Annotated in this window: 102 protein-coding genes and 1 riboswitch (1 of these 103 running past the window's edge); of the genes, 80 read left to right on the top strand and 22 right to left on the bottom strand. The window is 55.0% G+C overall.

Annotated elements, in window-relative coordinates:
- The 4 genes from recF to dnaA form a co-directional block, all read right to left on the bottom strand.
- Positions 1–826, bottom strand: partial view of a DNA replication/repair protein RecF gene (recF, locus tag ABIE59_RS11485; RefSeq protein WP_354446980.1) — the 5' portion only. The gene continues 317 nt to the left of window position 1, outside the view; 826 of the gene's 1,143 nt are visible here — the first part of the coding sequence; the start codon lies at positions 824–826; its stop codon lies off the left edge, out of view.
- A 98-nt stretch (positions 827–924) separates the two neighbouring features.
- Complete coding sequence (locus ABIE59_RS11480) at positions 925–2,196, bottom strand: ABC1 kinase family protein (protein ID WP_354446978.1); 1,272 nt, start codon at positions 2,194–2,196, stop codon at positions 925–927.
- Positions 2,197–2,214: 18 nt separating this feature from the next.
- The gene (gene dnaN / locus ABIE59_RS11475; protein ID WP_354446976.1) at positions 2,215–3,318 is read right to left on the bottom strand and encodes a DNA polymerase III subunit beta; all 1,104 of its coding nucleotides are present in this window, start codon (positions 3,316–3,318) and stop codon (positions 2,215–2,217) included.
- Between the two features lie 52 nt (positions 3,319–3,370).
- A complete protein-coding gene (dnaA, locus tag ABIE59_RS11470; protein WP_354446974.1) occupies positions 3,371–4,834 on the bottom strand; it encodes a chromosomal replication initiator protein DnaA in 1,464 nt (487 codons plus the stop codon).
- Positions 4,835–5,476: 642 nt separating this feature from the next.
- Here dnaA and rpmH point away from each other — a divergent pair.
- The 7 genes from rpmH to ABIE59_RS11435 all read left to right on the top strand — a co-directional run bounded on the left by rpmH (position 5,477) and on the right by ABIE59_RS11435 (position 12,666).
- Positions 5,477–5,611 carry a 50S ribosomal protein L34 gene (rpmH, locus tag ABIE59_RS11465; protein ID WP_008172542.1) on the top strand — a complete coding sequence of 45 codons (135 nt, stop codon included), beginning with the start codon at positions 5,477–5,479 and terminating at the stop codon, positions 5,609–5,611.
- A 15-nt stretch (positions 5,612–5,626) separates the two neighbouring features.
- Positions 5,627–6,025, top strand: coding sequence for a ribonuclease P protein component (rnpA, locus tag ABIE59_RS11460; protein ID WP_354446970.1), 399 nt, complete (start codon positions 5,627–5,629; stop codon positions 6,023–6,025).
- Positions 6,025–6,279 (top strand): membrane protein insertion efficiency factor YidD, encoded by a 255-nt coding sequence (gene yidD, locus ABIE59_RS11455; protein WP_354446968.1) that lies wholly within the window; start codon positions 6,025–6,027, stop codon positions 6,277–6,279. The genes rnpA and yidD overlap by 1 nt, the downstream gene beginning before the upstream one ends.
- A 5-nt stretch (positions 6,280–6,284) precedes the next feature.
- Positions 6,285–7,979, top strand: a complete 1,695-nt coding sequence (yidC, locus tag ABIE59_RS11450; RefSeq protein WP_354446966.1) for a membrane protein insertase YidC — start codon at positions 6,285–6,287, stop codon at positions 7,977–7,979.
- Positions 7,980–8,050: 71 nt separating this feature from the next.
- Positions 8,051–9,421, top strand: coding sequence for a tRNA uridine-5-carboxymethylaminomethyl(34) synthesis GTPase MnmE (mnmE, locus tag ABIE59_RS11445; protein ID WP_354446964.1), 1,371 nt, complete (start codon positions 8,051–8,053; stop codon positions 9,419–9,421).
- A gap of 119 nt (positions 9,422–9,540) precedes the next feature.
- Positions 9,541–11,733, top strand: a complete 2,193-nt coding sequence (locus ABIE59_RS11440; protein ID WP_354446962.1) for a TonB-dependent receptor domain-containing protein — start codon at positions 9,541–9,543, stop codon at positions 11,731–11,733.
- Between the two features lie 183 nt (positions 11,734–11,916).
- Positions 11,917–12,666 carry a substrate-binding periplasmic protein gene (locus tag ABIE59_RS11435; RefSeq protein WP_354446960.1) on the top strand — a complete coding sequence of 250 codons (750 nt, stop codon included), beginning with the start codon at positions 11,917–11,919 and terminating at the stop codon, positions 12,664–12,666.
- 64 nt (positions 12,667–12,730) lie between these two features.
- Here ABIE59_RS11435 and thpD read toward each other — a convergent pair whose 3' ends face one another.
- Entirely contained in the window at positions 12,731–13,666 is a 936-nt protein-coding gene (thpD, locus tag ABIE59_RS11430) for an ectoine hydroxylase (protein ID WP_354446958.1), read from the bottom strand.
- A gap of 210 nt (positions 13,667–13,876) precedes the next feature.
- The gene (locus ABIE59_RS11425) at positions 13,877–15,697 is read right to left on the bottom strand and encodes an acyl-CoA dehydrogenase C-terminal domain-containing protein (protein ID WP_354446956.1); all 1,821 of its coding nucleotides are present in this window, start codon (positions 15,695–15,697) and stop codon (positions 13,877–13,879) included.
- 235 nt (positions 15,698–15,932) lie between these two features.
- Here ABIE59_RS11425 and ABIE59_RS11420 point away from each other — a divergent pair, with 235 nt between their 5' ends.
- The 3 genes from ABIE59_RS11420 to ABIE59_RS11410 are packed head-to-tail and all read left to right on the top strand — an operon-like array spanning position 15,933 to position 20,785.
- Positions 15,933–16,511: a DUF3833 domain-containing protein gene (locus ABIE59_RS11420; protein WP_354446954.1), complete on the top strand. Its 579-nt coding sequence runs from the start codon at positions 15,933–15,935 to the stop codon at positions 16,509–16,511.
- A 29-nt stretch (positions 16,512–16,540) separates the two neighbouring features.
- Positions 16,541–17,635 (top strand): efflux RND transporter periplasmic adaptor subunit, encoded by a 1,095-nt coding sequence (locus ABIE59_RS11415; protein WP_354446952.1) that lies wholly within the window; start codon positions 16,541–16,543, stop codon positions 17,633–17,635.
- A gap of 3 nt (positions 17,636–17,638) precedes the next feature.
- Positions 17,639–20,785, top strand: coding sequence for an efflux RND transporter permease subunit (locus tag ABIE59_RS11410; protein WP_354446950.1), 3,147 nt, complete (start codon positions 17,639–17,641; stop codon positions 20,783–20,785).
- 9 nt (positions 20,786–20,794) lie between these two features.
- On the opposite strand, the gene ABIE59_RS11405 is transcribed toward ABIE59_RS11410, so the two are convergent.
- The gene (locus ABIE59_RS11405) at positions 20,795–22,060 is read right to left on the bottom strand and encodes an EAL domain-containing protein (protein WP_354446948.1); all 1,266 of its coding nucleotides are present in this window, start codon (positions 22,058–22,060) and stop codon (positions 20,795–20,797) included.
- 222 nt (positions 22,061–22,282) lie between these two features.
- Between ABIE59_RS11405 and ABIE59_RS11400 the strand changes: the two genes are divergently transcribed.
- From ABIE59_RS11400 to ABIE59_RS11265, 28 genes are all read left to right on the top strand, one after another.
- Positions 22,283–23,578 carry an MFS transporter gene (locus ABIE59_RS11400; protein WP_354446946.1) on the top strand — a complete coding sequence of 432 codons (1,296 nt, stop codon included), beginning with the start codon at positions 22,283–22,285 and terminating at the stop codon, positions 23,576–23,578.
- Positions 23,579–23,929: 351 nt separating this feature from the next.
- A complete protein-coding gene (gene mnmG, locus ABIE59_RS11395; RefSeq protein ID WP_354446944.1) occupies positions 23,930–25,816 on the top strand; it encodes a tRNA uridine-5-carboxymethylaminomethyl(34) synthesis enzyme MnmG in 1,887 nt (628 codons plus the stop codon).
- Between the two features lies 1 nt (position 25,817).
- A complete protein-coding gene (gene rsmG / locus ABIE59_RS11390; RefSeq protein WP_354446942.1) occupies positions 25,818–26,462 on the top strand; it encodes a 16S rRNA (guanine(527)-N(7))-methyltransferase RsmG in 645 nt (214 codons plus the stop codon).
- 22 nt (positions 26,463–26,484) lie between these two features.
- Positions 26,485–27,279, top strand: coding sequence for a ParA family protein (locus ABIE59_RS11385; RefSeq protein WP_354446940.1), 795 nt, complete (start codon positions 26,485–26,487; stop codon positions 27,277–27,279).
- Between the two features lie 60 nt (positions 27,280–27,339).
- Positions 27,340–28,215: a ParB/RepB/Spo0J family partition protein gene (locus ABIE59_RS11380; RefSeq protein WP_354447029.1), complete on the top strand. Its 876-nt coding sequence runs from the start codon at positions 27,340–27,342 to the stop codon at positions 28,213–28,215.
- 203 nt (positions 28,216–28,418) lie between these two features.
- A complete protein-coding gene (locus tag ABIE59_RS11375) occupies positions 28,419–28,826 on the top strand; it encodes an ATP synthase subunit I (protein ID WP_082780615.1) in 408 nt (135 codons plus the stop codon).
- Positions 28,827–28,844: 18 nt separating this feature from the next.
- Complete coding sequence (gene atpB / locus ABIE59_RS11370; protein WP_354446938.1) at positions 28,845–29,714, top strand: F0F1 ATP synthase subunit A; 870 nt, start codon at positions 28,845–28,847, stop codon at positions 29,712–29,714.
- A gap of 85 nt (positions 29,715–29,799) precedes the next feature.
- The gene (gene atpE, locus ABIE59_RS11365; RefSeq protein ID WP_058090906.1) at positions 29,800–30,027 is read left to right on the top strand and encodes a F0F1 ATP synthase subunit C; all 228 of its coding nucleotides are present in this window, start codon (positions 29,800–29,802) and stop codon (positions 30,025–30,027) included.
- A gap of 96 nt (positions 30,028–30,123) precedes the next feature.
- Positions 30,124–30,594, top strand: a complete 471-nt coding sequence (locus ABIE59_RS11360; RefSeq protein WP_058090905.1) for a F0F1 ATP synthase subunit B — start codon at positions 30,124–30,126, stop codon at positions 30,592–30,594.
- A 12-nt stretch (positions 30,595–30,606) separates the two neighbouring features.
- A complete protein-coding gene (locus tag ABIE59_RS11355; RefSeq protein ID WP_058090904.1) occupies positions 30,607–31,143 on the top strand; it encodes a F0F1 ATP synthase subunit delta in 537 nt (178 codons plus the stop codon).
- A 28-nt stretch (positions 31,144–31,171) separates the two neighbouring features.
- A complete protein-coding gene (gene atpA / locus ABIE59_RS11350) occupies positions 31,172–32,716 on the top strand; it encodes a F0F1 ATP synthase subunit alpha (RefSeq protein WP_354446935.1) in 1,545 nt (514 codons plus the stop codon).
- A 70-nt stretch (positions 32,717–32,786) separates the two neighbouring features.
- A complete protein-coding gene (atpG, locus tag ABIE59_RS11345; RefSeq protein ID WP_061333191.1) occupies positions 32,787–33,647 on the top strand; it encodes a F0F1 ATP synthase subunit gamma in 861 nt (286 codons plus the stop codon).
- Between the two features lie 54 nt (positions 33,648–33,701).
- On the top strand, positions 33,702–35,096 hold the full coding sequence (atpD, locus tag ABIE59_RS11340; RefSeq protein WP_058090901.1) for a F0F1 ATP synthase subunit beta: 1,395 nt from the start codon (positions 33,702–33,704) through the stop codon (positions 35,094–35,096).
- A gap of 38 nt (positions 35,097–35,134) precedes the next feature.
- The gene (locus ABIE59_RS11335; protein WP_061333192.1) at positions 35,135–35,557 is read left to right on the top strand and encodes a F0F1 ATP synthase subunit epsilon; all 423 of its coding nucleotides are present in this window, start codon (positions 35,135–35,137) and stop codon (positions 35,555–35,557) included.
- A gap of 150 nt (positions 35,558–35,707) precedes the next feature.
- Positions 35,708–37,072, top strand: coding sequence for a bifunctional UDP-N-acetylglucosamine diphosphorylase/glucosamine-1-phosphate N-acetyltransferase GlmU (glmU, locus tag ABIE59_RS11330; protein ID WP_354446932.1), 1,365 nt, complete (start codon positions 35,708–35,710; stop codon positions 37,070–37,072).
- Positions 37,073–37,102: 30 nt separating this feature from the next.
- Positions 37,103–38,935, top strand: coding sequence for a glutamine--fructose-6-phosphate transaminase (isomerizing) (glmS, locus tag ABIE59_RS11325; RefSeq protein WP_354446930.1), 1,833 nt, complete (start codon positions 37,103–37,105; stop codon positions 38,933–38,935).
- Positions 38,936–39,076: 141 nt separating this feature from the next.
- Positions 39,077–39,898 carry a TnsA endonuclease N-terminal domain-containing protein gene (locus ABIE59_RS11320; protein ID WP_091704497.1) on the top strand — a complete coding sequence of 274 codons (822 nt, stop codon included), beginning with the start codon at positions 39,077–39,079 and terminating at the stop codon, positions 39,896–39,898.
- Entirely contained in the window at positions 39,882–41,957 is a 2,076-nt protein-coding gene (locus tag ABIE59_RS11315) for an integrase catalytic domain-containing protein (RefSeq protein ID WP_178974619.1), read from the top strand. Before ABIE59_RS11320 ends, ABIE59_RS11315 begins: the two co-directional genes overlap by 17 nt.
- On the top strand, positions 41,954–43,615 hold the full coding sequence (locus ABIE59_RS11310) for an AAA family ATPase (protein ID WP_091704491.1): 1,662 nt from the start codon (positions 41,954–41,956) through the stop codon (positions 43,613–43,615). Before ABIE59_RS11315 ends, ABIE59_RS11310 begins: the two co-directional genes overlap by 4 nt.
- A 5-nt stretch (positions 43,616–43,620) precedes the next feature.
- The gene (locus ABIE59_RS11305; protein WP_354446927.1) at positions 43,621–45,186 is read left to right on the top strand and encodes a TnsD family Tn7-like transposition protein; all 1,566 of its coding nucleotides are present in this window, start codon (positions 43,621–43,623) and stop codon (positions 45,184–45,186) included.
- Entirely contained in the window at positions 45,122–46,777 is a 1,656-nt protein-coding gene (locus ABIE59_RS11300; RefSeq protein WP_143072206.1) for a Tn7-like element transposition protein TnsE, read from the top strand. Before ABIE59_RS11305 ends, ABIE59_RS11300 begins: the two co-directional genes overlap by 65 nt.
- 139 nt (positions 46,778–46,916) lie before the next feature.
- On the top strand, positions 46,917–48,047 hold the full coding sequence (locus tag ABIE59_RS11295; RefSeq protein WP_354446925.1) for a DUF3800 domain-containing protein: 1,131 nt from the start codon (positions 46,917–46,919) through the stop codon (positions 48,045–48,047).
- Positions 48,048–48,291: 244 nt separating this feature from the next.
- Positions 48,292–50,238, top strand: a complete 1,947-nt coding sequence (qatA, locus tag ABIE59_RS11290) for a Qat anti-phage system ATPase QatA (RefSeq protein WP_091704480.1) — start codon at positions 48,292–48,294, stop codon at positions 50,236–50,238.
- Positions 50,238–51,086, top strand: coding sequence for a Qat anti-phage system associated protein QatB (gene qatB / locus ABIE59_RS11285; RefSeq protein WP_342351335.1), 849 nt, complete (start codon positions 50,238–50,240; stop codon positions 51,084–51,086). The genes qatA and qatB overlap by 1 nt, the downstream gene beginning before the upstream one ends.
- A complete protein-coding gene (gene qatC, locus ABIE59_RS11280) occupies positions 51,083–52,450 on the top strand; it encodes a Qat anti-phage system QueC-like protein QatC (RefSeq protein WP_091704471.1) in 1,368 nt (455 codons plus the stop codon). The genes qatB and qatC overlap by 4 nt, the downstream gene beginning before the upstream one ends.
- The gene (gene qatD / locus ABIE59_RS11275; RefSeq protein ID WP_306821720.1) at positions 52,422–53,216 is read left to right on the top strand and encodes a Qat anti-phage system TatD family nuclease QatD; all 795 of its coding nucleotides are present in this window, start codon (positions 52,422–52,424) and stop codon (positions 53,214–53,216) included. Before qatC ends, qatD begins: the two co-directional genes overlap by 29 nt.
- 195 nt (positions 53,217–53,411) lie before the next feature.
- A complete protein-coding gene (panB, locus tag ABIE59_RS11270) occupies positions 53,412–54,197 on the top strand; it encodes a 3-methyl-2-oxobutanoate hydroxymethyltransferase (protein WP_178974614.1) in 786 nt (261 codons plus the stop codon).
- A 58-nt stretch (positions 54,198–54,255) separates the two neighbouring features.
- Positions 54,256–54,876, top strand: a complete 621-nt coding sequence (locus ABIE59_RS11265; RefSeq protein WP_091704462.1) for a LysE family translocator — start codon at positions 54,256–54,258, stop codon at positions 54,874–54,876.
- A gap of 106 nt (positions 54,877–54,982) precedes the next feature.
- Here ABIE59_RS11265 and ABIE59_RS11260 read toward each other — a convergent pair whose 3' ends face one another.
- Complete coding sequence (locus ABIE59_RS11260) at positions 54,983–55,447, bottom strand: NUDIX hydrolase (RefSeq protein ID WP_091704460.1); 465 nt, start codon at positions 55,445–55,447, stop codon at positions 54,983–54,985.
- A 232-nt stretch (positions 55,448–55,679) separates the two neighbouring features.
- Positions 55,680–56,261, bottom strand: coding sequence for a TetR/AcrR family transcriptional regulator (locus ABIE59_RS11255; protein ID WP_091704457.1), 582 nt, complete (start codon positions 56,259–56,261; stop codon positions 55,680–55,682).
- Between the two features lie 103 nt (positions 56,262–56,364).
- On the opposite strand from ABIE59_RS11255, the gene ABIE59_RS11250 reads away from it, so the two are divergent.
- Positions 56,365–56,847 (top strand): HPP family protein, encoded by a 483-nt coding sequence (locus tag ABIE59_RS11250; protein WP_177187053.1) that lies wholly within the window; start codon positions 56,365–56,367, stop codon positions 56,845–56,847.
- A gap of 13 nt (positions 56,848–56,860) precedes the next feature.
- Here ABIE59_RS11250 and ABIE59_RS11245 read toward each other — a convergent pair whose 3' ends face one another.
- Positions 56,861–57,757: a LysR family transcriptional regulator gene (locus ABIE59_RS11245; RefSeq protein WP_354446919.1), complete on the bottom strand. Its 897-nt coding sequence runs from the start codon at positions 57,755–57,757 to the stop codon at positions 56,861–56,863.
- A 144-nt stretch (positions 57,758–57,901) separates the two neighbouring features.
- Between ABIE59_RS11245 and ABIE59_RS11240 the strand changes: the two genes are divergently transcribed.
- From ABIE59_RS11240 to ABIE59_RS11230, 3 genes are all read left to right on the top strand, one after another.
- Positions 57,902–59,032: an MFS transporter gene (locus ABIE59_RS11240; protein WP_354446917.1), complete on the top strand. Its 1,131-nt coding sequence runs from the start codon at positions 57,902–57,904 to the stop codon at positions 59,030–59,032.
- 269 nt (positions 59,033–59,301) lie between these two features.
- Positions 59,302–59,778, top strand: a complete 477-nt coding sequence (locus ABIE59_RS11235; RefSeq protein WP_354446915.1) for a GNAT family N-acetyltransferase — start codon at positions 59,302–59,304, stop codon at positions 59,776–59,778.
- 128 nt (positions 59,779–59,906) lie between these two features.
- Positions 59,907–60,371, top strand: coding sequence for a GNAT family N-acetyltransferase (locus tag ABIE59_RS11230; protein ID WP_354446913.1), 465 nt, complete (start codon positions 59,907–59,909; stop codon positions 60,369–60,371).
- A gap of 70 nt (positions 60,372–60,441) precedes the next feature.
- Here ABIE59_RS11230 and ABIE59_RS11225 read toward each other — a convergent pair whose 3' ends face one another.
- The 5 genes from ABIE59_RS11225 to ABIE59_RS11205 form a co-directional block, all read right to left on the bottom strand.
- Positions 60,442–60,864 (bottom strand): ATP-binding cassette domain-containing protein, encoded by a 423-nt coding sequence (locus ABIE59_RS11225; RefSeq protein ID WP_091704446.1) that lies wholly within the window; start codon positions 60,862–60,864, stop codon positions 60,442–60,444.
- A 108-nt stretch (positions 60,865–60,972) separates the two neighbouring features.
- Complete coding sequence (locus ABIE59_RS11220; protein WP_354446910.1) at positions 60,973–61,644, bottom strand: LysE family translocator; 672 nt, start codon at positions 61,642–61,644, stop codon at positions 60,973–60,975.
- Positions 61,645–61,706: 62 nt separating this feature from the next.
- On the bottom strand, positions 61,707–63,545 hold the full coding sequence (locus tag ABIE59_RS11215) for an NAD(P)-binding domain-containing protein (protein WP_354446908.1): 1,839 nt from the start codon (positions 63,543–63,545) through the stop codon (positions 61,707–61,709).
- Positions 63,546–63,808: 263 nt separating this feature from the next.
- The gene (locus ABIE59_RS11210; protein ID WP_354446906.1) at positions 63,809–65,086 is read right to left on the bottom strand and encodes an MFS transporter; all 1,278 of its coding nucleotides are present in this window, start codon (positions 65,084–65,086) and stop codon (positions 63,809–63,811) included.
- On the bottom strand, positions 65,079–66,245 hold the full coding sequence (locus ABIE59_RS11205) for an aromatic ring-hydroxylating oxygenase subunit alpha (protein ID WP_354446904.1): 1,167 nt from the start codon (positions 66,243–66,245) through the stop codon (positions 65,079–65,081). The genes ABIE59_RS11210 and ABIE59_RS11205 overlap by 8 nt, the downstream gene beginning before the upstream one ends.
- Positions 66,246–66,436: 191 nt before the next feature.
- Here ABIE59_RS11205 and ABIE59_RS11200 point away from each other — a divergent pair, with 191 nt between their 5' ends.
- The 5 genes from ABIE59_RS11200 (at position 66,437) to panB (ABIE59_RS11180) (ending at position 70,102) form a co-directional block, all read left to right on the top strand.
- Positions 66,437–67,333, top strand: a complete 897-nt coding sequence (locus ABIE59_RS11200; protein ID WP_354446902.1) for a LysR family transcriptional regulator — start codon at positions 66,437–66,439, stop codon at positions 67,331–67,333.
- Positions 67,334–67,651: 318 nt separating this feature from the next.
- Positions 67,652–68,182 carry a helix-turn-helix domain-containing protein gene (locus ABIE59_RS11195; RefSeq protein ID WP_354446900.1) on the top strand — a complete coding sequence of 177 codons (531 nt, stop codon included), beginning with the start codon at positions 67,652–67,654 and terminating at the stop codon, positions 68,180–68,182.
- Positions 68,179–68,898: an AzlC family ABC transporter permease gene (locus tag ABIE59_RS11190; RefSeq protein ID WP_091706189.1), complete on the top strand. Its 720-nt coding sequence runs from the start codon at positions 68,179–68,181 to the stop codon at positions 68,896–68,898. The genes ABIE59_RS11195 and ABIE59_RS11190 overlap by 4 nt, the downstream gene beginning before the upstream one ends.
- Positions 68,899–68,901: 3 nt before the next feature.
- Complete coding sequence (locus ABIE59_RS11185; protein WP_091706191.1) at positions 68,902–69,249, top strand: AzlD domain-containing protein; 348 nt, start codon at positions 68,902–68,904, stop codon at positions 69,247–69,249.
- A 22-nt stretch (positions 69,250–69,271) separates the two neighbouring features.
- Positions 69,272–70,102 (top strand): 3-methyl-2-oxobutanoate hydroxymethyltransferase, encoded by an 831-nt coding sequence (gene panB / locus ABIE59_RS11180; protein ID WP_091706193.1) that lies wholly within the window; start codon positions 69,272–69,274, stop codon positions 70,100–70,102.
- 408 nt (positions 70,103–70,510) lie between these two features.
- Here panB (ABIE59_RS11180) and ABIE59_RS11175 read toward each other — a convergent pair whose 3' ends face one another.
- The 4 genes from ABIE59_RS11175 to ABIE59_RS11160 form a co-directional block, all read right to left on the bottom strand.
- A complete protein-coding gene (locus ABIE59_RS11175) occupies positions 70,511–71,086 on the bottom strand; it encodes a GNAT family N-acetyltransferase (protein ID WP_354447027.1) in 576 nt (191 codons plus the stop codon).
- Positions 71,087–71,129: 43 nt separating this feature from the next.
- On the bottom strand, positions 71,130–71,615 hold the full coding sequence (locus ABIE59_RS11170) for a hypothetical protein (protein WP_354446897.1): 486 nt from the start codon (positions 71,613–71,615) through the stop codon (positions 71,130–71,132).
- Between the two features lie 182 nt (positions 71,616–71,797).
- On the bottom strand, positions 71,798–72,991 hold the full coding sequence (locus ABIE59_RS11165) for a YbfB/YjiJ family MFS transporter (protein WP_354446895.1): 1,194 nt from the start codon (positions 72,989–72,991) through the stop codon (positions 71,798–71,800).
- A 1-nt stretch (position 72,992) separates the two neighbouring features.
- Positions 72,993–73,895 (bottom strand): LysR family transcriptional regulator, encoded by a 903-nt coding sequence (locus ABIE59_RS11160; protein WP_354447025.1) that lies wholly within the window; start codon positions 73,893–73,895, stop codon positions 72,993–72,995.
- An 85-nt stretch (positions 73,896–73,980) separates the two neighbouring features.
- Here ABIE59_RS11160 and ABIE59_RS11155 point away from each other — a divergent pair, with 85 nt between their 5' ends.
- The 8 genes from ABIE59_RS11155 to ABIE59_RS11120 all read left to right on the top strand — a co-directional run bounded on the left by ABIE59_RS11155 (position 73,981) and on the right by ABIE59_RS11120 (position 81,997).
- Positions 73,981–75,051: an NAD(P)H-dependent flavin oxidoreductase gene (locus ABIE59_RS11155; RefSeq protein ID WP_354446893.1), complete on the top strand. Its 1,071-nt coding sequence runs from the start codon at positions 73,981–73,983 to the stop codon at positions 75,049–75,051.
- A 41-nt stretch (positions 75,052–75,092) separates the two neighbouring features.
- Positions 75,093–75,575: a YbaK/EbsC family protein gene (locus ABIE59_RS11150; protein WP_354446891.1), complete on the top strand. Its 483-nt coding sequence runs from the start codon at positions 75,093–75,095 to the stop codon at positions 75,573–75,575.
- Positions 75,576–75,914: 339 nt separating this feature from the next.
- A complete protein-coding gene (locus ABIE59_RS11145; RefSeq protein ID WP_354446889.1) occupies positions 75,915–76,592 on the top strand; it encodes a class I SAM-dependent methyltransferase in 678 nt (225 codons plus the stop codon).
- Positions 76,593–76,675: 83 nt separating this feature from the next.
- Positions 76,676–77,077: a GFA family protein gene (locus tag ABIE59_RS11140; protein ID WP_248234708.1), complete on the top strand. Its 402-nt coding sequence runs from the start codon at positions 76,676–76,678 to the stop codon at positions 77,075–77,077.
- 90 nt (positions 77,078–77,167) lie between these two features.
- Positions 77,168–77,713 (top strand): DUF6624 domain-containing protein, encoded by a 546-nt coding sequence (locus tag ABIE59_RS11135; RefSeq protein WP_354446887.1) that lies wholly within the window; start codon positions 77,168–77,170, stop codon positions 77,711–77,713.
- 90 nt (positions 77,714–77,803) lie between these two features.
- Complete coding sequence (locus tag ABIE59_RS11130; RefSeq protein WP_248234715.1) at positions 77,804–78,616, top strand: HEPN domain-containing protein; 813 nt, start codon at positions 77,804–77,806, stop codon at positions 78,614–78,616.
- 955 nt (positions 78,617–79,571) lie between these two features.
- The gene (nhaB, locus tag ABIE59_RS11125; protein ID WP_354446884.1) at positions 79,572–81,077 is read left to right on the top strand and encodes a sodium/proton antiporter NhaB; all 1,506 of its coding nucleotides are present in this window, start codon (positions 79,572–79,574) and stop codon (positions 81,075–81,077) included.
- Positions 81,078–81,160: 83 nt separating this feature from the next.
- Entirely contained in the window at positions 81,161–81,997 is an 837-nt protein-coding gene (locus ABIE59_RS11120; RefSeq protein WP_354446882.1) for a substrate-binding periplasmic protein, read from the top strand.
- 10 nt (positions 81,998–82,007) lie between these two features.
- Here ABIE59_RS11120 and ABIE59_RS11115 read toward each other — a convergent pair whose 3' ends face one another.
- The gene (locus tag ABIE59_RS11115; RefSeq protein WP_354446880.1) at positions 82,008–82,913 is read right to left on the bottom strand and encodes a response regulator; all 906 of its coding nucleotides are present in this window, start codon (positions 82,911–82,913) and stop codon (positions 82,008–82,010) included.
- Positions 82,900–86,283: a hybrid sensor histidine kinase/response regulator gene (locus ABIE59_RS11110; protein WP_354446878.1), complete on the bottom strand. Its 3,384-nt coding sequence runs from the start codon at positions 86,281–86,283 to the stop codon at positions 82,900–82,902. The genes ABIE59_RS11115 and ABIE59_RS11110 overlap by 14 nt, the downstream gene beginning before the upstream one ends.
- A 400-nt stretch (positions 86,284–86,683) precedes the next feature.
- Between ABIE59_RS11110 and urtA the strand changes: the two genes are divergently transcribed.
- The 9 genes from urtA to ABIE59_RS11065 all read left to right on the top strand — a co-directional run bounded on the left by urtA (position 86,684) and on the right by ABIE59_RS11065 (position 95,513).
- Entirely contained in the window at positions 86,684–87,862 is a 1,179-nt protein-coding gene (gene urtA / locus ABIE59_RS11105; protein ID WP_502915351.1) for an urea ABC transporter substrate-binding protein, read from the top strand.
- A gap of 81 nt (positions 87,863–87,943) precedes the next feature.
- Positions 87,944–88,870: an urea ABC transporter permease subunit UrtB gene (gene urtB, locus ABIE59_RS11100; RefSeq protein ID WP_354446874.1), complete on the top strand. Its 927-nt coding sequence runs from the start codon at positions 87,944–87,946 to the stop codon at positions 88,868–88,870.
- Positions 88,871–88,879: 9 nt separating this feature from the next.
- The gene (gene urtC, locus ABIE59_RS11095; protein ID WP_354446872.1) at positions 88,880–90,091 is read left to right on the top strand and encodes an urea ABC transporter permease subunit UrtC; all 1,212 of its coding nucleotides are present in this window, start codon (positions 88,880–88,882) and stop codon (positions 90,089–90,091) included.
- Positions 90,091–90,849, top strand: a complete 759-nt coding sequence (urtD, locus tag ABIE59_RS11090) for an urea ABC transporter ATP-binding protein UrtD (RefSeq protein ID WP_354446870.1) — start codon at positions 90,091–90,093, stop codon at positions 90,847–90,849. The genes urtC and urtD overlap by 1 nt, the downstream gene beginning before the upstream one ends.
- A 2-nt stretch (positions 90,850–90,851) precedes the next feature.
- Positions 90,852–91,541: an urea ABC transporter ATP-binding subunit UrtE gene (gene urtE, locus ABIE59_RS11085; RefSeq protein ID WP_354446868.1), complete on the top strand. Its 690-nt coding sequence runs from the start codon at positions 90,852–90,854 to the stop codon at positions 91,539–91,541.
- Positions 91,542–91,714: 173 nt separating this feature from the next.
- Positions 91,715–92,761, top strand: coding sequence for an aliphatic amidase (locus ABIE59_RS11080; protein ID WP_354446866.1), 1,047 nt, complete (start codon positions 91,715–91,717; stop codon positions 92,759–92,761).
- Between the two features lie 15 nt (positions 92,762–92,776).
- On the top strand, positions 92,777–93,820 hold the full coding sequence (locus ABIE59_RS11075) for an AAA family ATPase (protein ID WP_354446864.1): 1,044 nt from the start codon (positions 92,777–92,779) through the stop codon (positions 93,818–93,820).
- A 101-nt stretch (positions 93,821–93,921) separates the two neighbouring features.
- A complete protein-coding gene (fmdA, locus tag ABIE59_RS11070) occupies positions 93,922–95,154 on the top strand; it encodes a formamidase (protein ID WP_354446862.1) in 1,233 nt (410 codons plus the stop codon).
- Positions 95,155–95,159: 5 nt separating this feature from the next.
- Complete coding sequence (locus ABIE59_RS11065) at positions 95,160–95,513, top strand: FmdB family zinc ribbon protein (RefSeq protein WP_061333208.1); 354 nt, start codon at positions 95,160–95,162, stop codon at positions 95,511–95,513.
- Positions 95,514–95,573: 60 nt separating this feature from the next.
- Here ABIE59_RS11065 and ABIE59_RS11060 read toward each other — a convergent pair whose 3' ends face one another.
- Positions 95,574–96,236 (bottom strand): DUF3047 domain-containing protein, encoded by a 663-nt coding sequence (locus ABIE59_RS11060; RefSeq protein WP_354447023.1) that lies wholly within the window; start codon positions 96,234–96,236, stop codon positions 95,574–95,576.
- A gap of 179 nt (positions 96,237–96,415) precedes the next feature.
- A riboswitch (cobalamin riboswitch) is annotated at positions 96,416–96,613 on the top strand.
- Between the two features lie 163 nt (positions 96,614–96,776).
- Between ABIE59_RS11060 and ABIE59_RS11055 the strand changes: the two genes are divergently transcribed.
- From ABIE59_RS11055 to ABIE59_RS10980, 16 genes are all read left to right on the top strand, one after another.
- Positions 96,777–99,533, top strand: coding sequence for a ribonucleoside-diphosphate reductase subunit alpha (locus ABIE59_RS11055; RefSeq protein WP_354446860.1), 2,757 nt, complete (start codon positions 96,777–96,779; stop codon positions 99,531–99,533).
- 28 nt (positions 99,534–99,561) lie between these two features.
- Entirely contained in the window at positions 99,562–100,620 is a 1,059-nt protein-coding gene (locus ABIE59_RS11050; protein WP_354446858.1) for a ribonucleotide-diphosphate reductase subunit beta, read from the top strand.
- A gap of 209 nt (positions 100,621–100,829) precedes the next feature.
- Entirely contained in the window at positions 100,830–101,993 is a 1,164-nt protein-coding gene (locus ABIE59_RS11045) for a methyl-accepting chemotaxis protein (RefSeq protein ID WP_354446856.1), read from the top strand.
- 53 nt (positions 101,994–102,046) lie between these two features.
- Positions 102,047–102,415 (top strand): response regulator, encoded by a 369-nt coding sequence (locus ABIE59_RS11040; RefSeq protein WP_354446854.1) that lies wholly within the window; start codon positions 102,047–102,049, stop codon positions 102,413–102,415.
- Complete coding sequence (locus ABIE59_RS11035; protein WP_354446852.1) at positions 102,412–102,702, top strand: STAS domain-containing protein; 291 nt, start codon at positions 102,412–102,414, stop codon at positions 102,700–102,702. The genes ABIE59_RS11040 and ABIE59_RS11035 overlap by 4 nt, the downstream gene beginning before the upstream one ends.
- Entirely contained in the window at positions 102,699–104,768 is a 2,070-nt protein-coding gene (locus ABIE59_RS11030) for a chemotaxis protein CheA (RefSeq protein ID WP_354446850.1), read from the top strand. The genes ABIE59_RS11035 and ABIE59_RS11030 overlap by 4 nt, the downstream gene beginning before the upstream one ends.
- Positions 104,752–106,383, top strand: coding sequence for a methyl-accepting chemotaxis protein (locus tag ABIE59_RS11025; RefSeq protein WP_354446848.1), 1,632 nt, complete (start codon positions 104,752–104,754; stop codon positions 106,381–106,383). Before ABIE59_RS11030 ends, ABIE59_RS11025 begins: the two co-directional genes overlap by 17 nt.
- 12 nt (positions 106,384–106,395) lie before the next feature.
- A complete protein-coding gene (locus ABIE59_RS11020; protein ID WP_354446846.1) occupies positions 106,396–106,941 on the top strand; it encodes a chemotaxis protein CheW in 546 nt (181 codons plus the stop codon).
- Positions 106,922–107,767 carry a CheR family methyltransferase gene (locus ABIE59_RS11015; protein WP_354446844.1) on the top strand — a complete coding sequence of 282 codons (846 nt, stop codon included), beginning with the start codon at positions 106,922–106,924 and terminating at the stop codon, positions 107,765–107,767. The genes ABIE59_RS11020 and ABIE59_RS11015 overlap by 20 nt, the downstream gene beginning before the upstream one ends.
- On the top strand, positions 107,764–108,279 hold the full coding sequence (locus ABIE59_RS11010; protein WP_354446842.1) for a chemotaxis protein CheD: 516 nt from the start codon (positions 107,764–107,766) through the stop codon (positions 108,277–108,279). Before ABIE59_RS11015 ends, ABIE59_RS11010 begins: the two co-directional genes overlap by 4 nt.
- Positions 108,276–109,331 (top strand): protein-glutamate methylesterase/protein-glutamine glutaminase, encoded by a 1,056-nt coding sequence (locus ABIE59_RS11005; RefSeq protein WP_354446840.1) that lies wholly within the window; start codon positions 108,276–108,278, stop codon positions 109,329–109,331. The genes ABIE59_RS11010 and ABIE59_RS11005 overlap by 4 nt, the downstream gene beginning before the upstream one ends.
- A gap of 90 nt (positions 109,332–109,421) precedes the next feature.
- Positions 109,422–111,197: a PAS domain S-box protein gene (locus ABIE59_RS11000; protein ID WP_354446838.1), complete on the top strand. Its 1,776-nt coding sequence runs from the start codon at positions 109,422–109,424 to the stop codon at positions 111,195–111,197.
- Positions 111,190–111,822, top strand: a complete 633-nt coding sequence (locus ABIE59_RS10995; RefSeq protein ID WP_354446836.1) for a response regulator — start codon at positions 111,190–111,192, stop codon at positions 111,820–111,822. The genes ABIE59_RS11000 and ABIE59_RS10995 overlap by 8 nt, the downstream gene beginning before the upstream one ends.
- A 143-nt stretch (positions 111,823–111,965) precedes the next feature.
- Positions 111,966–113,240 (top strand): putative bifunctional diguanylate cyclase/phosphodiesterase, encoded by a 1,275-nt coding sequence (locus ABIE59_RS10990; RefSeq protein ID WP_354446834.1) that lies wholly within the window; start codon positions 111,966–111,968, stop codon positions 113,238–113,240.
- A gap of 126 nt (positions 113,241–113,366) precedes the next feature.
- The gene (locus ABIE59_RS10985) at positions 113,367–114,371 is read left to right on the top strand and encodes a 2-hydroxyacid dehydrogenase (RefSeq protein ID WP_354446832.1); all 1,005 of its coding nucleotides are present in this window, start codon (positions 113,367–113,369) and stop codon (positions 114,369–114,371) included.
- Positions 114,372–114,415: 44 nt separating this feature from the next.
- Positions 114,416–115,189: a CLCA_X family protein gene (locus ABIE59_RS10980; RefSeq protein WP_354446830.1), complete on the top strand. Its 774-nt coding sequence runs from the start codon at positions 114,416–114,418 to the stop codon at positions 115,187–115,189.
- Positions 115,190–115,343: the final 154 nt, after the last annotated feature.

Genomic DNA, 115,343 nt, shown 5'->3' with positions numbered 1-115,343 from the left:
GGATATCCGCTCGATTGGGACCGTACAAGGTGTGCCCCATCCGGCGTTCCTGCTCCCGGTGGCTCGCCAATACCTCAACCAACGAGTGGGAACGATCCCAACCTGGATAAAACTCAAGTTTCAGGCCATCCGTCCAGCTGGCGTCCAGTTCCTGAAGCACCGCCTCAAACGCCACTTTGAACTTCCTGAAAACCTGCTCCCTGATATCACTCAGGGATTCCGCCAGGGCGCCGAACTGACTGTCCCAGACCCGGAGCAGCGATTCGTCCAGTCTACCATTTCTGAGCGTTTGATTCCGCTGTGATGTCACTCTCTGGCACTGTTGCCACATTACCGAAAAAGAAGGTTCCACGTGGAACACTAACCAGTCGAGAAACTGTCGACGTTTTCCGGGACCACCGGCCACAATGTCGAATACCCCCGGGTCAATCACCGACACAGGCAGATGCATAGCCAGGAAGGACAAACTGCGTACAGCTTCGCCATCAACCCTTAACGCTGTTTCCTTGGCAGATACATCCCGGGATATCCCCAGCCGATGGGCGATACCCTTGCTGCCATCCGCCGAAGTACTTTGGTCCTCATTGTTGCTGAGCCCACTGTCCAGAGCGCCAAACACCGTTAACTTGCTGTGGCCATGGCTGACCACGGCCTGATGCCGGCTCACCCGAAACGATCGCCCCAAGCCAAGGTAGGCGATGGCTTCCAAGGCACTGGACTTACCGCTGCCGTTAGCGCCGTACAACAAATTAAAGGAAGGTGAAAAACCGACAGGGTCCGGCGCCAGGTTTCGGAAATTCTGGGTCTGGAGTTTCACAAGCGCCATAAAGGAGGAATTCTCATCACCGGGGTCGGAGCACAAAAAAAGGCAATGCCGGAACGCGACATTGCCTTAGTGTACAAGATGCGTGGCGGCGACGCTCGTTAATGGAGCATGGTCAACCGTTCATCCATAAACACATCCATCTCCGGTGCCAGGATATGCACATACCGATCGAAATAGAGGAACTGTTTCAGCAACAGCGCAAATTCCCGGGGAAAGTGCAGGCCATGGCTTTCGCCCACCTTGACCATATCCATCAGTATGTTGTTGACGTCATCTTCCGCCTGACCCATTTCATAGGGAACGTCGTCCGGGACCATCCGGTCCATCTGGCGATACAGGCGTTGAAGATCTGAGGAGAGTTCATTCACCTGCACGGTGCGGCGGGTGACCCCAATCCGGATCATGGCATCGGCCATGCCATCGAAGTTACCCACCATAATGGCGGAGATAAAATCGCTCACCGCCTGCCAGGTATCCGGCCGGATACGCCCGACAATACCAAAATCGATAAACCCGACGCGGCCATCTTTCAGCACCATCAGATTGCCAGCGTGCACATCCGCGTGGAAAAACTCACACTGGGTCAGGCTGGCGAACCAGGTGTTCATGGCGGTGATCAGGGTACGTTCGGGATCCTTGGAAAAACCGCGAATGCTGTCGAGATCCGTCAGCGGAACGCCGTAGAAACGCTCCATGGTCAGCACTCTGCGAGTACTGCACTGTTCATACACCCGTGGCACGGTCGCGTCGTCGTTATGGGTATTCAACAAGAATTCCCGGAACACCTTCAGATTATTGGCTTCCTTGATGAAGTCGCATTCCTCCATCATGGTCTGCTGAATTTCTTCAACAATGCCGGACAGGGAGGTCCAGGACAGCTTTGGCGCCAGGGTTTCCAGAATCCGCGCCGACAGGTACAGGAAGTTAAGGTCGGTCAGCAGAATGTTCTCCACGCCCGGCTTCTGAACCTTGATCACCACGTCTTCACCGGTCACCAGTTTCGCCGCATGCACCTGTGCGATCGATGCGGACGCCAAAGCGACCGGATCAATTTCCGAATACACCTGATCAATCGGCCGACCCAGCTCTTCGCGAATAATTCGCTTGATCACGCCAAACGGAAGACTGGGAGTTCTATCAAGACAATACTGAAACTCTTCCACGTATTCTTTTGGAAAGAACGTAGGGGAGCTCGCAATAAACTGGCCAAGCTTGATGTAAGTAGCCCCAAGGTTCTCAAACGTCTGGCGCAGCAGTTTCGGGGTAGGGGGGCGATCCCCCCGAACCCAGTTCAGACCAGTCCGGCCAAGCACCGACAGTGTCTGACCAACCCTGAAAGCACCTTTGATTCCGTTCGTTACGGCACCCATTAAATTCCTCCGGAAAGATTACAGCCGCATCGGCATGACCACATACAGGCAGCTGTTGTCGTTCTCTGCTTCGATCAATGCGCTGCTGTTGGGATTGGACAGGGTAATCTTCACCTGTGCCTCATCCAGCGCATTCATCACGTCAATCAGGTAGCCTACATTAAAACCAATCTGAAGGGATTCGCCCTGATAATCCACTGGCAGTGCATCTTCGGCCTGTTCCTGGTCCGGGTTGTTGGCGAATACCTGCAACTCGCCCGGTGCCAGGTTCAAACGCACGCCACGAATGTTCTCGTGAGACAGAATACCGGCTCGCTGCAAGGTGTTCTTGAGGGTGGACCGATCGGCAAGTACCACTTTATCCCCACCCCGGGGAATAACCCGGTTGTAGTCCGGGAACTTGCCCTCAATCAGTTTGGAGGTAAACGTGTAGGCTCCGACTGTCGCACGCAGGTGGTTATCACCAATGACCAGGGTGACCGGCGATTCCACATCGTCAAGCAGCCGGGCCAGTTCAAGCACACCTTTTCTGGGCACAATCACCTGCCGTGGTTCAGGACAACCGGTTTTCAGGTCGGAATGCGCCATGGCCAACCGGTGGCCATCGGTCGCCACCACCCGCACATGGCCACTGTCAACTTCCAGCAACAGACCGTTAAGGTAATACCGAACATCCTGCTGTGCCATGGCAAACGCCGTGGCGTCCAGCATACGGCCGAGTTCTTTCTGCGGCAGCTCCAGGCGAAAACTTTCCGGCTCGTCTTCCACATTGGGGAAATGCTCAGCCGGCAGGGTCGACAAGGTAAAATGAGAATTGCCGGCGCGCACGTGCAGCCGGTCGCCTTCCAGCGCCAGATCGATCGGGGCTTCATCACCCAGTGCCCGACAGATATCTGACAGCTTCCTGGCCGGTACCGTGATCCTGCCCGGTTGGTCCACATGGACCGGCGTTACCCGCCCGACCAGCTCAACTTCCATATTGGTACCGGTGAGTGTCAGAGTGTTGTCTTCAGCTTCCAGCAACACGTTGGACAAAACCGGCATGGTCTGTTTCTTTTCCACAACGCCAGCAATGCTTTGCAGGGGAGTCAGAAGGGATTCACGGCTTATGGTCAGTTTCATGGCACTCGGCTTCAGTTGTCGGAAGTGAATGTTGTTGGTTGATGCCGCCCGGTCAGGTGGTCAGCAATCGCATAAAGTTCTGGTAGTCCTCACGGATTCCAGGGTCCGTTTCCTGGAGCTCCACAATCTTTTTACAGGCGTGCAACACCGTGGTGTGGTCCCGGCCGCCAAAGGCATCACCAATCTCCGGCAAGCTGTGATTGGTCAGCTCCTTGGCCAGCGACATGGCCACCTGCCGAGGCCGGGTGACCGTCCGGGTACGGCGTTTGGACAATAGATCGGCCACTTTGATCTTGTAGTACTCCGCCACCGTGCGCTGAATGTTATCGATACTGACCTGCTTTTCGTGCAGCGCCAGCAGATCCTTCAGGCTTTCCCGGATAAATGGCGGGGTAATCTCAGAGCCAGTGAAGTGAGCATTCGCTATCACCAGACGAAGCGCGCCTTCTAACTCTCGTACATTAGAGCGAATCTTCTGGGCAATAAAAAATGCCGCCTCGCTGCTCAGTTTCACGTTGGCCTGCTCAGCCTTTTTCATCAGGATGGCAACGCGGGTTTCCAGCTCTGGTGGCTCCACCATTACCGTCAGGCCCCAACCAAACCTGGACTTCAGGCGTTCTTCCATGTCCACGATTTCTTTCGGGAACCGGTCGCACGTCACAATGACCTGCTGGCCCCCTTCAAGCAACGCGTTAAAGGTGTGGAAAAACTCTTCCTGGGAACGTTCTTTGCGGGCAAAAAACTGAATATCATCAATCAGCAAGGCATCCACCGAGCGGTAGTAACGCTTGAACTCATTAATAGCATTCAGCTGAAGCGCCTTGACCATGTCGGCAACGAAGCGTTCAGAGCGCAGGTAAGCAACCTTGGCCTTGGGATTACGACGAACGATTTCGTTACCAATGGCGTGCATCAAGTGAGTTTTACCAAGACCGACGCCACCGTACAGAAACAGCGGGTTATAGGCGCCACCGGGGTTCTCTGCCACCTGCATAGAGGCCGCCCGGGCCAACTGGTTGGACTTACCCTCTACAAACGTCTCAAAGGTAAAGGTCTCATTCAGAAAACTCTGGTGCTTGATATCACCTTCCACCTGCACCGGCCTGCGCTCACCATTAACTTTCTGCGCGCTCCGGCTGACACCGGCAGACGTAGAACCTGCAACAGTGGCCGCTACACTCTTTTCTTCCTCTGTTACCCGCTGTCCGGTTTCCTCGGTAAGGTTCGCCTTCGGCTCGGCCACTGACCGCACCACCGGTTCACTTTCCCGGGGTGCAGACCCCACCTTCATCTGAACCCTGGGCGCCTGGCCACCGTTAAGGTCTTTGAGTACTTCCTCTATACGGCGCAGATACTTTTCGTTCACCCAGTCCATAACAAAGCGGTTTGGCGCAAACAGCATCAACTGCCCCTCTCGGAGATCCGACTGAAGGGGTCTTAACCAGGTATTGAACTGTTGCGCGGGAAACTCATCCCGGAGTACTTCAAGACATTGATGCCACATACTGTTAGGCACGACCGCCCGCTCCCGAAACCTGACTGTTCTCACATCGGAAAAGGCTTTTCCCGACGCTCAAGGTGACCCCGGATTCTACCCCGCCGCGGCCCGCAGTAAAAGGCCAACAATCACTGTCATAAACAGCCTGTGGAAACATTTCTCCTTTTCATTCATAAGGTTCCAAACCTATCTACAGGCTTGTGTACAGAAACGCCCTGAAAAAAAGTTACCCACAGGTCCTTGTGCACAGACCGTCATCAACCCTGTGTGAAACCCTTGGACCAAACCATGAATAACTCAAGCCTCATTCGGAACACCGGGTTATTCACAATTCCACCGGGTCTCGTCCACAGGGCTCATTGCCACCTGTCACCGTACTTGTCATTCATTCAACTCTCTGTTGTAGATGAAAAAAATAGACTTTCCCACAGAAAACATGGTGCCTAATAACAGTAATAAATAATCTTTGAAAGAATTTAAAAAAGACCTATAGATTCTATTAGCCAGCACCTCGGGTATTACCCATACCGAAAAATTCACTTCCCAAGTGCACAATCATTGAACTTACAGGCAGATTTGACTAGAATGCCGCTCCTGTTTTGGCTGTCTATTTTCCAGCCAACGACCAATGTCCATTGACGAATTTGTGAGAACATCACCATGAAAAGAACATTCCAACCGAGCGTCCTGAAGCGCAAGCGTGTTCACGGCTTTCGTGCCCGTATGGCAACCGCTAACGGCCGTAAGGTAATCTCTCGTCGCCGTGCCAAAGGCCGCGCACGCCTGTCAGCGTAACTTGATGTTTGCCTCATGAAGGCCTTGACGTTTCCGAAGTCACACAGACTGTTGCGGCCTTCGGACTACAGCAAGGTCTTCGATGATGTGCAGCTGAAAGTTCCGCACAGGAATTTTCTGATCCTGGCAGCTCCAAATAATCTGGGCCACGCCAGGGTCGGACTTATATTCTCCAAAAAGAATCTCAAACTGGCGGTCCAGAGAAACCGGATAAAACGCCAGGTACGAGAAACTTTCAGGCATCAGACGGATCTACCGGACCTCGACATTATTGTTCTTGGTCGGCAAGGACTCGCTCAACTGGATAACGCCTCAGTCAAATCGTCGCTTAACGATCTTTGGCGCCGTCTCAGAAAGAAGTACCATCAGTCCTCAGTTGATCAAACAACTGTGAATTCAAAAGGTACGGGTTAATGCGACAGATTCTGCTACTGCCTATCCGGTTCTATCAGTACGCTATCAGTCCCATGATGGCCAGCCATTGCCGGCATTTCCCAACATGCTCCCAATACGCAGTTGAAGCCATTCAACAGCACGGAGCAGCCAAAGGTTCCTATCTGGCAACCCGCCGATTGTTAAGGTGTCATCCCTGGGCCGAAGGCGGTTATGATCCCGTACCGGGCACAGAGCCCCAACATTCTCCGACCAACACTCAAACCAGACACTAACGTTTATGGATATTCAACGCATCGTTTTGTTTGCCGGCCTGGCTATTGTCAGTTATCTGATGGTGCTTGCCTGGAATGAGGACTACAACCAGCCCCGTACTGAACAGGTCACCCAGGTAGAAACTTCCGGGTCAAACGGATCTGCGGATGATATGGTTCTGCCGGAAAGCACTTCCCGGACAGGCGAGGAATTCGTCACGCCGGAAACGGGCGAACTCCGGTCCACCACAGCGGACGGTGAACAAAGTGTCAGCGATCAGTTCATCACTGTTGTGACCGATGTACTGGAGCTCACCATCGACCGTGTAGGTGGCAATGTCATTGCCAGCTCTCTGCTTCAGTACGATGAATCGCTAGACAGCGGACAACCCTTGACCCTTCTGACCAACACTCAGAATCGCACCTACATCCTGGAAAGTGGCTTGATTGGTCGCAACGGCCCCGACGGTCGCAATGCGGGCCAGGCACCGGTTTACCGGGCAGAAGCGTCCCGTTTTGAGCTCACCGACGGCCAGGATGAACTGATCATTGACCTCAAACTGACCACAGAGGATGGCGTTGATATCATCAAACGCTACCGTCTTGCCCGGGACAGCTATGAGATTGATATTCGTTACCTGATCACCAATCAGTCCGATTCCGACTGGCAGGGCAACTTTACCGGCAAGATTGTCAGGGACGAGGCTCCAGATCCAACCTCCCAAACCACCATGGGTATCAAGGCGTATCTTGGCCTGGTCATCAGTACTCCTGATGATCCTTATGAAAAATACGATTTCGGTGACCTGAGCAAGCAACGGGTCAACGAACCGGTCACCAATGGTTGGCTGGCGTTCCTGCAACACTACTTCATTACCGCCTGGGTTCCCGACCAGGATAAAACCGCCCAGTTCCAGACCACCCGCCGGGATCATTTGCATGTGATGGGGTTTGTCTATCCGGCAACCGCGGTCGCCCCCGGGCAAACGGTTGAGGTGGGTGCCACCGCCTACGTCGGACCCAAGATCATTGATCGTCTGGAGGCCCTGGCCCCTAACCTGGACCGGACCGTTGACTTTGGCTGGCTGTTCTTCATCTCCCTGCCGCTGTTCTACATCCTGGAATGGTTCTATGGCCTGGTGGGTAACTGGGGTGTCGCCATCATCCTGCTGACCGTTCTGGTAAAGGCTGTGTTCTTCCACCTGTCTGCAACCAGCTACCGTTCCATGGCTAAAATGCGGGCTGTGGCCCCGCAACTCACTCGCCTTAAAGAACTTTATGGTGATGATCGCCAGCGTATGTCCCAGGAAATGATGGCCCTGTACAAGCGGGAGAAAATCAATCCGCTGGGTGGCTGTTTACCGATTCTGGTACAGATGCCGGTATTCATCTCACTCTACTGGGTATTGTTCGAGAGTGTGCAGCTTCGCCACGCGCCGTTCATGCTGTGGATCAACGATCTGTCCCAGATGGATCCGTTCTTTATCCTGCCAATTCTGATGGGCATCAGCATGTTCATCCAGATGAGCCTGAACCCGACACCGCCCGACCCCATGCAGGCGAAGATCATGAAGCTGATGCCACCAGTCTTCACTGTGTTTTTCCTGTGGTTCCCGGCTGGTCTGGTTCTGTACTGGCTGGTGAACAACATTCTCTCGATCTCCCAGCAGTGGTACATTACCCGGAAGATCGAAACAGAGATGGCAGGCAAGAAACACTGAGTTATCAGTTGTACTGACCTGGCAAAGGCTCCCTTGTGGAGCCTTTGTCATTTCTATTCAGGGAAAAAACCATGCAGGCAACCACAGACACCATTGCAGCCATCGCCACAGCACCGGGCCAGGCGGGTGTGGGTATTGTTCGCGTTTCGGGGCCAAAAGCCCTGGATATCGCCCGGAGCATACTCGGCTATGAGCCCAGGCCCCGCTACGCTCATTACGGTCCCTTTCGAGACACCAGCGGCGAACTGATCGACGAAGGCATCGGTCTGTATTTTCCCAACCCCAACTCGTTCACCGGTGAAGACGTGTTCGAATTGCAGGGCCATGGCGGCACGGTCATCCTGGACATGCTGTTGCGTGAAGTCTGCAACCTCGGCGCCCGCCTGGCCCGGCCCGGCGAGTTTTCCGAGCGGGCCTTCCTCAATGACAAACTTGACCTGGCCCAGGCCGAAGCCATTGCCGACCTGATTGAAAGCAGTTCCGAGCAGGCGGCCCGCTGCGCCGTGCGTTCCATGCAAGGGGTATTTTCCCGGCGCATTGATGACCTGGTCGATGCGGTGACTCACTTGCGTATCTACGTGGAAGCGGCGATCGATTTTCCGGAGGAGGAAATCGATTTTCTCGCCGACGGCAAAGTGGCGGTCGATCTGCAAGGTCTGCTGCAACAGGTGGAGCAGATCCTGTCGGAAGCCCAGCAGGGCACCATTCTGCGGGATGGCATGAAGGTGGTGATTGCCGGTCGTCCCAATGCCGGAAAATCCAGCCTGCTCAATGCCCTGGCCGGCCGTGAAGCGGCCATTGTCACCGCCATTGAAGGCACCACCCGGGATGTCCTGCGGGAACATATCCACATTGACGGCATGCCGTTGCACATTATCGATACCGCCGGCCTCAGGGACAGTCCGGATGAAGTGGAGCAGATCGGCATCGCCCGGGCCTGGGATGAAATCCGCCAGGCAGACCGCATCCTCTTGATGGTGGATGCCACCACCACCGATAAAACCGAACCCCATGAAATCTGGCCGGATTTTATTGACCAGCTACCAGCCAGCGCCCCGGTCACGGTGATCCGCAACAAGGTGGATTTGTCGGGAGAACCCGTGGGCATCAGTGCCGAACCGAACCAGACCGCGCCAGTCATTCGCCTTGCGGCAAAAGCAGCAGACGGGCTGGACATTCTTCGTAACCATCTCAAGGACTGCATTGGTTTTGCCAGTACCACCGAAGGTGGCTTCCTGGCTCGCCGCCGCCACCTGGATGCGCTGGAGCGGGCCAGGGACTCCTTGATTCAGGGGCAGACCCAACTGGAGGGTTATGGTGCCGGAGAACTCCTGGCGGAGGACCTGCGAGCAGCCCAGGACGCCCTGGGTGAAATAACCGGCCACCTCACGCCCGATGATCTGCTGGGCAAGATTTTCAGCAGTTTCTGTATTGGCAAGTAGTCAACGAACTAACGATTCCAATTTCAGGGACAGGTGCTTAATTAAATAGTTTTTATTATCAAATGAGAAGTAGTATCATTCGCTCCTGATTTTCAGTCTAGATCTTCAAGGAGTGACTCATGGCATTCAGGCCCTCAATTCTGGCCGCATCCGTTGCGGCTGTTACCGGCACCCTCTCGCTAAACAGTGTTGCCCAACCGATACAGCTGGACGAGCTGGTCGTCTCCGCCTCCGGCTTCGAGCAGAAAGTGACCGATGCTCCCGCCAGCATCAGTGTGATCAGCCAGCAGAACCTGCAACAAAGCCAGTTCTCCAATCTGGCGGAAGCCCTGGAAACTGTGGAAGGTGTGGATGTGCGCCAGAGCACCGGCAAGACTGGTGGGCTGAACATCAGTATTCGAGGCCTGCCGAGCGAGTACACCCTGATCCTGATTGATGGCCGCCGCCAGAATCCTCCGGGCAACGTCACTCCCAATGGCTTTGGTGATACCTCCACCAGCTTCATTCCGCCTTTGTCGGCGATTGAGCGTATTGAAGTGATCCGCGGGCCCATGTCAACGTTATACGGTTCCGATGCCATTGGTGGCGTGGTGAATATCATCACCAGGAAGGTGTCCGATGAGTGGAATGGCTCGGTCACGCTCGAGCACACCTTCCAGCAACACCGGGAATACGGCGATAACGGTAAAGCCAGTTTCTACACCAGTGGGCCGCTGATCGACAATCTGCTCGGGCTAGCAGTACGCGGCAGTGTGTTTGATCGATCGGCGGCCGATCTGAGTTTCGACGACGGTAGCGAGGCGCCCAAGCGGGGTGTCGCACCGGTGGATGGTCGTAACCATAACCTTGGTGCACGGTTGACGCTGGTGCCGGTTCAGGGGCAGGAGTTTTATCTGGATGCCGAACAGGGGCGCCAGGTTTACAACAATGACAGCTGTCAGTTGGGCACCCTCGATGGGCAGAACCGGGCCTGCAACGCTGACACCAACACCGCCAACGGCTATCGGGACGAGTTGCGGTTCAACCGCGACCAGGTTGCCCTGGGCCATACCAGTCAGCTTGGGTTTGGCACCTGGAGCAGTGATCTGACATATAACGTGACCGAAACCAAAGGCAGGACCATTCCGGGTACCATAGGTACGCCTTACGATGCGCCCTACCAGAATCTGATTGGCGGCCAGGATCGCAAGCTGGAATCGGAAGATACCGTGTTTGATACCCGGTTGGTGGCGCCGGTTACCAGCAACCACATCGTGACTCTGGGCGGCCAGTACAGAGATACGCGCCTTGAAGACGGTCTTGCCAGTACGACCTTCAAGCAGGATTCCTGGGCCGTGTTTGCTGAGGATGAATGGTATCTGAGGGATGATCTGGCTCTGACCCTGGGGGGGCGTTACGAAGACCACGATGCCTTCTCCGGCCATTTCACGCCCCGGGCCTATCTGGTGTGGAACACGTCACCCAGCTGGACCTTCAAGGGGGGCGTCAGCCAGGGGTACAAAACGCCGGATATCAATGACCTTCACAATGGCATCAACGGCGTCACCAGCCAGGGAGAGGTGCTGACCATAGGCACACCGGACCTGGAGCCGGAAAAAAGCACCAACTACGAGGTAGGGGCCTACTTCGACAACCTGCAAGGTTTCAAAGCCAACGCCACGGTGTTCTTCACCCAGTTCAAGGACAAGATCGACAGCGGTGCGCCGGTGACCATCAGTGGTGATCCGAGGATTCCGGACGGCACCTACGATCAGCTGGATAACATCGGCAAGGCTGAGACCCGGGGTATCGAGCTGGCGTCCAGCTGGCGCTTTGCGCCGGACTGGAGTATTCGCGGCAACTATACCTATACCGACACAGAGCAGAAGAGCGGTGACAACAAGGGCGCACCTTTGACCAACACGCCGGAGCATGTGGTGCATGCGCGGCTGAACTGGCAGGCTTCGGCACAGCTGGATCTCTGGTTGTCCGGCGAATACCGGGGTGAGCGTACCCGCTACCTGAAGAACCGGGACAATTTCACCGCCGAAGAAGCGGCTGTGTTTGACCAGGTGGGTGACCTTAGCGCCTACGCGCTCTTCCACCTGGGAGGCGCCTATAAGGCCAGTGAGCGGGTAAAACTCACCGCCACCATCTACAACCTGTTCGACAAGGAGTTCCTGTCTGGCAGCGAGTATTCTTATGTGGATAACAACGGCAATCAGGTGGATGCCTGGGCTTCGGATTATGTGTATATCTTCCGTGGTATGGCCAGCGGTGGAACCGTCGAAGAGGGCCGCCGCCTGTGGCTCTCCGCCACCGTCGATTTCTGAGTTATCCACAATTATCCACAACCCCAGGCCGCTGGCATTTACCTGGCGGCCTGGGCCACTTTCCTTACGAAAACAAACACTTTAGTTGTAAAACAACGTCAAAGCGTCCGGTAAACTCCGCTCCTGTCTATTGGTGCCGCCATCCTGGCGGTTTCACGCCCTTCGAGTTAAAGGAGATAACCTGTGCGTAACCTGCTGTACGTTACTGCGGTCGTTTTTGCCCTGTTTACGGCCCCATTGCCGGCCGTGGCGTCTGAGCGTATCTATATCTATACCGAGAACTTCCCTCCCTACAACATGAGTGCCACGGGTCGTGCCTTCGAGCATAACGAAGATGGCATTGATGGTCTGTGCACAGAAATGGTCAAGGCCATTCTCGAGCACTCCGGGCTGGATTACGTGATCAAGCTGCGCAACTGGGATTTCGGCTATAACCGTGCGCTGAACAAGAAGAATCATGGCATCTACTGCACCACCTACACGGAAAACCGGGCGTCCCAGTTCAAGTGGGTAGGGCCGCTGACCACCAACCTGTGGACGATTTTTGCCCCCCCAGGTACCGATTTGAAAATTGACAGTCTGGAAGATACCCGCGGCATGCTGTACGCCGGCTACCGTGGTGATGTGATGACCGAGTACCTGTTGGAGCGCGATTTCCGGGTATCAGCCATGGACAGCGATGACCTCAACCCCAAGCGACTGGAACTGGGCCAGGTTGATCTGTGGATTGCAGACCGGCTGGCGGGACCTTACTTTGCCTCTCAACAGGACGTTGAAGGCCTGGAACCGGTGTTTTCGTTCAATAACACCGAACTGTACCTGGCAATGAACCTCGAGACTTCAGAGGAAGCGATTCGCAAGCTGCGCCAGGGACTGGAGACCATTCGCAACAACGGGATGTACGAGGCCATCGAGACCAAGTGGGGCCTGTGACGCGCTCGGCGGATCTATGGAGACAGGGGGGAGCCACAGGCTCCCCTTTTTTGCGGATATAGCCTTAACCGGTTCTCCGCAAATCCGGAGTCGCCAGTGGCTTGAGGGCCCGGCTGTTGGTGCGGTTACCCAGAAATTCCGGTCTAGGCTTGTTGCCGCAGAAGGGCTGTTGCAACTGGTTTTCCACGCTGTTGTATACGAAGAACAGATTGCTGCGCGGCCAGGGCGACATATTGGCGTTGGATGCGTGCAAGGTGTTGCATTCAAAAATGATCAACGAGCCGGCGGGGCCCGTGGGTGCCTGGATACCGTATTGGTCCGCCATTTGCTGCAGGTCCCGGTGATTGGGTACGCCCAGTTCCTGCTTCTTCAGCGACGATTGGTAGTTGTCTTCCGGCGTTCGGCCGACACAGGGCACAAAGGTTTTGTGGGAACCCGGGATCAGCATCAACGGGCCGTTGAACGGTGTATTGTCGGTCAGGGCGATGGAGAAGCTGACCGCGCGCATGCGAGGCATGCCATCTTCGGCGTGCCAGGTTTCGAAGTCGGAATGCCAGTCGAACCCCTTGCCGTGAAAACCGGGTTTGAAGTTGATCCGGGACTGGTGGATATACGCCTCGCTACCCAGTAATTGATGCACCATATCGAGAATGCGACCATCCCGGGTCAGCCGGTCAAAACGGTCTGACAGTTCGTGAATACCAAAGACCGATCGAATTTCCTGTTTTCCCGGTTCGGTAATGGTGCCCTCGGAACGGAGAATGCTGTCGTCGTTTTCATAGGTGCGCAGATCGTCACGGAAACGTTTGACCGTGTCTGCATCGAGAAAGTTATTGAAAGCCAGGAACCCATCCCGTTCATAACGCGCCAGTTCGGTCTCACTTAGCGGACCTTCAGTACGGGCGTTTCCGGAGTTGTGGATAACCGGATCTCTTCGGTCAAATGCTGGAACAGGGCGTTCCAGTCGGGTGGGATAAAAGTCGTCAGCACGAGTTTCCATATTCGAACCTCCTTCTTTTATACACAGTATCGATCTGGTCAGGTCTTGCCCGGCTGTGGGAAAGCCTGAAAATACTATATTCCTCAAAAGGTTATTGGATTGATGCAAAGACTTGCACCAGAGAGGGTAAGGGCGGGAACCGGGATTTCAAGGCCCCGGTTCCGGAATAAAAAAGTCCCGGCAGGCCCGGGACTGGAAGTTACCGGGTAATTACCCGGTAAAGGCCATATTTTCCGGCTCCACCTGCATCAGGTTGCGAGTCGGGCTGAGCATGCTGGTGGCGTGGGCCTGGGCCCGTGGCAGCAGGCGCTCGTAGTAGAACTCGGCGGTTGCCAGCTTGGTCTGATAGAAGGCTTCAGACTCGTCGCCGCCGTTCTCCAGCTTGTCGGCGGCCACCGCGGACTGACGCAACCACATATAGGCCATGGTCACGTAACCGCTGTACATCAGGAAGTCGTGGGCGGCAGCGCTGACCACATCGCGGTCTTTGCGGGCCGCCAGCATCACCCTGACGGTGAGCAGGTTCCACTGGGCCGTCAGTTTCAGAAGCTCGATGGCCATCGGGCGCAGCTGTTTGTTGGTCAGGTGCTTGCGGGCAAAGTTGGCAATTTTCAGGGTGAATTCCCTTACCGCGCCGCCCTGGGTCATCAGCAACACTTTACGGCCCAGCAGGTCCAGTGCCTGGATGCCGGTGGTGCCCTCGTAAAGCGTGGCAATCCGGGTATCACGAACGATCTGTTCCATGCCGTGCTCACGGATGTAGCCGTGGCCACCGAACACCTGCACACCCAGATTGGCGGCTTCATTGCCCAGTTCGGTCAGGAAACCTTTGAGAATCGGGGTCAGGAAACCCAGTTTGTCGTCGTATTTCTCGGCCTTCTCATCATCGCCCACGGTGTGCGCCTCAACCATGTGGTCCGCCAGCCTGGCGGCGTAATACAGCATGGCGCGGCCGCCTTCGGCGATGGCTTTCTGGGTCAGCAGCATGCGCCGCACATCGGCGTGGTGAATCAGGCTGTCGGCCACCTGGTCCGGCTCCTTCTTGCCAGACAGCGCGCGCATGGAACGACGCTCCTTGGCGTAGTCCAGCGCCCACTGGTACGACAGCTCGGCCGGGCCAACGCCCTGAATGGCGGTACCGATACGGGCGGTGTTCATGAAGGTGAACATGCACTCCAGGCCCTCATTTTCCGGGCCGATCAGGTAGCCGGTGGCACCGTCGAAATTCATCACGCAGGTGGCCGAGGCCTTGATACCCATTTTCTTTTCCAGGCTGCCGCAGTTCACACCATTGCGTTCGCCCACGCTGCCATCTGTGGCGGGCAGGAACTTGGGTACGATGAACAGGCTGATGCCCCGGGTGCCTTTAGGCGCATCCGGCAGACGTGCCAGCACAATGTGGACAATGTTTTCGGTCAGGTCGTGATCACCGGAGGAAATGAAGATCTTGGTACCGGTCAGCTTGTAGCTGCCATCCGCCTGTGGTTCGGCCTTGGTCTTCACCTGGCCCAGGTCGGTGCCGCACTGGGGCTCGGTGAGGCACATGGTGCCGCCCCAGCGGCCCTCGGTCAGGGGAACCAGGTAGGTTTGCTTCTGGTCTTCCGAGCCGTGCAGGAAGATGGTGTTCATGGCGCCCAGAGACAACCCCGGGTACATGGAGAACGACCAGTTGGCGGTGCCCATCATTTCCTGTTTGAACAGGCCCATGGACGCCGGCAGGCCCTGGCCGCCGTATTCCTCGGGGGCTGACAAGCCTTGCCAGCCGCCCATTACGTACTGGTCATAGGCTTCTTTGTAGCCTTTGGGGGTGGTGACTTCACCGTTTTCCAGGCGGCAGCCTTCTTCGTCGCCGCTCTGGTAGATTGGGCTCAGCACTTCTTCGCAGAAGCGACCGCACTCGGTCAGGATGGCGTCTACAATGTCAGGCGTTGCGTTCTCACCGGAGGCCAGTGTCTGGTAATGGCCCGGGTAATCGAATACGTCGTTAAGCAGAAATTTCATGTCACGCAATGGCGCTTTGTACACAGGCATAGCCAATCCTCACAGTCTGTTATCGCAATCCGGTCAGGCCCGAGGCCCGTTATGACTGCTGTTTTACGGCATTCACTCCCGGCTGCCATTGACGGAAAGCGCCTGCCTGCCTGTCAGAATGGACAATTGGCTGAAATGACGCATTTCATATCCGCCTGATCGGATATTGCTCCGGGTCCGTAAATCACAGTTCAGTGGCGACCCAACCCATGCCTTCCAGCGGAGTGTAAAAGTCATGCAAAACAGGGTAATTCGACGGAAAGCCGGTAGTGTCTGGCCAGTTGCTCTTATACTGTTGTTAGTGTCTGTGCTGGCAGGCTGCGCTGGCCCCTCCCTGGACGATTACAGGGGTGCAGAACCGGAGCTGATTCCCCGGGAGTTTTTCCAGGGCGAACTTTCCGCCCGTGGTGTGGTCAAGAATTTCTCCGGCAAGGTCATTCGCACCTTCGACGCCGATATTGTGGCCACCTGGGACGATGAGGGGGTGGGAACCCTGGATGAGGTTTTCAGGTTCAACGATGGAGAAGTCCAGACCAGGGTGTGGACCCTGACGCCGACCGGCGACAGTTACCATGCCGAGGCCGGTGACGTGGTCAAGCCGGGTACGATGCGCTGGCAGGGCAATGCCATACACATGAATTATGTGCTCAGAGTGTCATATGGCGATGGCACCATAGACGTCCGGATGGACGACTGGATGTACCTGATCACACCGGACACCCTGATAAACCAGACCCGCATGAGCAAATGGGGTATTGAGGTTGGTGAGGTGGTGCTGGTTATCCAGAAACTGGGGTACGGGGACGACTCGTAACATTTATATCTGAAAGGTTAGCAAAACCCATGTGGAAACAATGGCTGATCGCTGTCGTTCTGGTTGTGGTGGTAGCTGCAGGCGCGGGTATATACCTGAACCTTGAGTCCGGAGACAGTGGCCAGAGCGGTGGCCAGGGACAGGCCAGCGCCGTCAATGTGGTAACGCCGGAATGGCAATCGGTGCGTGATACCGTCGGCGCTGTCGCGAATTTGCGGGCTCTGAACTCGGTACAACTGACCACAGAGGTGAGTGGCCGGGTGATGGAACTCAATCTGCAGCCAGGCGCTGCGGTAGCCCAGGGGGCCGTGCTGCTCCGGTTGGATGATCGGCAGGCGCGGGCAGATCTCGCGGTGATAGAGGCCCAACTGGCTGATGCCCGGCGCCAGTACGAGCGGGCTCAAAGACTGCGGGCCAATAACAGCATATCCCAGTCTCAGGTCGATGAACTGAGAACCGCCGTCGACGTAGCCATTGCCCAGCGAGAGGCGGCGCGGGTGCGGCTGCAGAACCACCGGATCGAAGCGCCGTTCGCCGGTGTTGTCGGGCTTTCGGATATCAGCGTTGGGGCCTTTCTTCAGGCAGGTACGACCATTACCACTCTGGATACCAACGACAAGATGGAGCTGAACTTTGCTGTTCCCGAGCGATTCATTGGTCAGGTCAGGATCGGGCAAAACGTGCGGGCAACGTCCCCAGCGTTTCCAGGAGAAGTATTTGAGGGAGAGCTGATAGAACTGGCTACCCGCATCAATGAGTTGAGCCGTACGCTGTCTGTTCGGGCATTGATAGATAACTCCGAGGGCCGTTTACGCCCTGGTCAGTTCATGTCGGCCTCTCTGACACTGCAGGAACGAGAGGGCCTGGTGATACCGGAACAGGCAGTGATGATCCGGGGTGATCAGAAGTACGTGTTTGTGGCGGAAGATGGTGTTGCCCGCCGGGTATCGGTGCGCACTGGCTCGCGCATGCCTGGTCTGGTTGAGGTGGTGGATGGCCTGAACGCTGAGGATCAGGTCGTGGTTACCGGTCAGGATCGCCTCAGTACCGGCGATCGCCTCAGGCTGCTGGAGTCTGACCTGGCCATACCCGAGAACCGGTTTGTCTCAAGCCGGGAGTCCTGATTTATGGTTCTCTCCGATATTTCCATCAAGCGCCCTGTCTTTGCCACGGTTCTGAGCCTGCTGGTTGTGGTGTTTGGCGTGGCGGCACTGATGGGATTGCCGGTTCGCGAGTACCCGGACATTGATCCACCCATCGTGTCGGTGTCTACCGACTATACCGGTGCTGCGGCTGAAGTGGTCGATACCCAGATTACCCAGATCATTGAGGGAGCAATCAGTGGTATCGAGGGTATTCGGTCCATTGAGTCGTCCACTGAGCAGGGCGAGTCCAGAACGTCTATCGAATTCAACACCTCCCGAGACATCGACGTTGCCGCCAACGATGTCCGGGATGCGGTTGCCCGTGTCGCTAACCAGTTGCCCGATGAGGCTGACGCCCCCCGGGTTCGCAAGGCGGATTCCGATGCCCGGCCAATGATGTGGGTAACGCTGCTCAGTGATGTCTGGGACAGTGCAGAGCTGAGCGATTTTGCTGATCGTGTGTTGGTTGACCGGCTGTCTGTGCTGGATGGTGTAGCCGATGTACGCATCGGTGGCGAACGCCGCTACGCGATTCGCGTATGGCTTGACCGGGAGCGGTTGGCTGCCAGAAATATCACAGTGGCTGAGGTTGAGCGCGCACTGCGGGACAACAATGTTGAGTTACCGGCGGGTCAGGTGGATTCGTCTACCCGCAACTTCACGGTAAGGGCGGAAGGGCGTTTGTCCAGTGTTGAAGAGTTCCGCAACCTGGTGGTGCGCCGTGATGGCAATGATTTGCTGCGGCTGGGCGAGGTAGCCAACATCCAGATGGGCGTGGAGTCGGATATCAGCCGGTTGCGGGCGAACGGTAAAACCGCCATCGGCCTGGGCATCATCCGGCAATCCAAGGCCAACACGGTGGCGGTTTCCGACGCCGTGCGAGCGGAGCTGGCACGGATTGAGCAGACATTGCCGCCAGAAGTCTCCCTGGCTGAAAGCTACGACGAGTCCATATTCATTCGCGCGTCCATCAAGGAAGTTCTGATTACCCTGGCGATCGCCGTAACGCTGGTTATTCTGGTTATTTTCCTGTTCCTGAGATCCTGGCGGGCGACGTTGATACCGGCCGTGACCATTCCGGTGGCTGTGATCGGGGCGTTTATCGGCCTGGGCTTTCTGGGGTTTTCCATCAACGTGCTTACGCTACTGGCGATCATTCTGGCGATCGGCCTGGTGGTGGATGACGCCATCGTGATGCTGGAAAACATCCAGCGACGTATTGATGAGGGCGAGCCGCCGCTGTTGGCAGCCTATCGTGGTGCCAAGCAGGTGGCCTTTGCGATCATCGCCACCACATTGACTCTGATTGCCGTGTTTGTGCCCATCTCGTTTATGGGTGGCAACGTGGGAAGGCTGTTCGCGGAGTTTGGTTTTACCCTGGCCGCTGCGGTGATTTTTTCCAGTCTGGTGGCACTCACTCTGGCCCCCATGCTGTGTTCCAAATGGCTTCAGCACAGTCCCGAATCCGAGGAAGGCCACCGCCTGTGGGCCTTCAGTGAAAAGGTACTCAATGGCCTGACCAGCGGCTATAAAAAACTGCTGACATTCTCCTTGAATCAGCCCGGTTTGTTGTTGGGCCTGGGAGTGGCGGGCCTGATCATCGCCACCGTTATTTTCCCGCGCCTGCCTCAGGAGCTGGCGCCGACGGAAGACCGGGGTGTGATCATCATGCCCACCAGTGCGCCGAGGGGGTCAACCGTTGAATATACCGACCATTTTGTCCGCCAGGCAGAGACGCAACTGCTGCCGTACCTGGATGAAGGGATTGCTGCCCGTTTCCTGTCGATCGTGGGTTTCAGGGAAGAAGAAGACAACGCCTTCATGATCATGGGCCTGACCCATTGGGATAACCGGGATATCAAGCAGCAACAGGTAACCAGTGACATCCGCCGGAAGCTGGCGGATATCTCCGGGGTCCGGATCAATGTGATCAATCCACCGGGTCTCGGCCAGCGGGGCTTCAATCAGCCGGTGGAATTTGTCATCGCGGGGCCGGATTACGAATCGGTACAGGCCTGGAGTGAAGAGATCGTCGAACGGGCGAAAGAGAACCCGAACCTGATCAATGTTGATACCGATTTTGAGCTGACCCGGCCGGAGCTACGGTTGAATATTGATCGGGACCGGGCGGCAGACCTGGATATTACTGTCCAGGACGTAGGCCTGACCCTGCAAACCATGCTGGCTTCCCGCAACGTGACCACCTATGTGGACCGTGGCCGGGAGTACGATGTGATTATCCAGGCTGACGATGCCGATCGGGCCACACCGGGTGATCTTGAGCAGATCTTTTTGCGGCCGCGAGAAGGCGGTGATCTGATTCCGATCAAGGCCCTGGTATCGGTGGAGGAAATTGGCGCCAATCCTGACCTTCGGCGCATAGATCGTTTGCCGGCGGTGGTGATCAGTGCCTCCCTGGCGGACGGTTACGACCTCGGCTCTGCGCTCACCTACCTGAACAATCTGGCTGTGGATAACCTGCCGCCGGAAGCGCGGGTCAGCTATAAAGGGCTATCCCGGGAATTCCAGGATTCGTCCGCGGCTATCTACCTGACTTTCGGCCTTGCCTTTGTCATCGTGTTCCTGGTGCTGGCGGCCCAGTTTGAGAGCTGGATTCATCCGCTGATCATCATGTTGTCGGTGCCGCTGGCGGTGACCGGCGCATTGATTGCACTGGCCTGGTCCGGCATCAGTCTGAATATCTACAGTCAGATCGGCATCATCATGCTGCTCGGGTTGATGGCCAAGAATGGCATATTGATCGTGGAGTTTGCCAATCAGCTTCGTGACAAAGGCTATGAGGTCCGAGACGCGATTCTTGAGGGTGCCACTCTGCGCTTCCGTCCGGTACTGATGACCACCATTTCCACCGTGTTCGGCGCCATACCGCTGGTGGTGGCCACCGGTGCAGGTGCGGAGAGCCGAGCCGCTATCGGTATGGTGATTCTGGGGGGGCTGGTGTTTGCCACAACCCTGACGCTGTTCATTATCCCTGTGCTGTACAACCTCCTGGCGCGATTCGCCAAGTCGTCCAACGCTGTGGAAAAGGAGCTGGAGCGCCTGGCGTCCGGTTCGGCCGGGGGCTCCAGCCCGGCTGGTGCGCCTGCGAGCAAGGCTGATGACTTCTGATTCAATCAGTTACAGCACAGCCGGGAATACCAGATGCCCGTCCAGAACCTCGTCCGGATGGATATCAATACAGAAAATGTGGTGGCCTGGCGAACCGGCAAGACCTGTGGATAACGTGACGGTTCTCCGTGCATCCGGAAGCGCAACGTAGGGTCGGCAACTGTTGATCTGTTGTGGCCTTTCCAGGGCGTTCCGGAAGTATTCCCGGTGACTCCAGCGGGCGCCCGCCGAGTAATAAAGTGGGTTGAAGTGGTCGCCACTGAGCATGTCCACCTGCGCCAATCGGCCCTGCTGGACACCGTGGCTATCCAGGATGAAACAGCGTTTGACGCCTTCCATGAGCAGCAGGTTTCTGCACACCCGCTCCAAGGGCTCGCCCCGGGCGATTTGATGGCACACATCCATGATTTCAAAGCGGAGCAGTTTCAGGTAGGTTTCCTGGCTTTGATAATCCCTCAGGCTCCATTGCTGGGACCTCGACATCACCTGCTGCAGGGCGAGTTCGGCATTGACCGTGCACTCCCGGGTGCTGTGTTTGGGCCGGGCAAACAGAAACCCCTGCAGTAGATCCGCTTCGGTATCCAGCGCAATCCGTGCCTGGTTCTCGCTCTCTATACCCTCTAACAACACCAGGCTGCCGCTCTCGCGAATCATCCGAACCAGACTGTGCAGCAGTACCCGGGCACGCTGGTGCGCTTCTGCATTGGCTAGCAGGCTGCGATCAATTTTTACGATCAGCGGATTGATTCGCCACAACCGTTCAAAGTTGGAATCGCCCATGCCGAAGTCGTCAATGGCAATCTGAAAACCAAAATCTTTGGCTTCCTGAATGAATTCGAGCAGGGCATTGGTGTCCCGCGTGGCGGTTTCCACAAGCTCCAGAACAATCCGCTCCGGGGGAACCCCGGCGCTGTGGCAGTGGTCCGCGAGCTGGCCAAGGTAACCTGCGTGGTGCAGCAAGGTGTCCGGGTTGATGTTGATAAACAGCCAGACCGGCTCGTGTTTAAGACCAAAGTTGGTCAGATGCAAATTGAGCAGGTGCTGGTCAACACCGGTGGTGACGCCCTGAATGGATGCCTGTTCAAACAGCTCCGGAGGGGCAATTGGCCGGTCATCCCGGTGAACCCTGACCAGCGCCTCGTAACCCACCAGCTTTTGGTGGGTTGGGCTGAGAATGGGTTGATACACCGACTGGAAATCATGATGCTTTATAAATCTGGCACATTTACCAGCTACCTTGCTTCGATGATCTGCAAGGCTTAACACACTTTTCATGGTCAGGAGCCCTATACTGCTATGGCGTAGCCGTCCTGGCCGTTGATGGGGTTACGGGGAAAAGCTAAAGCCAATTCCGTGCCATTGGTATCTGGTTTGAAAGAAACGGGGCTTGGCCTGGCCTTGAGTGGCACAAGTGCTCCGGGGTTTACAACGGTTTGCACCAGAACAGTGCCGAAATATCCGTAAACGGCATTTATCCGCACCAGGAAACAACAGTCTATGAGTCAACACAGTCAGTTCCGGTTATTGGGCCAACGGCGTTTTTTGCCGTTCTACCTGACCCAGTTCTCCGGTGCATTTAACGACAACCTCTACAAAAACGCCCTGTTGCTGCTGATCACTTTCCAGGCCGGTGGCCTGATGGGCTTGTCGGTCAATGTGGTGGTCAACATCGCCGCGTTCCTGTTCATCCTGCCGTTCTTCCTGTTTTCCGGTATCGCCGGCCAGATGGCTGACCGCTATGAAAAGGCCGTGATCATCCGTAACGTCAAAGCAGCGGAAATCGGCATCATGCTGGTGGCGGCCACGGGTCTCTGGTTTGGCTGGTACGAGCTGCTACTGGTGTTGTTGTTCCTGATGGGTGTGCAGTCCACCTTCTTCGGCCCGGTCAAGTATTCGATCCTGCCCCGGGTGCTGGCCGACGACGAACTGGTTGGCGGTAATGGTCTGGTCAGCATGGGCACCTTTGTGGCGATCTTGCTGGGTACCATTGCTGCCGGCTTGATCATGGGGCTGGAACAGGCCGCCAGGGTGACCGCAGTGGGCGTGGTGGCGATGGCAGTGCTGGGGTACCTGGCAGCGCGGCAGGTACCCAATACCCGGGATGAATCGCCGGGGGTACGGGTGCGTTTCCGGCCGTTGCTGGAAACCTGGCGGCTGATGTCGGTGGCGGCGGAACGCCGCCAGGTGCTGTGGGCGATTCTGGCCATCTCCTGGTTCTGGTTTCTGGGCGCCGCCTACCTGACCCAGTTCCCCAACTTCGCCAAAACCTGGCTGGCCGGGGACGAAACCGTGGTCACCCTCTTGCTGGCCATGTTTATTGTGGGTATTTCCATTGGCTCCATGCTGTGTGAGCGGTTGACCAAACACCGGATCACCCTGTCGCTGGTACCCTGGGGGGCACTGGGCCTGACGCTGCTGGGCATCGACCTGTTCTTCGCGGTACCCGCAGACCCGAGCCCCTCGACCTGGCTGAGCCTGATCACCGAGCCTGTGTACATCCGGGTATTACTGGACCTGGTGGGCATTGGCATCTGTGGCGGGCTGTTCATAGTGCCGCTGTATGCCTTTATCCAGCATGAAACCCCGGATTACAAGCGGGCGCGCATCATTGCTGCCCTGAACGTGATCAACTCCCTGTTCATGGTGTGCAGTGCGTTGGCGGGTATCGTGGTTCTGGGCGTACTTGAGCTGGGAATCCCCGGGTTTTTCCTGATGTTGTCACTGCTTAATGCCCTGGTGTGGATGAGTGTGCTGGGGTTGCGGCGCCGGGCCGAAAAAGCTGTGGATAATTAATGGGAAAACCTACGGATAAGCTCCGAATAAAACTTTTCTTTGCATTTAAAAACATATAGTTATGATGTTTTTTGGGCGTTGAAAAAGTGATCAGGGATGTGGATAACTTTCTTGAAAACTTTTCTGAGAAGCTGCTGACAACTGACTGAAAAGCCGAAAGTTTCGGTTTTTACCTAGCCAAAGCTCCAGGTTTATCCACCCGGTATTCGGGCGCCAACCGCCGAAATCCTTTTCCCGGGGTTGATATCTGGTTAAAATTTGCACATTCGGACTGCAATTTCGCCGGCGAGGCGTTATACTCGCCGCCCTGTTTTCATACCCTTTTTTAAAGCCCGATTTCCGAGGTGTAGTGTGGAGTTTCCGACCCGTTTCGATGTCATTGTCATTGGTGGTGGCCATGCCGGTACTGAAGCCGCCCTGGCAGCCGCGCGCATGGGTTCACAAACCCTGCTGCTGACCCACAACATTGAGACTCTGGGGCAGATGTCCTGTAACCCCGCCATAGGGGGGATCGGCAAGAGCCACCTGGTGAAGGAAATCGACGCGTTGGGCGGCGCCATGGCCCGGGCAACCGATAAGGCGGGTATCCAGTTCCGGGTACTGAACAGCCGTAAGGGCCCGGCGGTGCGTGCCACCCGTGCCCAGGCTGATCGGATTCTGTACAAGGCGGCCATTCGACATACGCTGGAAAACCAGCCCAACCTGACCCTGTTCCAGCAGGCAGCAGACGACCTGATTGTGGAAAACGATCAGGTGGTGGGTGTGGTTACCCAGACCGGCATCCGCTTCAACGCCAAAACCGTGGTACTGACCACCGGCACCTTCCTGGGCGGCGTTATCCACATCGGCATGCAGCACCATGCCGGTGGTCGCGCCGGCGATGCACCGGCCAATGCCCTGGCCAAGCGCCTGCGGGAGTTGCCGTTCAACGTTGGCCGGCTGAAAACCGGTACGCCGCCGCGCATTGATGCCCGTACCGTGGATTTTTCAGTGATGCAGCAGCAGTGGGGTGACGACCCGACACCGGTGATGTCTTTCATTGGCAGCCGTGACGAGCACCCTGAGCAAATCTGTTGTTATGTCACCCGCACCACCGAAGAAACCCACGACATTATCCGCAGTGGCTTTGACCGCTCGCCCATGTTCGCCGGTAACATCGAGGGCGTGGGCCCGCGCTATTGCCCGTCCATCGAGGACAAGGTCAACCGCTTTGCCGACAAGGATTCGCACCAGATCTTCGTGGAGCCCGAGGGCCTGACCACCAACGAACTCTACCCGAACGGTATTTCCACCAGCCTGCCGTTTGATATTCAGCTCAAGGCCGTGCGTTCGATTCCGGGCTTTGAAAACGCCCACATCCTGCGCCCGGGTTACGCCATCGAATACGATTACCTGAACCCCCAGGACCTGCGCCACACCCTGGAAACCAAGTTCATCCAGGGCCTGTACTTTGCCGGCCAGATCAACGGCACCACCGGCTATGAAGAAGCCGGCGCCCAGGGCTTGCTGGCAGGCATCAACGCCGCCTTGCGGGCTCAGGAAAAAGACGAATGGTATCCGCGCCGGGACGAAGCCTACCTGGGCGTACTGGTGGACGATCTGATCACCATGGGCACCAGCGAGCCTTACCGCATGTTCACCAGCCGTGCCGAATACCGGCTGATTCTGCGGGAGGACAACGCCGACCTGCGCCTGACCGAAACCGGCCGCAATCTTGGCCTGGTGGACGACGAACGCTGGCAGAAGTTCAGCGACAAGTGCGAGGGCATTGCCAAAGAGCGCAGTCGTCTGGAAAGCACTCGTATTCACCCGAACACCGAGGCCGGTGAACGTGCCAATGGCTATCTGAAACAGCCGATGACCCGGGATCAGTCCCTGGCCGAGCTGTTGCGCCGACCGGAGATTGTCTATCAGCATATCGCCGAGATTGGTGCCGAACAGGCCGACGACCCGACGGTGGCCGAGCAGGTGGAAATCGAGATCAAGTACGAAGGCTACATCTCCCGCCAGGCTGATGAAATCGAGCGCCTGCGCCGGAATGAGAACACCGCACTGCCGGTAGACCTGGACTATGAGGTGATCGGGGGCCTGTCCAACGAGATCAAACAGAAGCTGCAAACCGTGCGGCCGGAAACCGTGGCCCAGGCCTCGCGCATCCAGGGGGTAACGCCGGCGGCGGTGAGCCAGATTCTGGTGCACCTGAAAAAGCGGGACCTGCTGAGAAAGCAGAGCGCCTGAGATGACTTATCCACAATGGCCAGGCCAGCTGAGCGATGGGCTGGCGGCGATGAACCTGTCTCTCAGCGAAAGCCAGCAGCAACAGTTGCTGGCTTTTCTGGCTCTGCTCAACAAATGGAACAAGGCCTACAACCTTACCGCCGTGCGGGATGAGCGGGTGATGGTGTCACGGCAGTTGTTGGACAGCCTGAGTATACTGCCCTGGGTGACCACCGACCATTTGCTGGATGTTGGCGCCGGTGGCGGTCTACCGGGTATCCCTCTGGCCATTGTGTTCCCGGAAAAACGCTTTACCCTGCTTGACAGCAATGGCAAGAAAACCCGGTTTCTGAACCAGTGTGTGCTTGAATTGGGGCTAGGCAACGTTGAGGTTATCCATGGCCGGGCGGAAGACTGTCAGCCGGATCAGCCATTTACCCAGATCAGCAGCCGTGCCTTTACCGCCCTGGACAACCTGGTTACCTGGTGCGGCCCGTTGCTCGCGAACGGGGGCGAGTTCCTTGCCATGAAAGGCCAGTATCCGGATGATGAAGTAGCTGCCCTTCCGGGGGGCTGGCAGGTAGAATCCTGCCATTCCCTGAAGGTACCCGGCGCAGATGGCGAACGGCATTTGCTGATTGTCACCCGGGCTGAGCAACACCGGTAAACCCAAGAGCAGGAGGCAAGGCATGGCGCGCGTGATTGCAGTGACCAATCAGAAAGGCGGTGTGGGCAAAACCACCACCTGCGTCAATCTTGCTGCGTCGCTGGCGGCCACCAAGCGCAGGGTGCTGCTGGTGGATATGGACCCCCAGGGTAACGCCACCATGGGCAGCGGTGTCGACAAGAATAGCCTGCAGTTGTCCGGTTACGACGTGCTCACCAAACGTGCCAGCGCTGCCGAGGTGATTGTCAGGGCTGAGGCCTCCGGCTTTGACATACTGCCCGCCAACGGCGACCTGACCGCGGCGGAAGTGGAGCTGATGAATGAAATCGGTCGGGAGCACCGGCTGCGCCTGACCCTCAACACCGTTCGCGAGAATTACGATTACGTCCTCATCGATTGCCCCCCGTCCCTTAACCTGCTGACCGTCAATGCGCTGTCGGCGTCGGATTCCGTGCTCATTCCCATGCAATGCGAATACTACGCTCTGGAAGGCCTGGCGGCGTTGATGAACACCGTGGAGCAGATCAAGGAAACGGTGAACCCGAATCTTGAGGTTGAGGGCATCCTGCGCACCATGTACGACCCGCGCAACAGCCTGACCCTGGATGTCTCCGGGCAGCTAAATGAGTATTTTGGTGACAAGGTTTACCGGGCGGTCATCCCCCGCAACGTGCGCCTGGCCGAGGCGCCCAGTTACGGTATGCCGGCGCTGGCCTATGACCGGGCCTCCAAGGGCGCCATTGCCTACCTGGCCCTGGCTGGAGAGATGGTGCGCCGGCACGGATCGAAAAAGACATCCGCCGCGGTTGCGGTGTAACATAGTGCGCCGTCAGGCGACCATGCATCCACCATTTCAACAGGAAGAATGACAACCACCATGGCGGCGAAGAAACGAGGTTTGGGCGAACGTGGTTTGGGGGCACTGCTTCAGGGTTCGAAAGTAAACCTGAACCAGGAACCCGGTAATCACGACGGTGAATTGCGGGACATTCCCGTGGATCTGATCCAGCGCGGGCGTTATCAGCCCCGCCGTGACATGGACCCGGCCGCTCTGCAGGAACTGGCTGATTCCATTCGCCAACAGGGTGTCATGCAGCCTGTGGTGGTTCGCCCCATTGCGGAAGGCCGCTATGAACTGATTGCCGGTGAACGCCGCTGGCGTGCCACCCAGATTGCCGAGCTGGACCGCATTCCCGCCATCATCCGCGATGTCCCCGATGAAGCCGCCATTGCCATGGCGCTGATCGAGAACATCCAGCGAGAGAATCTCAATCCGATCGAAGAAGCCTTTGCCCTGCAACGCCTGCAGGAAGAATTCGGTCTGACCCAGGCCCAGGTGGCCGAAGCGGTGGGTAAATCCAGAACCACCATCACCAACCTGCTGCGCCTGATTGGCCTCACCGAAGATGTCCGCACCATGCTGGAACACGGCGACCTGGAAATGGGCCATGGCCGCGCCATGCTCACCCTGCCGCCGGAGCAGCAGATGCAGGTGGCCCGCCAGGTTGTGGCCAAGTCGCTTTCGGTACGCCAGACCGAAGCCCTGGTGCGCCGGATTCAACAGGAAAAACCTGCAGCCGAAGAAACCGCAAGCAAGGGGCTCGACCCGAATATTCGCGCCCTGCAGGATGATCTTTCCGACCGTCTTGGTGCCCGGGTGGCGATCAATCATGGCAAGCGGGGCAAAGGCAAAGTGGTGATCGAATACAGTTCACTGGATGAGCTGGATGGTATTCTGGGCCATATCCGTTAAGTCGGCCGGATAATCGGTAAAAATCATCCTAAAGTCCCGCTTTTCGCATTAAACACCACATGTGGTTGCTTCAGAGGTTGCAGAACACAACTTGTGTTATCTGCTATCAAATATCCAATCGAGCTGGTTAAAACTTGGCCGATTTTTCGGCCGAGTTGTGTTGAACAGCTATCGGTTAACACATATAATTCCGCGCGCTTGCAATGACAGCTGGTGACATGACACGTTCGAAGAAAGCCATCATGCGTTTGCCACTCCTGAAGTGGCTGGTTATCGAGATGGCGGCTCTGGTCACTATCAGTCTGTTGTGGTTGTTTGAAAGTCGTTTGGCCGGGTATTCCGCATTTATCGGCGGTCTTATTTTTGTCATACCAAACGCGTATTTTGCCCACCGGATGTACCGGTACCAAGGCGCCCGACACGCGCGCCTGATGGTGGGCAACATGTTCAGGGCAGAAGGCATCAAGCTTGCCCTTACCGCAGTGGGTTTTGCGGCAGTTTTCATCTTGATGGAGCCAGTACATGTACCGGCTCTGTTATTCACTTTTGCTGTAATGGTTGTTCTCAGTGGCGTGCTGCGCTTCCTGATTCAACCTCAAAGACAGCTATAGACTGGACGTGAGAGCAGTATGGCAGCTGATACCCCAGTAGAATATATACAACACCACCTTCAGAACCTCACTTACGGCAAGCTCCCCGCCGGCTATGAGAGGGTCGATCCCTACACCAACGATGTCACCGTGTTGCAGGAGGCCTCCTGGACGTTCGCGCGTACCTCGGCCGAGGCAACCGACATGGGCTTCATGGCGTTCCACGTGGACACCCTGGGCTGGTCTATCTTTATGGGCATCCTGTTCCTGACCATCTTCCGCATGGTTGCCAAGCGGGCTACCAGTGGCGTGCCTTCCGGGCTTCAGAATGTGGTCGAGATGACCGTCGAATTCGTTCAGACCATCGTTCGTGATGGCTTCCACGGCCGAAACCCGGTCATTGCGCCGCTGGCCCTGACCATGTTTGTCTGGATTTTCCTGATGAACAGTCTGAAATTGATCCCGGTCGACTTCATCCCCCAGATTGCTCATCTGCTGGGGCTTGAATACTTCAAGATTGTACCGACCACCGATCCCAATGGTACCTTCGGTATTTCCATCGGTGTGTTCCTGCTGATCATCTTCTACAGCATTAAAGTAAAAGGTGCTGGCGGCTTCGCCAAGGAACTGTCCTTCACGCCGTTCAACCATTGGGCGCTGGTACCCTTTAACCTGGTACTTGAAATCCTGGGCCTGCTGACCAAGCCGCTGAGCCTTGCGCTGCGTCTGTTTGGTAACATGTACGCCGGTGAGGTAGTGTTCATTCTTATCGCGATTCTGCCGTTCTGGGTGCAGTGGACGCTGAACGTGCCCTGGGCGATCTTCCACATCCTGGTGGTAACGCTGCAGGCCTTTATCTTCACAACGCTGGCGGTGGTTTATCTGAGCCAGGCACACGAAGATCATTAACGGACAGTACACAAGAAGTTTCGTAAAACCTGGATTGTGAAATCCCAAATTAACCTTTAATAAACTGAAAGCTAAGGAGTTTTAAATGGAAATCGTATTCATCGCAGCTGCTATCATCCTGGGTTCTGGCGCTCTGGCCACCGGTATTGGCTTCGCTCTGCTGGGCGGCAAACTGCTCGAGTCTTCTGCTCGTCAGCCTGAAATGGCTCCGCAGCTGCAAACCAAGACCTTCATCATGGCTGGTCTGCTTGACGCTGTTCCGATGATCGGTGTTGGTATCGCGATGTACCTGATCTTCGTTGTAGCTGGTTAATTACACCCGAGAAACCAGGGCGCTGCTCACTTGAGTTGAGGACGCGCCCGGTTTTCCGGAAACCAGGACGCAACGAATAGCAAGAGGTATATTGCCGTGAATATAAACCTTACGTTGATAGGGCAAGCGATTGCCTTCGCTATTTTCGTCTGGTTCTGCGTCAAATATGTGTGGCCGCCTATCACGGCTGCCATGGAAGCGCGCCAGAAGAAAATTGCCGACGGCCTTTCTGCCGCAGATCGGGCTTCCCTCGATCTGGAACTCGCGCAGGAAAAAGCCTCCAAAGAATTGCAAAAAGCGAAACAGGAAGCTGCAGCCCTGATTGACCAGGCCAACAAGCGTGCCGCCCAGATTGTGGAAGCGTCTAAAGACGATGCCCGCAAAGAAGGCGAAAAGCTTATTGAGCAGGCCAGGGCCGAAATTCAACAGGAGCGTGTTCAGGCTCGCGACGCACTGCGCAAAGAAGTAGCGGTTCTTGCCGTTGCCGGTGCCGAGAAGATCCTGGAAACCTCTGTAGATGCCAAAGCTCACAGCGAGATGCTGGACAAGCTGGCCGCAGAACTCTAAACGAGGGTCATCATGGCACAACTGACTACGTTAGCCCGACCCTACGCGAAAGCCGTATTCGATGCCGCTAAAGAACAGAATGCCGTTGATCAGTGGGATCAGGCACTGGCTTTTGCAGGTCTGGTCGCGGCTGACCAAGAGGTAGCGAACATCCTGGCCAATCCCGGCCTGTCTGAGCAACGCAAGGCGGAACTCTTCGCCGATTGTTTCGAAGAGCCCCTGCCTGAAGCACTCAGAAATTTCCTGTTGATTCTTGCTGAAAACAAGCGTCTGGCGCTGTTGCCGGAAGTTGCTACGCTGTTCAGTCTGTATCGCGCGGATCTCGAGCGCACCGTCAAACTGGCGGTGAACACAGCGTTCGAACTGTCTGCCGACGAACAGCAGAAGTTGATCAAAGCACTGTCCGAAAAGCTGGAGCGCAAGGTTGAGCTTGAAACCGCGGTGGATCAGTCCCTGATCGGCGGCGTGGTAGTACGCACAGGCGACCTGGTTATCGACGCTTCAGTCCGTGGCAAGCTGGCCAGAATGGCCAAGGCTCTGGGCTCCTGATTTCAGCACAAGGTTTGAGGACAAAGGCATGCAGCAACTGAATCCATCCGAGATCAGTGACATCATCAAGAAGAGAATCGAGAAACTCGACATCTCTTCCGAAGCAAAGAACGAAGGTACGATCCTGTCAGTATCTGACGGCATCGTATTGATCCACGGTCTGGCCGACGTTATGTACGGCGAGATGATTGAATTTGCCAACGGCACCTACGGCATGGCTCTGAACCTGGAGCGTGACTCTGTTGGTGCCGTGGTACTGGGCGACTTCGAAGGTCTGGCTGAAGGTCAGAAAGTTCGTTGTACCGGCCGTATCCTGGAAGTGCCGGTTGGTAACGAACTGCTGGGCCGTGTGGTTGACTCCCTGGGTAACCCGATCGACGGTAAAGGCGAGCTGGGCAACAGCCTGACTTCCCCGGTCGAAAAGGTTGCACCGGGCGTTATCGCCCGTCAGTCCGTTGACGAGCCGGTACAGACTGGCCTGAAAGCCATCGATACCATGGTTCCCATCGGTCGTGGCCAGCGTGAGCTGATCATCGGTGACCGTCAGATCGGTAAGACCGCTGTCGCCATCGACGCGATCATCAACCAGAAGAACACCGGCATCAAGTGTATCTACGTTGCCGTTGGCCAGAAGCAGTCTTCCATTGCGGCGGTTGTGCGCAAGCTGGAAGAGCACGGTGCCATGGACCACACCATCGTGGTTGCCGCTGGCGCTGCTGACCCTGCCGCCATGCAGTTCCTGGCTCCTTACGCCGGTACCTCCATGGGTGAGTACTTCCGTGACCGCGGCGAAGACGCCCTGATCGTATACGACGACCTGTCCAAGCAGGCTGTTGCTTACCGTCAGATCTCCCTGCTGCTGCGTCGTCCGCCAGGACGTGAAGCATTCCCGGGTGACGTTTTCTATCTGCACTCCCGCCTGCTGGAGCGTGCTTCCCGCGTTAACGCCGACTACGTTGAGCAGTTCACCAACGGTGAAGTGAAAGGCAAGACCGGTTCTCTGACCGCCCTGCCGATCATCGAAACCCAGGCTGGTGACGTTTCTGCGTTCGTACCGACCAACGTGATCTCCATCACCGACGGTCAGATCTTCCTGGAAACCAACCTGTTCAACTCCGGTATCCGTCCGGCCATGAACGCCGGTATCTCCGTATCCCGGGTAGGTGGTGCAGCCCAGACCAAGATCATGAAGAAGCTCGGCGGTAACATCCGTCTGGCCCTGGCCCAGTATCGGGAACTGGCGGCATTCGCCCAGTTCGCTTCCGACCTTGACGAAGCAACCCGTCGTCAGCTGGAGCACGGTCAGCGCGTTACCGAGCTGATGAAGCAGAACCAGTACAGCCCGATGACCGTTGCGGAAATGGGTACCGTACTGTTCGCAGCAAACGAAGGCTTCCTGGACGATGTTGATGTAAACAAGGTTGTGAAGTTTGAAGCACAGCTGCTGGACTGGATGCGTTCCGAGCAGAAAGAGCTTCTCGACAAGATCGGCCCCGAGGGCAACTTCAACGACGACATCACCGCTGGCCTGAAAGCTGCTCTGGAGAAATTCAAGACCACTCAGAGCTGGTAAATCCACTGGGCCCGCCATTGTGCGGGCCTGCTGGTCCCTTTGAGTGTCTAACTTGAAAAGGCAGTGACTTATGGCCGTCGGAAAAGAAATACGTAACCAGATCGGAAGCATCAAGAGCACGCAGAAGATCACCTCCGCCATGGAAATGGTGGCGGCGAGTAAAATGCGTAAAGCTCAGGACCGTATGCAGGCAACTCGCCCATACGCCGAAAAGATGCTGCAGGTAATCGGACACATTGCCAAGTCCAACAAGGATTACCGTCATCCGTTCATGCAGGAGCGTGAGGTCAAGCGGGTAGGCTACATTGTAGTTTCCTCCGACCGTGGCCTGTGTGGTGGTTTGAACACCAACCTGTTCAAACTGCTCGTTCGCGAAATGCGTGAATGGAAACAAAAGGGTGTTGAGACCGACATCTGCGCCATTGGGCAAAAGGGCGCGTCTTTCTTCCGTAACTACGGTGGCAACGTTGTAGCGGCGGTTACCCATATGGGTGATAACCCGTCTGCAAGCGAGCTGATTGGTAGCGTCAAGGTGATGCTCGATGGTTTCGAGCAGGGCAAGATTGATCGCCTGTACCTTGTGAGCAACGAGTTTGTGAACACCATGACTCAGAGCCCGCATTCGCTGCAGCTGCTGCCATTGCCGGAAGGTGATGACGAAGATGTAGGTCACCAGTGGGATTATCTCTATGAGCCGGATTCACGTCCGATTCTTGACGGGCTACTGCCACGTTATATCGAATCCCAGGTGTATCAGGGTGTGGTAGAGAATCTGGCCTGTGAACAGGCTGCCCGGATGATTGCCATGAAGAGCGCGACAGACAACGCCGGTGGCATCATCGATGAGCTTCAGCTGGCCTATAACAAGGCCCGCCAGGCAGCCATCACCCAAGAGATTTCGGAGATTGTGAGCGGCGCGGCATCTGTTTGATAACGCTCACAAACCTACTGGTTTTATTGACTACTAGATAACGAGGAACCGAGCATGAGTAGCGGACACATCGTTCAGATCATTGGCGCGGTTATCGACGTGGAATTCCCACGTGACTCCGTGCCAAGCGTTTATGACGCACTGCTGCTTGAAGGTGGCGAAACAACTCTGGAAGTCCAGCAGCAGCTGGGTGACGGCATTGTTCGTACCATCGCAATGGGCAGCACCGAAGGCCTCAAGCGTGGCCTGAAAGCTGAGAATACCGGCAAGCCGATTTCAGTACCCGTGGGCACCCAGACTCTGGGCCGTATCATGGACGTACTGGGCCGTCCGATCGACGAGCAGGGCGACATCGGTGAAGAAGAGCGTTGGGCTATCCACCGCAAAGCACCGGGCTACGCCGACCAGGCAGCGTCTGCTGACTTGCTGGAAACCGGCATCAAGGTTATCGACCTGATCTGCCCGTTCGCCAAGGGTGGTAAGGTTGGCCTGTTCGGTGGTGCCGGTGTAGGCAAAACCGTAAACATGATGGAACTGATCAACAACATCGCGAAAGAGCACTCAGGTCTCTCCGTATTCGCCGGTGTTGGTGAGCGTACCCGTGAGGGTAACGACTTCTACTACGAAATGAAGGAGTCTAACGTTCTCGATAAGGTTGCCATGGTTTACGGCCAGATGAACGAGCCCCCAGGAAACCGTCTGCGTGTGGCCCTGACCGGTCTCACCATGGCCGAGAAGTTCCGTGACGAAGGCCGTGACGTCCTGCTGTTCGTTGACAACATCTACCGTTACACACTGGCCGGTACCGAAGTATCTGCACTGCTGGGCCGTATGCCTTCAGCGGTAGGTTACCAGCCGACTCTGGCGGAAGAGATGGGTCAGCTGCAGGAGCGGATCACCTCTACCAAGAACGGTTCTATCACCTCTATCCAGGCGGTCTACGTACCGGCGGATGACTTGACTGACCCGTCTCCGGCCACCACCTTCTCGCACCTTGACGCGACCGTGGTACTGAGCCGTGACATCGCCTCCAAGGGTATCTACCCGGCGATCGATCCGCTCGACTCCACCTCCCGTCAGCTGGACCCGCTGGTGATCGGCGAGCAGCACTACAACGTTGCCCGTGGTGTTCAGAACGTTCTGCAGCGTTACAAGGAACTGAAAGACATCATCGCGATCCTGGGTATGGACGAGCTGTCTGAAGAAGACAAGCTGACCGTCGCCCGTGCCCGTAAGATCGAGCGCTTCCTGTCTCAGCCGTTCCACGTAGCGGAAGTATTTACCGGTTCCCCGGGTAAGTACGTGTCTCTGAAGGAAACCATCGCCAGCTTCGAAGGCATCCTGAACGGTGACTACGACGACATGCCGGAGCAGGCCTTCTACATGTGCGGTGGCATCGAAGAGGCAATCGAGAAGGCTAAGGCAATGAAAGCGAAAGAAGGCAAGTAATTCACCTTCTTCCCTTTCTGACCCAAGAGGCGTAAGAAATGGCTATGACCGTACATTGTGACGTCGTAAGTGCCGAAGAAAAAATCTACTCGGGCCTGGTGGAGATGCTGATCGCCACCGGAACCGAGGGTGAGCTAGGCATCCAGCTTGGCCATGCTCCGCTGCTGACCGAGCTCAAGCCCGGCTCAGTGCGGATCATCAAGCAGGGTGGCGCCGAGGAGATTCTGTACGTATCCGGTGGTTATCTGGAAGTACAGCCGAACCTGGTGACCCTGATGGCTGATACCGCAGTTCGTGCCAAGGATGTGGACGAAGCGGCAGCCCTGGAAGCCCAGAAGCAAGCCGAGAAGGCACTGGCGAACAAGACAGGCGAGTTCGAGTACTCCCGTGCTGCCGCCGAGCTGGCAGAAGCCGCCGCTCAGCTGCGCACCATCCAGAAACTGCGCAAGCACCTGCGCTAAGCAGGGTTTGTGTCAGGGCCCGGACTGGCCTGACCGTGAACCGCATCCGCAGGTGGATAACTAGCCACACCCGCAAGGGCAAGGCCGGTTATTCACCGGGACGCGGTTTTTTATTTTGAGATTCACCACCAGATTGGAGCGTACCGCCCCATGAGCCCATTACACGTTGTGATCCTGGCGGCCGGCCAGGGCTCCCGAATGAAATCGGCGCTACCCAAGGTATTACACCCGGTGGCCGGCAAGGCCATGCTGCATCACGTGATCGATACCGCAAAGCAGCTGGGGGCGGAGAAAATTCACACGGTAATCGGCCACGGTGCAGATCGGGTGCGGGCATCACTGCACGAACCCTCGGTGAACTGGGTGATGCAGACCGAGCAACTGGGTACCGGCCATGCCGTGGCCCAGGCCTTGCCGGATCTGCCGGACGACGCCCGGGTACTGGTGCTCTACGGCGATGTGCCGTTGACCCGCAAAGACACCCTCGACGCCATGGTCAGTGACCTGGACGATGGTAATCTGGCCCTGCTGACTGTGGATATGGACAACCCTCACGGCTATGGCCGGATCGTTCGTAACGCCGAGGGCCAGGTGCAGGCGATTGTGGAGCAGAAAGACGCCACCGCCGAGCAGCAAGATATCCAGGAGGTGAACACCGGTATCCTGGCCGTTTCTGCCCGGCACCTGAAAAGCTGGCTGCCCACGCTATCCAACAGCAACGCCCAGGGTGAATACTACCTGACCGACATCATCGCCATGGCCGTTGACCATGGCTTGTCCGTCACGGTGTCTCAGCCGCTGAATCCGTTTGAAGTGCAGGGCGTGAATAACCGCCTGCAACTGGCGGAGCTGGAGCGTTGGTATCAGCGCCAGCAGGCAGAACGCTTGATGACCGAGGGAGCTACCCTGGCAGACCCTGCCCGGTTGGATGTACGCGGTGAGCTGACCATTGGTAACGACCTGTGGATTGATGTGAACGCGGTGTTTGAGGGCAAAGTCAGCCTTGGCAGCAACGTGGTGATCGGCCCGAACTGTGTGATCAAGGATTCCACCATCGCTGATGGTGCTGAAATCAAAGCCAACAGCGTGCTTGAAGGTGCGATTGTAGGCGCCAATGCCCAGATTGGCCCGTTTGCACGCCTGCGCCCGGGTACTGAGCTGGCCGCCAACACCAAAGTGGGCAATTTTGTTGAAACCAAGAAAGCCGTAGTGGGTGAGGGCAGCAAGATCAACCACCTGAGTTACGTGGGCGACGCCTCACTGGGCCGTAATGTGAATGTGGGTGCAGGCACCATCACCTGCAATTATGATGGGGTGAACAAGTTCAAAACCGAGATAGGCGACGGTGTGTTTGTAGGTTCCAACACCTCGCTGGTAGCGCCGGTGACGGTGGCCGCCGAGGCCACCATTGGTGCGGGGTCGACCATTACCCGCAATGTCGCGGAAAGCGAACTGGCAGTGGCCCGTGGCAAGCAGCGGAATATCGCCGGCTGGGAACGGCCAAAAAAAGCGTAACAACCGAATTAACTGACAGGTGATAACAGCATGTGTGGGATTGTAGGAGCGGTTTCCGAACGGGATGTCCAGGGTATTCTGCTGGAGGGGCTGCGCCGCCTTGAATACCGGGGTTACGACTCCGCCGGCATGGCCGTGATCAACAGCAAGCCGGAGGTGCAGCGTGCCCGGGAAGTCGGCAAGGTTGCCGCCCTGGCCGATGCGATCAATGCCAATCCCCTGGGCGGGCACCTCGGTATCGCCCATACCCGCTGGGCTACCCACGGTGAGCCATCCCAGGTGAACGCCCATCCACACATGTCTGGCGACCGGCTGGCCATCGTCCACAATGGCATCATCGAGAACTATCAGGAACTGCGGGATGAGCTGAAAGCAGAAGGTTTTGAGTTCACGTCCCAGACCGACACTGAAGTGGTTGCCCACCTGATCGGCAAGAACTATAAGGCCGGTGGAAATCTCTATAATGCCGTCAAAACCGCCATTGGCCGCCTGCGTGGTGCCTTTGCCCTGGCGGTTGTCCATGCTGACGAGCCGGACCACCTGGTGGTGTGCCGGGAAGGCAGCCCGCTGGTGGTAGGCGTGGGTATTGGCGAAAACTTCATCGCCTCTGACCAGTTGGCGCTGCTGCCGGTCACCGACCGGTTCATGTTCCTCGAAGAGGGCGACATCGCCGATATTCGCAAGGACAAGATCGAGATTCATGATCGCGACGGCCAGGCCGTTGAACGCGCCATCACCCGTTTCGAGCACGGTGCTGATTCCGCTGACAAGGGCGAATACCGACATTACATGCTCAAGGAAATCTACGAGCAGCCAAAAGTGATCAAGGCCACCATGGAAGGCCGGATTACCGACAGCCGGGTTCTGGAGCAAGCCCTGGGTACCGATGCCGAAAACCTGCTGGAAAACGTGCGCCACGTCCAGATCATCGCCTGCGGTACTTCTTACCACGCCGGTATGGTTGCCCGTTACTGGATTGAAGACCTGGCCGGTGTGCCCTGTTCCGTGGAAGTGGCCTCCGAGTTCCGCTACCGCAAGCATGTGATCCAGCCTGATACCCTGTTCCTGTGCATTTCCCAGTCCGGCGAAACCGCCGACACCCTGGCGGCGTTGCGTCAGGCGAAAAAAGCGGGCTTCCGTGCCGCGCTGGCAATCTGTAACGTCCCGGGCAGCTCGCTGGTGCGGGAATCCGACCTGGTGATCATGACCCAGGCCGGCCCGGAAATCGGCGTGGCCTCCACCAAAGCGTTCACCACCCAGTTGACCGCCTTGCTGATCTTCACCCTGGCGCTGGCCCGCCACAATGGCCTGAGTGCGGATCGGGAGGCGGATATCGTGAAGGCCATTCACCTGTTGCCGGGTCAGGTCAGCGATGTGCTGGCCCTGGATGGCGAAATCGAGGAAATGTCGAAAGCCTTCATGGACAAGAACCACAGCCTGTTCCTGGGCCGGGGCTCCCAGTACCCGGTGGCCATGGAAGGGGCCCTCAAGCTCAAGGAAATTTCCTATATCCATGCCGAAGCCTACCCGGCCGGCGAGCTGAAACACGGACCGCTGGCGCTGGTAGACAGCGAAATGCCCGTGGTCACCGTGGCGCCGAATAACGATCTGGTGGAAAAACTGAAATCCAACCTGGAAGAAGTCCGGGCCCGGGGCGGCGAACTGTTTGTATTCGCCGACAAGGCTGCAGACGTGAAACCGGAAGAGGGCCTGCACGTGATGCAGATTCCCTCGGTGCATGAAATCACTGCGCCGATCGTTTATACCGTGCCTCTGCAGCTGCTGTCCTACCATGTGGCCGTGCTCAAGGGCACCGACGTAGACCAGCCCAGAAACCTGGCCAAGAGTGTGACGGTGGAATAATTCGCCTTTACGGCAGTTCCACCTCTGTGGGGTCATAATAAAGTTGGTAACACCATAAAAGAGTTGGTAACTTTATAATAAAGTTGGTAACTAGCGGCCTATGTGGCAAAGTTAGGCTATTCTCCTCGGGAGTGATAGGGAATGGCCAACTACAAACTCGACAAGAAAACCCAGAAGTGGATCAAAGAAGAACGTGGTAAAGGCAGCGGTAAGGATTACCATCCATGGCTGACCGTCAGAGATCTATCTTCCAGGGGGCGCTCGCATCGAGTGATGGGCCACCTGACAGGACGAACTCATCATTTCTTCTCAGATACAGAGTTAGCCGCGTTCCTGCTACTTGAATGGAACCCGGATGTCACCGACATCCGTGAACAATTTCCTCTCCGAATAGAAGACACCCTCTCAGTGGCTGAGCAAGCCAATATTCGCCACCCCGAAGCAGGCGGATACCATCAGATCATGTCCAGCGATTTTGTGGTTGACCTTTCCACGCCTTCCGGGCCAAAGAGATTCGCCGTTCAGGTGAAAACCTCGCCCGACCTCATGGATTCGCGCACAGTCGAAAAACTGGAAATTGAGCGCCGGTATTGGAAACGTAAAGGCATCCCCTGGTATCTGATAACCGAGAAGCAGATGCCTCCTATCGTAATGGCAAATCTGGATCTGCTTTACTCGGCCCGGGTCCAAAGTGAGAGCCTGGAGATCCTATTCCAGAGTTTGCCAATCTATGTCGAGGTGTTGGCAAACAATCCTAATGCCAGGCTATCCGATGTCGGCATGATGGTTGACCATTCCTATTCACTGGAGCCAGGCACATCGCTCGCAAGATTACGGGCGCTGGCAGCTTTAAGGGCATTGACGTTTGATATATCCATTCCCTGGATCAAGCTGGTATCACAAGACTTACAGGTGGTTGAGGACATCGCGCTGCTGAGGGCAAGTTATGCTGCGAATCAATGACGTCTTCCAGCTGGAGCAGGAACGGCATCGCATATTGGCACTGGCGGACCAACATGTGCTCTGGATAAATATTGACTCAGATAAAGCATGGCCGGAGTTGGTAAGAACCGCTGAGATCGAACAATGGATACTTGATGAATCACTGCGCCGGGTAGAAGATCCCTATCAGGAGCTTGCCGCACTGATCGTCGAACAAGGCAGTAAAGCCCAGGTGATTCGGGATCAGCGATATGAATTAATAGCTCCTCTGCTTGCTGATGAAGAAATTTATTACCGTAGTGGCAGGGGCCGGTTAGTTCAGTCGCGTAGCGATGAAACTGGCACACCCAGGAAATCGCTTTATAAAAACCTTCGGCAGTACTGGCAGCGCGGTGCAATGCCCAACGCTCTGTTGCCGGATTACCGAAAATCCGGGGGAAAAGGGCAGAAAAAAGTTTCCAAGAAGAAACTGGGTCGACCCCGGAAAACCTCACCGGGTACCGGGATTACCGTTGATGCCTCCATCGAAAAGATGTTCCGTCTGGTACTTGATCGCTACTATGTGAACGACAAAGGCCATTCCCTGCCATACGCCCATAGACGATTCATCGACATGTTCGAGGCCGCCAACCCGAATGTGCAGCCCGAAGATTATCCAACAATTGCTCAAATAAGATATTTCTATCACCGAGAGTATGAGAATGCGGACCGCATTCGCCTTAGAGTAAACAGAATCTCCTACCAAAAAGATATTCGGCCCTTAATAGGGACTGCCACAGCAGGAGTGGTGGGGCCAGGCTCAAGGTATGAAGTTGATGCGACGATTGCCGATGTTTACCTGTTATCGGCCGACCGGCAACGAGTCATCGGTCGTCCTACTCTGTATGTGGTGGTTGATGTTTTTAGCCGCATGGTGACCGGCTTCTACATCGGTTTGGAAAACCCATCCTATGTGACAGCAATGAATGCACTGTCTACGTCGATGTTAGACAAGTCTGAACTCTGTGCCCGTTATGGCGCGGAGATTACTTCAGAGCAGTGGCCAACCGTTGGCGTGCCAGATGCGATTCTCGCGGACCGTGGGGAATTACTGGGGCACCAGATTGAATCTCTGGAAAAAGCATTTGGCGTGCGCATTGAGACCACCCCGCCATACCGGGGAGATGCAAAAGGCATTGTCGAGCGTTATTTCCGAACCCTCCAAGCAGAATTCAAGCCGTTTACGCCCGGTGTGGTAACAGGCACAAAAGTTAGAAAGCAGGGCGGAAAGGACTACAGGCTGGATGCAACGCTAACTCTGGACGATTTCACCCAAATCATGGTCGCCTCGATTCTTCACCGAAATCAATATGCCGTGTTGTCGAAGTACGACCGTGATCCGGATATGCCAAACGATATGGCGTTAACCCCGCTCAATATCTGGAATTGGGGCATAAAGAATCGAACTGGTCGGTTGAAGAACGTATCGGAACAAGCCCTGCGGATTGCTTTGTTGCCGCGTCAAAAAGTCTATCTTTCTGATCTGGGGGTTAGTTGTTTTGGCGCTTACTACACGTCGAAGGAGTTGTTAGCCTCCGGATGGCTCCACCGTAACGGAGAACGCAGAGTCACAGACCTTCAGGCAGCCTACGATCCTGCAGTGGCTGATCATATTTATCTGTTCCCGGAAAAAGACAGTTCGGAATACTGGGTGTGTTCTCTGACCGATCGCTCACGCCAGTTTCGCGGCAAGTCCATGTGGGAGTTATGGACCAGCCAGGAAGAACAGCGAAAAGCCACGAGCGCCGCAAAAGTGGCCGAGACAATCAGTAAACGGGACCTGGAAAATCTGGTCAGCAACACCATCAAAAACGCCGAGCGTTCCCGTCCCACCATCAATAAACAGCAATCCAAAGCCGAAACGGTCAGGGGCATACGAGATAATCGCAAGCAAGAGCGAGATGCTCAAAGGGCCGAACAGACAAAAGCCCGGCAGCCCGACAATAGGAAACCGAAATCTGATGTAACCTACCTACATGGCAAACCCGACGATGGCGCCTATCCGGATTTACTGGATGAGCTGTTTGGAGACTACGAATGACCTTACCTTCCGGCATGGTAACTGCTGTTTACCAGGACACGGGAATACCGTCATACCATGGAAATCCACTGATTGAGGCTTTACCGCCAATTCCAGACCGTAAACAGCTCATAGCCGGGCTCAGTGAGACCACGGAGCTCCGACCGTCCGAAATATATCTGGACGGTCAGAGACGGGTTCATATCATCTCCCAGCTACTGGACGGCTTCTTTCAGCCGCTGGCACGCCATATTGAGCTGGAAGCAAAAATCTCGATCATGCTGCGCCAGGGGTACGTGGGTCGAAACATTGCTACTGGCGACCTCTCGGCCCACTTACAGAACGGCTATGAGCGCATCAAGAGTGGAGACTTGAAGGCATTCCGGTTTGACCATGTTGAGTCGACTGCGAAAAGCTTGGCGTTTATCGGGTGCTCGGGCTCCGGGAAAACCAGCTCTCTGAACCGTATTCTGGCAACGTATCCCCAGATGATTCACCACCCGGAACACAATTTCACACAGATTGTCTTCCTGAAAATCGACTGCCCCCACGATGGTGCTCTCAAGAGCCTATGCCATAACTTTTTCCGGGAAATCGATTCCATTCTAGGAACAGATTATGTCCGGCGCTACGGAGAAAAACGCCACGGCGTAGAAACAATGATTGCGTTGATGTCGCAGCTGGCAAACACCTATGCGATTGGCTTACTGGTCATTGATGAAATTCAGCACTTGAATGTTCGCGCCTCAGGCGGAGCGGAGAAAATGCTGAACTTCTTCGTAACGTTGGTAAACGAGATCTCCGTGCCGGTGGTAATGGTCGGAACACCAAAGGCTCGACCTGTCTTTGAAACAGACCTGAGGTCTGCTCGGCGCGGGGCGGGGTTTGGCTCCATATTATGGGAACCCCTGCGCCAGCCCACAGCTGAAGAAAATGTAGATCGAACCGAATGGGGCGCATTCACAAAAAAGCTCTGGAAGTACCAGTGGCTGACCAAAGCCAGTGACACTATGCCGGATGATTTAAGGGATCTTTGGTTCGACTTGTCTCAGGGCATCATGGATGTCGTCATCAAGTTGTTCGTGTTGTCCCAGATACGGGCGGTTGTAACAGGCACGGAACGAATCACGCCCAATATCATGAAAAAGGTTTATCACGACGAACTGAAGCCGATACACCCGATGATGGAAGCTCTGCGTTCCGGAGACCCGAGCAAGATAGCCCAATACTCAGACCTCACGATCCCTGATGTGGATAAGAAGATTTTGGAGCTCAGTACCCTCCTGGATTCAAGCAAAGACCAGATCCGGAAATCCGTTCAGTACAACGGCAACGATCAGGCAATTCGGCTGCACAACCTGCTGGTTGATATGGGCCATGAATCAGACCTTTTGGAACCGTTAATTCAACGAGCGTTCGAGGAGTACCCTGACCTACAGCTGAAAGACCTGATGCCCATCATTCTTAACTGGTACCAGTCTTCCGAGAAGACGCTACCGGTGACGGGAAAGCAAAAAATCAAATCGATTAAAATGAAAGAATGGCACACCCTTGAGTCAGACGATTTGCGCTTTATGCACTCCCAGGCGGCGAACGAGGACGAAATGCTGGATGCCGCGCGTCAATCGGGTCTGGTTTTTAACAGCGACGAGTGGCTCGGTTTTGGTAACCAGGCTTAGCTGCCATGCTGAACTTCCCGGTTCCGTACCCTGAAGAGCTGATATATAGCACAGTGGCCAGGGCAGGCATTCGGGAGGGGATTATTAGCCCTAAAGAATTGCTGGATGAGGTGTATGGTAATCGCAACGTCATCGCCACGCTGGATTTGCCCAATCAACTATCGAGGATTTCTCGGTGGTTGCTCACTGGTTATAGTGTTGAAGTGATTGCCTACTACCACACTCTATTCCCCTTGTACGCCCCATTCATCCCGGAAGAACGCCGCAAACGGTGCCTGGCATGGATGGCTGGCGAATCCCGAGGTGCAGTGCACCTCGCGATGGGCGTCGCCGCATCGCTTGTGAAGGTGCCTGGCCGTGTTCGATATTGTCCCGGGTGCCTGAAAGAGCAACAACGTACCTATGGAGAGTATTTCTGGAAGCGGGAGTGGCAGATAGCCGGAGTGGACTGTTGTGAGAAGCACGGCGAACTCATACATGCGGCCATTCCCCGCCCCTTAGTCAATCAGCACCGCTACCATGACGCTTCGCCAGACACTTGTCCGCTATTTCCTCAAAAACCTGATTGTAACGAATCAGAGATGATTCTGACTCAGGTTAGGGAGCTATTGAAACAACGGCCGGCCATTTCACCGAGTTATGAGCAGTGGTCTTTTCACTACCACCGATTGGCTCAACAGTCTGGTTTTATTCGCGGCCAGGCTCACATTGACCATGCTGCCATTGCCGAGACTGTTTCAGACCACTGGCCTGCGAGGTTTTTGCGCCGATATGGTTTGGGGATAGATCGGAATTCGGATTATTGCTGGCTACGAGGGATTTTCCGGAAACACCGGAAATCCTTCAGCTACCTCCAGCACATTATTGTTCACCACGCGCTTTTGCCTGAATGCTGGTCGATCACCGATGTTATTGAGAGTGTCAGAGAGTCGCGCATGCCCCTATCACCAGGGCCATCAGAGTCAACCTGGGAGGCGTACATCGCGGCTACACACGGCTTAACGCCAGATCAGCACGACTGGATTAAAATGCTGGCAGACCGGTCACCGAAAAAGGCCCGTGTAGCGGCCCCGGCGCTTTACGCCCGGTTGTATCGGTACGATCGATTGTGGCTGAAGCAGGTCAATCAAGTTCAACCACGAACGCAGGCTCTTAAAATAAAACCGAGAATTGATTGGCGGCAGCGGGACCGGCATTATTTAACCAAACTGCGGGAAATTCTCAGGTTTTTGCGTGCGGCCCCACGCGGCCCCCGGCATTCACAAACGTATTTGCTGAAACAACTGGGTAAGCTCTCCACGCTGGAAAAGACACTCGATCGGTTGCCGCGAACCCGGCGACTGCTGGCACGTTATACCGAAAGCGTTCCCGAATACCAGGTACGGCGGCTGAGAAACGCTTGGTGGGAATTAAAGCAGGAGTTTCAGTACCCACCACGTTGGCGTTTGATCCGTATCGCCGGGCTAAGTGAAACACGGCTTACCGACCAAGCACGGGATTACTTGCATGGCCTCGAAGAGAACGAAGAAGACACCAACGATCAAGGGAATCAAGGACAACAGCCAGGTTAAAGAGATTGGCTCAATGGTTCGTGATCTGCGAACTCCAAACTGGTACATCGAGGTGAAGCTGGATCCGGCCCAAGAAAAGGAAAAGTTTGGCATATCCCAGCTGGGCCTGATACCGAGGCGGCGTGCGTTAAATGTGACAAAGGCCGGAGGCTCCAAAGTTGCCGGTTATGAAAAGGACTTAAAGATAAACAGTACCAGCACCTGGTCGTCTTGCCGGATAGCCGACTGTCCAATAGTAAACATTCGCAGGCAGGGAGACCGGCAGCAATGGTGTTTTAGCTTTGAAGCCGGCGATACACAGTTTTTCCTGCCACAAATAGAAATGGCCCGGGCCCTTTTTTTCCATTCTGCCTACCTGACTCGCCTAGCAATGAACCCGAATGGATTAGACGAGGAATTCGACGTTCAGATGGGTGAGAACCCGAATAGGGCAGAGATCCATATCTTGCCAAGTAGCTCACTGCCTAGGGTAGTGCGAGGTAACCCCAGCCAACGCAGAATGCTGGCGTGGCTTCTGTTGGATAAAAAGGTTCGGAACTCGTTTCAAAGCATCGCCCAATACCAACTGACAGAGGGCGAAGTTAGAAATGGTCGCCGGTACTGGCCGTTCCGTTTCGATCCCCCGCCTTTAGAAAACGTGAAAATGAAGGTGCGAGGTCAATACGCCAAAGAGTCTGAGCTTTTTTTCGTGTATGAAATACACAGTCTTACAAACCTGAGCAGCCAGATCCCGAAAGAGATAGAGTTCTTCGATCCGAAATTCAAGGAGCAAAAAGCAGGGAAAAAAGGCAGTACCACAGAAAGAGGGGGAACGGATGGCCCACCGGAGATTAATGATGACGAGCTGCCAACTACCGATGCAGATGAGTACGTGCTGGAGGTCCCGGAAGTAGAATTGGAGTTCTCCGAGCCTGCTTACACTACCCGCAAGCCTTCGGATGGCAGACGTAAGTCTGCTGCCAGAAAGGGAAAATCAGAGGGAGGCGTTGTTGATCTGGCTGACGGCACAACGGATGTCAGTACTGATGAGCCAACCGTTCGAGGAGAGCTGCCAGCGGGTGTTTCTGATGGCATTGATGACCAGAGTGAGGATTCACATCTATTCACCCACAAATTTGAAGCATTTATTGCCATGAGCGACCTGTTGGAAATCAAAGGTTGCCGAATCGTGGCTGAAGAAATGATTCCGCTACCGGCGCTGAAAGGTCACTCGAAATATCGACTGCCAGATGGCAACCCAAGATACTTGCTTTACCGTGTGTTCAGATATCAAAACCAGAATTATGCATTGGTGGAGGTTGATACCGTAGGCTCTGAAGCAAGACTCTCGACACTGCTTCTGAAGCAACCATCTGAAAAATACGATTGGCACTCAAAGCTTTCGGCTATGGGCTGGTCGTTGGTGAAGGCTTCCTTACGCTGGCCTGCCAATGAGAAGCTAAAAAAGGACTTTCCTGCTGGGTTCCGTCGAATTTCTCATCAACAAAACATCACATCAAGCCTGGGCCCAACAGACACGGCTACATTGTGCCATTGGATGGGTCGGGTCTATGCTGTGCTTGCTGAATTACATACTACTCGGTTGCTCTAGGTGCATCAGCCCAATCCCGACTTTGTGCTGGCTCTGTATCCGATAGATCGTTAGGATTGAGCAGCAGCTGCCACTTTACGTCATTCTCGGCTTACTACTTAAGATAATTGCACTTTCATAAGTTAATAAATTTATTATTATGATGACCAAAATCCAAGTTAAAGAGTTAAGAGAGAATATTTCGCCGCTCCGTAATTGGGACAGTGAAATGCAGATGTTCTATGATGAGACTAACAATGTTAGGCGTTTAAAGTTAACGGAAGTGGGGCTAAATGCGCCGATTGAAAATCCTTTTGTTCTTGCTGGGATTGCGACCCAAAGCGGACTCCCGGCGTCGAGCGAAGAATCTCTCCGTGATTTACTTAAAATCCAAAGATCTGCTAATGAAATCAAGTTCGAATATCTTTCTAAAGGAAGCTACGAAGATGCTTTGGGGTCAGAGAGGATTTCAAATTTTTTGGTATGGATTTTAGACAACGATATTTATATTCATTACTCTTTTATAGACATCCTTTACTGGTCAATTCTGGATATTGTCGAATCACTAATGCCTGGAGATCCTCTTGGAATCATTCCGTTTCATCTAGAGATTAAATCGGAACTTCATTATTTTGTGAGTAAGAATTCATATGAATTCATGCAATTGTTGGTTAATTTTAACTATCCAAATATAAAGCGGTCTGAGGTTTCTAGTTTCCTTAGTGAAATTTTACGATTCTTGGATTCCCAAGTAGTTGAGGACCGAAGTCTTGCAACACCTATATTAAAACAGACGATCAGAAATGCTTCAAAAATTAGAGGGCTAGAGCTACCTTTCTTGCATGATGATGAGCCGGGGGAGTTAATTAAAGATTTTAGTCCTCATTTTTTACACCGTTTGTATCTATTTAAAAATGCTTCCCATACTTTTGATAGAGAAACGCATATAGAGAAGGTGCTATCAAAAGTGGAAGTCTATGACGGATCCAAAAGGCTGGATTATATATTTTTGAACTCAAAGAGCAGCATCGGTGTTCAGATATCTGATGTGGTAGCAGGGCTAATGGGAAGGCACTTTGGTTTTGTTAGTCAGAATTCATTGCCAGTCTTACGACAGAAAAAGAAGAGCTTCTCTCAAGCTCAGTTAAAAACTCTTGAGCTATTGCGATTACTAATTGATCGTTCCAATGCTTTCAGTGAGGGTTTACTTCATTCTGTTGCGCCGTTGGAAACTTTGCTTAGAAATGATGCGTTTCTACACGATAGATCAGTGCCTGATTTTTTGGGATAGTATGACAATTATGAAGAATGCGATTAAAGTTACTAGATATGGTGTTGTGACCTGCCCGTCCTTATCGGTCGTGGGTTATTGTTGGGAGCGGGCATCCATGAACAGCAGAGCCACATTGAGGAAGGCAGGTCAAAACATCATGCCATCTCAGTTGGTGGTCAACCCCCCATCGACGGCCGAAATTGATCCAGTAATCCAACGTGCCTGATCCGACCCTAGAAACACTGCTGCTCCGGGGGACTGTATGATTGTCGCCGATAACGAAACATCTGTTGATCTTCTGTATTACGAAGCCATTGCTCATACCGTAGTGCGTCTGGTTAATGAGAAGTCGGATGAACCGCTGACAGTTGGCGTTCACGGTGACTGGGGCGCAGGGAAGTCAAGTGTGTTGATGATGGTAGAGGATGCTTTTGCCGACCGTGAACGTGTCCTCTGCGTGAGATTCAATGGATGGTTATTTCAGGGGTATGAGGACGCGAAAGCCGTCCTTATCGAGACAATTGTAGAGGAACTGCTGCGGAGCCAGTCAGCATCGACCCGAGTTGTTAACCAGGCAAAAACGGTTTTGCGTAGGGTTGACTGGATGAAGTTTGCGCGCAGAGTCGGTGGTGTGGCCTTCACTGCAGCGACCGGTGTCCCGCATCCGGACACGCTGAAGGAACTCTACGGCGCTGCATCAAACCTGGTTGGAAAGTCGGCTGATTCGATCACCCAGGGTGATCTCCGGTCAGTCGTCGAGCAGGCCGGACAATATCTGAAGGAAGCGGAACCTGAAACTGAAACTGCACCGCAGCAGATGCATGCCTTTCGAGAAGAGTTCGAGGAGCTTTTGCGCCGCGCTGATATCGATCGTTTGGTTGTGCTAGTAGATGACCTGGATCGTTGTCTTCCTGAGACCGCAATTGAAACTCTGGAGGCCATTCGCCTCTTCCTATTTGTGCCTAAGGCAGCATTCGTCATCGCTGCCGACGAGGGCATGATCGAATATGCTGTGAGGCAGCATTTCCCAGACCTTCCGGTGGCTGCTGGGCCAGCAACGTATGCGAGGAACTATCTCGAAAAGTTGATTCAGGTGCCATTTCGTTTGCCATCGCTAGGGTATGCTGAGACTCGTATCTATATCATCCTTTTGCTTGTGTTGAACGAATGCGGTGAGCAGTCGGATGAGTTTCAGAAATTGGTTGCCTTTGCGCGCCAGGTTCTGCGACGCCCATGGAAAGGTCCGGGACTCGATCGAAACGGCGTTGCGGAGGCGCTAGGGACCGTGCCGCCCTCGGTAGAGCGAGCCCTCGATCTTGCGTACCGGATCGCGCCTATCCTGACTGACGGTGCACGCGGCAATCCACGGCAGGTGAAGCGGTTTATCAATACGATGGTGTTACGCCTCGCAATTGCGGAGGAGAGGGGGTTTGGTGATGACCTCAATCCAACTGTTCTGGCGAAAATCATGCTGGCGGAACGCTTTGCGCCGGAGGTTTATGATGCAATTGCGCGAGGATCAGCAGGGACAGGGGCCTCTGAGGAGTTGGCCGAGCTTGAAGCTGTAGTTCGTGGTGACAGGCAAGAACCGAAGGATGCTGAGGGCGGTAAGAAAAAAGATACAGGGAGCGACGTGGCCCTCGAAGCATCGGCATTACCAGATTGGCCTAATCTGGAGTGGGCCAAGCAGTGGGCCATGATCGATCCATCACTTGCTGAATACGATCTGAGGCCCTATGTCTTCGTAACTCGTGATAGGCGCAGCGTTTTCGGCGCGGTCACGTCGCTCGGGGAACTTGATGAGCTACTCGCTAAGCTTAGCGGTCCACCGCTTCAGGTGCGACAGGCAGCTGCGGAGGTGGCGCGTCTGCCTGGCTCCGAAGCCGAGCAGCTTTTTGACGCCTTGCGAGCCAAAGCCACTGTAGCGGAGGACTTTAGTGAGCAGCCAGCCGGTGCGCTAGGTCTCGCAGTAATCTGTCAGCATCATTCGTTTTTGCAGCCTTCCCTCATTGCCTTTCTAAAGGGGCTGCCGGTTTCCAAGCTAGGCCCGTGGGCTGTAACCGGGTGGACGAATGCATTGACGTCGGAGGATGTGAAGGTGGAATTCAAGACGCTTCTTTCAGAATGGGCTGCACAGGATGACAATAAACCCTTGCAGGTCGCGGCCAAGGCAGCGAGGCAAATGGGTAGAGGCGGGGAGAGACGCTAGTGGGGACGTCAGGATCTTTTGGTGGCTCAAAGACCGGGCTGGTGCCAAGCTGGGTTGATGATCCACCTGCTGTGCCGGTAGCAGCACCCGAAGGCGGTGAATCGCCTGACGGTAATGGTGATAGTGACGGTGAGCTGCCATCACCTATCTATCCTCCATTACAGCCCCCGCCCCCGGGCACGGGACTTGGTCAAGCGCGCGGCAGCCTTACACGGGGAGCCAGAACCTCTGACGGCAACGCTATTCGTCGCGGTGCCGGGCGATATGTAGCCGCGAGTGGTGGTGGAAGGGGTGCTTCGCGCCGCATGCCTAACTCACGGGCTACAGCCGGTGGTGTTGCTGGTCTAGTTCGCACTTTTGCTACACAAGGGCCTGCTGAGGCGTTGAAGCCATTCAACCTTCAAGAACTTGCAGGTGCGCCAGCCGTAGATGTATTCGTCGCGTTGACAGAAGCATTGTGTCCGCCGGGAGGGACGATCGATGAGGCGATAGCGCGTGATGCGATGCTCGAAACCATCGCAGCACTGGCAGCCGAGGGCATCGGCAATTTTGACGAGATGGTGCCGGCCGATCTTCAGGAGTTCTTTATCGGCGTTGTTAGTCGATCTATCGAGGGTAAGATATTGAACGAGGTTGGTACGAACAGCATTCGCGTCTCGTCCGATCTCACCTCAGTAGAGCGGGCGCAGCGTATGTTACATGAGTTCGTCGAGGGTTGTGTTCGAGACAGGTTTTCGTCTTTTGGATCCAGCCTGGCCGATGTGAGTGGCCAACAGATTGATAACTTCGTTTTCGATCTTTACGAGGCCGCATTTAACCTTATGCACGCTATGGGTGATGCGTCATGAAAAGGTTTAGCCTGATTGGACGACTTGGTGCCGATGACAAGGCGAACGTTCGGGTTATCCAGAGAGACTCTGCGGAACATGAGATCAACTTCCTGAATGCTGACAGGAAGATTGACTTTGGAATTGGGCACGCACTCGACCAACTGTCCTCACTAGGGCTGGAGCCAGCAGAGGAAGCTGTGGACCTTGTGCTGCTCGCCGCTATGGTCAACGCCGGTGATACACGTGTGTCAAGGAAGATAAATGCTCAGGATGGCTGGACCCGTGAGATCGATCTATATGTGCCAGTTTCAGACCCGCCTATGTGGACGCGGCTATCTCGACGGCTTGAATCGCTTTTGAAATTCCTAACCGGTGACCGTTGGCGACTCTTCTTCCGAGCTCGTCCGGAACGGATGTCATCGATCGTTGAGCCAACCGAAAGTCTTTTGCTCGATGGCTTTGACGAGGTTTGTTTATTCTCCGGCGGGTTGGATAGCTTGATTGGTGCGATCGATCTTATCGATGACGGTAAGTATCCCCTCCTTGTTAGTCACTACTGGGATGCAGAGACAGCCAAGGCCCAAACCTATCTCCTTGAGCGTATACGGCGACGGTTTCCCACCGTTGAGCCCCAGGCTATTCGGGTGCACCTCGGGTTTGATCATAACCATCTGGATACCGGAGAGGTTGAGGAAACCCAGCGTGGTCGGTCTTTTTTGTTTTTCGCTCTAGCGTCTCTGACGGCCTCAGCATTCCAAAAGCCGGTAACTGTGAATGTGCCGGAAAATGGTTTGATTGCACTCAATGTTCCGCTAGATCCTTTGAGGTTTGGTGCGCTGAGCACGCGAACGGCACATCCTCACTTCATTGCAGGTATAAACCAGTTGCTTGAAGCTATCGGCATCCAAGCAACGCTTTTGAACCGGTATCGACACAGCACGAAGGGGGAAATGGTGAATTCTTGTGCGGACCTGGATTTTCTTAGAGAGGTAGTCGGCAATTCGATGTCGTGCTCGTCTCCCGCCAAGGCGCGTTACAAGAAACTTTCACCGCGCCACTGTGGCTACTGTGTTCCGTGCCTTATTCGCCGAGCTTCCTTAAAGGCTGGACTTCGGTCGAGCGATCCCACGCTTTATACTGTTTCGGACCTCGCAGCGCAAACCCTCTTTACTGACAGGTCGGAAGGTGAACATGTAAGATCATTCCAGCTTATGGCCAAACGATTAGCCGATCGGCCGGAACTAGCCGACATTCTGATTCACAAGCCCGGCCCGTTAACAGCCGCGCCGGCTGAGATACCTGATTATGCCGAGGTTTTCCGACGGGGTGTCTTGGAAGTAGCTGAACTACTTGATGGCGTTACCGCCAGACCGAGTCGATGATATGCGTCCTGAATTTGTGGATTTTCATTGTCACCTAGACCTATATCCTGATCTGGAGGGTGCGATCGCGGAGTGTGAGGCACGGCAAACGGCAACCTTGGCAGTCACCACTACCCCCAAAGCTTTCCCGCGAAACAGGCAGTTGGCGAGTAATAGTGAGTTCGTCCGTGTAGGGTTAGGTATTCACCCTCAACTGGTTGCTGAGAGAGCCCATGAGTTGAACTTGTTTGAACAGCTCCTTCCAGAAACGCGATATGTCGGAGAGGTTGGTCTGGATGCTGGACCGCATCACTATCGGTCATTCGATCAGCAAAGGGAGGTTTTCCGCTCAATACTTTGTCTTTGTGCGCGGGCAGGAGACAAAATCCTAAGTGTGCACAGTGTTCGATCTGCGAAGCATGTTCTTGATCTGGTCGAGGAGCATCTACCAGCCGACCGAGGGAAAGTAGTCTTACACTGGTTCACAGGAACTGTGTCGGAGGTGCGGCGTGGTGTTCAGTTGGGGTGTTATTTCTCCGTGAACGAGCGGATGCTCAGTTCGCAGAAGGGGCGGCGTATTCTGTGCGAGATTCCTGATGATCGGTTGCTCACGGAGACGGATGGCCCTTTTGTAGAAAGATCTGGCCGGCCCGTGGGACCGGGAGACGTAAAGCCGGCGCTTGGAGAAGCGGCTAAGATTAAAAACATAGGTATAGAAAATTTGCAAGATCGTGTCCTGAAGAACTTGAGGGATATTTTAAAGGTAAGCTCCGCTAAGGATCAGTGAGGCAGATAACGTTTAATCTGTTTCGTTCATTAATGCTTGCTGCTGGGGTCCCACGTTTATCTTTATTTTTTCACCTCGCCCAGAACGCAACGTCTGTTTTAATGTGGTGGGCGGCACTCTCTTGTCTTCCGCTGAGGTGTGGGCATTGCTGGCAAAAAGATCGGCCTGAAACTCATAGGACATAGGAGAGAGATCATGAAGCTGAGTGCAAGATCGTTATCCAAACTCAAAGGCGTAAAGCCTATTACCATGTTGACCGCATACAATTGTCCCGTGGCACGAAGCCTTGAAGAAGCTGGTATCCCGGTGATTCTGGTAGGCGACACTGTGGGTATGGTAGAGATGGGATTTGAGAGTACGCGGCAAGTCACCATCGAGCACATGGAGTATCACATTGGTGCTGTTCGAAGAGGCGCCCCGGATACGCATATCATTGGCGATCTTCCGTTTGGCACTGATAAAGATGCAAACACTGCTCTAGTGAATGCCCGGCGGTTGATTGCGGCCGGAGCGGATAGCGTAAAACTTGAAGGGCCCAATGTCCCCGCGATCCAGTGCTTGGTTCAAGGTGGGATACCGGTTGTTGGTCATGCCGGTCTATTGCCGCAGACGGCAAGTAGTTTCAAGCAGGCAGGTAAAACAGCGCCAGAAGCCCAACAAATTATGGAAGGCGCGAAAGCAATTGAGGGCGCCGGGGCGTTTATGGTGGTTTTGGAACATATACCTTACTCATTAGCCGGGCGGATTACGCAAGCACTTTCAGCCCCGACGATCGGTATTGGCGCGGGGCCTGATTGTGACGGTCAGGTACTGGTTATTAATGATGCGTTGGGACTGGGTGACTATTGGCCACCTTTCTCAAAACAATATGCTTATGTCAGCCAGACAGTACTGGATGTAGCGCGCGCCTTCTCGAAAGAAGTTGAATCCGGAGAGTTCCCGAACAATATCATTCGAATGACTGGGACCCATTGGAAGTAGATGGCAGTGACGGTGCTTCAGAAGCCACCTTGCTGTAGTTCATAAAGGAGAATCAACTGTGACCCTATCGACGATCCTTTTATTCATACCAGCGAGCTTTGCTTTAAACATGGCTCCTGGGCCAAACAACCTTCTTTCAATGGCGAATGCCAAACGTTACGGCATCAAGGCAGCCTGTTGTGCTGGCATTGGTCGGCTTGTTGCTTTTGTGGGCATGATTACTCTTGCAGCTACGGGTTTGGCAACGGTGCTGTATACGTCGGAGAAGTTATTTCTCGCCATAAAAGTCGTCGGCGGACTATATCTGCTTTGGCTGGCTTTCCAGCTTTGGACAGCTGATCCAACCGGTGCCGATGATGAGTCACCTGCGGGTAAAAATTTGCTCCAACTGGCGAAACAAGAATTTCTTTTAGCGGCTGGTAACCCAAAGGCCATTTTGATTTTTACGGCCTTTCTCCCTCAGTTTGTCGACCCGTCAGGTTCAATAGGACTCCAGTTCTTGATTTTGGGTGCTCTTTTTCTGATGCTTGAGTGGATAGCGATAAGCACGTACGCCTTCTTTGGTAAGGGATTGCGCCACTGGTTTTCTCGTCCAGCTATGCGTCGACTATTCAATAGGATCTGTGCTGGATTTCTTGGGAGTGCCGGAGTCGGATTGCTATTGGCTCGCCGTGAGTGAGCTAACTAAGCGCGTAAGGCTCCTGATTGGGAACGACAGTTACCTCTTGCTTCCCGCACCGTTAACTCACGTAGCATTCATCAATGCCCCAAATTGGTTGGATTTGTCATAATGTTTGGCTTTCTAGCTTGTTAGCCAGATGAGCAACCTCTACCACACCCAGACTTAGTGCTAAATCATGATTCTCTAGGCTGCGTATCGGAATCCAGCGTGCATCCAGGGCATCATCCCCAGCAACGGGCTCACCGGCAATCCATCGACATAACACTGCTATAAGCACAAAGTGCTGTTGGATTTGTCCAGAGTCATCACGGCCAAAGACGTCTACAGCAGTGAACGTGTTTACAGCGTGTGCCTGAATTCCCGTTTCTTCATATAGTTCACGTATTGCTGCGCTTTCAATAGTTTCGCCGAAATCTATCTTTCCTCCGGGAAACCCCCAGAACTGAGCATCTGGTGGGTTCTTTCGGCGGACTAGTAACACGTTGCCATCTCGAATCACCGTAGCAATTGTTGCAGGGATCGGGCGCTGCAAAGAGCTGGGGCCGGGTTTGTGTGAGTTTTTCTCCATCAGTTCATACTCCTAACACCAGGGTTGGCTTTTGGTCTGATCAAGCTTGGGGTGCTACCTCCGCAGGACTTTATCCATACCCATGGTGTTCAACGAGTTGAACTGTCGTCACTGCAAACCGAAGTAGATTCAGCTCCACCGAGCCAAGCGCGATGCAGATTGCGGGCGGTACCTGAATTACCATTGCGCAAGGCCCCGCTGTAAACCAAGACTCGATGGTCCAAGCATTCCCTCACACATCACCCACTCGGTCTCGCAGGATATTTTCCAGTATATCTTTGGCTTCCATGGCTGCGTTTCGGTTCCCCCGAACATGAGCCATAGATATAGCCCCCTCCTTGAGCAAAACAATCAGGTTTGTGAGCTCGTTTGTTAATTCCTCTGAAAGAGACAATTCGTCGACATGCTGTCTAATTAAGGCCGTCACATCGGCTTTGTGTCCTGCACAAGCCTGATGGATGGCATTGTCTCGGTCACCAAATTCAGCACAGGCATTAATAAAGAAACAACCATTGAAGTGGTCGATCTCCGGCACACGATCATGAAACCAGTCATCCAGGGCATTAAATAACTCCAGAATAGCAGCCTTGCCTGCGGAGACCTGCTCCAGCCGTGAGGCCAGCCAAGCCCTGTAATTGCGGTCACGGTACTGGATTGTGGCCCCTATCAGATGCTCTTTGCTGGGAAAGTGATGGTAAAGCGTTTTCTTGGCTATGCCGGATTCTGCCAGTACAAGATTTACACCCACGGCATGGATGCCCCGGGAGTAGAACAATTGAAAGGCAGTACGAACCAGCTCTTCTTGCTTGTCCATGAATACAGAACCTGCGTTAGTTAGCCCAGACTCTTGCATATTGACACGGGTAGACAATACTGTCTACCCTGAGTAGACCAATCTGTCTACTGGAGACTTACTGATGTATCAACGCCTGACCACCTCACGATATTTTGTTCCTCTGCTGGCCGGCCTGGGAGCCATGCTGTGTATTACCACCCTCGGAAGCCTGGGCAGCGCTTTTCAGTCTTCTGTCTGGTTGATGGCGCCCTTTGGTGCAACGATGGTAATCCTGTTCGGGTTGCCGGAAAGCCCGCTGGCACAGCCAAGAAACATCATCGTTGGTCATTTGTTGACCGCCGCGATCGGCCTTCTTGTGGCTACCTTCGCGGGCGTTACACCATGGTCTATGGGGTTGGCAGTAGGGTTAGCCGTATGCTTGATGTTGTTGACCAAAACAACTCACCCACCGGCTGGAGCCAATCCGTTAGTTGTTATGGTGGCCGGTGAACACTGGGATTTTTTGCTCATGCCCGTAGGGGCAGGTGCCGTTCTCATTGTGGTATTTGGGGTTTTTTACCACCGGCTTATTTCCGGGCATCGCTATCCGACGCACTGGTTGTAAGTCTGTCTTCCTACTACATACCGGTCAGGGGTTGTGAGTTGACCAGTTCCCGGAGTTTTTCACTTAAGGGGTTTCCCTCCTTGCTGGCCATCAGAAGTGGCTGAGAGCAGCACTCACCCGCCAAAGGTATGGTGATCAGGCCGTGAGCCATAGACGCAGCACTGGCAGGAAGGATTGTGATGCCGATACCGGCTCCAACGAAACAAAGCGTACTGCCAATATCGGGTACCTCTAAAACACGGCTTATGGACATCCCTGCCTTGTCTGCTAACGTCTCCAGTTGTCGCCTTAGAAAGGTTCTTTGGGTGGCTGGTTGGAGCAAAATTCGTTCGCCGTCAAGCTCCTTGAAGTTGATTGATGATCTTTCCTGCAGCCGATGGCCTCGGTTCAGGATCACAAAAAGCGGCTCATCTCCCAACCTGGAAACGGACAAGCCAGACAAAGAGTCTTCATTCAGATCAGCCCGGAGTATCGTGGCATCAAGCTTGCCGGCTTTAAGCGCCGTGATATGAACAAGGGCATTCCCTTCAATTATTTCCAAATCCAGCATTGGGCGTTCGGTGAGTAGGTGAGCCAGAGCCGACGTGAGGGTTGTGGAGAAGATCGCGCTAGCCGAATAACCAACGCGCAACGTTCCTATGTCACCATGGGCTGCCTGCCTTGCAATACTGACGCTTCGATGCGTTGCACTGAGTACCTCCAGACTTTCTCCGAGAAAGGCTTCGCCGGCTTTTGTAAGTTGGACTCCCCGGGTATTCCGCTCGAAAAGCTTTACGTCCAGAGTTTCTTCCAGTGCTTTGATGCTTTGACTCAGCGGTGGCTGGGTAATATGCAATCGCTCGGCAGCTCGTCTGAAGTTGAGCTCTTCCGCAACCGCCACAAAATGCTTGATCTGTTTCAGTTCGACCATCTCATACATCCCTCCCTTCAGTAGAGAATACCCTGATTTATGACCCAGGGCTCTGTCAGATCCTGTATCACTGCGATACTAAAACCGACATTCATTCGGGCTTGGTTCCCACGTAGCTTATTCCTGTCTGGAAAGGAATAAGTCATGCGTACAGTCTTGATTATCGGATCGCTCGGCGCTTTTTTTAACTTGTATCAGCTGCAGGCCCTGTACCCACAGTTGGTGGATCGGTTTGGTACAACGTTATCTGAGGCTGGCTGGCTAAATATGGCGTCGTTGCTGGGGATGATGATAACTGCGCCGATAACCGGTGCGATGACCAAACACGCCAGCCCTTCTAGGCTCCTGGTATTGGGGTTCCTGGCACTGGCGACGCTTAATGCTTCGGCTGCCTTTTCTACGAGTCAGCACTGGCTTTTCATACTGCGGCTTGGCCAGGGAATCGTTATTCCATTTCTTTTGACATCAACAATGAAGCTGGTCTCAACCCGCCCCGGGAGCTTGGTGCCGCTGTATGTTACCGGAACGATTGTGGGTAGCACATTCAGTCGGATGTATCCTGCGTGGTCAGTTGATGCAATTGGCTGGGAGCTGGGGTTCCTGAGTTCGGCATGCCTGATGGTGCTGTCCGCAGTGACGATTCACTTTCTTTCGGATGCCTCCGGCGCTGCGCCAGCGAACGGCTTCGAGCGGCATCAGGTTCCGCAGCAATACGCGAGACAAGCCTTCGCCGACCGCACGCTGTTCGTTGCGTATCTCGCAGGATTCGCACTGCTTTTCACGCAAAGCGCGGTTTTCACGGCACTCGGTCTGCGGCTTTCCCAAGAGCCGTATCTTTGGGATTCAGAGCAGATTGGAACGATCTATTTAGCTTGCCTGCCTGCACTTTTTTTCGTTCTTACTTCGCGCTTCGTGAGGCGCTACATGAGCGAAACAGCGCTGACAGTATCACTGATTTCGTTGATATGGGTATCGCTCTGGATGATCGGCGGAACCAGCACGTCCATCATTGTAGGCGTTGCGCTGTTCGCCACAGGAACATACATGTTTCAGACCGTGACGACGCGGTTGTTAAGCAGCTCTCGCAAAGTGCCGGTTGCAGTGGCAACCGGAATCTACCTCTCTTTCTATTACTTGGGCGGCGCTATTGGTGCAAGTCTCGCGGCTTATGCATTTGCTGCATCGTCCTGGAACGGAGTTGTTGCGTGTATCGCGATAACCCAGGCATCCATCTTTTGGCTGGTTCTTTGTGTGCGACATAGTTCCTTAATGTAGCGCACAAAAGAGTTGAGATGTTGATTTTGATCGCCCTTTCTCTGGGACTTGAGCGGATAGTGATATGCGCCTACGCCTTCTTTGGTATGGTATTGAGCCACTGGTTTTTTCTTCCGGCTATGCGCCACTTGGTCAACAGGATCTGCGTCAGATTTCTTGGGGATGCCGGGGCGGGCTGCTACTGGCTGAGCGTGAGTGAACTAACCTATCGCGTAAGGCGGTGTGGGCTTCGCTCAGCGTTATGTTTCTGAGTCATCGAGATTGGAGTAATGATGAATTTAGATGGGTTGATTGTGCGGGAAGCAAGGGATAGTGACTATCGCTCTCTCGTTGCACTGGAACAGAAAGTGAATGATGCCGAGCGACCGTATAATGCATCTCTGAAAGATAAAGATGCCTATTACTACGACATCGAAAAGCTGATTTCGGATCGTGATAGTCGGTTGGTCGTTGGAGAGGTGTCTGGCGATATCGTCGCTACAGGGTACGTTCAATTGCGCCACTCAAAGCCTGCCTTGGACCACGATAAGCATGGATATTTGGGATTCATGTATGTGGCAGAGGAGTATAGAGGGCTCGGGCTAAACAAGGTTATCTTGCAAGATTTGGTCAGCTGGGGTCAACAACGAGGAGTGGTAGACTTCTACCTTGACGTGTACGCGGAGAATAACTCTGCGGTTCGAGCGTATGAGAAGTTTGGCTTTCGTGGTTCTCTGCTCGAGATGAAGTTGAATCTTGAGGGTTGATTCAAAAAATAACTATTGCAGCATGCGCACCCTTTCCGTTGTGCCTTCAGCTCCATTCCATAGGCGCATGCTGCAACCATTAGTCTGTTTGCGAACGAGAGCCTTAATACGTCAGGGATGCTGCAGCTATGAGTTCAGTGAAGATCAGGTACCCCGAAGAAAGAGATCGAGCGTTGGCTGTAGAGATGTTACGAGATGCTGAAGTGATGCGGTTTCTTGGGCCTCGTCGCCCCCTCTCACAGATAGAGGCAATGGATTGGTTTGACGACGCGCTACACAAACCTTCCCGTTTTGTTATTGCTGATGCGAAGACAGATGAGTTCGTTGGTTTCTGTGGCCTTAAAAAAATCAATGATATGTGGGATTTCGGTTACTTCCTCCGGTCGGAGTTTTGGGGGCGCGGAATAGCAACCGAAGCCTGCAGAATAGCTATTGAGCGGCTATCGAATCAAACTGATTTCTCGAAAATCCAGGTCTTTATTGCCGACGACAACAAAGCGAGCAAACGAGTAGCTGAAAAGCTTGGATGGAATAGAACACAGTCAGGTTACAACAACGGTGAATTTGGTCATTTTTATTTGATTGCGCCGTAAATTCAGTAAAGTGTCAGAAGTGTAGTGTGAGCGACTGCTTTTGGTAGTTCGGATGACATATTGGTCCTCATTAAAGTGGCTGCACATTCCAACCATGTTCAGTCCCAACCAAACAATCTGTAAGTCCGATGTTTTTTAGAAATGTGTCATCATGGGACACCACGACCAACGCACCGTGGTAGTTACGTGACATGACTTCTAAAGCTTGTACTGAGCGCAAATCAAGGTGATTGCTCGGTTCATCAAGTAACAACAGTTGTGGTAGTGAATCGGCGTAGAGTATGCAGGCTAGAGCTCCCTTCAGACGCTCACCGCCACTTAGTGACCCGCTGGGGGTTACTATTTTCTGTGCATCAAGCCCCAATTGAGCTAGGCGCATACGTAAGTCCCTTCCGGTAGCTGTACGGTTTGCTGCTTGCAACTGTTCTAATACCGTCTTCTCTGGACTCAGGTTTTCTAATCGCTGATCAAGATATGCGCTTTCTGGTGTCATCTTGGCTTCCCCGGCCACAGGAGCAACTTGGGAGGCGGGCCGGTTTATGGATCAGGCGGAGACAGCCCTCGGGTAGACCCGTACTGAATGTCCTGCGGGCTGGTCAGCTCATATTGTCGTCTGCCTGATAACTGATAAACCGGAAACAGCCTCGTATGCCAAGGTAAGAGCCATCAGAATGATTAAGCCACCTCCGATACGGTTTACGATTTTAATACTGTCCACATTAGCAAAAAGGCGGGAGCTTACGCTGTGCGCAGTTACAACCCAGACACTATCGATCGCAATACCCAACATGATAGGTATCATCGAATACATGAGCAGGACGTTTGTGGGGCTCGCAAGATTACCGCTGAGAAAGCTGGGGACTATGGTTCCAAACATGATGAAAGCTTTGGGGTTGGTTATACCGACTATCACTCCAGCAGTGAGCGGTGATTTTCTCTTTGTTGGCTGTTCGGCTGCAACCGGGCTCGCGTCTTTCGAAGCTACAAGATATCCTATGCCGATAAGCAGCAAGGCGATCGCACCCAGCATTCTGATAGCAGACAAAGCGAAATCGGACTTCAATATTAGAGGGCCGAGTCCAAACGAGAGAAGTATCGCAATGCTCAACATGCCAATTGCATTGCCGATCACGCCACGCAACGCATGACTTCTACCCTTCATGATTACCTGCCCAATAAAAAGCATGATGCTTGGGCCTGGTACAGCAATGAGTATCGAGCTGGTTATAATTAGGCCCAGTATCCCACTGACAGATACCCCAATATCTTGCATGTAAATATTCCCTTTGATGTGCGTGTTGCCCCGCTCATCGTGCCTCTGAGCGGGGCAACAGCCTATTGTCTTGACTTCCCTATTTGGCTGGCCGGCGAGAGCAACGCCAATGTCGGTTGTATACTAAGCGCTTCTACTACCTCTTTGTCGGTCATTAACGGATAGCAATCATCTAAAAATTCATCTAACACAGGCAGCATGCTTCGCCGCTCATTAAGCCCAAGCGCACACGCAAAAGCGTTGAAAGCAACATTCTTATATTGATCCGGGTTGGTTTCCTCATCTACGTAGTCATCGAGATCCCACCGGCCTATCAAGCTCTCTTGCATATGGAACTGATCCACTTCGACGCCGTCACGGAAGACGTGGAAAACAGGGTGGATATAAGCACTTCTGGATGAATCAAAATGATCTGCGGGAAGCGTAAAGTAATGTGTTGGCAGCGTCCCATCACCATAGCGAGAGAAACCGTACTCGAACACAACCTCTACGTAGGTTTTAATCCCACCCCATCGCTCTCGATTATATTGGCGTGGGAATGGTGGCCAAACCTTGACATGTACAGCACCCGTGCCATCATCGTATTCGAACGTAACCATACTACCGAAATAACTGTAAAGCTCGAACAATGGCATTGTAGTACTGACCATACTGACCAGGTATTCGGCGAGGGAGGTAAGTCCACTCGAAGCTTCGTTTGATGGTAGCGTACATACGAATAGGGGCTCAAGTGGCATGCCCTGTTGTTCGGCGATGAGATGACCAAGTGCCTGTATGTTGCAGCGGAACCCATGAACAAATCCGGATGCTGCGTCTGGATCGTTTATGCGCGTCGGAGCACCAATGAAGTATAAATTGGGTTCGTTGATAGATTCCCATCTTGAATTAAGCAGGCAATATTTACCTGCTTTATCGCATTCTGGACGGACACTCTCCATGTCAAATATACTCGTCATGGTATAGTTGAATCCACAGCAGACAATAATTTCGTCAACAATTCCTGTTCGACGCATCCAGCGAGGCGGAGTCCAATGAGGGCATGGTGTCTCGTAACGAACCAAAAGCCTTCCGCTATGTTTTCCGCCTGATATTCGGCTTACCTCAACGATCCGGTCACTGACGATGTTGTTATTAGACTTCAATTGCATTAAATCAAAGACATCAGATACTTGCCCACGTATATCGTGTACATTGTGTGTTTGGCGTGCAAATTTTGGCAAGGATCGAGTTACGATTCTTGTTTCCGCAGTTATATTTACAAGGTGATGTGCAATTTCAAATGCCGAATTGCCGCGGCCAAGCACCACGACAATCTTGTCTTCGTAACGCTCGTTGGCTTCCTCTGGATTGAAATCTTCGTAAAACGTACATGTGTCTTGGTTTAACCCTTTGATGTTTGGAAGAATAGATTCCGATCTACCCGTTCCGCAGAAGATTCTATCTGAAGTGAAGTCAAGTGTGTCTGACACCTGAACAAAAAACCTCCCATTATCGCATACACGCGATATGCGCCGCACTGGTGAGTTTGTGCGAATTGCGGGCATTAACCCCATATTATCAGCAACATATTGGAGATACTTTTTATACGTTTTGGCCGAGGGCCAGTGCTCTGATGTCCACTCGGTAAATCGGAGCATTGCGTCCTTCTGAATGTCTTCAGCACTGATAGTGCTTAGCGTATGCCAATCATAGCGCATTCGATACGTGTGATCCTTACCGGGCACAAACTTTTTGTTTAGAGAAATAAGCTGGCCACATACAGGTAATTTATCCCACTGGCCACCAACAGCCGGACTGGCTTCAAGCAATAAGTAATTGATGCCCCGCTTCTTAAACTCGAGTGCTAAATTGAGGCCCGCTGGGCCTCCACCAATGATTATATTAGGATAGTGGCGAGTCATGGTCTATCTCCTTTTCAGACGCATTACTGAGTGGGTCAAACTACAATTATTTTGGCAATTTCAAAAAAGCATTTTTACTTTAAGACTATGAGTTAGCGCGAGATTTTGGGGCTTAATTTAGCTTTTTCTATATTTAAGATAACTTTATTTATTAAATCTGAAAGGGCTTTATTACACCCAGCTATACATCCATTGCCTTAGTGCTCGCTATACGGCGTCGCCAACCGATGTAGAAAGGGTTATCGAGCAAGACCAAGAAGCTCTCATGTATGTGCTTGGTCTCTCAGAAACAAAGATGCTATTACCCCTAGCCCGCTTATGATTAAGGGCAGAATCAACGCGAATTGATAACTCTGAAGACTTGGGCCAGTTCCTTTTTCTGCAACAGACACGATATCCAGAATGATCCCAAAGCCCGATTGAACCAAAGCTGCTGCCAAGAATGCACCCATATTTACAAGCGCTGTTGCAAACCCGACGTTCTGCAGGGCTACCGCCTCCTTGGTGGCCGAAAAAATCACGCTTACCTGTCCTCCTGAGAGTCCCAACAGTACAAACAGAACCATTGCTCCCCACCCAGGACTCCATTCAGCAAAAGCCATTACGCCCCATACAGTCGCCGATATCAGTGCTGCCGCAACAATTACCGGCTTCTTCGCTCCAATACGGTCAGCTGCCCACCCTGCAAACAAAGAGCCCACACCGTAAACAATAAGTGCAATAGTTGCGTACTGTGCGGCTTGTGTAGGTTGCAGGCCGAAACCGTCTATTAAGAGTGGCGCAGCCCACAACCCTAGAAATGCATACAGGGTTCCATTAGTGGCAGCTACACAAAGAAAAAGCAGCCATACTTGGCTGGATCGCAGTACGCCCCGATTTCCCTGCAGTAATTGATGTACTATTGCCTTGGATTTCGTTGAGTGCTCTTGTCTTCGCTTAGGGGCATCTCGACAGAAAACAACAAGACAGGTGGAGGCCAAAAACGTCAGGCCACCAAAAAAGAGAACAATATCTCTCCAGCTGAACCAGTTCAGTAGATGCGCGGTCGGGCTCTGTGCTATCACACTCCCCAGTGCAGCCAGAAGCATCGTTGTGCCCATGACGAGCGAATGGCGATCTGAGGAAAACCAAGTAGCGTTGTAAGTCATCAGTGCGACGAAAACTGCAGATAACCCAAGCCCCATCAGAGCTGACCCCACGAGCAAAACCACTAGATTTGGGGCAAAACCAAAACACAAAGCACCTATCGACGTTACAGTCCCCCCGATAAGCCCACCATTTCGCACCCCAACCGAGTCGGTAAAAATGCCAGCGGGCACCTGCATCAGTGTGTAAACCCAGAAGTGCATTGATGCCACAATACCTAGTGCAGTGGCTGTCAAACTGAGTTCTTGCTGCATACTCCCCGACAATGTCGCGGGCGCGAAACGGAAAAAGAAGCCACTGATGAAAATGCTAACAAGTAGGCACCAACCTCCCCATTTAAGCCAGCTCGTCGGAACCAAAAGGGGCGCCCCAGCAACGGTACGAGTGCTATTCATACCCCGCTTCCCTCAGTCTTGACCCGACGAGCGCTGAGAAGTAAGCAGCAATCGGTTCAACCGGTGTGTAGTGTCCCTGCACTTGATTGCTCAACCCTTCCAGTTGGTACTCGCAAATCTGATCATCCTCAAGAATCACTTGATCGAGACGTTCGAAATAGAGCGGAGCAATATCATTGAAATCGCTTCGAGCAAGAGTTTCCTCATGGAACGCGTAACCAACATTGACACTAGTGCGAGTGGCTGAAATGGGTGTCTTCTGAATCCACCACATGACTTCTGGTGCGGTTACAATGAAGAAGCCCGGCAGAATGACGCAGAAATGGGTGCCCTCTGCGGCTTCGCCGATAATGTCACGGGGTGGTGAAAAGGCGAGGTTGCGCTTTTCAGGGAATAGCGCTGGCGAAAGCGAATTTTTATGGTAGACACCAAACCAATTACGGTCGTGCTCTATCGGCCTAACCGGTTGACTGCCAATCGACCGACTGTGGATGAAGTTCGTATGGAGGGTTTCCATATCTACCTCAATGTACAGCTTCCAGTTCGTCGTCAGTGTGTAAGCCTTTTCTTGAACACAGTGCATTCTCTGGATTTGGTGTGGGAGGGCGACTTTGTCGATGTAGTTACCGAGATAGGCGTCAAGCGGGACCTCGTTCTCGGCATTCAGGTTAATGAACACCAAGCCTGCGGTGACTTCACATTGAACGCTCACCAAATTGAGTTTTAGCCCTGGAAGGTCACTTCTAGTCACGCACCCCCCCAAACCGGGAGCGCTTATCAAATTGCCGGATGTGTCATAAGTCCACTCATGAAAAGGGCATTTAAACTGGGTGTTTTTCCCGCATTTTTGTGTTGTCAAAGGAGCTGCCCGATGCCGACAGCTGTTCAGAAATGCTCTGATTGTGCCGTCTTCACTGCGAACAACGATGACGCTGCGCTCCAAAAACCGACGTGTGACAAAACTTCCGGTATCAGGAATGGAAGACGACAAGCAGACAAAATGCCATGCTGGAAAATGAATAGCTTGCAGTTCGCGTTCGAACCATTCGCCCTGGGTATAGCATTGAGGGGGAAGCATTTTTGAGAGATCTGCTTGAGCAACTCCGCCCAAACTTCTGCTGCCAAGGGAACTCGTCATTGCTGTCATAGTCGCGTCCATGTGTTTGTTTCCAAAACCAGTGGAGCAGAGCGTACAAAGGGACACAGGTAAGTTGGAAACGAAAAAACTTGTCTGGGGGTATCAACTTATTCGATACTCGATCAGCGTTCCTTTTTGTCCATTCGATTGCCGTTCCCCCCAACATGCGCACATCAAGCAGTTGAGACGAGCCGGTCATAGGAGATATCAAAATGAAATGGAGCTTGGATCAGCTACGTACATTTATATATGTTGCGGATACGGGCGGTTTTTCGCGGGCAGGAGAACGACTTTTCCTGGCCCAGTCTACGGTCAGCTGGCAAGTGCAGCAGCTTGAACGTCAGGTTGGCGCGCCGTTGCTTCAACGGAATCCGAATGGCGTCACCCTCACTGAAAAAGGTATGGCCTTCTACCTGAGGGCGCAAAAGGTCGTCACCGCAAACGATGAAGCTGAGTTGTGGTTGACGCAGAACACCGTTGACCGACAAATCATTCGATTCGCCACCACCGATTGTTATGCAAGTTGTCTACTACCAGGACTACTTGAGCATTGGAAATGCCAGTTTCCCAACGTGCAAGTAACTTTGGATTGCAGCTTTAGCACTGGTATCTGGGAGCGTTATAAAAAAGGGGAGTTCGATATTGCTCTGGCACAGCATTGTCCTTCTGACATTAACGCAGAGCCCATCAGGGTCGAACCGTTAGAATGGGTATGTGCCCGAAAATCGTTAGCTTGGCAACAAACTACGGTGCCCGTAGCTTTGTTTGAGCACGGCTGCCCTGACAGAGAAGTGATGCTCGGTGCGCTCAAAGGTGCGGGACGTGAGTATCGAGTGGAATACGAGACCTACAGTTATGGGGGGCTTGTGGCGGCGGTGGAAAGCGGGGCCGTAGTTTCTGCTCTGCCCAGATCGACAATACCTTCCACACTCAAACGTCTTGGTAGTCAGCACGGGCTCCCAAGGCTACCATCTTTGAACGTGAATCTAGCAAGCCCAATCAAAAGCAGTAACGCCATATGCGGCCAACTATACGATGCCGTTATGCGCCACTTAATTGTGGGTAGCCCAAATTTTGCCATTGGTGGCGAGGAAGCAGTCCCAAGCTAGACGTGCATTATGATCATTCGGTTGCCACGCAAAAGAGCAATCTCGCACCAACTACCAATCACTGACTAGCTCCTCGACTGTATTAGCGAATGTCGCTTTCCCGGATCACCATCACCGCTTGGGAGGGCATTGCCAGATTTCCAGGCGTTATTGAAAGTATCGTTGATGCGCAGCTTGCGCGTACGACGATCGGGAATAATGCCGTCGCATACAAGGAGTTTGACAATGCTCCCCGGTAATTTACCGACACCTCTTCATTGACATTTCTTTGTTCCTTTTGTAGAACGTTCTGTGAATGGAACGTTGGAAGTGGTTTACATGGATCAGCTTTCTCTCGAAACCCTGGGGCGACACCTTCAGTCCCTGCGGGTAGCTCGCGGATGGTCGCTCTCGGGGCTTGCCGCCGCCGCAGGTGTTGCCAAATCGAACCTTTCCCGCCTGGAACAGGGCAACGGGAATCCGACCCTGGATACCATCTGGCGACTGGCGGTTCAGCTTAATGTCCCCTTCGGCAACCTGGTTGCCCCAATCCGTGTGCCGGTTGGTGAGGAGGGGGTGCAGGTCCGGCTTGTGGATCAGGGGGGAGACAATCCCCGGGTAGATGCTTACTGGATGTCCTGTGCTCCCAATACCACACGCATGGCGGAGGGCCATACGCCAGGAGCGGTGGAGTCCGTTACCGTTATCAGTGGTCAGTTGGAAGTCGGTGTCACCGGCCACAGCCAGCATTTGCGGGCCGGCGAGAGCCACACCTTTGATGCTGAGCAGCCTCACCTTTATCGCACCCGGGAAGCCTGGGCCACGCTACTGGTCACCATCGTGTATCAAAAAGAAGGTGAGGAATTATGAGTGTTCAGGTAGTCAGCGCGGGCGGGCGCGCCTGGTTGAGAGGGGTACGGGATGCGATTCCGCTGCTGGGTGGATACATTCCGGTAGCAATTTCATTTGGCCTGATCGCCAATCAGGCTGGTTTTAGCAGTTGGGAAGCCATCATCATCTCCCTGGTCATCTATGCGGGTGCCTCCCAGTTCCTGTTTGTTGGCATGGTGGCCTCGGGAGCCCCCTTGTGGCTTGTGGTTGTGATGACGCTGCTGATCAATGCCCGGCATATGGTGTATGCGCCGAACCTGGCGCCCTGGCTCACCGGGAACCGGTGGTGGTTCTGGTTGATGCACGGGCTGACAGATCAGGTCTTTGCCCTGGCGCACACCCGCCTGCCGGCGTTGCCATCCTCGGAACGCTTGGGGTGGTTCACTGGCGCCATGTTGCTTGCCTGGTTCAGTTGGGTAGGGGGCACGGCCCTGGGAGCTTTTGCGGGGCAGGAGCTGACCGGGCGCTGGCCATTGCTGAATGACGTTATGCCCTTCGCGCTACCGGCTCTGTTTGTGGTGCTGTTGGCCCCGAGATTCACTTCCTGGTTATGGGCTGCAGCGCTGGGGTGTGCCATTGTCGTAGCGTTGTTGTTCGCGGCTAATGGCCTGCCCAATATGGCGATACCGGTTGCGGCGCTTCTGGGCGCTGCGGTGTTCTTTGTGATGCAATCCAATACACGGGCGGAGGTTTAACGCATGGCTGGTGAGCTGTGGGTTGCGGTGATGGTTGCCGCAGCGGGTACATTCTTAATGCGTTTGTTACCACTGGTGTGGATGCAGAGGCGTCTGGCCCGGGAAGACAGTCAGGGCGCTACAGCGGCCATGCCCAAGTGGCTCGGGGTGCTCGGCCCGGTGATGATCGCGGCCATGCTGGGGGCTTCGCTGGTTCCCGTAGCCGGCACCCTGAATGCCTGGGTTGCAACGGCTGTTGGGGGATGCGTAACCCTGCTGGTCTGGTGGAAAACAAAGTCCCTGGGATGGCCGGTCGTCTGGGGCGTTGTGGCGTTTGGGGTGGTGCGGTTTCTCAATTTCGTTGTGATTTAACTGATCAAGGATAGGAGTGAATATGAGTACTCATACTTCCAGCCAGAAGATAACAACCTCTAAGATTCAGGCCATGAAAGGACGAGGCAGCATCGTTTCTCTCACTGCATACACGAAGCCCATGGCAGAACTCATGGACCCTTTTGTCGATCTGATCATCGTCGGGGATTCCACAGGGATGGTGGCTTACGGATACGATTCTACGTTGCCCGTTACTCTGGATATGATGATTAACCATGGTGCAGCAGTGGTGCGTGGCAGCCAGAAAGCCTGTGTCGTTATCGATATGCCCTATGGCTCGTATCAAGAAAGCAAGGAGCTGGCTTTCCGAAACGCGGCGCGCTTACTGACGGAAACTGGTGCTCAGGGCATCAAGGTTGAAGGTGGGTTAGAGCTTGTTGAAACGGTGGAGTTCCTGGTCAGTCGTGGTATACCGGTAATGCCACATATTGGCTTGCGTCCTCAGCATGCAAACACTATGGGCGGATTTAAGGCCCAGGGCAGAGATGAGGCTGCAGCCAAACGGTTGGTTGAAGAAGCACAGGCTTTTGAGTCTGTTGGCGCTTTCTCAGTCTTAATTGAAGGGGTATTTGAAGCCGCCGCGCGGCGTGTTACGCAATCTTTAGCCATTCCTACCATTGGTATTGGCGCGTCTCCCGAGTGTGATGGCCAAGTGCTGGTAACGGAGGATATTCTGGGCTTGTTTACTGACTACACGCCGAAATTTGCCAAAAAGTACGTCGATCTGAGCGCTCAAATAAAGGATGTGTTTGCTCTGTATGAGAGAGAGGTCAGAGCCGGCGAATTTCCCGCAGAGGAGCATTGCTTTGGGATTAAGAAGCAACCAACTTAGATTGTCGGGAGGGGCAAGGGGTTGTGTGTGAACAAGTGCGAAACAAAGGAAATGAGCCGAACCTGGGCAAGCCTGAATACCTCTATCACGGTAGTCGAAAAAAAACCGTTCGGCTAGAGCCAGCTCAGGGCATTGGACATGGTGACGCTGACAACCAATACGGTATTTATGCTGTCTCAGAGCGGGATTTAGCTGTTCCGTTTGCAATCACATATTACCCCCTGAGCCCTCGTGCGGTTTTCTCGGTCGACACCTCGCAACGCCCACCCCGGATAATGCTGAGGGATACTGAAGTAAGCTGGCATCAGAAGGGGTATATCTATAAGTTGCGATCTGAAACCTTTGAGCAAATAGATGCTCTCCAGTGGGTTTCGCGAGTTCCTGTAGAGCCTGTGTTGATTGAAGAAATTACCCCTGAGCTCTACCGGGATTGGGTCGTTGATTCCTGACAACAGCTAATTCATTTCGGACCTGCAGGTGCCAGTCTTCATTCGTCATCCGATAGAGCCGCACAGTCCTATTGTGAAACTCTTGCATAGTGTAGCAGGCGAACCCAGCCTTCTCAGTTACTCGAACTGAGGCAGCATGGTCTGGCTCTATAATTACCACTACTGACTCACACTGTTTTTGATCGAAGGCATACTGCAGCACGCCTTTAACAGCTTCGGTTGCAAGCCCTTGATTCCAGTATCGTCGCGCTAATCGATAACCGAGGTTGATCTCCTCAACCTCTCCGACTAGCTCGGGCCCAATACCACAGAAGCCAACAAGTTTTCCCGACCTCTTCTCAGTTAATGCCCATGGACCCATGCCATGGGATGCGTAACATTCCTGGCACCAGCCTATAAATTTGCGGGTAGCATCTTCATCACAAACCCCTCGAACGGAATACCTCATGACCTCAGGGTCACTCAGTATCTCAGTGAGCGCGGGAATATCTTGATGGGATAGCTGCGTTACGATTAGTCTTTTCGTTTGAAACACATACACCGTGTGTACCTATGATTGGAATTTTTAAAATTGGCCCTCAGGAACCGTCGAATTCTACCAGTCTTACTGCAACATTGGCGTGGCGTGCTCCTGATGTACTTTCGTGGTGCGAGCCAAACAAATGGACCCACTGTCCTTTTTCCAGCAATAACTCCCCACTTCCCGAGCTTTGTCCGCTGCTTGTCGTATGTGTACCCGTATAGTTGAACGAGAACGTGTCGGATGAGTCTTTGATTGGGCTGAATTCATACCCCATGGTGACGTAATCGGACGCGACGAAGCCGTTATCTTCAGTAAACACAGCCGTTTTCACAACACTCGACTCCTGCAAAAAATCTGACAGCAATACGGACGGATGACCATTCGGCTTGACGGCTTCGCATTCGCAGTGCCGGATTTCCAAGACCAAATGCTTGCTGCCAATGTAGGCCTCAGGAGTGGCATTTTCGGCCAGCGTGAAGGCGGGAAGTACAGAAAGGCCGGTTAGAAAAAACGGCAATAAAAGTTTTGACATCAGTGGCATAGGATCTCCAGTCTGAGATGCTTTAATGTTAAACGAACTGAGTGACTGTGATGACCATTTGATTAGCATTCCGTTGACGACATTATTACACATTGAACTACTACTTGAGGTCGTGCACCTCACCTTCCGTCATATCACGAAACCCTCAGCAGTAGAACGAAGTCAGTGAATGGTCGGCTTTCCTAGGTTTTACAGCGTGGCAATGACCGATAAAAAAGACTAAGGATGGAGGCGACAAGCAAAGCCATTGAGGCAGTGATCAGCGCTCCGGTGAACGATTCATTGTTGGAATAGATTTCGTTAGCAATGAGCGGACCTATAATTTGACCGATACCATAAGCAGCAGTCATTAGGGCGAGCAAATTAAGTCGCACGGTGTGTTCAATATCTCTTGCTGCCGACATGGCGATAGTGACGGCTCCCATGAAGGTGCCTCCAACTATCACCGCACTTGCCAATGAAGAGAAGAGAGTTGGGCTAACAGCTGGAAGTGCAACCCCGAGGCTTTGAAGGACAAGATTTAAGGTAAGGCTATTGCGGGTACCGAATCGGAGATGTAGCGCATGCCATAGATAACAGGAAGGTGCTGCGCCCAGGCCGAATGCCGCCCAGACATGTATTGGGTTAGTGGTCTCCAGAAAATCTTGAATCAGGAGAGGTAAATAGGTCGCGGTAATGATGTATCCGGTTCCTGAGATACCGTAAATAACCACCAATAAAGCTACATAAAAGGCTGAATTAGTTGGGTTTGAAGTCGGCGCCGATACCGGCTGAGCGTTACTATGGCGATGAGCGTGAGTGGAGCCGTCGGCCAGAGCTGAAGAAAACGGTAAAAACAATACAAAACTCACCAATGCCAGTAAGAGCCATATTGGCCCACTACTCAGTTCCAAATAGCTTCCGAACGCAATGAGCTCTGCCGAGACGGCTATCCCCGCACCAACTCCCGCAAAGAGCAGTGGAGCGTGATGCGTTTGGCCTATGTGCTGCAACAGCCAAAGTGATGCTCCTACCATTGTTATTGCACTGAAGACGCCAGCTAAGCCTCGTATGCCAATTACAATCCACGAATTATCAACTAATGCGAGGGATGCCATGCAGGCTATGGTCATGATGACCGACCAAAAGCAGTACCTTCGAGCTTGCTCTGTCTTTATCCACGTCGCCAGTAAAGCCCCAGCAAGATATCCAGCATAATTTGCTGACGCAGCATGCGAACCACTTTGGATGGAAATGATCCCATCCTCAATCATCAAGGGATAAAGCCCAGTGAACGCAAATCGGCCAAACCCCATCCCAATAGCAAGGGATAAGGACGCCGCAATTGCCCTCAAAAATGCATTTCCCTTTATCAGATGGTAATGCTGGGCTTCCATCTTAATGACCTTCGGGAGAGGAACTAACTGAAAGGGTCTTCAACAATTCCTTGAGCGCAGGGGTTTCATACCCCTCACGCCAAACCAACCATGTATAAATAGCCGTTAACGGGATCTGCTGGATATGGGGTGGTTCATTCAAGAGTCCAAGGACGCTCCGGGGAATAACACTAGCGCTGGTTCCGGCTGAGACACAGGCGATCATCGCATGATAGGAGCCGACCTCCTGAACATTGGAAAAGGCTGACTCGTTATCTACAGCTTCGCGAAACCAATTTTCGGCAATCGCTCGGTAAGTACAGCCCTGCCTGAAGGCTACCAGTGAGCTAACGGACACATCTGAAGCCGAGACCACCGGTGGGTGTCCTTCGGGAAGTATCAACATTAATTCCTCCTTGAAGACAGGCTGCCCTACCAGGCCCATTGATGAGAGCACTGAGCTTGTATCTTCTCCCGTGCCAAACAACGGTGCCACGAAAGCGCAATCAACCATCCTAGCCTGCAAAGACTCCAGCATTGGGCGGGAAGGGCCTGTGGTGAGTTCGATTTTTACGTCTGGCCAATGACGGTGGTATTCAGCAAGCACCGGTGGTAAGCGGCTAGCGGCCGTGCTTTCCATAGAGCCGATACGGAGAGATCCTGCAGGGGTATTCGGATGAAGTACCTGGCGGGCTTCTTCGGCAATTGCGAGGATTTTTTTGGCGTACGCCAGAAACTGGTCGCCTTCCGGTGAGAGGTGCAGGCGCTTGCTGTGTCGTAAGAAAAGCGAAACATCCAGTTCTTTTTCCAGTTGCTGAATGCGTGTGGTGACATTAGACGGAGCACGTCCTAGCCGCTGGGCAGACAGGGTAATGCTGAGCTCTTCGGCGACTGCGCAGAACAGTTCGAGCGTCCTTAGGTCGATATTCATTCTTGTTTCCAAAATAGTATAGGCGGTATATTCTGTTTTTGAGAATATTATATTGTCTGTGACCAAGCAAGAGGCCCCCATGACATTTTCAACTCCCCTGACTCGTCTCATTAATATTTCATACCCAATCATTCAGGCACCGATGGTTGGCGTTTCAACGCCAGAGCTCGCGGCAGCGGTATCCAATGCAGGCGGGTTAGGGTCAATCGGGGTCGGTGCCAGTTCGGCAGAAAAGGCGCGAGAAATGATCTCAGCGACTCGTGCTTTGACGAAAAATCCATTTAACGTCAACGTTTTTTGTCATCGACCTGCGACACATGATCAGGAGCGGGAATCAAACTGGATCAATTACCTGCGGCCGTTTTTCGAAGAGTTCGATACTCGCCCCCCGATGCAGCTGACCACTCCCTACCAGAGTTTCAATGAGGATCGCACCGCCTTAGACATGCTGCTTGAGGAGAGGCCAGCGGTTGTCAGTTTCCATTTCGGTGTGCCAGCCATCGAGTGGGTTCAGGCCCTTCGTGATGCAGGCATTGTCACGCTCGGTTGTGCAACGACACCTGAAGAGGCGCTTATCGTTGAGGACTCAGGTATCGATTTCATTGTTGCTCAAGGAGCTGAAGCGGGAGGGCATCGCGGAATATTTGAGCCAGAGAAAGGTGATCAACTACTCGGCACATTAGCTCTCACCCGTTTGATCAGTGCTGCTGCGGATATACCAGTTATTGCAGCTGGAGGGTTGATGGATGGCCAGGCAATTAGTGCTGCATTGGACGCCGGTGCGGTCGGGGCTCAGCTGGGTACGGCCTTTATTCTCTGTCCAGAATCGGCAGCCAATGCTAGTTATCGGGCGCTGTTAAAAAGTGATCGTGGTCGGAAAACTCAGATCACCAGCGTGATTTCGGGTCGTCCTGCCCGGGGTATTGTTAACCGTTTTTGTACTGACATTGACCATTTCGCGGCCCCGCCGTTGCCGGAGTACCCTATTGCTTACGAGGCAGGAAAAGCGCTTGCTGCTGCAGCTATGTCAAAGGACAATATCGAGTTCTTTGCTTGTTGGGCCGGGCAAGGTGCTCCACTGGCTCGTGAGCTACCAGCAGATGAACTAATCGAGATCCTGATGAAGGAATATCGACAGAAAATTCTCTAATATTTTATCTATTGTCGGCTTGGCTGGAACATGGAGGAATTATGTCAACAGAACTGAAGGCTTCGTCAATGAAAGTCCAAGCTTTTTTGTCTCAGCATGGACAAGATTTTGTTGTTCAGCAGTTACCTGGTTCAACTCGAACAGCGAAAGATGCAGCTAAGGCAATTGGCTGCACGGTTTCTCAAATCGCTAAATCGTTAATCTTTGAACATGGTGAAACGGGTGCACCGGTCTTGGTTGTTGCATCAGGTACTAACACGGTTTGCACCGATAAGGTAAAAGAAGCAACAGGGATCACATTGGAAAAAGCAGGTGCATCGTTTGTGCGAGATAAAGTGGGCTACGCCATCGGCGGTGTTCCTCCAGTGGCACATAATGAAAAGATTCAAACCCTCTTGGATAAAGATCTACGCCAATATCTAGAAATTTGGGCGGCCGCCGGTACGCCGAATTCTGTCTTTAAGCTCAATCCACGATCTCTGGGTGAGCTCACGCAGGGTCAGTGGATAGACGTGTCAAGATAAACATAACCAGTGCACAAAATTTGTTCTGGATCTATGGATGCAGGCCAGCCCCTGGTGAACTCAGGGGATGAACCCGTTTCCGGAAATCGAGAAGACCACACTCTCTTCAGCCTTCACCGTGGATGAAGCGTGTGTTGAGCGTCAGTGTCGTCAGATTTCTCCCCGAGAAATAACATTCGACTCTTGGGCGCATCAAACCCAAGTGGTCCAAGTGGTACATTGAAGTATCGGATTGACAAGGCGCAGCTGTTCACGGCTGATGAGCCGCCGGATGCCCCTTACTTACGCGGCTCCGTCGTCGCCACTGTGTGTCGTTCAACAGACTAAGGAGAGCTTGTTTTGAATTTAGCTAATGTGGTTCCGTGGGGGCGATCGCTAAAGGAATATCAGGCGATGTTTGAGCTATCGAATGATGACCTGAACAAGAAAATTCTAGGTTGCGGCGATGGCCCAGCCAGCTTCAATGCTGAGGCGACAGAGGTAGGATGCCAAGTCATCTCATGTGATCCGGTATATCAATTCAAGGTTGATGAAGTGCGTCGCCGAATTGGCGAGGTGTACCCAGAAATCATGGCCAAGATGCAACAGGCCGCAGTCAGTTATGTTTGGGACTCATTCAATAGCGTTGAGCATCTTGGCGAGGTTCGGATGGAAGCTATGTCGCGGTTCCTGTCCGATTTTGATGCTGGTTACCAACAAGGACGGTATGTGTCGGCGTCATTGCCTATGCTGCCATTCTCTGACTCCAAGTTTGATCTGGCACTCTGCTCTCACTTTCTTTTCCTTTACAGTGATCATTTAGATCGGGCGGCCCATCTGGCATCAATGCGGGAGTTATGCAGAGTTGCCTCTGAGGTTCGCGTCTTTCCAGTTGTCTCGCTGGACGGAAAAACCTCAAAGCACCTTGATTCGGTCATGGCGGGACTATCCGCTGACGGAATCGCTGTCTCGTTGCAGCCTGTTAGCTATCGTTTTCAAAAGGGCGCTACTGAGATGTTGGTGGCAAAATCGGCATAACCATTGGCTGTTGTCGGACGACCCTACGGGCCACTTCGGCACTTTCCAAAGCTAAGTTTTAAATTTACAGAGTGAGATCTCTCATGGGGTTGAAGGGAAGCTGTTTGTGTGGCGAGATAAGTTACGAAATCGACTCAGTGGATATGCCAATCGTGCATTGCCATTGTCAGACTTGTCGTAAAGCCCATGCTGCACCGTTCGCCTCCACTGCGGGAGTAAAGCGCGAGAATTTCCGTTGGCTCAGAGGTAAGCGTTCTATTTCTACGTTCGAATCATCCCCTGGAAAATTGCGCCATTTTTGCAAACGCTGTGGTTCCCATTTGGTGGCTGAAAGGCCTGCGCAACCCCACGTCATTGTTCGGGTAGCTACTCTGGACTATGATCCCGGTTTAAAACCAGAGGCTCATATTTGGGTGTCGCACGACGTGCCATGGCTTGAGTACGATAGGGCCTGTAAGCATAGAGAGTGGCGAGACGACATTTAACAAATCAATCGAGTTTCCGGCATGAAGGCCTGCCACCGGATGCCCCTGCCGGGGCGGCGCTTATTTGTGGCATCAACTGGGAGGGAGCCCATGAATCAGAGTCTTGCGGATGAGCTGGTCATGATGCTGATAGAAGACCAGCGATTGTTACAGCGACTCTTCGATTCCGGCGAGTTACCGTCGGATTCCTACCATCCCCGACTGAAAGCACTGCACCAGCGCAACGCCTCCCGCCTGAAGGAAATCATCAGGGCTCACTGCTGGCCTGGTATTTCCTTGGTCGGAGAGGAAGCCTCCAAAGCCGCCTGGCTGGTGGCTCAGCATTCGGTGTCCGAGGCCGGGTTCATGGCGGAATGCGTTCACTTGCTGGAGGAAGCCGTTGCGAAAGACGACGCCGAGGGTTGGCATTTGGCGTTTCTTCAGGATCGGGTGCGGACGTTAGCCGGCGAGCCACAATATTACGGCACCCAGTTTGATGTTGATGAAAACGGGTGGCCAACACCGTTTCCCATCAAGGATCCCGCCTCGGTTAATGAGCGCCGTGCGCAACTTGGACTTGATTCCCTGGAGGAGCGTTTAGGACAAATGACTGAGCAGGAACGGAAGCGACGTGCCAACCGCCAGCACGCCAGTTAACCAAGCGCGGCACTTGGTCGCCTTCGTCTCCGTTTTGCTGCGTCGCGCTCGCCGGAACACTTTTTGCGCCTGTTCGAGGTTAGAAGCTGAATGAGCGAAAGAAGATTGAGCTACATATACAGTTTCAAGTGTGGAGATGAGCTTGAGCACTTCGACAAACTACCTGGCTATGAGCAAGCCAATATCGAACGATACATTGTACAAGTAATCAGCGATTCTTTTGTTAAACCTGCAGATGAAGACTATGTGACTGCTCGGTTACTGGCAAAAAAAGGACTGCATCGCGCTTTTTTTTGGGCTGCGTGTCAAGCGCTTGAAAAATACCTCAAAGCTTTTCTTTTAATGAGGGGTGCTTCGGTTAATCGCTTCAGAGGTCATCCGATTGCCGATTTATACTCTGAAGCGTGCTCAGTAGATGCTGAGCTCTTAACCGTTGACACGAGTTTCCATTCAGCAATTAAGATTCACCAAAACGTCTCTGAGTCCATTGAAGGGTTATCTGTAGCTGAATTTATCAATGGCATTGAAATGCAGGGAAGTCCCGACAACCGCTATAACTCGTTTGGAGTTAACTTCAACTCAGGCTATTTGTTTTCGCTTGATAGCTTTGTTTTTGGCTTGCGGCAGCGGATCGGCGTGCCCCCGATAGAAGAAACTCTCAGAAAGTTTGATCAGGATCTTGTCGAGGGATTCAACTTGTACAACCCATGGTTTGCTCCTGTGCACGTGGATCTTGCGGAAGTTCCCAATAAAGATTTCAATCTGCGCATATCTGGCTCTGTCACAACCCTGGACATTCTCACCGGTCCACATGCGCCAAATGGATCCCGATTTGTGTTGCGATGGCTCGACAAAAAAATGAAATTGCCCAGGAAAATCAGGCAGCATTTGAACAAGGGCTAATGGGCTCACAGTGATACGCGGCTAACGAGTCAAATCGTACTAACGCAGATATGAGCCAGCTCCATCAGTGGCGGGGGAATGAATGGAAGTTAAGTGTATTGCGGGGTTTGCGTCAATTACTAAAGATTCTGCGGCGAGTGCGTCTTTGTATGAGGGTGCGCGAGGCTTGCCGCTAGAAAAGATGGACGATTATCGTTTCATGGATAGGTTCCCCGGAGCGCATCATTTCGGGGTATGACCCCTCTCTATGGCGGCCCAGTCTTGTTTTGGGCAGGAGGAATGGCCTGACCATGTTCCTGAGCCGACAGCTACAATTGAATTTGAGTTGGCGGACGCGGCATTGAAAGAAATGAAGGAAAGGGGTCAGGAATTCGTTCATGAAACCCGGACTGAACCCTGGGGGCAAACAGTCGCAAGGTTTATGAGCCCTGAGGGTGTGTTGGTTGGCCTGAGTTATGCGCCATGGCTTCATGAATAAGAGCTTAACCACATAGCGTTACGCCGACTGGCTTTTCAGCTGATTCTCCAAGGTTAGCCGGTTCCGCTTTGCGACAGTTTGTACCCTTTTAGGGCCTCATTGGGGGAAGCTCAGATCGTTTACTGGGAGCTTGCCAATGATAAGTTACCAACTTTATTACCATGATTTTCTAGGGGTTTTGCTCTGGATCCTTCGAAAGTTACCAACTTTATTTATCTTTATGGTTGATTAATTACTGTAAAATTGAGCTTGGGAAGGCATTTTGTTACCAACTTTATTCCGATCCTACAACCTCGCGCCAACTGGTGTTTTACTGTACAATTCGCGCCCTGTCCCGGGGGGCGCGTACCACCATATACGCCTAATGACGGAACTGATTGCTACCTTCTGGCCATTACCCGGTGCACAAATATCAAGGAAGATTGCGGCCTTCTGCCGCATACTTTCGTGGCGTCCACCCCTCAGAAGAATTGAGCAATGCCCAACACCGTGCTGTCTGGCTTCACCCATAACTTTCTTGGCAAAGCGCCTGTCTGGTACAAGCAGGTTATTCTCCTTTTTCTGATTGCCAATCCCATCGTGATGTACGTGTTCGGGCCGGGTGTGACAGGCTGGCTTTTAATTGCCGAGTTCATCTTCACCCTCGCCATGGCCCTGAAATGTTACCCGCTGCTGCCGGGTGGGCTGCTTGCGGTCGAGGCGTTGCTGATAGGGCTGACTTCGGCAGACGCCGTGTATCATGAGGTTCTGGTGAACTTCCCGGTGATTCTGCTGCTGATGTTCATGGTGGCAGGCATCTACTTCATGAAAGATCTGCTGCTGGTGACCTTTACCCAGATTCTGGTGGGGGTTCGTTCCAAGTCGGCTTTATCGCTGTTGTTCTGCAGTGCCGCCGCCTTGCTCTCCGCATTTCTGGATGCCTTGACGGTGACCGCCGTGATTATCAGCGTGGCGGTGGGCTTTTTCTCGGTTTACCACAAAGTGGCCTCTGGCAAAGGCTACCAGCAGAAAGACCACAATGCCGGCAGTGATGAAGAAGTGATCGAGCTGCACCGGGAAGACCTGGAAAACTTCCGGGCGTTTCTGCGCAGCCTGTTGATGCACGGGGCCATCGGTACCGCCCTGGGTGGTGTTGCTACCATGGTGGGTGAACCTCAAAACCTGCTGATTGCCAAGGTGGTGGGTTGGGATTTCGTGGGCTTTTTCCTGCACATGGCGCCGGTGAGTATCCCGGTGCTGTTCGCGGGCCTGGCGACCTGCTGGGCGCTGGAGAAACTGCGCTGGTTTGGTTACGGCGGCCGCCTGCCCAAGCCGGTTCGCCAGGTGCTGGAGGAGTTTGCCCGAAACGAGCGGGCCCGTCGCACCAAGGCAGACCAGGCATCCCTGTGGATTCAGGCCATAGCCGCGGCCATTCTGGTGATTGGCCTGGCCTTCCACATCGCCGAAGTGGGCCTGATCGGCCTGCTGGTGATTATCCTGATTACCTCGTTCACCGGTGTGACAGATGAGCACCAGATTGGTAAGGCCTTTCAGGAATCCCTGCCATTCACCTCATTGCTGGTGGTGTTCTTCGCCGTGGTGGCGGTGATCCACGAGCAGCATCTGTTCAAACCGATCATCGATTACGTGCTCAGCCTTCCGGAGCACCAGCAGCCGGGCATGTTCTTTATCGCCAACGGCTTGTTGTCGATGATCAGTGACAACGTATTCGTCGCTACGGTTTATATCAGTGAGGTCAAACAGGCGCTGGACGCCGGGGCCATCAGCTACGACCATTTCCAGACCCTGGCGGTGTCCATCAACACCGGCACCAACCTGCCCAGCGTGGCAACCCCCAACGGCCAGGCAGCGTTTCTGTTCCTGCTGACCTCCGCTATCGCACCACTGGTGCGGTTATCCTACGGCAAAATGGTTGTCATGGCGTTTCCGTACACCATTGTGATGGGCGGAGTGGGCCTTTATATGGTGACTCATTCATTCTGAATGCGTGTTTTTTAGCGTTTCGCCCCACAGAATTTCCCTTATCTGTTACTCTTTTAATAAACAGATAACGATAAGCGGTAGACATGCGCAGTTGCCAAGGTTACTCCACTGATCTGCCCCGCAGTGCCTGCGCGCTGACGGGGCTTTTTGTTGTTCTGATCAGTCTGTTCTGCCCCTCCCTGGTTCATGCCGACAATCAGGACCCTTACAGCATGAGGCCTGTCCGGGTGGCTTACGTGGAGTTTCCTCCGATCACCTACCGCACAGCCGAGGGTGAACCAGCCGGTGAGTTTGTGGAGATTACCAAAAAGGTCGCCGCCGAGGCTGGCTATGAGCTGGAGTTTCTGTACCTGCCGGTTGCGCGAACCTATCTGTACCTTCAGAACGGCACGGTGGACCTCTGGCTCGGGCTTTCAGCAACGCCGGTGTTGAGTGAGGCATCACTGGAGAGCTGGAGCAGCCCGATTGCGGTGGAGCTCAGCGCCTGGTATCGCCAAGATACCGAAGCGCTCAGGCACATGGACCAGTTGCGTGGAAACACGGTGATCGTGATTTCCGGCTACACCTATGGCGGACTGCGATACTGGTTGGACAATCAGCCGGATATTCGGATCACTGAGGCACCGAACCACCGTTCGGCCGTGGATATGCTGAAACGAAAGCGGGGCGACTACCTGCTGGATTACCGCCAGCCGGTGCGAAACATCCTGACCCAGCCATCGGATGCCATTATTCGGGAATCGGAAGTTCGCAGCCGCAACTCCGCCTGGATGTTTTCCCTGGCCAACCCCAGGGCCGCGATTCTCCGGGAGGCGTTCGACGATGCCTATCTGCGGTTGGCCGAGCGAGGCGAGGTGCCGCCGGTGCGCCCATTTCAGCAAACCTTTGTATTGCCCGGATTTCCTGACGAGTATCGTTGAGCGACGCGGATTAGCTGATGGCCAGCACCCGTATCGCGTTTGCGGCCGCGGCCGTCCGGTTTTCCACACCCATCTTACGAAAGACCTGCTCCAGGTGCTTATTCACCGTGCGTGGGCTCATCTCCAGAATCTGACCTATTTCCCGATTGGTTTTGCCATTCGCAATCCACAACAGCACATCGGATTCTCTGAGTGTGAGTTCGAAGGCCTCTCTGAGTGCCGTCGCTGAACTGTGCTGGTTCTGAGGTGTTTTTATTCTCAGCAGGTACTCTCTTCCATCAATCAGCGTCAGGAACTCGATGGAACGCGGAGTATCAGCAAGCCGGACGGGGAGGGCATGTCCCGGTTCCGGTTGACGAGTCAGCCAGACTTCAATCTGTTTCCGAAGAGACTCCAGTGCCGGGTCTTCGTTGCCCGGCAGTATTCGGTAAACCTGGGGCGTTCCCCAGAGCATTTCACCGCTGGCATTGACGGAAAACAGGTTCTGGCCGGCCCGGTCGAGCGCTGAGCGAGCACTTCGCGTCATTCTTGCATTCGCCAGATGCACTTGCATACGGGCCAGTAATTCGGTGGTATTGATGGGTTTGGTAATGTAGTCGACGCCGCCTGAGCCAAGCCCCATCACTACGTGTTCGGTATCGCTGAGCCCGGTCATGAAAATGATCGGAATGTCGGCAAACGCTGGATTTTCCTTCAGCCTGCGACAGGTCTCAAAGCCGTCCATGTGGGGCATCAATGCATCCATGAGAACGATGTCTGGCACGATGTTCTGGCTGATGGTAAGTGCCTGCCCACCCTCCAACGCTACAAGAACCGTCATGCCTGCTTCCTCGAGGGCATCACTGATCATCCGAATCGAATCGATGGCGTCATCCACGACCATGACCACGGTTTTTTTCTGTTCAGGAAGACTCATGTTCGGGCACCTCAAGTAACGCGAGAATTTTCTCAAACTGAAATTCGTTGGTGAGTCTCGTCAGCTCGGTTGTGAAATGACTGTTGGCTTTGCCGCTGTGTTTGAGTTCATTCAGCAGCTCAAGCAGACCCTTGCGATGACCGATTCGGGCCAGTGATACCATCGCCCGGCATTCCTCGAACCCTGGCAAGGCCAGTTCAGCCGGCGCCGGCGGCTCAAGGACCGCAAGTGGGTCCGGGCTGGGTTTGAAGCGCCATTCGATGTTCAGCACTTTGCCGATAGTATCGAGCAGCAGATTCAGGCGAACGGGTTTGATGATGTAGCCGTTATGCAGATGGGGCGAACCCGGCGAGTGCTGGCCTTCGTTGGCGTCGGCGGAGATCATGATGATCGGCATATGGTGTTGGCCATCTCGGAGCTGCTGAAGAATCTCCCAACCGTTGAGCCCAGGCATGGATACATCGAGCAGGATCAGATCTGGCCTGTCGCTGCTGACCCTTTGGGAGACCAGCAGGGAATTCCCCATGTCGCCGACTTCAAACCCAAGAGGGGACAGCATGGCTCGAATGACCTGACGGTGGGAAAGGTCATCATCCACGATGAGAACCTTACGACGGGTGCCGTGGTAGCCGTAGATCCGACGGGCGGGTTCGGTTATGGAACGGGGGGTAACGTTGTGCAGGCTGGAAAGCATCAGGCTGACCTTAAAGGTGCTGCCTTTGCCGGGAGTGCTGGTGACCGAGATGTCACCCCCCATGATTTCGGCCAGCAATCGGGTAATGGTGAGACCTAGCCCTGTTCCTATCCGGCTCTGCCCTGCCGAGCGAACCCGCTCGAACGGACGGAAAATCCGTTCGATGTCTGCCTCGGCAATGCCCTCGCCGGTGTCTTGCACGGTGAACTCTGCCACCTGGCTCCGATAGCGGAGTGTCAGGCTCACCCCGCCCTGATCCGTGTATTTGATGGCATTCGACAGCAGATTGATCAGTATCTGGCGGAGGCGCTTCTCATCGGCGGTTACCCGCTCAGGAAGTGGCAACGGGCAATGGTACTCAAAGGCCAGTCCTTTTTCTTCGGCCTGCAAACGGAACATAGTGACCAACTGCTCCATCAGAACCTCAATCCGCACCTGATCCCGGTGCAAGTCCAGCCGGCCGGCCTCAATTTTGGAGATGTCCAGCAGACCTTCAATCAGGTCGGCCAGGTGTTCGCCATTGCGATGAATCACCCCCAGTGCCTCTTTGCGGTGGGCAGGGATGTCGTCGTCATTCGCCATCAGTTGGGCGTAACCCAGAATGGCATTGAGCGGAGAGCGTAACTCATGGCTGATGCCCGTAAGGTAACGGCTTTTCGCCAGATTGGCTGCATCAGCCTGCTCCTTGGCCTTCTGTAGCGCCAGATCGGTTCGCTCATGGGCGACGATCTCTTCGGTCAGCAATCGGGTCTGGCGCCGGGACTCCTCCTCTGCGACCACCCGGCTCTCGTGGGCCAGAACGAACAGCCAGCAAATCACCCCCGTCACGATGACCAGAATAAAAAAGACCTTCCAGAGGGTGACCGACAACAAGATCCCTTCCGCACTCGTCGCGACCGGGGTCTTGAAATAGATCAGGGATAGCAGCAGGCCAGACAAGCCGTTAATCAGTAGCAACAAACTGAGAAAATGACCAAGGCGCGATCTCAGGCGAACCAGCAGAAAATCGGGTACGAATTTACCCAGGAAAAGCTGAAGCTGCTCCTTGTAGCCCCCGCCGGGTTTGCAGACATCGTCGCATCGAGCGTCGAGTGAGCAACACAGGGAGCAGATGGTGCCAGCGTAGGCAGGACAGTGGGTGACGTCTTCCGGCTCGAAGGCGTGTTCGCAGATGGTGCATTGCACCAGCTGATGATCTGTGGCGATCGGCGTGAACGGGCGGGCGGTGTAGAAACGGCCTCCGGTTCGCCAGGCTATAACGGGAGCCATGACCAGGGCGACCGCCAGGGCGATAAAATGCGAGAGTGCCTGGGCATAAGGGCCAATCGCTCCGGAATGGCAGACAACACCCACCAGGGAGGCTGTGATCATGGCACCGACACCCACCGGATTGATGTCGTAAAGGTGTGCCCGTTTGAACTCAATGTGGGCAGGGCTCAGCCCGAGTGGTTTGTTGATCACCAGATCCGCCACCAGGGCACCGACCCAGGCAATCGCGACGATGCCATAGAACCCCAGCGTCTCTTCCAGGGCCCGGTACACCCCCAGTTCCATCACCAGCAGCGCGATGGCGACATTGAACACCAGCCAGACCACGCGGCCGGGGTGGCTGTGGGTGAGCCGGGAGAAAAAATTGGACCAGGCAATGGACCCGGCGTAGGCGTTGGTCACGTTGATCTTGATCTGACACAGGATGACAAAAATACCGGCGAACGCCAGGGCGATCTCCGGGGAATGGGTCACGTAACTGAAAGCGACCAGGTACATGTGGGTAGGATCGGCGGCTTCGCTGGCGGGAATGCCCTGATTCAGTGCCAATACGGCCAAAAAAGAGCCTGCCAGGATTTTTATCATCCCGATCACAATCCAGCCAGGCCCCCCGGCCATCACTGCTATCCACCAGCGGCGTTTATCCTTCGGTGTTTGGGGCTCGGGAATAAAACGCAGGTAATCGACCTGCTCGCCAATCTGAGCGATCAGGGAGAAGACCACGGCGGCTGCAGCGCCGAACATCAGAACATTGAAACCCTGACCTTCTGACACGCCGACACCGCCGAATTGCGTCCAGTCGCTGACCGATGAGGCATCGGCGTAAATGATGAAAACAAAGGGCAACAATTGCAGCACGATAAAGGCGGGCTGAGTCCAGACCTGGAACCGGCTGATGGTGGTTATGCCATGGGTAACCAATGGAATGATCACCACTGAACAGATCAGGTAGCCCAACACCAGAGGAATGCCGAATAGCATTTCCAGGGCCATGGCCATAATGGCCGCTTCGATGGCAAAAAAGATGAAGGTGAAGCTGGCGTAAATCAACGAGGTGATGGTGGAGCCAATGTAGCCGAAACCGGCGCCACGGGTAAGCAGGTCAATGTCGACGCCATACCGGGCCGCGTAGTAGCTGATGGGTATGGCGGTGAGAAAGATCACCAGGCTGACTGCCAGGATGGCCGCTACGGCATTGTCGAAGCCGTAGTGCAGCGTAATGGCGCCGCCGATTGCTTCCATGGCCAGAAAGGATATGGCGCCCAAAGCGGTATGGCTGACCCTGGCAGCCGACCACCGACGGGCGCTCTTGGCGGTGAAGCGAAGGGCGTAGTCCTCGAGAGTCTGGTTGGCAACCCACTGGTTGTAACGTCGCCGAACCCGAAAAATATTCTGTCTTGCGGCCATAGTGCCTTGCCTTCTGGTACAGAGCGCGACTTTTTGGTGCAAGTACCGGGATGGCAGCACCGTCTTTGACAGCTGGAACAATATCCATGCCATGTGATGGTGCGGTGAGACATCGCGCCTGAATGTTATTGCTTTTGCACTCGCGTTTTAGCCTGTCCAGCACGAGACCGGAATGCGTCAAATGACGTAGGGCGCTGGGGTGATTGCCGAATGGGCACTCTGGCAGGGCCTGAGCAGAATGTGTGTCGTGGGCGCTGTGCTTCGCATCTTGAAGTGCGGCACCGGCATACCAACACTGCGAGGAAAAACCATGGGCACGACAGATACAACCGCCACCTGGCGGTCATTCGGCAACGGAACCGGGCTTCGCAAGAAGCTTATGACGCTGGCAGCCTCGATGATGCTGGCCACATCGGCACACGCGGCCACACCCCCCACCTCTGAGGTAAATACCACCGGGCTTGCGGTGACAGATGACACTGTCAAAGTCGGCATACTGCACTCGATTACTGGCACGATGGCGATCAGTGAGATTGGTTCGGTGCAGGCTGAGAAACTGGCGATCGAACAGATCAACGCCTCCGGCGGTGTACTGGGCCGGCAGATCGAGTTTGTACAGGAAGACGGTGCCAGTGACTGGCCTACGTTCGCTGAGAAATCCCGCAAACTGTTGCGTCAGGACAATGTCGCGGCCATTTTCGGTGCCTGGACCTCTGCCTCCCGGAAAGCCATCCTGCCGGTGATCGAGCAGTTCAACGGCATGCTGTATTACCCCACCTTCTACGAGGGCCTGGAGCAATCACCGAACGTGATCTACACCGGGCAGGAAGCCACTCAGCAAATCCTGGCCAGTATTGACTGGGCGGTTGAAGAGAAGGGCGCCAAAACTTTCTACCTGCTGGGTTCGGACTACATCTGGCCCCGCACTTCCAACAAGATCGCTCGCAAACACATCGATAAGCTGGGATTGAAGGTAGTCGGCGAGGAGTATTATCCACTGGGCCATACCCAGTTCAACTCGGTGATCAACAAGATCAAGCTGCGTAAACCGGATGTGATCTTCGCGTCGGTTGTGGGCGGCTCCAATGTGGCCTTCTACAAGCAGATGAAAGCCGCTGGTATTGATTTCACCAAGGAAAGCCCGCTGCTGCTCACCATCTCTGTGACCGAAGACGAAATCCGGGGCATCGGTGGTGAAAACGTGGAGGGCATCTATGCCTCCATGAAGTACTTCCAGAGCCTGGACAACCCCAACAACCAGGAGTTTGTGGCCGCGTTCAAAGAGGCCTGGGGTGATGACATGGTCATCGGTGATGTTACCCAGGCTGCCTACCTTGGCCCCTGGCTGTGGAAGATGGCGGTCGAGAAGGCCGGCTCTTTCGATGTCGACAAAGTGCGTGAAGCCTCTCCGGGCATTGAGTTCACCAAAGCCCCTGAAGGTTATGTCCGCATCCACGAAAACCATCACCTCTGGTCCAAGACCCGTATTGGCAACGCCCAGCGCAATGGCCAGTACAAAGTGGTCTACGAAACAGAAGACCTGATGGAGCCAGATCCTTTCCCGGAAGGTTATCAGTAAGCCCGTCCGGCCGGCGCTTGTGGGCGCCGGCCGTCGGTTTCGAAAGCGGTTGGGTGCGTAATCTCGAAGGGAGTAACGGTCATGTTTGATGGCTACACCACCAGTGAATTGATGTCGATATTTGCCATGCAGGGGTTTGCCGGGCTGTCCCTGTTCTCAGTGTTCGTGCTGATGGCACTCGGCCTGGCGATCATTTTTGGTCAGATGGGGGTGATCAATATGGCCCACGGGGAATTCATGATCCTCGGCGCCTACACCACCTATCTGACCTCCAGCGCGTTTCAGAGTTATCTGCCGGGCCTGTTCGGGGGTTATTTCTTTGTCGCCATGATCTTTGCCTTTCTGGTGTGCGCTGCACTGGGAGCCTTTATCGAGTGGGCCATGGTCCGGCATCTGTACCGGCGGCCACTGGATACCCTGCTGGCTACCTGGGGCCTGAGCCTGATTCTTCAGCAAGCCTACCGCACGATTTTTGGTGCCCGGGAAGTCGGGGTGACGTTGCCGGAGTGGATGATGGGCTCGATTCAGGTCACTGACATGGTGGATCTGCCCATTAATGGTCTGTTTGTGATGATCATAGCGCTCTCCATTGCCCTGGCGGTCTATTTCCTGATGTATCGATCCGGTTGGGGCAAGAAGGTACGTGCGGTTGTGCAGAATCGGCCAATGGCAGAAGCGGTGGGCATCAACAGCGCGGGTGTCGACCGGGCAACCTTCGCCCTGGGCTGCGGGATTGCCGGCATCGCGGGCGCCGCTTTCACCATGATCGGTTCTACTGGTCCGTCCTCCGGCCAGGCTTACATTGTCGATACCTTCCTGGTGGTTGTTTTCGGCGGTGCGCAGAGCCTGATAGGCACCATTGTATCGGCCTTCGGTATCTCCCAGGCCCAGTCCACCCTGGAGTTCTTCCTGAGTGGATCGATGGCCAAGGTGATCACCCTTCTCGTGGTTGTAGGCATTCTCATGCTGCGCCCGGAAGGACTCATGGCCCTGAAGATTCGTCGCTAGGAGACTGTCATGAAAGACTCACCCGTTGTGAAGTGGTTGATATCCCGGGAAGGTTTGTATTATCTGGCCCTGGCCGTGTTGCTGGTGGTGGTGCTGCCGGTAGCATTGGATGCCTTTCGATTGAACATGGTAGGCAAGTACCTGACCTATGCCTTTGTCGCCATCGGCCTGGTGATGTGTTGGGGCAAGGCCGGCATTCTGAGCCTTGGTCAGGGTGTGTTCTTCGGGCTTGGTGGCTACTGCATGGCGATGTACCTCAAGCTTGAGGCCTCAACGCCGGAAGCGACGGCCATTCAATCCACGCCCGGAATTCCGGACTTCATGGACTGGAACCAGATCACCGCCTTGCCCTGGTTCTGGGAGCCGTTCAACAGCTTCGCCTTCACCCTGATTGCCGTGATTGGCGTGCCGGTTTTGCTGGCCTTCATCATTGGCGTTGCCATGTTCACCCGCCGTGTGGGTGGTGTTTACTTTGCCATCATCACCCAGGCGATTGCCGCTATCCTGACCATTCTGATCATTGGCCAGCAGGGCTATACCGGGGGTATCAATGGTATTACCGACCTCAGAACTCTCATGGGTTGGGATATCCGTACTGATGAGGCGAAGACGTCACTCTACTTTGTGACGGTTGCGCTTCTGTTTGTCTGCCTGTTTGTGGCGCGACTGATCCAGCAGAGAAAACTCGGACGCATTCTGGTGGCCATGAATACCCAGGAAACCCGTGTCCGATTCTCCGGGTACGACGTGGCCGCCTTCAAGATATTCGTGTTCTGCCTGGCCGCCGCCTTCGCCGGCATTGGTGGTGCGTTGTTTACCTTGAGCGTTGGTTTCATGTCGCCCTCGTTTATCGGCATCGTAGCGTCAATTGAAATGGTGATCTTCTGCGCACTGGGTGGCCGTCTATCCATCCTTGGCGCGGTGTATGGTGCGCTGCTGGTGAATGCCGCCAAGAGTGGCTTTTCCGAATCCTTCCCAGAGCTGTGGCCCTTTGCCATGGGTGCGCTATTCATCGGCGTTGTTCTGGCCTTCCCCAACGGCCTTGCCGGCCTGTATCAAACCTATGTCATGCCCCTGGAGGATCGTCTGTTTCGGCGCAAATCCGGCGCTCGCGGGGTCCCCCGCGCTGAGTCAGCCACGCCCGTCCAAGCCAGAGAGCAGGCAGCCAAGGCCGGTGACTATGATCCGATGATTGACCAGTACAGCCCGGAGAAATCCTGATGAGAGCAGCCAAACGCCATAGCAAGGACTTTCTGTTGGCGGTAGAGGGACTGACCGTATCGTTCGACGGCTTTAAAGCGGTTGACGACCTGTCCTTCTACCTGGACCCAAACGAAATACGGGTGATTATCGGCCCCAATGGCGCCGGTAAAACCACGGTGCTGGACCTGATCTGCGGGAAAACCCGAGCCACGTCAGGCTCCATTCGCTTCCAGGGGCGGGAACTGACAAAGATGAAAGAGCACCAGATTGTGCACTCGGGGGTGGGGCGGAAATTCCAGACCCCCTCGGTGTTCGAAGACCTCACCGTGTTCGAGAATCTCGAAGTGTCTTACCCGCAGGGCCACTCGGTGATGGGCGCCCTGGCGTTCAAGCGGGATCTCGCGGTGGTGGAGGAAATCCAGACGGTTGCCCGCACCATTTTTCTTGAGGACATGCTGGAGCAACCGGCATCCCTGCTCAGCCATGGCCAGAAGCAGTGGCTTGAAATCGGCATGCTACTGATCCAGAAGCCGAAGCTGATCATGCTGGATGAGCCCGTGGCCGGCATGTCGGTGGTAGAGCGCCAGAAAACGGCGGAGTTGTTAAAGGTGATTACCAAAGAGCACACCGTCCTGGTGATTGAACATGACATGCAGTTTGTCGGAGATATCGCCGACCGGGTAACGGTGATGCATCAGGGCAAGGTTTTGTCAGAGGGGTCCATTGAGCATGTGAAGTCGGACCCGAAAGTCATCGAAGTCTACCTGGGGCATTGATCATGCTGAGCGTCAAACAACATTCGGTGGCCTACGGCCAGAGCAACATCATTGAGAACCTGGACCTCGAGATTGGCAGGAATGAGATCGTCGCTGTGGTTGGCCGCAATGGTATGGGCAAGACCACGTTGATGAAGTCTTTGGTGGGTATGACACCGACCAGAGGTGGGCAGGTGTTGCTGGATGGTTCAGACCTTTCCAGTCTCAAGAGTTTCCAGCGGGTGAGGGCGGGGATCGGCTTTGTGCCTCAGGGGCGGATGATTTTTCCGACCCTGACGGTGAAAGAAAATATCGAGACCGGCCTGGCCGCGGTGGGTGAGAAGAAGATCCCGGAAGACCTTTATGAGCTGTTTCCTGTGCTGAAGGAGATGCAGCACCGCCGGGGCGGCAACCTTTCCGGCGGGCAGCAGCAACAGCTGGCCATTGCCCGGGCTCTGGCGACACGGCCCAAGGTGCTGCTGCTGGATGAGCCGACCGAGGGTATTCAGCCCAACATCATCAAGGATATTGCCAAGACGCTTCGGCGGATTCGCGATGAGCGGGGGTTGTCGATTGTGGTGTCGGAGCAGGTGTTGAGTTTTGTGATGGATGCGGCGGACCGGATTCTGGTGATCGAGAAGGGGGAGATTGTTCATGAGGAGCTTCGGGAGGAGGCGGATCAGGACAAGATTGCCAGTTATCTGGCTGTTTAATTTTTGGGTTTGGTGCAAGCCGCTGAGGCGGGGGTCGCCTTCCGAAACACGCCGTGAATACGTCCATGTAGGCTCGGATGCGCCATCCCTGGCGCATACGGTTTCGGAAGGCGACCCCCGCCCCATCGGCCCGGACATGGGTGACAACCGCTATGCGGTGAGGAGTAAACAGAATGAGACACGGTGATATTTCCAGCAGTAACGATACCGTCGGTGTGGCGGTGGTGAACTACAAGATGCCCCGGCTGCACACCAAAGCCGAGGTGCTGGACAACGCCCGCAAGATTGCGGACATGATCAAGGGTATGAAGGTGGGGCTGCCGGGTATGGATCTGGTGGTGTTTCCAGAGTACAGCACCATGGGGATCATGTACGACAACGACGAGATGATGGACACCGCTGCAGCCATCCCTGGTGACGAGACGGCGATTTTCTCGGCGGCGTGTCGAGAGGCCAATACCTGGGGGGTGTTTTCCCTGACCGGGGAGCGGCATGAGGATCACCCCAACAAGGCGCCCTACAACACGCTGGTATTGATCAACAATGAAGGCGAGATTGTTCAGAAGTACCGCAAGTGCATTCCGTGGTGTCCGATTGAGGGCTGGTACCCCGGCGACACCACCTATGTGACTGAGGGCCCCAAGGGGATGAAGGTCAGTCTGATCATCTGTGACGATGGCAACTATCCGGAGATCTGGCGGGATTGTGCCATGAAGGGTGCGGAGCTGATTGTGCGCTGCCAGGGCTATATGTACCCGGCCAAGGAGCAGCAGATCATGATGGCCAAGAGCATGGCCTGGGCCAATAACTGCTATGTGGCAGTGGCCAACGCCAGTGGTTTTGATGGCGTTTACTCCTACTTCGGGCACTCCGCTATCATCGGCTTTGATGGCCGCACCCTGGGTGAGTGCGGTGAGGAGGATATGGGGGTGCAGTACGCCCAGCTCTCGGTCAGCCAGATTCGTGATGCCCGGGCCAACGACCAGTCCCAGAACCACTTGTTCAAGCTTTTGCACCGGGGCTACACCGGTGTGCATGCCTCTGGCGATGGCGACAAGGGCATTGCCGATTGCCCGTTTGAGTTCTACCGCACCTGGGTGATGGATGCGCAGAAGGCGCAGGAGAATGTCGAAGCCATGACCCGCAAAACCGTGGGCACGGCTGAGTGCCCGGTGGGCGAGCTGCCGTTTGACGGCAAGGAAAAATCCGCAGGGGCTTAAGCCCGGGAGGCACAGATGCCGTTTATCAATGAGCGGCTGGAAGCCAACCGGGAGACCAATCACAAGAACCGGGCCGCCTCAGGCCCGGTTCGTGCTTCCCGGTTTCGCTTCGAGCCTGAGGCTGTGATGGCCCGTTTGCGAGCAAACATTGTGGGCCAGGATGAGGCGCTCACGGCGATGGAGTCGATGCTGGTGCGGGTGAAAGCCGAGATAGGTGAGGACAACCGGCCGCTGGCGGTGCACCTGTTTCTGGGCCCGACCGGTGTGGGCAAAACCGAGACCGTAAGGCTGATTGCCGAGGCCATTCATGGCCACCGCGATGGCCTGTGCCGCATCGATATGAATACCCTGGCACAGGAACATTATTCGGCGGCGCTCACCGGCGCACCGCCGGGTTACGTGGGCAGCAAGGAAGGCCATAGCCTATTCGATCTGGACAAGGTTCAGGGCTCATTCAGCAAGCCCGGCATCGTGTTGTTCGACGAGATTGAAAAGGCCAGCAAGGAAGTAGTCCGTACCCTGTTGAATGTGCTGGATACTGGCCGGTTGGTATTCCCCTCCGGCAATCGGGAAATCGACTTCCGCAATACCCTGATCTTCATGACCAGTAACGCCGGCGCATTGGATGCGGAGGCTAACCATCACCGCTATCAGCGAGGCTGGCGCCGATGGCTGGGGCTGTCACCCGGCTCTGGCGAAACCATTCGGGATGCCGCGCTTCGGCGCCATTTTGATCCGGAGTTTCTCAACCGGATTGACCAGATCCTGAACTACAACACCCTCACGTCCAACTGGCTGGACGCGCTGCTGGATATCGAGTTGGCGGGGCTGAACAAGCGCCTGGCCCGCAAAAATGCAGAACTGACTCTGTCCGAGAATCTGCGCCGGGAGCTCTGCCGAGGCTACGACAGCCGTTATGGCGCACGGGAGATGTTACGGGCATTTCGCCAGCGTCTGGAGCCGGCGGTTGCGCGGGCCTTACTGGCCCATCCTGAGGCGGAGCAATTCGCCGCAGACATTGAAAACGGCGAGATAAAGGTTCGCCAATACGTCGAATGACGTAGGCGCCGGGGGTATTTGGCGAATACCCCCAACATGCCGTGCAGCCGATAGTAGAGGCGTTATTCAAACAGACAAGCCAATGTACAGGAGCGCCCGCTATGGCTGAAACCATCATCAAGATCGATCTGAATAAATCGGCCTACGAGAACGACAAAGTCCACAACCGCTGGCACCCGGACATTCCGTTGGTGGCCACCGTCAAACCCGGTGACGATTTTATCGTGGAGTGTTACGACTGGACCGGCGGCCAGATCAAGAACAACGACAGCGCCGACGACGTGCGTGATGTAGACCTCAGCCAGGTGCATTTCCTGTCGGGCCCCATTGGCGTTGAAGGCGCAGAGCCGGGTGACCTGCTGGAAGTCGACATTCTGGATATCGGTACGTTTGAGGAGAGCCAGTGGGGCTTCAACGGTTTCTTCTCCAAGCAGAACGGCGGTGGCTTTCTGACGGAACATTTCCCCGAAGCCCAGAAATCAATCTGGGACTTCAACGGCATGTTCACCAAGTCCCGGCATATTCCTAACGTGGAGTTTGCCGGTTTGATACACCCAGGGCTGATTGGCTGTTTGCCTTCCAAAGAGCTTCTGGACACCTGGAACAAGCGAGAAGCGGGGCTGGTGGCAACCGATCCGGAACGGGTGCCGGAACTGGCTACCCTTCCCAATGGCGAGACAGCCCATATGGGGCAGATGAAAGGTGAGGCTGCCAAGGCCGCCGGAGCGGAGGCTGCCCGAACCGTGCCTCCCAGGGAGCATGGCGGTAACTGCGATATCAAGGATCTTTCCCGCGGCTCCAAAGTGTATTTCCCCGTCTACGTAGATGGCGCCGGGCTCTCCGTGGGCGACCTGCATTTCAGCCAGGGCGATGGCGAAATCACATTCTGTGGGGCCATCGAAATGGCTGGCTGGATTCACTTGCGGGTGAATCTGATCAAAGACGGCGTGCGCAAATATGGCATCAAGAACCCGGTGTTCAAGCCCAGCCCCATCAAGCCCCGCTACGACGATTATGTGATCTTTGAGGGCATCTCGGTGGATGAAGAGGGCGGCCAGCACTATCTGGACGTGCATGTGGCCTATCGCCAGGCCTGCCTGAATGCCATCGAATACATGACCAAGTTCGGCTACAGCAGGGCACAGGCTTACGCGATCCTTGGGTGTGCGCCGGTGGAGGGGCATATCAGCGGTGTGGTTGATATTCCCAACGCCTGTGCAACGCTCTGGCTGCCAACCGGCATCTTTGATTTCGACATCAACCCGTCAGCGGATGGCCCACAGAAGAAAGTCAGTGGCGGTATGGACGTGCCCCTGTCGAAAGACAAGGAGTAACCAACATGCCTGTGTATGACTACAAATGTCGGGAACACGGGTTGTTCCACCAGCTGGCCACCATGGAAGACTGTGCCAAGCCGGCGGAGTGCCCGACCTGTCAGGCGCTGTCTCCCCGAGTCATCGTGCTGCCCCCGGAGATTGCCGCCATGGACCCGGCCAAACGATCGGCTCAGGACCGGAACGAGCGCTCGAAACACGAGCCCGTGTTCTCGACTGCCGATCGCAGGGCGCACGACAAGGAACACAGCCGAAGTTGTGGTTGCGGCTCACCGAAGCCGGGCAAATCCATGCTGTTCTACACCGCAGACGGTAAGAAAATGTTTCCCTCGATGCGGCCGTGGATGATCAGCCACTGACAACCGGTTCGACGTTTCACGTGTTTGGCCCCGATACGGGGCCTTTTTTCGATCCGCCATTCAGGGCTGCTCAAGCACCAGATCCCGATACCACGCTGTTGCCCGTTCACCGGTATTATCCGCATCCGACATAATGGCCACGCCAACAATGCGCGGGGGGGTCTCCCCGAACGCTTCCCGGTAATCCGCCACAATATCCCGTTCCACGGTGACCCACTCCCCGGTTTGCTCCGGGCCGGAATTGACCGCCACCATCATGGTCTGGTCGGTGAAGGCGTTGGCGACAATGGATTGCTCTGGTAGCCGGTTGGCCCAGATGTAGTTCAGGGCGTTGCCTGGCAGGGTCTCACCAAACATCACCTCCACGGTTTTGCGTTTGGCCCGCTCAAAGAAGCCTGCTTTGTCGGGCTGAAATTCAAAGGCCACGTAGATTCGCGCCGGGTAGTCGTCGCCGGACTTTTTCCGGGCATCACCCTGGTCGAACACATTGGACACCTTCCATTGCCAGCGCAGAATCAGCGATTCGCCGGGTTCTAACGACAATCGGGCAATCAGGCCGGAGGCGCTGTCATCAGCAGTCGCCTTGACCACCTGAACACCGTCGTCCGTGACCAGCTCGTAGCGCGTGTGCCGGTCGATTCTGGGAAATTCCAGAGGTTCCCAACCATCAGATAATGAACTCATGGTGGAGAAGGGTTGCAGTAAAGGCGCCTGCGCCATCATTGCCGGGCTGGCCAAAAGCAGAGCCAACACCCATGCAGTGCCTGCCAGTGATGAGCGCTTCATAGACTTGTCCTTTTGTTTTCGGGCCACTGCAGTGGCAGACAGCGGGCCTGCAATAAAGTGCCTTGTCAGTGGCTATTAGTCCGTATATAGTGACCAAATCCTTGGTTGACTACCATATGTTGTGATCATTCTCTGATCACTTCGGACATAAAGGTAGTCGGGAATCCGGTGAGAATCCGGAACTGACGCGCAGCGGTATTGGGGAACGAGCGTGGCATCAAGACACTGGCAAGCGCCGGGAAGTCGCCACGCAAGGCCGAACCAACAGGTTCACGCCCCTGAGTCCGAAGACCTGCCAGGGATAGACACTGCACCTTCGCGTTTCAAGGTGAGCAGGTAAGGATTATTGGCTGCGGACTCCAAGAACACCAAAAGATGGTACGCCCATTTTTTGTTCGTGAATGTCCGTGGCCAAACAGTCTTTTCTCCTGTGAACGCGAAGGTTGCACTAACAACGCGTGCACAAGGAGAAGCCCCATGTCTGCCACCGCTCTGGCCGAAGCCCCGGCCACCGATACCCAATCCCTTCAAGTGATTAAACGCAACGGCACCCTGGTTGGATTCAATCCCGCCAAAATCAGTGTGGCGGTGACCAAAGCGTTCCTGGCCGTGGAAGGCGACAAAGCCGCCGGTTCGGCCCGCATCAACGACGCCGTGCATCGGGTCACCGAACAGGTGGTGCAGGCCATCAGCCGGCGCCTGAAAGCCGGTGGCAAAGTGCATATTGAAGACATTCAGGACCAGGTGGAACTGGCCCTGATGCGGGCCGAAGAGCAGAAAGTGGCCCGGGCCTACGTGCTCTACCGGGAAGAACACGCCCGCCAGCGCGCCATCGAAGAGCCCATGGAAGCGCACCCGCACCTGACCGTGAAAAAAGCCGACGGCAACGCGGCGCCGCTGGACCTGGGCCTGATGAAGCTGCAGGTAGAACAGGCCGCCACCGGCCTGGACGGCATTGACGGCGAATCCCTGGTGGACGAAGCCCTGCGCAACCTGTACGACGGCATTGCAGAAACCGAAGTGCTCTCCGCCCTGATCATGACCGCCCGTGGCCGTATCGAGCAGGAGCCGGACTACAGCGCCGTCACCGCCCGCCTGTTGCTGGAGCAGCTGCGCCTGGAAGCCGCCGAGGCCCTGGACCTGCCCCGCAACCAGCCGCTGGCAGAGGTTTATCCACAGGCTCTGAGCGCGTTTATCCACGCCGGTATTCGTTACGAATTGCTGGACGAAGCCCTGGCCGCCTTTGACCTGGAACGCCTGGGCGCAGCGATCATCCCCGAGCGTGACCACCAGTTCGGCTTCCTGGGCCTGCAAACCCTTTACGACCGCTACTTCCTGCACTGGAACAAGGCCCGCCTGGAACTGCCCCAGGTGTTCTTCATGCGCGTCGCCATGGGCCTGGCGCTGCGGGAAGACCATCCCAACGAACGGGCCATCGAATTCTACAACCTGCTGTCGTCCTTCGATTACATGGCCAGCACGCCCACCCTTTTCAACAGCGGCACCCGCCATTCCCAGTTGTCCTCCTGCTACCTGACCACCGTGCAGGACGACCTGGAAGGTATCTACGGCGCCATCAAAGATAACGCGCTGCTCTCCAAATGGGCTGGCGGCCTGGGCAACGACTGGACCCCGGTGCGGGCATTGGGCTCCCACATTAAGGGCACCAACGGCCAGAGCCAGGGCGTGGTGCCCTTCCTGAAAGTAGTCAACGACACCGCCGTGGCGGTCAACCAGGGCGGTAAGCGCAAAGGCGCGGTGTGCGCCTACCTGGAAAGCTGGCACCTGGACATCGAAGAATTCCTGGAACTGCGCAAAAATACCGGCGACGAACGCCGCCGCACCCACGACATGAACACCGCCAACTGGGTGCCGGATTTGCTGATCGAACGCATGCGCGAAGACCGGGACTGGACCCTGTTTTCCCCCAGCGATGCGCCAGACCTGCACGACCTGTACGGCAACGCCTTCCGGGAACGCTACGAGCATTACGAAGCGCTGGCGGCGCAGGGCAAGATCAAACTGTTCAAGAAAATCCCCGCCAAACAACTGTGGCGCAAAATGCTCACCGTGCTGTTTGAAACCGGCCACCCCTGGATCACCTTCAAAGACCCCTGCAACCTGCGTTCTCCACAGCAGCACCAGGGCGTAGTGCACAGCTCCAATCTGTGTACCGAAATCACCCTGAACACCAGCGCCGACGAAATTGCCGTGTGCAACCTGGGCTCCGTTAACCTGGCTGCCCACATCCACAACGGCGAGCTGGACGTGCAGCGCCTGGAACGCACCGTGACCACCGCCGTGCGCATGCTCGATAACGTTATCGACATCAACTTCTACGCCGTGCCCCAGGCGAAGAACTCCAACCTCAAACATCGCCCGGTAGGCCTGGGTGTAATGGGTTTCCAGGATGCCCTCTACCAACTCGGCCTGCCTTACACCAGCCCGGAAGCCGTCGAGTTTGCTGACGTGGCCATGGAGCAACTCAGCTACTTTGCCATCCGCGCTTCCGCCACCCTGGCCGGCGAACGGGGTGCCTATGAAACCTACGAAGGCTCCCTCTGGCAGCAAGGCATCTTGCCCATCGATTCCATCAACCTGTTAAAGGAGAACCGCCGGGAAGGAGACCTGTCGCTCAACACCAACAGCCGCCTGGACTGGACCCCGGTGCGCGAGCTGATTGCCAAACACGGCATGCGCAACAGCAACGTCATGGCCATCGCCCCCACCGCCACCATCTCCAACATCGTCGGTGTGTCTCAGTCCATCGAACCGGCGTACCAGAACCTGTTCGTGAAATCGAACCTCTCTGGCGAATTCACCGTGGTCAATCCCTCCCTGGTGCGCGACCTCAAAGCCGAAGGCCTGTGGGACAACGTGATGGTCAACGACCTCAAATACTTCGACGGCAGCGTCCAGCAGATCGACCGCATCCCACCGGTACTGAAAGCCCGCTACGCCACCGCCTTTGAAATCGACCCAAGATGGCTGGTAGAGGCCGCGGCAAGACGCCAGAAATGGCTCGACCAGGCCCAGAGCCTGAACCTGTACATGGCCGAACCCAGCGGCAAAAAACTCGACGCCCTGTACCAGCTGGCCTGGGAACGCGGCCTGAAAACCACGTATTACCTGCGCTCACTAGGTGCTACCGGCGCCGAAAAAAGCGCCCCGGTGGCTGCACCCCAGCCGCAAGTGTGCAGCATCGACGAGCCAGACTGCGAAGCCTGTCAGTAATCACTTACTTAACATTGGAGGCCTAACCATGCTGGATTGGGACGACGAACCAAAAACCGAAAACAAGCCGACGGCCAGCGCCGGCCCGGCGCCGGTCAACGTAGACGACAAGCGCGTCATCAACGGCGAAACCGACATAAACCAGTTGGCACCCTTCAAATACCCCTGGGCGTGGGAATACTTCATGAACGCCAACAAAAACCACTGGACCCCGCTGGACGTCAACATGGCCCAGGACGTCCACGACTACCACCACCGCCTGAGCCCGGCGGAAAAGCACGTATACGAAAACGTACTGGCCTACCTCACCACCTCCGACATCCTCGCCATGCGCAACATCGGCCTGGCCGTGATGGAGAAAATGAGCGCGCCGGAACTGCAAATCTACCAGGCCCGCCAGGTGTACGAAGAAGCCCTGCACACCTGGACCTACCAGCACTGCATCGAAACCCTCAACCTGGACCAGAGCGAAATCTACAACCGCTACCGCGTGGTGCCGGAAATCAACGGCAAGATCCAGGTAGCCAACCGACGGCTGGACGCCGCCATGCGCTCCGACATGAACCTGCGCAACAAAGACGATCTGCAGGAATTCATCATGTCTTACCTATTCTTTGCCGCCGTGTTTGAGGGCTGCTGGTTCTACAACGGCTTCAGCCCCATCTTCGCCCTGCAACGCCGGGGCCTGATGCGTGGCACCGGGGAGCAACTGCAATACATCCTGCGGGACGAAGCCATGCACTTCTCCTTCGGCCTGAAGGTGGTGAATCAGATTCTGGAAGAAGAAAACATCAGCTTCGACCCCAAAGCCGTGCGCGACATGTGGGACGAATCCGAAGCCGCTGAAATGGCCTACGCCAACTACATCCTGCGTGACCCCATCCTCGGCTACTCGGCGGAATACCACAGCGAGCAATTCCGCTTCGTGGCCAATCGCCGCGCCAGAACCGTCGGCCTGGAAGAACCTTTCCCGGGGGCCAAGAACGTCTCGCCCTGGCTGGATGAGCAAGCCACCATGCGCAAGGAGAAGAACTTCTTTGAAACCCGGGTGATTGAATACCAGACCGGGGCGCAGCTGGAGTGGTAGCAATAGTCAGGCTCAGCCTTTCTGATTGCCGGGGCCTGGTCCTTCGGACCGGGCCCCGCCGCCTCTTCAACCCTCACACAAGGCGCCGTTGAGAGTAGTCCTCGCCCTACACTTGACCGGCCAACGCCCTATCCAAAAATCGGTTCTGCACCAATTGTCCGGAAACCTTCCCGGTTGCACGATGACCCTGTCGAAACGGGGAACCTATCGTGCCAAATACTCACAGTTCACCAGAATACGGTCTGATCGTCGCAACCATCGCACCGACACTGCTTGGGGTGTTGGTTGTTTTGTTCGTTCTGCCTCTTGCAAGCGGCCTCGCGGTTGCCGGACTGGTAACGATATTGGCGATGGCTTCGGCTTATTACGTTAATGGCCGTTGGCATCGGCTGGCTCAAGTCCACGAAGCCAAGTTAGAAGTATGCACCCGGGAATTAGCCGATGGCCATTCCCATGTGGTGAAAGCCCAGAGCCGCCTAGGTGCTGAGCTCTTACCGGTCTGGGGGCAGCAAATCGACACGGTTCGGTCCCAAACCGAGCATGCTGTTGTTGACCTGAGCCGGTGTTTTAGCCATTTGGCGACAGAGCTTAGGAATGCAACGAACATGGCATCCGACGTGGCGAGTTCACTTGAGGGCGGCGTCGGCAGCAGCTTCGGACGGGCCGACACTGAGTTGCAGTCGGTACTGAGCTCATTGCGGGCCGCCCTTGATGAAAGGGACGGACTGCTGCGCCAGATAAACGGCCTGGATACCTTTGTCGATGAACTAGACAACATGGCGCAGGACGTCGCCAAGATTGCCGGCCAGACCAACCTGCTCGCACTGAATGCCGCCATCGAGGCTGCTCGGGCCGGAGAGCATGGCCGTGGCTTTGCAGTGGTAGCTGATGAGGTCCGCAAACTCTCCCAGTTGTCGGCTGATACCGGAGAGCGAATCAGCACCAAGGTCGGCTTTATCGGAGACTCCATCCGGTCGGCGGTAGCCGCGGCTCAGGCCTCCAGTGGCCGTGATGGTGACTCGGTGCGTGCGTCCGAAGCAATCATCGAGCGCGTACTGGTGGACTTCCGGGGTTGGGGTTCCAGTCTCGTGGCATCGGCTGAGTCTCTTCGAAAAACCAGCGCGGATATCCAGCAGGAAGTCGAGGATGCCCTGGTGCAATTGCAGTTCCAGGATCGCACCAGCCAAATCCTTAGCCATGTCGGTACCAGTATTGAAAAGGTTGCAGCCAGCATGGGGTCTGCAGAGGTGGTTTGCGTTGACACCGTAATGAGCGAAATGGAGGCCTCCTACGCGATGGCGGAGGAGCGCAACAACCATCATCACAAGGGCATGGCAACGTCTGTGGCCAGCGGTGACATTACCTTTTTCTGAATTCATGAGAACCGGCCGGGCCGGCAAAACCAGACAACTAACGGGTCAAATGTATGGCAAAGAATATTCTGATTGTTGATGACTCGGCCTCCATCCGGCAGGTGGTGTCGCTCACCCTTAAAGGTGCAGGCTACGAGGTGATAGAAGCCTGTGACGGACGGGATGCCCTTGCCAAGCTTGCAGGACAGCGGGTGCACCTGATGATTTCGGATGTGAACATGCCGAACATGGATGGTCTGACGTTCCTGAGGGAGATCAAATCCCGCTCCGAGTACAAGTTCACACCGGTGATTATGCTTACCACCGAGTCAGCCGAGGACAAGAAACTGCAAGGTCAGGCCGGTGGTGCCAAGGCCTGGATGGTCAAACCCTTCCAGCCCCAGCAGATGCTGGCGGCAGTGCACAAACTGGTGGGCCCGTGAGCGCCATACCGAATTTCAACGCCAGCGTTGGCAGCTTGTCGTTTAAGGGTGAGCTCACCATTTATGAGGCCTCTGCAGCATTTGAAAACCTGTGCCTGGCGCTTGCCACAGGGGAGCTGCGCACTGTTGATCTGGCTGGTGTCACCGAGCTCGATACGGCAGGGCTTCAAATATTGCTGATGGCCTTGCGTCTGCAAGCGCCGGATAGCAAGCCGGTGAGCCTGATCAACCACAGCGACGCTGTAAGGCAAGTCTTTGAACTGGTGGCTCTGGAGTCACAGCCATGAACATGGAACTGGCACTGCAAACCTTTCTGGACGAGAGCCGCGAGCTGCTGTTCGACATGGAAAACATCCTGCTTGAGCTGGAAACCCGACCGAGCGAAGCCGAACTGCAGAACGCGCTGTTCCGCTGTGTGCACACGGTTAAAGGCTCAGCTGGGATGTTCGGCCTGGACCACGTGGTGGCTTTTACTCATGTGGTCGAAAATGTGCTGGACCGGCTCAGAGCTCACGAAATAACCCTGAGCCGGGCTCTAGCTAATCTGTTGCTGCGCTGCCGAGACCACATCAGCCTTCTGGTGGAGGTTCCCGAGGTTGCCGGGGCCGCGGCGCTTGAGCCGGCTGGAGTGGTGCTTCTGTCGGAACTGGCACCGTTTCAGTCTCTAAAGGATCACGACGCGCTGGTGCCGCAGCCGGAGGCTTCAATGCTGGCTGGTGCCGATGAAATTTGGCAGATCCAGATCCGGATTCACGCCGATGCGCTGCGTCACGGCATGGACCCGCTCGGATTCATCCGATTTCTCCGAACGCTAGGCGAACTCGAGCAGGTGAAAGTGCTTGATCAAGGTTTGCCGTCTCTGGAAGCGTTTGATTCGGAGGCCTGCTATCTGGGGTTCGATGTCACACTGCGCAGCACGGCCGGGCGCGATGCCATTGAAGATGTGTTCGAGTTCGCCGGCGACCTTTACCAGCTGCAGATCCTTGAGCCGATTCTCGAAGAAGCGAGCGCACCGGTATCGCATGACAAGCAGCGCCAGCACGAGCAAGGCGTCAACGTGGCCATGGCCGAGGCTGCCATCGATCCCCAGCAAGGTCGGCGTAAAAAGTCGGCCCAGTATCTCAGGATCCAGGCTGACAAACTGGACCGTTTGATCAACCTGGTGGGCGAACTGGTGATTGCATCGGCAACGGTCGGCCTGGACGCCGAACGCTCGGGCGATGCCAAGTCGCGGGAAACTGCAGCGAACCTGAACCTCCTGGTGGAGGAAATCCGAGACAGTTCCCTGGACCTGCGCATGGTGCCAATTGGCGAAACTTTCCAGCGCTTCCAGCGGGTGATTCGGGATGTGTCGTCGGAGCTTGGCAAAGACATCGAGCTGGTCATCACCGGCGCTGATACCGAGCTCGATAAAACCGTGGTCGAGAAGATCACCGATCCATTGACCCATCTGGTTCGCAACGCCTGCGACCATGGCATTGAGCGGCAGGACCAGCGTTTAGCCAAAGGCAAAGTGGCCCAGGGCCGTGTGCATTTGAATGCCTACCACGAATCCGGTGCCGTTGTAATTGAGGTCAGTGATGACGGTAATGGCCTAAACCGCGATCGGCTGCTGGCCAAAGCTGTCGAGCGGGACCTGGTGAGACCAGATGCCGCGCTCACCGACCAGGAGATATTCAACCTCATTTTCGAGCCGGGCTTCTCAACGGTGGAGCAGGTCACCAATCTGTCTGGCCGCGGTGTGGGCATGGATGTGGTTCGTCGCAACATCGAATCACTTCGGGGCATGGTAGAGCTGGATTCCCCGGGCATTGCCGGTGGTACGACGTTCCGTATTCGCCTGCCGCTGACACTGGCCATCATTGACGGTTTCCTGGCCCGTGTTGGCGAGGCCACCTATGTGGTGCCCCTGGAGACGGTTGTGGAGTGTACGGAGCTGAGCGCCGAACAACGGGCTCTCAGTGCCGGTAAGGACTACATCAATCTTCGCCACGAAGCATTGCCTTTGGTTCGGCTGCGGGACCTGTTCCGTGTACCAGGCAAACCCGGCAGGCGCCAGAACATTATCGTGGTGCGCTATGCCGGCTGCAAGGCGGGGCTGATCGTAGACGATCTACTGGGCGAACATCAGACCGTGATCAAGCCGCTGAACGGCATTTTTTCTCATCTCAAAGGGTTGTCTGGCTCCACCATTCTGGGGAGCGGCCAGGTAGCCCTGATTCTGGACGTGCAGGCCCTGATCTCCCAGATAAGTCTTCGGGAACAGGCATCGCTCAGTTCGCAGGGATTGCGTTTCAATCAACCAAGACGTGGCCTTACACAGGGGATCGAATCCAATGAGCCTGTTCAATAACCTACGAATTTTTACCAAGCTGATGGGCGCCTTCGGGGTCGTCCTGGTGCTGTTCCTGGCGACCGGCGTCTACGCGCTGATGCAGATGTCCACCATGGACGACTCCGCCAATGAGCTGGCGGACAACTGGATGGTTGCCGTCGGTGCGGCACAGACCATGGATACTCTGGTCGGCGACTATCGACGCTTCGAGCTCGAGCACATCATTTCCCAGACTGAGCAGGAAATGGCCGGAAATGAAAAACGAATGGACGAGATTGCTGGCCAGTTGGAGGCTGTGACGGCGACATTTGCAGCACTGTTGACGCTGCCGGAAGAAAAAGCCCTGTACGAGCAGTACCAGGCAGCGTGGGCAGGCTACCAGAAAGAGCATGAAAAGCTGCTGGCCATGTCGCGCGCCGGCGAAACGCAGCAGGCACTGGCATATTACCGGGGCGAGTCCCGCCAAACCTATAACACGGTCAGCGATATCATCGGCAGAAATGTCGCTTGGAACACGCAGATGGGCCGTGCCAGCAGTGATGCCGCCAGCGAGGCCTACGGGGCAGCGCAGTTCGCCGTGATCATACTGTTGTCGGTCAGTATCCTGCTGGGCCTTGGGCTGGCATACCTGATTGCCCGCAGCATCACCGGTGCCATCCGCGACGCCATGACGGCGGCTACCAGCATTGCCGACGGCGACCTCACCGTCAAAGTCGAAGCCCGCAGCCGCGACGAGATCGGCCAGATGATGGAAACCATGCAGCGCATGGTGGTGAAGCTGTCCCAGGTAATCTCGGAAGTCCGTTCCGGCGCGGACAACCTCGCCTCCGCTTCTGAGGAAGTGAGCGCGACCAGCCAATCGCTCTCACAGGCTTCAAGCGAGCAGGCTTCCAGCGTCGAGGAAACCAGCGCGTCCATGGAGCAAATGACTGCGTCCATCAGTCAGAATACCGAGAACGCCTCCATCACCGATGGTATGGCCAGCAAGGCGGCCAAAGAGGCGGTCGAAGGTGGGGAAGCCGTGGGACAGACCGTCACCGCCATGAAGAGTATTGCCGAGAAGATCTCAATCATCGACGACATCGCCTATCAGACCAACCTGCTGGCTTTGAACGCGGCCATCGAGGCGGCTCGTGCCGGCGAGCATGGTAAAGGCTTTGCCGTTGTCGCAGCCGAGGTTCGTAAGTTGGCCGAGCGCAGCCAGATTGCCGCCCAGGAGATTGGCGAAGTGGCCGGGTCCTCCGTGGAACTGGCAGAGCGGGCCGGTCGCCTGCTGACCGAAATGGTACCGTCTATACAGAAAACCTCGGACCTGGTGCAGGAAATTGCCGCCGCCTCCAGTGAGCAATCCGCCGGTGTGGAACAGATCAACGGCGCCATGGAACAGCTCAACCAGATTACTCAGCAGAATGCCTCTGCCTCTGAAGAACTGGCGGCTACCTCGGAAGAAATGTCCTCCCAGGCAGAGCAGTTGCAACAGGCCATGGCGTTCTTCCAGACCCATGACAGCCGCGGGATTCAGGCTCCGGTGCGCGCGGCCAAGCCGGGTGTGGCGGCGAAAAAGACCCGCGAAGCAGCCCGTCCGGTCCAGGACCACGACGAATTTGACGCCTCCGCCTACGTGCGATTCTGATCGGAGGTTGCTATGAACCAGGCACAAAAACACCAGGAGGTAGCCCGTATAGCGGGTTCCTCTGGAAATCAGAACCAGTATCTGACCTTCCAGATTGGTCGGGAGATGTTCGCGGTGGGCATCCTGCACATCCGGGAGATCATCGAATACGGCAGTCTGACCACCGTGCCCATGATGCCCGAGTTTGTGCGTGGGGTAATCAACCTGCGCGGCAGCGTGGTGCCGGTAATTGACCTGTCTGCCCGGTTCGGCCGGGGAGAAAGCACCATTAACCGGCGCAGCTGCGTGGTAATTCTGGAAGTGGAAGGGTTGGCTGACAGCCTGCAGGAAATCGGCGTGATCGTGGACGCAGTATCCGAAGTCCTGGAGATACCGCCTGCGGACATTGAACCGGCGCCCAGCTTCGGGGCCCGCGTCCGAGCTGACTTTATTGCCGGTATGGGTAAGGTGGAGGGGCAGTTTGTGATTATGCTGGATGTCCAACAGGCTCTAAACACCCGTGAAATGGCCGAACTGGCGGCAATTTCGGACGGCGCCCATGATGCCCTCGACAGCTGACGTACGTCCGACGATCACAGCTACCGCCGCTCCGGTGCTGGGTGAGGCCGAGTTCCGAGAGTTCCAGCGGTTGATGTTTGAGGTCGCCGGCATCCATATGCCGGCCGGCAAACGCACCATGGTGGCCGGCCGGCTGGCCAAGCGGATAAAAGTGCTGGCGCTTGCCGGTTACGCTGAGTACTGGCGACACCTTAAGACCAACCCGACGGAAAAGCAGGTAGCGGTGGACCTTCTGACTACCAATGAGACCTACTTTTTTCGCGAGCCCCGGCACTTTGAGTTTTTACGGGATCAGATTCTGAAAGCCCAGAGCCACCGGGGCTGCATACGCCTTTGGAGCGCGGCCTGTTCCAGTGGTGAGGAGGCTTACACGTTGGCCATGGTGCTTTCGGAAGTGCTTGGGCCAGCTGGCTGGGAAGTTCTGGCGTCGGACATCAGCACCCAGGTGTTGGAGAAAGCCCGGGGCGGTCGCTACCCCATGACGCGGGCCGACCGGATCCCTACCGAATGTCTCAAGCGCTATTGTCTGAAAGGCATCGGCGAGGCCGCCGGCACCTTGATGGTAGACCCGGTATTGCGGTCCCGGGTGCAGTTCCAACAGATCAACCTCAATACCCGACTGCCGGATGTCGGGTTGTTTGATGTGATCTTCCTGCGCAACGTGATGATCTATTTCAATGCTGAAACCAAACAGCAGATCATTGCTCGGTTGCAGACCTGCCTGCGCCCTGGTGGCTACCTGATCATCGGGCATTCGGAAACCCTCAACGGGCTACAGAACGGACTTGAGGTGGTGTCGCCCTCCATTTACCGGAAGCAACCATGACCAAACAGCTGGGCTCGGGGATCGATATATTTCTGCATCCTGGTGACTGGTATTTCGGTGATCGCGATACTCGTATTAATACGACCCTTGGCTCGTGCATTGCTGTGACGGTATGGCACTCCGAGCTGAGACTGGGTGGCATGTGTCATTACATGCTGCCAGGCAGGAGCCTGGATGGTCAGCCAAACGCCCGATACGGCGAAGATGCACTGCAGCTTCTGATTGCCGAGATCCGACAGCATGGAACGCGGACGGACGACTACGAAGCCAAACTTTTTGGAGGCGCCAGCATGTTTGACGCAGGCCCTATTGGCAGCTCGGTAGCACACCGCAATATTGAGGCAGCCGAGGCATTGGCCGTCCGCCATGGACTGCGTGTGATTGCACGAAGCCTGGGCGGCACCGGTTATCGCCGGCTGTTCTTCAACATTGCAGACGGCGATGTCTGGTTGCGCCAGGGCGAGAGTCGGATGGGCACCTTTTACCCGGCGCAAGCGGGAGGGGCTGCATGAAAGATCCGATTTCAGTATTCATCGTTGATGACTCGGCGGTGGTTCGTCAGGTGCTGAGTCAATTGCTGGCGGCGGACCCGGGCATTCGGGTTTCCGGCACTGCCCCGGACCCAATCTTTGCCTTGCAGAAAATGCAACGGGACTGGCCAGACGTCATCGTTCTGGATGTTGAAATGCCCCGGATGGACGGCATCACGTTTCTGAAAAAGCTGATGAAAGAGCGTCCAACACCGGTGGTGATCTGTTCCACGCTGACGGAAAAAGGCGCGGATACCACTGTACAGGCATTGTCAGCCGGTGCGGTGGATATCATCACCAAGCCCAAAATTGGTTTGCGGGACTTCCTGCAGGCCGGTGGTCAGCACATGGTGCATGTGCTCAAGGCTGCGGCCCGCGCGAGACTTGCTGCGGTACCTGATCCGCGCCCTGCAGTAATGCCCGTGCCAAAGTCGCAGGCGCCGTTGGCGATGGCTTGCACCACCGACCAGGTGGTGAGCTTGGGAACCTCTACCGGCGGCACCCAGGCATTGGAAACTGTGCTGACCCGGCTGCCGGTCGACTGCCCGGGCATTGTTGTGGTTCAGCACATGCCGGAAAAGTTTACTGCTGCTTTTGCCCAGAGGCTCAACCGCCTGTGCCGTTGTGAGGTTCGGGAAGCGGTAGACGGTGACCGGGTGATTCCCGGGCTGGTCCTGATTGCCCCCGGCGGCAGGCACATGCAGCTTCGTCGCAGCGGTGCCCAGTATCGGGTGGGAGTGGCGGATGGTCCACCGGTAAACCGACATAAACCCTCGGTGGACGTTCTGTTTCGATCTGTGGCTCAAACCGCAGGGCGCAATGCCCTTGGCATCATTATGACCGGCATGGGCGATGACGGTGCCCAGGGACTTCTGGCCATGCGCCAGGCAGGGGCCCACACCATTGCCCAGGACCAGGAGAGCTCCGTGGTTTTCGGTATGCCCCGTGAGGCCATTGATATCGGCGCCGCTGCAGAGGTGTTGCCATTGGGCAGGATAGCGGATGCCATAGTAGGGTGCAGCCTGAGGCGCTGACTCGCCCCACAGAGTCAGCCACGCCCGGAAAAGCCCCGACTGCCGTGCTACAGTAAATGGGTAAACGATATGAGCGTTCAGGAGGTCGACATGGGTTCGCACCGCGTGATCCCGATGGCAGCGCTTCCAGGGGCGGTCCTTCGGATTACACCCGATGGCCGGATTGAGGATCTGAACCAGAGTGCTGATGAGCTTGATGCCTGTCTTGAACCGGGCATGGCGCTTCTGGATTGCCTGTCCGGCCCCAGCCGCTCGACTCTCCAGTCCCGATTGGACGCTGCTGGAACAATTCCGGAAGAGGTCTGTGAACTCGAGGCCAGAATCGGCAAGCGTCTGTATCGCATGACGTTTGCCCGGTCCACCTGCCCGGACGGCACGCGCTTTGTTCAACTTGTCGACATCACCGATTACCGTCGGTTGTCGGAGCGTATTGCCGTTAACGAGCAGCGTTTCCGTTCACTTTTTTCGCAGAACCCCTACGCAGTCTGCAGCATGGATCTGCAGGGGCGGCTGGTGGAAATGAACAGCAGCACACAGGAACTTACCGGCTATCCCGAGGGCCAGCTTTGTGATTATCACTGGGAAAACCTGGTGCATGAAAGAGATCGCAAAGCAGCCACGGAATGTTTTGAGGCGGCGCTGGAGGGGCACCCTTGCAGCTATCATTGCCAGGTAAGACGTGGTGATGGCCACACTGCTCTGGTGTTGGTGACCTATATTCCCATTCTGGTCGACGGTGAAGTCACCGGCGTGTTCGGTGTTGCCCGTGACAAGACCGAACGCTACCGTTTGGAAGAGAGCCGGCGACTGCTGCAGGCCTGTATGTCGCAGATTCATGACGTGATCATTATTACCGAAATTGATCCGCTGGATCCGCCTGGTCCGAGAATCGTGTATGTGAACGAGGGCGTAGAGAGGATGACTGGGTATCGGCCTGACGAAGTGCTGGGCAAAACGCCCCGTATTTTTCAGGGCCCAGATACCGACAGGGCCGCCCTGTGCAGGATCCGGGAGGCCCTGGAACGCCGGGAACCGGTCAAGGAAGTCGTGGTTAATTATTGCAAGGATGGGGTGCCGTTCTGGAACGAAGTGGAAATCGTGCCCATTCCCGCCTCGGGCAGGGACGGTCGCGCCTATTTTGCCTCCGTCCAGCGCGATATAACCGACACCAAGCTCCGGGAAGCTGAGCTGCGACACTCCAGGGAAGAGCTGCGCCAGCTTACACGTGCACAGGAGGGGGTGCTGGAACAGGAAAGGCGCCGGATTGCCCGCGACCTTCACGACGAACTTGGGCAAACCCTGGCCGCCCTCAAACTCAGTCTTGGGGTCGCCGTCGGCCGAATGCATGAGTTGTCTGATGGGCACCGGCAGCATCTGAACAACCTTATTGAATCCGTGGATGTCGCGGTGGAAAAAGTCCGCGAGATCTCGGCCAACCTGCGACCACCGATGCTCGATGACCTTGGGTTTGAGGCTGCTGCGGAATGGCTGCTTGCCCAATGGGCCGGGAGCGGAGACCTTGAGGTCAAATGGCACTCCGAGTCTGCCGAGAATGGCCGGGCCAGGGGCGAGGTATCGACTGCTCTGTACCGCATTCTTCAGGAATGTATGACCAACGTCAGTCGCCATTCCGGCGCATCAACGGTCAGCGTGAATTACCGCGAGACCGACCAGACCGCAACATTAGACGTCCGAGACAATGGTGCCGGGTTTGATCCGGCAGTGGCCGGACACTATGGCTCAGGCCTCGTCGGCATTCGCGAACGGGTGACCATGTTGGGCGGAGACCTCTCAGTGGAGTCGGCCAGCGGTAAGGGCGTGCGAATACATGTGGAACTGCCCCTGGAGCACGAACTCGATGATTAGTGTTTATATAGCCGATGATCACAGCATTGTACGAGAGGGGATACGCTCGCTGATTTCTTCTGCCCATGATATGGAGGTAGTCGGGGAGGCATCAGACGGCGACGAGGCCCTGCAACAAATTCCCGGATGCAAGCCAAGCGTTTTCCTGATGGATATGTCCATGCCGGGGTGTTCGGGACTGGAGCTGATCGAGCGTATCCGCCGCAAGGCCCCAGAGACACGAATTCTGGTGTTGAGTATGCATCGTGAAGACCTTTATGCCACGCGGACTATCCGGGCAGGCGCCCGGGGCTTCATCACCAAGACCCAGCCACCAACCGAACTCCTGGATGCGCTCCGGAAGGTAGCCCAGGGCCAGCTTTACATAACCCGGGAGCTGGCAGACAGACTCGCCCTGGGCGCCTTGACAGGGCGACCCGAGGATGAGCTCCATGCTCGGATGACCAAGCGGGAATACGAGATCTTTCTTGATCTTGCCCGGGGAATGAACGTGGGCGATATCGCAGACAAACTGAACGTCAGCTCCAAAACCGTCAGCACCCACAAGGCCAGGCTAATGGAAAAACTGAATGCCAACAGCATTTCCGATCTGGTTCGTTATGCGATCGCTCAGGAACTTCTTTAAATCCTTGTAGGGCATTCCCTAGTCCATTTCAGCCGGCGCTGATAGTTTTTCAACGAAAATTCATGCACTTTGGCTGCTGGGTTAAGGGCTCTGTGCCGTCCTGAAGCGGTGTTCGGAAAGACTCTCCTGGGAAAGACAAAACCATGAACGATTCGTGCTCAAGCCCGAGCAGCGTGATTACTAATCTGCCAGTGAGGCAGAATTTGTCGGCCGCAGTTTCAGCTGCCTATGCGCAAGGTTGCGGCGGTGCCGTTATTGTCCTGAAAGTGAGCGACCTTACACAGATCAACCACTGGCACGGTTACGAAGCCGGCGACAAGGTCATCGAAGCCGTCATGAACCGAATTGAGCCGTATCTTTCCGAGGGGTACTTCCTCAGCCGGTTGGGGGGCGGGCATTTTCTGATCTTTCTCCGGGCAGATCAGGGGGAAGGAGTTCTGGAAAACAGAGTCGATCACCTCATGTCCGGAGTGTCATCGCCGATCGATTTCGGAGGAGAGGCACTACTTATCCGGTGCACGGCTGGAGTAAGTCTCCTGCCCAATGAAGCCGAAGTAACTGACAAGCTTATACGAAATGCCGAACTGGCGTTGGGCAGTGCCAAGGTGGGGCACTATGCATTCTATACCGAAGCACTGAAGGAAAACCTGGCCAGTGAAGCAGAGATCCGTTCCGCGCTTGTGGGTGCGTTGGATCGGGGTGAGTTTTTTCTGGTGTACCAGCCGCAGTTCTGCATCAAGACCCGCCAGGCTGTTGCTGTGGAAGCATTACTCCGTTGGCAATCACCTTCCCTGGGGCTGGTGCCGCCCGACCGGTTTATTCCAGTTGCGGAAAGCACGGGGCTGATGCCAGAACTGGGCGACTGGATTCTTAAAACCGCCTGTGGTCAGGCCAGCCAGTGGTTGATGGCGGGTGAGCCCCTGCGTGTAGCGGTCAATATCAGTGCCGCGCAGCTTGAAGACCCCAAGTTTGCGCGGCGGGTTCAGGAAATACTTGCGGAATGTCGACTGCCCTCCTCGTGGCTGGAACTTGAGGTAACCGAAAGCATGCTGGTGGGCCCGATCCAGGATGTTCAGATGGCGTTACGGGAAATACGGCGCGCCGGTGTAAAACTGGCAATCGATGACTTCGGTACTGGCTACTCCAATCTGGCTTACCTCCAACATTTTGTATTCGACACGTTGAAAATTGATCGACTGTTCACCAATGCAGTCCTTGAAACACGCGCCGGTGACGTGCTGGTTAAAGCCATCATTGCAATGGGCATGGAGCTGGGGCTTGAGATCGTTGCTGAGGGCGTGGAGACGGAGGATCAGAAGGGGGCGCTTGAGGCATTAGGTTGCTCGCGAATGCAGGGTTATTTGTTCAGTCGTCCTGTCACCGCCGAGAAGATTCCGTTGTCTCGGGTGTCGGAATAACCGGCGTCAAAGTTTGTCCAATTCTACATAAGCTTGATCTAAGGTACCGCTGGGAGTGTAATGACAACATACTCCCACCGCACAAAACGCCCGAAACCGGGCGTTTTTCAGTAAGAGGCCAGGCCCATGAAAGTGGCTGTTTTCAGCACCAAACCCTACGACGAGCAATTCCTTGGGCAAGCCAGCCGGGACAGCCACGAGCATGAACTGGTGTTTCTTGAGCCCCGGTTGAATGCGACCACCGCGGCGCTCGCCAAAGGCTTTGATGCGGTGTGTGTGTTCGTGAACGACCAGGTGGACGGCGAGGTACTGGAGCAGTTGGCCGAAGGCGGCACCCGTGCGGTTGCCCTGCGTTGCGCTGGCTTCAATAACGTAGACCTGAAAGCCGCCGAGCGACTGGGTATCAGCGTGGTGCGAGTGCCGGCTTACTCACCCTATGCCGTGGCCGAACACACCGTGGCCCTGATCCTGACGCTCAACCGGCAGATTCACCGAGCCTATCATCGCATCCGCGATGGTAACTTTGCGCTGGATGGCTTGCTGGGCTTCGACCTGCGAGGGCGAACCGTGGGCGTGGTGGGTACCGGCCAGATAGGCCTGGAGGTAGTGCGCATCATGCGAGGCTTTGGCTGCCGGGTGCTCTGTTACGACCTTCATGCCAACCCGGAAGCCCAACACCTGGGTGGTGAGTATGTGGCGCTGGACGACCTGTTCAGCCAGGCCGATATTGTCAGCCTGCATTGCCCGTTAACCCCCGACACCCACCACCTGATCAACGCGGATGCCGTGGCCAAGATGAAACCGGGCGTGATGCTGATCAACACCAGCCGGGGCGCCATGGTCGATACCGCCGCGATCATCGAGGGCCTTAAATCCGGACAGATTGGCTACCTGGGCCTGGATGTGTATGAGGAAGAAGGCGACCTGTTCTTCGAGGACCTGTCCAACATCGTGCTCAAAGACGATGTGTTCGCGCGCCTTCTGACCTTCCCCAACGTAGTGATCACCGGCCACCAGGCCTTCTTCACCCGCAACGCCCTGGAGAGCATTGCGCGCACCACCCTGGGAAACCTGACCGAACTGGAATCGACCGGGCAATGCGCAAACCGGGTAAACGCCCCCGCCGGTTAACGGCACGCTGAGACAAGCGGGCCGCGCACTCGTACAATTCGACCATGGCCAGACAGTTTTATCGAACGGGCCCCGACCACCGTGCCGGGGCGCCTGTTACCTTCCTTGATGTACGCCGCCGCTTCCAGTTCCGAACCGTGGAGATTGGCCGCTGGGTAACCGAACCGGAAAAGCAGCGCAGCGCCGCACTGTTTTACGACGCCCTGTGCGATTTGATGACCATCCTCAACGGCACCGAAAGCCTGATCTCCCTGCGCGGCAGCCTGGCCCTGCAATACGGCATCGGCGGCCGGCCTGGCGTATCCGCCCATTACACCCCCGCCACCCGCAGCTTCGCCCTGGCCAAAAACGCCGGCCCCGGCAGCATTGCCCATGAGTGGTTTCATGCTTTCGACCACTACATAGCGGACAAATTGTTCCCAAACACTTCCAAAGCTGAGTTTGGCTCCATACTCTGGCTAACCCGCGAAGATGCCATCGCACACCCCCTCAATGAACGCCTGCAAGCCTGCTACCGCACCATCCTGCTGGACAACACCGGTGAGCAGCCCAGCGACCTGTTCCGGCAATCCGCCAAGGCCGACAAAGCCGCCGGTGTGCATTACTACAGCCGGCCCGAAGAACTTTGCGCCCGAGCCTTCGAAGCCTTTGTTCAGGACGCCGCCGTAAAAAATGCCTTCCTGGTGAAAGGCACGAAAGAAAGCGAAGAGGCCCAGTTGGGGCTTTATCCGCAGGGGCCACAGCGGGAGCGCATCAATCGGGCGTTTCTTGTCTACTTTCAATCTCTGGGCAGGGCCTTGCAGCGAACAGAAGCATGACAGCCGGAGTTATACGAACGCGTTCGCAAAACTCCAGAAAATTGCATGGGAAATATATGTAACCTTCTGATATGGTTGAAAAGTAGGATTTTGATGGGCGGAGTTATACGCCCTGGGATAGGAGCAGGGGGTGGCTCGAAAGAGGGCGTATAAC

The sequence above is a fragment of the Marinobacter sp. MBR-99 genome (assembly GCF_040547575.1).
Taxonomy (GTDB): domain Bacteria; phylum Pseudomonadota; class Gammaproteobacteria; order Pseudomonadales; family Oleiphilaceae; genus Marinobacter.
This window is presented reverse-complemented; position numbering and strand designations above follow the sequence as displayed.

Bases quoted from the DNA above. Each gene is read 5' to 3' on its own strand.
- ABIE59_RS11480 (WP_354446978.1), bottom strand. From the start codon at position 2,196: ATGGGTGCCGTAACGAACGGAATCAAAGGTGCTTTCAGGGTTGGTCAG.
- dnaN (WP_354446976.1), bottom strand. From the start codon at position 3,318: ATGAAACTGACCATAAGCCGTGAATCCCTTCTGACTCCCCTGCAAAGC.
- rpmH (WP_008172542.1), top strand. From the start codon at position 5,477: ATGAAAAGAACATTCCAACCGAGCGTCCTGAAGCGCAAGCGTGTTCAC.
- rnpA (WP_354446970.1), top strand. From the start codon at position 5,627: ATGAAGGCCTTGACGTTTCCGAAGTCACACAGACTGTTGCGGCCTTCG.
- yidD (WP_354446968.1), top strand. From the start codon at position 6,025: ATGCGACAGATTCTGCTACTGCCTATCCGGTTCTATCAGTACGCTATC.
- yidC (WP_354446966.1), top strand. From the start codon at position 6,285: ATGGATATTCAACGCATCGTTTTGTTTGCCGGCCTGGCTATTGTCAGT.
- mnmE (WP_354446964.1), top strand. From the start codon at position 8,051: ATGCAGGCAACCACAGACACCATTGCAGCCATCGCCACAGCACCGGGC.
- ABIE59_RS11440 (WP_354446962.1), top strand. From the start codon at position 9,541: ATGGCATTCAGGCCCTCAATTCTGGCCGCATCCGTTGCGGCTGTTACC.
- thpD (WP_354446958.1), bottom strand. From the start codon at position 13,666: ATGGAAACTCGTGCTGACGACTTTTATCCCACCCGACTGGAACGCCCT.
- ABIE59_RS11425 (WP_354446956.1), bottom strand. From the start codon at position 15,697: ATGCCTGTGTACAAAGCGCCATTGCGTGACATGAAATTTCTGCTTAAC.
- ABIE59_RS11420 (WP_354446954.1), top strand. From the start codon at position 15,933: ATGCAAAACAGGGTAATTCGACGGAAAGCCGGTAGTGTCTGGCCAGTT.
- ABIE59_RS11415 (WP_354446952.1), top strand. From the start codon at position 16,541: ATGTGGAAACAATGGCTGATCGCTGTCGTTCTGGTTGTGGTGGTAGCT.
- ABIE59_RS11410 (WP_354446950.1), top strand. From the start codon at position 17,639: ATGGTTCTCTCCGATATTTCCATCAAGCGCCCTGTCTTTGCCACGGTT.
- ABIE59_RS11405 (WP_354446948.1), bottom strand. From the start codon at position 22,060: ATGAAAAGTGTGTTAAGCCTTGCAGATCATCGAAGCAAGGTAGCTGGT.
- ABIE59_RS11400 (WP_354446946.1), top strand. From the start codon at position 22,283: ATGAGTCAACACAGTCAGTTCCGGTTATTGGGCCAACGGCGTTTTTTG.
- rsmG (WP_354446942.1), top strand. From the start codon at position 25,818: ATGACTTATCCACAATGGCCAGGCCAGCTGAGCGATGGGCTGGCGGCG.
- ABIE59_RS11385 (WP_354446940.1), top strand. From the start codon at position 26,485: ATGGCGCGCGTGATTGCAGTGACCAATCAGAAAGGCGGTGTGGGCAAA.
- ABIE59_RS11380 (WP_354447029.1), top strand. From the start codon at position 27,340: ATGGCGGCGAAGAAACGAGGTTTGGGCGAACGTGGTTTGGGGGCACTG.
- ABIE59_RS11375 (WP_082780615.1), top strand. From the start codon at position 28,419: ATGACAGCTGGTGACATGACACGTTCGAAGAAAGCCATCATGCGTTTG.
- atpB (WP_354446938.1), top strand. From the start codon at position 28,845: ATGGCAGCTGATACCCCAGTAGAATATATACAACACCACCTTCAGAAC.
- atpE (WP_058090906.1), top strand. From the start codon at position 29,800: ATGGAAATCGTATTCATCGCAGCTGCTATCATCCTGGGTTCTGGCGCT.
- ABIE59_RS11355 (WP_058090904.1), top strand. From the start codon at position 30,607: ATGGCACAACTGACTACGTTAGCCCGACCCTACGCGAAAGCCGTATTC.
- atpA (WP_354446935.1), top strand. From the start codon at position 31,172: ATGCAGCAACTGAATCCATCCGAGATCAGTGACATCATCAAGAAGAGA.
- atpG (WP_061333191.1), top strand. From the start codon at position 32,787: ATGGCCGTCGGAAAAGAAATACGTAACCAGATCGGAAGCATCAAGAGC.
- atpD (WP_058090901.1), top strand. From the start codon at position 33,702: ATGAGTAGCGGACACATCGTTCAGATCATTGGCGCGGTTATCGACGTG.
- ABIE59_RS11335 (WP_061333192.1), top strand. From the start codon at position 35,135: ATGGCTATGACCGTACATTGTGACGTCGTAAGTGCCGAAGAAAAAATC.
- glmU (WP_354446932.1), top strand. From the start codon at position 35,708: ATGAGCCCATTACACGTTGTGATCCTGGCGGCCGGCCAGGGCTCCCGA.
- glmS (WP_354446930.1), top strand. From the start codon at position 37,103: ATGTGTGGGATTGTAGGAGCGGTTTCCGAACGGGATGTCCAGGGTATT.
- ABIE59_RS11320 (WP_091704497.1), top strand. From the start codon at position 39,077: ATGGCCAACTACAAACTCGACAAGAAAACCCAGAAGTGGATCAAAGAA.
- ABIE59_RS11315 (WP_178974619.1), top strand. From the start codon at position 39,882: ATGCTGCGAATCAATGACGTCTTCCAGCTGGAGCAGGAACGGCATCGC.
- ABIE59_RS11310 (WP_091704491.1), top strand. From the start codon at position 41,954: ATGACCTTACCTTCCGGCATGGTAACTGCTGTTTACCAGGACACGGGA.
- ABIE59_RS11305 (WP_354446927.1), top strand. From the start codon at position 43,621: ATGCTGAACTTCCCGGTTCCGTACCCTGAAGAGCTGATATATAGCACA.
- ABIE59_RS11300 (WP_143072206.1), top strand. From the start codon at position 45,122: ATGGCCTCGAAGAGAACGAAGAAGACACCAACGATCAAGGGAATCAAG.
- ABIE59_RS11295 (WP_354446925.1), top strand. From the start codon at position 46,917: ATGATGACCAAAATCCAAGTTAAAGAGTTAAGAGAGAATATTTCGCCG.
- qatA (WP_091704480.1), top strand. From the start codon at position 48,292: ATGATTGTCGCCGATAACGAAACATCTGTTGATCTTCTGTATTACGAA.
- qatC (WP_091704471.1), top strand. From the start codon at position 51,083: ATGAAAAGGTTTAGCCTGATTGGACGACTTGGTGCCGATGACAAGGCG.
- qatD (WP_306821720.1), top strand. From the start codon at position 52,422: ATGGCGTTACCGCCAGACCGAGTCGATGATATGCGTCCTGAATTTGTG.
- panB (WP_178974614.1), top strand. From the start codon at position 53,412: ATGAAGCTGAGTGCAAGATCGTTATCCAAACTCAAAGGCGTAAAGCCT.
- ABIE59_RS11260 (WP_091704460.1), bottom strand. From the start codon at position 55,447: ATGGAGAAAAACTCACACAAACCCGGCCCCAGCTCTTTGCAGCGCCCG.
- ABIE59_RS11255 (WP_091704457.1), bottom strand. From the start codon at position 56,261: ATGGACAAGCAAGAAGAGCTGGTTCGTACTGCCTTTCAATTGTTCTAC.
- ABIE59_RS11250 (WP_177187053.1), top strand. From the start codon at position 56,365: ATGTATCAACGCCTGACCACCTCACGATATTTTGTTCCTCTGCTGGCC.
- ABIE59_RS11245 (WP_354446919.1), bottom strand. From the start codon at position 57,757: ATGGTCGAACTGAAACAGATCAAGCATTTTGTGGCGGTTGCGGAAGAG.
- ABIE59_RS11240 (WP_354446917.1), top strand. From the start codon at position 57,902: ATGCGTACAGTCTTGATTATCGGATCGCTCGGCGCTTTTTTTAACTTG.
- ABIE59_RS11235 (WP_354446915.1), top strand. From the start codon at position 59,302: ATGATGAATTTAGATGGGTTGATTGTGCGGGAAGCAAGGGATAGTGAC.
- ABIE59_RS11230 (WP_354446913.1), top strand. From the start codon at position 59,907: ATGAGTTCAGTGAAGATCAGGTACCCCGAAGAAAGAGATCGAGCGTTG.
- ABIE59_RS11225 (WP_091704446.1), bottom strand. From the start codon at position 60,864: ATGACACCAGAAAGCGCATATCTTGATCAGCGATTAGAAAACCTGAGT.
- ABIE59_RS11220 (WP_354446910.1), bottom strand. From the start codon at position 61,644: ATGCAAGATATTGGGGTATCTGTCAGTGGGATACTGGGCCTAATTATA.
- ABIE59_RS11215 (WP_354446908.1), bottom strand. From the start codon at position 63,545: ATGACTCGCCACTATCCTAATATAATCATTGGTGGAGGCCCAGCGGGC.
- ABIE59_RS11210 (WP_354446906.1), bottom strand. From the start codon at position 65,086: ATGAATAGCACTCGTACCGTTGCTGGGGCGCCCCTTTTGGTTCCGACG.
- ABIE59_RS11205 (WP_354446904.1), bottom strand. From the start codon at position 66,245: ATGGACGCGACTATGACAGCAATGACGAGTTCCCTTGGCAGCAGAAGT.
- ABIE59_RS11200 (WP_354446902.1), top strand. From the start codon at position 66,437: ATGAAATGGAGCTTGGATCAGCTACGTACATTTATATATGTTGCGGAT.
- ABIE59_RS11195 (WP_354446900.1), top strand. From the start codon at position 67,652: ATGGATCAGCTTTCTCTCGAAACCCTGGGGCGACACCTTCAGTCCCTG.
- ABIE59_RS11190 (WP_091706189.1), top strand. From the start codon at position 68,179: ATGAGTGTTCAGGTAGTCAGCGCGGGCGGGCGCGCCTGGTTGAGAGGG.
- ABIE59_RS11185 (WP_091706191.1), top strand. From the start codon at position 68,902: ATGGCTGGTGAGCTGTGGGTTGCGGTGATGGTTGCCGCAGCGGGTACA.
- panB (WP_091706193.1), top strand. From the start codon at position 69,272: ATGAGTACTCATACTTCCAGCCAGAAGATAACAACCTCTAAGATTCAG.
- ABIE59_RS11170 (WP_354446897.1), bottom strand. From the start codon at position 71,615: ATGCCACTGATGTCAAAACTTTTATTGCCGTTTTTTCTAACCGGCCTT.
- ABIE59_RS11165 (WP_354446895.1), bottom strand. From the start codon at position 72,991: ATGGAAGCCCAGCATTACCATCTGATAAAGGGAAATGCATTTTTGAGG.
- ABIE59_RS11155 (WP_354446893.1), top strand. From the start codon at position 73,981: ATGACATTTTCAACTCCCCTGACTCGTCTCATTAATATTTCATACCCA.
- ABIE59_RS11150 (WP_354446891.1), top strand. From the start codon at position 75,093: ATGTCAACAGAACTGAAGGCTTCGTCAATGAAAGTCCAAGCTTTTTTG.
- ABIE59_RS11140 (WP_248234708.1), top strand. From the start codon at position 76,676: ATGGGGTTGAAGGGAAGCTGTTTGTGTGGCGAGATAAGTTACGAAATC.
- ABIE59_RS11135 (WP_354446887.1), top strand. From the start codon at position 77,168: ATGAATCAGAGTCTTGCGGATGAGCTGGTCATGATGCTGATAGAAGAC.
- ABIE59_RS11130 (WP_248234715.1), top strand. From the start codon at position 77,804: ATGAGCGAAAGAAGATTGAGCTACATATACAGTTTCAAGTGTGGAGAT.
- nhaB (WP_354446884.1), top strand. From the start codon at position 79,572: ATGCCCAACACCGTGCTGTCTGGCTTCACCCATAACTTTCTTGGCAAA.
- ABIE59_RS11120 (WP_354446882.1), top strand. From the start codon at position 81,161: ATGCGCAGTTGCCAAGGTTACTCCACTGATCTGCCCCGCAGTGCCTGC.
- ABIE59_RS11115 (WP_354446880.1), bottom strand. From the start codon at position 82,913: ATGAGTCTTCCTGAACAGAAAAAAACCGTGGTCATGGTCGTGGATGAC.
- ABIE59_RS11110 (WP_354446878.1), bottom strand. From the start codon at position 86,283: ATGGCCGCAAGACAGAATATTTTTCGGGTTCGGCGACGTTACAACCAG.
- urtA (WP_502915351.1), top strand. From the start codon at position 86,684: ATGCTGGCCACATCGGCACACGCGGCCACACCCCCCACCTCTGAGGTA.
- urtB (WP_354446874.1), top strand. From the start codon at position 87,944: ATGTTTGATGGCTACACCACCAGTGAATTGATGTCGATATTTGCCATG.
- urtC (WP_354446872.1), top strand. From the start codon at position 88,880: ATGAAAGACTCACCCGTTGTGAAGTGGTTGATATCCCGGGAAGGTTTG.
- urtD (WP_354446870.1), top strand. From the start codon at position 90,091: ATGAGAGCAGCCAAACGCCATAGCAAGGACTTTCTGTTGGCGGTAGAG.
- urtE (WP_354446868.1), top strand. From the start codon at position 90,852: ATGCTGAGCGTCAAACAACATTCGGTGGCCTACGGCCAGAGCAACATC.
- ABIE59_RS11080 (WP_354446866.1), top strand. From the start codon at position 91,715: ATGAGACACGGTGATATTTCCAGCAGTAACGATACCGTCGGTGTGGCG.
- ABIE59_RS11075 (WP_354446864.1), top strand. From the start codon at position 92,777: ATGCCGTTTATCAATGAGCGGCTGGAAGCCAACCGGGAGACCAATCAC.
- fmdA (WP_354446862.1), top strand. From the start codon at position 93,922: ATGGCTGAAACCATCATCAAGATCGATCTGAATAAATCGGCCTACGAG.
- ABIE59_RS11065 (WP_061333208.1), top strand. From the start codon at position 95,160: ATGCCTGTGTATGACTACAAATGTCGGGAACACGGGTTGTTCCACCAG.
- ABIE59_RS11060 (WP_354447023.1), bottom strand. From the start codon at position 96,236: ATGATGGCGCAGGCGCCTTTACTGCAACCCTTCTCCACCATGAGTTCA.
- ABIE59_RS11055 (WP_354446860.1), top strand. From the start codon at position 96,777: ATGTCTGCCACCGCTCTGGCCGAAGCCCCGGCCACCGATACCCAATCC.
- ABIE59_RS11050 (WP_354446858.1), top strand. From the start codon at position 99,562: ATGCTGGATTGGGACGACGAACCAAAAACCGAAAACAAGCCGACGGCC.
- ABIE59_RS11040 (WP_354446854.1), top strand. From the start codon at position 102,047: ATGGCAAAGAATATTCTGATTGTTGATGACTCGGCCTCCATCCGGCAG.
- ABIE59_RS11030 (WP_354446850.1), top strand. From the start codon at position 102,699: ATGAACATGGAACTGGCACTGCAAACCTTTCTGGACGAGAGCCGCGAG.
- ABIE59_RS11025 (WP_354446848.1), top strand. From the start codon at position 104,752: ATGAGCCTGTTCAATAACCTACGAATTTTTACCAAGCTGATGGGCGCC.
- ABIE59_RS11020 (WP_354446846.1), top strand. From the start codon at position 106,396: ATGAACCAGGCACAAAAACACCAGGAGGTAGCCCGTATAGCGGGTTCC.
- ABIE59_RS11015 (WP_354446844.1), top strand. From the start codon at position 106,922: ATGATGCCCTCGACAGCTGACGTACGTCCGACGATCACAGCTACCGCC.
- ABIE59_RS11010 (WP_354446842.1), top strand. From the start codon at position 107,764: ATGACCAAACAGCTGGGCTCGGGGATCGATATATTTCTGCATCCTGGT.
- ABIE59_RS11005 (WP_354446840.1), top strand. From the start codon at position 108,276: ATGAAAGATCCGATTTCAGTATTCATCGTTGATGACTCGGCGGTGGTT.
- ABIE59_RS11000 (WP_354446838.1), top strand. From the start codon at position 109,422: ATGGGTTCGCACCGCGTGATCCCGATGGCAGCGCTTCCAGGGGCGGTC.
- ABIE59_RS10995 (WP_354446836.1), top strand. From the start codon at position 111,190: ATGATTAGTGTTTATATAGCCGATGATCACAGCATTGTACGAGAGGGG.
- ABIE59_RS10990 (WP_354446834.1), top strand. From the start codon at position 111,966: ATGAACGATTCGTGCTCAAGCCCGAGCAGCGTGATTACTAATCTGCCA.
- ABIE59_RS10985 (WP_354446832.1), top strand. From the start codon at position 113,367: ATGAAAGTGGCTGTTTTCAGCACCAAACCCTACGACGAGCAATTCCTT.
- ABIE59_RS10980 (WP_354446830.1), top strand. From the start codon at position 114,416: ATGGCCAGACAGTTTTATCGAACGGGCCCCGACCACCGTGCCGGGGCG.